Here is a 112,635-nt window from a genome sequence, read left to right on the forward strand (position 1 = left end):
GGGGCAAAGGGGGAGCTACCGGGGGGGTTTGGCTGGGGGTAGGATCAGCCCCATAGAGAAAAAGCGCACAAGCCAAATAGCCCAACCACGCCTTGAAAACCCACGCCTTCATGCAAACCCCTTAGATGACTTCAAGTCCCCATTTTAACATAAAACTAGCGGTGTAAACTTTCATTGAGGGCGATCTTGCGCACGCTTCTTAGGGCAAGCATTTTCCCACTCTGACTCTCCTGTCTAAAATGCAAGCCGTGTAACCCGGAAAGTTCTTTGCCCTTGTAAAGACCCTCAGGCTTGGGGGTGAAATGGGGGTTAATTTTCTGGAGTTCCTGCGCGCTCTTAGGGTTGATCTCAAAAATAGTTCCTGCTAATATCCCGATTCCCGCGTCCACAATGCAACCATCTCCCAAGCTAATGCCCAGCACGCAATTAGCTCCCAGCAGGCAATTTTTACCAATGCTAATGGGCTGGCTATTGCCCCCAGAGAGCACGCCTAGCACACTCGCCCCCCCGCCAATGTCTGTTCCCTCCCCTACCAACACAGAGGAGCTAATGCGTCCCTCATTCATGCAAGCCCCCTCCACGCCGGCATTGAAATTAATATAACTAGCTCCGGGCATTTGGGTATAACCCCCCTTGCCCAAATACGCCCCAAAGCGCGTTTTTGCGCTGTCTAGCAGACGGATACTATCTACTTGAGGCAAGACTTGCATCAAGTAGCGGGGGAATTTGTCTATGAAATCAATGCAGGGGTATTGATCTTGCATTTTCAAAGTGATTTCTTCTTCTCTGAGCCACTCTAATTCATAGGCACTATTACCGCTCCAAGCCACATTGGGTAGGAGGGAGAAAATGCCCTCTAAATTCAAAGAACGCAAAGGGGCTTTACCCAAAGAGAGGGCTAGCAATTTCATGTAAGCACTCTCCAAGCTAGCACAAGGTTTATCCTCATAGATCACCACCAAGTGGTAATTGTGGTGGTAGTGCGTGGCTAGAGTTGGGGTGTGCTCTCTGGTGGCGATCTCACAACTAGGATGCACCTCGTGCACCTTAGTAGTGTAGAGTTGATGGCGATCCAGCGCGCGGGCTAATTCTAAAACCACCTTGATATTCTTGTGGCTATTTTTATTGTGCAACACCTCTTGCAAAAAAGGGGCGTAGAGTTCTAGAGCTTTGTAAATAAAGTCTTTATCAATCCCATAAACCACCTCGCTAATCTTACCCTCTTCTTGCGCGTATAAGGGGCTAGCGTGCTTAATAGCCTCCATGAAAACCGCATAAGAACCCAAGCACTCCTCACCCCAATTTAAAACCGGAAAGGTGGCACATAGGGGTTTAGCGCTCTTTTGCCCGCGCGCGATCTTAGCGATCCCAAAGGCTAGGGGTTTTCTGTAGTTAGGGGAGTTTTGATAATCGCTCACAAATAGTTTAAATTTCTGCATATATATCCTCTTTTTGTTTTTCTAGAGCAAGATTTTGCACTTCGCTGACAAAGGTTTCTAATAACTGATCTTCGGGCAGTTTGTGGATCACTTTGCCTTTTTTGATGATAAGTCCGCTTTTTTTGCCAAAGGCGATCGCGATGTCAGCGTGTTTGGCTTCGCCTAAGGCATTGACCACACAGCCCATCACACTCACATCTAAAGGGATTTTGACATGGGCTAGGCGTTGCTCCACTTGACTCATCAAAGCCACTAGGTCGGACTCAATACGCCCACAGGTGGGACAAGAGATAAAGGTAATGCCCTCTTTTTGCCGCCCGCTGTAGCGCAAAATCGCCTTAGCCACGCGAATCTCTTCTTCTAACTCCCCAGTGATAGAGACACGAATCGTATCTCCAATCCCCTCACGCAATAACTGCCCCAAAGCCATCGCGCTTTTAATGCTGGAGTGAAACAAGCTCCCCGCCTCCGTAACCCCCAAATGAAAAGGGTAGGGCACTAGGGGGCGCAGCTGCTGGTAGGCTAGAATGGTGCGCTCTACATCACTAGCTTTTAGCGACACCTTGATATTGTTAAAGCCCGCATCCTCTAAGAGTTTGATATTATAAAGGGCAGATTGCACCATCCCTTCAGGGGTCGCCCCGTATTTGATTTCAAATTGTTTTTCTAAGCTCCCCCCATTGATCCCAATACGAATGGGCAAATTACGCGCGTTGCAACTCTGAGCGACCGCCTTGATTTTCTCATGCGATCCAATATTGCCCGGGTTGATGCGGATTGCATCCACGCTCTCAGCGGCGATCAAAGCAAATTGGTGATGAAAATGAATATCCGCAATGAGGGGCAAGCAAGAGAGCTTTTTTAACTCTTTGAGCGCGAGCGCGTCCTTTTTATGGGGCACAGCCACGCGCACTAAATCCGCCCCGGCTAATTTCAAGCGATCGATCTGGCTCTTAGTCGCTGTAATGTCGTGCGTTTTGCTAAAGGTCATGCTTTGGGTGCTAATGGGGGCATTACCCCCAATGGCTACAGACCCAATAGAAATTTGTTTGGTTGGCACACGCGGGCGCAAAAGACATCCTTAACTTTTTGGGGCATTATAGCTAATTTGCCCCTAGGGTGGGCAAAATTTCTAAGACAAAGTGGCTAAAGCTGCAAGCGTGGTAGGGCAATGTGCCCACCTTGCCAAGTTTTTCAAAATTGATCGTGATGATAAAGAGATGTTTAGGAGGGGTGAGTTTTAAAAGAGAGGTAAGTTTGTGATCTAGGTGTTCTTGGGAGGGGAAGGCTAGAGGGAAAAAGTAAAAAGAGTGGGCGATTAAAAAGGGGTGTTGGTAGTAAAGTTGCTTGAAGTGGCGCATTAACTCTAGGGCAACCATGTTTTCAAAGATACAGGGGAGGTGGTGGGTGGGGGTTAGAGCGTAGGGCAGGGCGAAGTTACCAAAATAGAGTTTGCGTGGTTTTGTGGGAGCGTTGTAGTGGGGAATAAGAAAAATACTCTGACTCTCTTGCAAGAAATGCATGAAAGCATAAAAGGTGTCCTTAGAGAGTTTGAGAGTTTTTTTAAGCTGGGTATAGAGATGATGCGTGGTGATATTTAAGGCTTGGAAGCGCAACAGGGCTTTAAAAAGGGGGAATTGCGTCCCCAAGAAGAGTTTATAAATCTCTTGGGTGCGGTAGAGATTTTGAGAGGGATTCAAGTGCAAGGTAGCCGGGCAATTACCCGCTTTGAGAAAGCGCGCAAATAGGGAACTTAGGGCTTCGCCCTTGTGGGCTTGCATGTATTGCGTGAAACTCAATGGCGAAATCGCTTGTGCGCTAAAACCCTGGGGCAGGGGTGTGGGGGTAAATTGGATCAAAATAGTGCGTGCCAAAGGGGGTAAACGAAGGTCTCTAGGGCAGTGCTTGGCGATCAAAATATCCATTTTGTTTTCCAAATAGAGCTTTAAAAGCGCGTCCTCAAGCTGGGGCATTTCTAGACGCGTGTCATGTCCATCTACATAAATGGGGTGCTTGAAGCCTCGCGCTAGTCCCAACGCGCACACGCTCTTACCCACTTTAGCACTCCCATAGAGCAAGAGTTTAGCAGAAGTGGTGGCAAAAGACCTAGCTGGTGATTGGGCTAGGGCATGCTTAAAGCCCTCTTGCAAAATCGCATCTAACATGGTGTCCATTCTAGCATATTTTCCTTTTAATAAGGAAAATATTAGAGTAAGAAATGCCTAGAAATAGGCTTAGTGCTTGACTTGTGAACACTTTTTGTTTAAAATTGGAGCTTTTAATTTGAAAGCCCACAGAGAGGAAACATGGAAAAGATACGCTTGAAACTCAAGGCTTACGATCATAGGGTGTTGGATCGATCGGTGCTGGCGATTGTGGAGGCCGTGAAGCGATCGGGTTCAGAGATTAGGGGTCCCATTCCCCTACCCACGCGCAATAGACGCTACACCGTTTTACGATCCCCTCACATCAATAAAGATTCTCGAGAGCAATTTGAAATCCGCGTGCATAGCCGTTTGATTGACATTATGTCAGCTACGCCTGAAACTGTGGATAGCTTGATGAAATTGGATTTAGCCCCTGAGGTGGATGTAGAAGTAACTTCCATAGAGGGTAAGTAAAGGATACAGATGGAATATTTGGTGCAAAAAATTGGCATGAGTAGGGTTGTGGGGACGCAGAGTATGGCAGTAACCCTACTCAAAGTCCTAGATAGCAAGGTGTGTGAAATCAAGGATAAGCAGGTTTTAGTCGCCTATCCCTTGCACAAGACCCACAATAAGGCTATTGCTGGGCAACAGAAAAAATACAATTTAAGCAAGGAATTTAACCATTTTGCCACTCTTAACGCCCAAGTAGCCCAGTTGGGCGATCTACCTCTAGAGCCCTTAGAAGATGCCAAGCGCGTTAAGGCGACTTTTTACACTAAGGGGCGCGGGTTTAGTGGCGCGATGAAGCGTTGGAATTTTCAAGGCGGACCTGCCGCGCACGGAAGCCGTTTTCACCGCCGTTTGGGCTCTATTGGGAATAGAGAGTGGCCCGGACGCGTGCAAAAGGGCAAGAAAATGGCAGGGCATTATGGGAATGAAAAAGTAACCTGCCACAATGAGGTGCTCTCTTTTGATAAAGAAAGTAAAATTTTGGTGTTAAAAGGTTCTGTGGTAGGTTATGCCGGAGCCTATGGCAGGATCGCCATTAAATAGAAAGGGAGAGCATGAAAGCAAGAGTGTTGGATCGAAAATGCCAGCAGATAGGGGAATTAGACCTGCCCGCGCGCTTTAAAGAGATTAAAGAGCACAATTTGTATCTGTATGTCAAATATTACCGCGCCCAAGCTAGGGCTAATAACGCGCAAACTAAAAATCGTGGCGCAGTGAGTGGGGGGGGTAGAAAACCTTGGAATCAAAAAGGTGGGGGGCGTGCACGCGCTGGGAGTATCACTTCTCCTATCTTTGTGGGCGGTGGCGTGTCCCACGGAGCCACTAACGCGCGCAATTATGATCTCAAGATCAACAAAAAGCAGAAAAAACTGGCTCTAGAATACGCCTTAGGACAAAAGGCGTTAGCAGAGAAATTGCTCGTGGTAGATAAGATCGATGTCCCTAGTCGCAAGACTAAGGACGCGCACGCGTTTTTGCAAAGCTTGCAACAAAGGGATGTGTTGGTGATCACACAACGCCTAGAGGAGCATAACTACCTAGCTTTTAGGAATTTACGCAACTGTTATGTAGTAGAAACAAGCGAAGTTGATGCCTATCTTGTTGCAACCTACAGCGCGGTTGTGGTGGAAAAAGCAGCGTTTGAGACGCTTGTAACAGCTTAAAGGAGAGTGCATGGCAGACATCACTGACATCAAATCCATTCTTTATACAGAAAAATCTTTATCCATGCAAGAAAGCGGGGTGATTGTAGTGCAAACCGCAATGGGGGTGAGCAAAAACCAACTCAAAGCTATCTTCAAAGATTACTTTGGGTTTGTGCCCCTAAAGATCAACGCGCTGAGGCAACAAGGGAAAATCAAACGCTTTAGGGGCAGATTGGGGCAACGCGTTGGCACGAAGAAATTCTATGTCAAGCTCCCTAAAGATGCCAATATCACCGCTTTGAGCGCATAAGGATAGAGCATGGCAATTAAAACTTACAAACCTTACACCCCCAGCCGCCGCTTTATGAGCGGTTTGGATTCTAAAGACATCAGCGCAAAACCCAGTGTCAAAAAGCTTCTTATCAAACTCCCCGCCCACGCGGGTAGAAACCACAGTGGCAAGATCACCAGCCGCCATAAAGAGGCGGGAGCTAAGAGGCTCTATCGCATCATCGATTTTAAACGCAATAAATTTGGCATAGAGGGCAAGGTGGCAACCATTGAATACGATCCTTACCGTAACGCCCGTATCGCCTTAGTGGTTTATCCCGATGGAGACAAACGCTATATTTTACAACCTAGTGGTTTGAAAGTGGGAGATGTGGTTGTAGCTGCAGAGGAGGGCTTAGACATTAAAGTGGGTTTTGCGATGAAACTTAGGAGTATCCCCATTGGGACCATCGTGCATAATATTGAGATGCACCCGGGAGCGGGCGGACAGCTGGCACGCAGTGCTGGGATGAGCGCGCAAATCATGGGTAGAGAGGGCAAATACACGATTTTGCGCATGCCCAGTGGTGAGATGCGTTACATCTTGAGCGAATGCATGGCAAGTATTGGTGTAGTGGGCAATGAGGATTTCATTAACACTAGCATTGGCAAAGCTGGGCGCAACCGCTATAAACGCGTGCGCCCCCAGACGCGCGGAAGTGCCATGAACCCAGTCGATCACCCCCATGGGGGTGGGGAGGGCAAAACTGGCTCTAGCGGACACCCCGTATCGCCATGGGGCATGCCCACTAAAGGCTATAAAACTAGACGCAAAAAAGCCAGCGATCGCCTGATTATTTCACGAAAGAAAGGTAAGTAGCGATGGGAAGGTCGATTAAAAAGGGTCCCTTTATTGATAAACACCTCATGGAAAAAACGCTCAAACACAAAGCCAAAAAAGACAATAAGCCCATTAAAACTTGGTCGCGCCGTAGCACCATTCTGCCCGAAATGATTGGTTTGACTTATAGCGTGCATAATGGCAGGATTTTTATCCCCGTTTATATCACAGAAAACCATGTTGGCTATAAATTAGGTGAATTTGCGCCCACACGCACTTTCAAAGGGCATAAGGGCACAGTGCAAAAGAAGATAGGCAAGTAGCATGGCACACTACCACACAAAGGAAAACAAATGAGCACGGCGTTACTTAGATACAGCAGGCTCTCGCCCACTAAGGCTAGGCTGTTAGCTAGACAAGTCCAGGGTATGAATGCAGAGTTAGCGATTGCGCGCTTGGAGTTCACCCCCAATAAAGCTGCTAGGCTTCTCTCTAGGGTGATTAGCGCGGCGGTCTATAATGGCGGGTATGATTCTAAATCTGTGTCTGTATTAAGTTGCCGTGTGGATGCAGGTCCCGTGCTCAAACGCCACATGCCCCGTGCTAGAGGCAGAGCTACAGCTATTAGAAAACCTACATCGCACATTTTAGTCAAAGTGGGCAAGCAAGGAGGGGAGAAGTAGATGGGTCAAAAGGTTAATCCAATTGGTTTGAGACTGGGGATCAATAGAAACTGGGCTTCTAGATGGTTTCCCGGAGCACAGGACACGGTGAGTAACATTGAAGAAGATTACAAAATCCGTAAATTCCTAAAAAAAGAACTCTATTATGCGGGGGTGAGTGAGATCGTCATCGAGCGCGCTGCTAAGAAATTGCGTATCACTGTGGTGGCTGCTAGACCCGGGCTTATCATCGGTAAAAAGGGCGTGGATATTGAAAAGATCAAACTCTCTTTGAAAGAGTTGATTAAGAAAGAAATCTCTGTGAATATCAAAGAGGTGAAACGCCCCCAAGCGGACGCACAGTTGTGTGCCGAGAATGTCGCCACCCAGCTAGAAAAACGCGTAGCTTTTAGACGCGCGATGAAAAAGGTCATGCAAACGGCTATGAAGTCTGGGGCGCGTGGCATTAAAGTGCGCGTTTCGGGGCGTTTAGCTGGGGCTGAGATCGCGCGCACAGAGTGGTATATGGAGGGGCGCGTGCCTTTGCACACTCTGCGGGCTAAAATCGATTATGGTTTTGCAGAAGCGATGACGGTTTATGGGATCATCGGGGTTAAAGTTTGGATCTTTAAAGGCGAGGTTTTGCAAAAAGGTATCCAAACAGAAAAACGCGAGGAAGAAAGCGAAGAGAGGGTAAATAGACGCCCTAGAAGAGGGAGAGAATAGCCATGTTGATGCCTAAGAAAACGAAATACCGCAAGCAGATGAAGGGCAGAAATCGGGGCAAATGTGCGCGCGGAGTCAAGCTTGCCTTTGGGGATATTGGAATCAAGGCTGTAGAACACGGGCGCATCGATTCGCGCCAAATTGAAGCCGCACGGGTAGCCATGACGCGCCATATTAAAAGAGCGGGGAAAGTGTGGATTCGCGTTTTCCCTGACAAGCCCTTGAGCGCTAAACCCTTAGAGACCCGGATGGGGAAGGGGAAGGGTTCTGTGGAAAAATGGGTGATGAATATCAAACCCGGGCGCATTGTTTATGAAATGCTAGGAATTGAGGAGAGTTTAGCTAGAGAGGCTTTAGCTTTAGCCCAGCGCAAGCTCCCCTTTAGGACAAAAATTGTAACCAAAGAGAGCGAAAATGAAATTTACTGAGCTAGAGGGCAAGGGCAGACAGGAGTTAGAGAAAATGCTGAAGGACAAAAAACTGGAGCTCTTTGAGTTGCGTGTCAAACTCAAGACCATGCAACTGAGCAACCCAAGCGAGATTAGAAAGACGCGCAAGAACATCGCGCGTATCCACACCGCTTTAAGCCAAATGAAGGCGGGTGTGCATTTGGTGGAAAAGAGGTAGAGTATGGAATCTAAACAACCCCACAAGCGCACCATTCAAGGGAGAGTGATCAATAAGATTGGTGCTTGTAGTGCCGTGATTTTAGTGGAGAGAAAAGTCTTGCATGCCAAATACCGCAAGATCGTCAAACGCTTTAAAAAATACACCATTGACGACAAGAAGAACGCATGCCAAGTGGGGGATTTTGTGAGCGCGGTGGAATGCAAGCCCGTTTCTAAAACCAAAACCTTTGCGCTGAAAGACATTTTGGTGAAAGGAGTTTCATGATACAGAGCTTTACAAGATTGGTCGTTGCGGATAATAGCGGGGGCAAAGAAATCATGTGCATTAAGGTTTTAGGAGGGAGTCATAAACGCTATGCGAGCGTGGGCGATGTGATTGTCGCTTCTGTGAAAAAAGCAATCCCCAATGGTAAAGTCAAAAAAGGGCAGGTAGTTAAGGCGGTGATCGTGCGCACCAAAAAAGAAGTGCAACGCCCTAATGGTTCGCTGATTCGCTTTGATGATAACGCTGCTGTGATCTTGGATGCCAAGCGCGACCCGGTAGGCACACGCATTTTTGGTCCTGTGAGTCGAGAAGTGCGTTATGCGAATTTTATGAAAATCATCTCGCTGGCTCCGGAGGTTCTCTAATGAAATGCAAAATTAAAAAAGACGACATGGTTAAAGTGATCGCCGGAGATGACAAGGGTAAGGTGGGCAAGGTGCTTGCCGTGTTCCCTAAGAAATCTCAACTTGTAGTAGAGGGTTGTAAATTGGTCAAAAAAGCCATCAAACCCACGGACGATAACCCTAAAGGTGGGCACACTTTTAAAGAGATGCCTATGCACATCTCCAATGTTAAAAAAGAGAAGGAGTAGGCGCGATGGACGGCTTGAAAAACTTCTATGAAAAAGAGGTAAAAAAGAAATTAGCAGAGGAGTTAGGGATCAAAAATCCCATGCTCTTGCCTAAGCTGGAAAAAATTGTGCTCAGTGTAGGGGCGGGGGATTATGCTAAAGACGCTAAGATCATGCAAAACATCGCCCAAACTCTTTCGCTCATCGCCGGACAAAAGGCAGTGATCACCAAAGCCAAAAAATCCGTAGCGGGCTTTAAAATCCGTGAAAATATGGCAGTGGGTGTAAAAGTAACGCTTAGAAATAGGGTTATGTTTAACTTTTTGGAGAAATTGATCGTGATCGCTCTGCCTAGAGTGAAAGACTTTAGAGGGGTGTCTAGGAATGGTTTTGATGGGCGGGGGAATTATGGTTTTGGTTTAAATGAGCAGTTAATTTTCCCGGAGGTGGTTTATGATGACATCATGGTAACCCATGGACTCAACATCGCCATCATCACTTCTACAAATAACGATAAGGAGGCATTTAAGTTGCTAGAGTTGCTCGGAATGCCCTTTGCAAAAGGGCGCTAATGGCTAAAAAATCAATGATTGCAAAAACCCACAGAAAGGCAAAGTTCAAGGCGCGCGCTTATACCCGTTGTAATATCTGTGGGAGACCTCGCTCTGTCTACAAAGACTTCGGTTTATGCCGGGTTTGCTTGAGGAAAATGGGCAGTGAGGGCTTGATTCCCGGTCTTAGAAAAGCTAGTTGGTAAGGGGTCGTCATGGTGAATGATATTGTTGCGGATTCTTTAACACGCATTCGGAACGCGAGTATGCGCCGTTTAGAGGTTACAGAGTTGTATTATGCCAAAATCGTGGTGTCTATCTTAGAAATTTTCAAAAATAAGGGTTTCATCGCTAATTACCAAGTGGTGCAAAAAGAAGGGAAAGACTTCATCTCTGTGGAATTGGCTTATGATGACAAGGGGCGTGCACTCATTAGTGAGATTAAACGCTTGAGCAAACCGGGGCGCAGACTCTACAAACAGGCTAGCGAACTCAAACGCTTTAAAAATGGGTATGGTGTGATTGTGGTCAGCACTTCTAAGGGCGTGATCACCAATGAGGAAGCTTACAAGCAAAATGTAGGCGGTGAGGTGCTTTGTAGCATTTGGTAGGAGTGTGGCATGTCAAGAATTGGTAAGAGAGTGATCAAAATCCCTAGCGGGGTGCAGGTGAGTGCAGAGGGGACTTGCTTGCATTTTAAGAACAATAAAACCAGCCAAACTTTAGAGACACACGGGCGTGTGGGGATTGTGCTAGAGGGCGATTCTTTGCGCTTTGAACCCATAGGAGAGGGCGCGCAGAGCAAGGCGTTTTGGGGGACTTACAACGCTTTGGCTAATAATATTGTGGTGGGACTAGACAAGGGCTTTAGCAAGACTCTAGAGATCAATGGCGTAGGCTATAAAGCGGCTTTAGGGCACAAGGTCTTAGAGCTCACTCTAGGTTTTAGCCATCCAGTCAAACACCCCATCCCTGAAGGCGTGGAGGTGGTAGTGGATAAAAACACCATCACCCTAAAAGGGAGCAATAAGCAACAAATCGGGCAGCTTGCCGCAGATATTCGTGCTTACCGCCCCCCTGAACCCTACAAGGGCAAGGGCATTAAATACAGTGATGAAGTGATTTTACGCAAAGCTGGTAAGACGGCTAAAAAATAAGGAGTGAGCATGACAGCAAGCATTTTAGCAAAGAAAAAACTCCAAAGAGCCAAGCGCAAAATGCGGGTGCGCTCTAAAGTTTTTGGCACGCAGGAGCGTCCCCGTGTGAGCATTTTTAGATCCAATAAACATCTTTACGCCCAAGCCATTGATGACAACGCGCACGCGACTTTAGCGCATGTAGATGGCAAAAAATTAGGGCTGGGGAAAAATGTAGAGGATAGCAAAAAACTCGCGCTCATCTTTGCGCAGAATCTCAAAGAGAAGGGTATTGATAAGGTGGTCTATGATCGTAACGGGTATTTATACCATGGCGTGGTGGCAGCTTTTGCAGACACCCTACGCGCCCAAGAAATCGCGCTTTAAGGATTAGCATGCAGATCAACAAAGAAGAGTTTTCAGAAGTGGTGGTGAATATCGGGCGCGTTACCAAAGTGGTCAAAGGCGGGCGGCGTTTTCGTTTTAACGCTTTGGTGGTTGTGGGCAATAAAAATGGGCTTGTGGGCTTTGGCTTGGGTAAGGCTAAGGAAGTGCCCGATGCGATCAAAAAGGCTATTGATGACGCGTTTAAAAACATCATTGAAGTCAAGATCAAGGGCACAACCATCGCCCATGACATCGAGTGCAAATACAATGCGAGTCGCATTTTGCTCAAACCTGCCTCTGAGGGGACGGGCGTGATCGCTGGAGGTTCGACACGCCCCATGATCGAGTTAGCCGGTATTAAGGATATTTTGACAAAATCTTTAGGGTCTAACAACCCCTATAATGTGGTGCGCGCTACCTTTGATGCGCTTTCTAAAATCAAGGGATAGGAGTTTTTATGGCATTGGAAAAATTACACTCCGCAAAGGGGAGTGTCAAGCACACCAAGCGCGTAGGTCGAGGGCAGGGCTCTGGAATGGGCAAGACTGCCACAAGGGGAGGTAAGGGACAAACTGCGCGCACAGGTTACAAACAAAAACGCGGGTTTGAAGGGGGGCAACAGCCCTTGCAACGCCGTTTGCCTAAGGTGGGCTTTAAAAGCCGCACTAGGGGGGTTGTGTATGCGATCAATGTGGAAAAGCACAAAGAGGTTTTTGAGTTGGAAACCTTGAGTTTGGAACTCATTAAAAAAGTGCATCCATTTCCCTCTTACATTGAGAAAGTTAAACTCATTGGGGCGGGAGCTAAGGAGCTTGCCTCTAAAATCCAAGATGAGAGAATTCGCACCAGCGACCAAAAATGACAAAAGCCATCGCCACCAAGATTTTTATCACCCTAGGGTATTTGTTTCTCTATAGGGTGCTAGCTTACATCCCCATTCCCGGGGTGGATCTAGCCGCCATTAAATCCTTTTTTGATAGCAATTCTAGCAACGCGCTAGGGCTTTTCAACATGTTTAGTGGGAATGCGGTTTCGCGCTTGAGCATTATTTCTTTGGGGATCATGCCCTATATCACGGCTTCTATTATTATGGAGCTTTTGAGCGCGACTTTTCCTAATTTGGCTAAGATGAAAAAAGAGCGCGATGGGATGCAAAAATACATGCAAATCGTGCGCTATGCGACTATTGGGATCACCATTATCCAAGCCATTAGTGTTTCCTTTGGCTTGCGTAGCATCGGACATGGTCCCAATGGGGCAATCATGGTATCCATGCAAACTTTTTTGATCTTGGCTACTTTTTCTATGCTCACGGGCACTATGCTTTTAATGTGGATTGGCGAGCAGATCACCCAAAGAGGTGTGGGTAATGGAATTAGCCTTATCATCTTTGCGGGCATTGTCTCTGGTATCCCCTCTGCCATTGCGGGGACTTTTAACTTGGTCAATACGGGGGTTATCAATATTTTAGTCTTAATTGGGATTGTGGCGATCGTCCTAGCAACTATCTTTGCAATCATCTATGTAGAACTGGCTGAAAGACGCATTCCCATTTCTTACGCCCGTAAGGTGATGATGCAAAACCAAAATAAGCGGATTATGAATTACATCCCCATTAAACTCAACTTAAGCGGAGTGATCCCTCCCATCTTTGCTTCTGCCTTGCTGGTTTTTCCCTCTACCATTTTGCAAGCCTCCTCCAATAAGATTTTACAGGCTGTTGCAGATTTTCTCAACCCGCATGGTTACGCCTACAATATCTTAATGTTTTTGCTCATTATCTTCTTTGCCTACTTTTATTCCTCCATTGTCTTTAACGCTAAAGACATCGCGGATAATTTAAAGCGCAATGGCGGATTTATCGCAGGGCTTAGACCCGGAGAGGGGACTTCAAATTTCTTAAACACCGTGGCTAGTCGCTTGACTTTTTGGGGCTCTTTGTATTTGGCAATTATCTCTACCCTGCCTTGGATTTTAGTCAAGGCGATGGGTGTGCCCTTTTATTTTGGGGGCACGGCGGTGCTCATTGTGGTGCAAGTAGCCATTGACACGATGAAAAAGATCGAGGCGCAGGTGTATATGAGCAAGTATAAAACCTTGAGCGCAGTGGGCTTTTGATGGCGATCGCCATCCGCAACTCTAAGGAGATTGAGGCTTTGCGCAGAGCGGGGGCTGTGGTGGGGCAAACTCTCGCATTATTGCGTGAAAAAATCCAAGTGGGCATGAGCTTGTTGGAGCTGGACGCTTTGGCTGAAGAACACCTCCATAAACTCAATGCAAAATCCGCTTTTAAAGGGTTGTATGGTTTTCCCAATGCGCTTTGCACCTCGCTTAACGAAGTGGCTATTCATGGCATTCCCACAGACTACAGATTACAAAGTGGGGACATTGTAGGCTTGGATTTGGGCGCACAAATGCAGGGGTGGTTTGGTGATGGAGCGATCACTTTAGGCGTGGGAGAGGTTGCCCAAGAGGATCAAGCTCTGATTGCTTGCGCTAAGGACACGCTTTATGAGGGGATTGCTTGCCTAGAGGTGGGGATGCGTTTTAAAGAGTTTAGCCATATTTTAGAAACTCTTATTAGACAAAAGGGCTTTGTGCCTTTAGAAAAATTTTGCGGGCATGGGATTGGGCGCAAGCCTCATGAAGAACCTTCTATCCCTAACTACCTAGAGCCCTCTAGTAAGCCCAATAGTGGTCCTAAGATCAAAGAGGGCATGGTGTTTTGTATAGAGCCTATGATCTGCCAAAAACAAGGGGAGCCTAGAATCTTGGCGGACAAGTGGAGTGTGGTGTCTGTGGATGGCTTGCGCACCAGCCATTATGAGCATACCATCGCGATGGTGGGCAAAAAGGCGCAAATTTTAACGGAGGCTTGATGGCAAAAGATGATGTGATAGAAGTAGATGGGAAAGTGATCGAGTGTTTGCCCAACGCCACTTTCAAGGTGGAATTAGACAATAAGCATATTGTGTTATGCCGCATTTCGGGGAAAATGCGCATGCACTATATCCGCATAGCCCTAGGCGATCGGGTGCGCTTAGAGCTCACGCCCTATAGCTTGGACAAGGGGCGGATCACCTTTCGCTACAAGTGATTTAAGTTAGTTCTAACCAAAGGTGGCTAGAATAGGGGTTTTGCCTAAAGACTTAAGGAGAGAAAATGAAAGTTAGACCCTCTGTAAAGAAAATGTGTGATAAATGCAAGGTCATTAAAAGGCGGGGTGTGATTCGCGTGATCTGCACCACCCCCAAACATAAACAAAGACAAGGATAGACATGGCAAGGATCGCAGGGGTTGATTTACCCAAGAAAAAACGCGTAGAATACGCCCTAACCTACATTTATGGCGTGGGCTTAAAGAGCTCTAGGGATATCTTACACAAGGTGGGGATCTCTTTGGATAAACGCGTGCATGAGCTCAGCGAGGATGAGATTTCTAGCATCACTAAGGCAATCCAAGCGGGCTATGTTGTGGAAGGGGATTTGCGCAAAAAAGTGCAGATGGATATTAAGGCGTTGATGGATTTGGGGAGTTATCGGGGTATTCGCCATCGCAAGGGCTTGCCCGTGCGCGGACAAACCACCAAAAACAACGCGCGCACCCGTAAGGGCAAAAAGAAAACCGTGGGTAGCAAGTAAGGAGAGTGCATGGCTAAACGCAGTGGCATTAAGAAAAAAATTGTCAAAAAGAATATCGCTAGGGGGGTGGTCTATATCGGGGCTTCTTTCAATAACACCAATATCACAATCACAGATGAGATGGGCAATGTGATTTGTTGGGCGACTGCTGGGGGCTTGGGTTTTAGAGGGTCTAAAAAATCCACTCCCTACGCTGCCCAGCAAGCCGTAGAGAGCGCGATGAGCAAAGCCAAAGAGCATGGCATTAAAGAAGTGGGGATCAAGGTGCAAGGTCCGGGGAGCGGGCGCGAGACAGCTATTAAGAGTGTGGGGAGCATTGAGGGAATCAAGGTGCTTTGGATCAAGGACATCACACCCCTGCCTCATAATGGTTGCCGTCCTCCCAAAAGAAGAAGAGTGTAAGGAGCGCACATGGCAAGATATAGAGGTGCAGTAGAGAAATTAGAGCGCCGTTTTGGGGTTTCTTTGTCCCTCAAGGGTGAGCGCCGTTTGAGTGGCAAGAGCGCGTTGGATAAACGCGCCTATGGTCCCGGGCAACACGGGCAAAGACGCGGAAAAATTTCAGACTATGGTTTGCAATTGCGCGAAAAGCAAAAAGCTAAGGCGATGTATGGCATTTCAGAAAAGCAGTTTCGCTCGATTTTTAGAGAGGCTAACCGCATGGAGGGCAACACGGGGGAAAATTTGGTGCGCTTGTTAGAGAGGCGTTTAGACAATGTGGTCTATCGCATGGGTTTTGCGACCACACGCTCTTTTGCGCGCCAACTTGTAACACACGGGCATATTCTAGTGGATGGCAAGCGCATGGACATCCCCTCTGCCTTCATTAAAAGCGGGCAAAAAATTGAGATCAAAGAAAAAAGTAAGGAAAATCCCCAAATCACACGCGCGGTAGAACTCACTAATCAGGTGGGGCTTGTGCCTTGGATCGATGTGGATAAGGACAAGAAGTTTGGCATCTTTACCCGTTATCCTGAAAGAGATGAAGTGAGTTTGCCTCTTGAAGAGAGATTGATTGTCGAACTCTATTCTAAATAGTAGGGGGGAAGCATGAAAGTGATTAAAGTAGCGCCACAAGTCCCCATGGATATTAGTGTAGAGAGGATTAGCGATCGGCATATCAGGGTTTGCGTTTCTGCCTTTGAAGCGGGCTATGCCATCACCCTAGCCCACCCCCTAAGACGGCTCTTGCTTTTAAGCTCTGTGGGCTACGCACCCATTGGAATCAAGGTTGAAGGGGCTAACCATGAATTCGACTCTTTGCGCGGGGTTTCTGAGGACATGACCTTGTTCATCGCTAATTTGAAAAATATCCGCCTGGTTGGCAAACACCTAGAGAACACCCAGAACGAACAAGTGGTGGTGCATTATGCTTTTAAGGGACCAGCCAAATTGAGCGGACGCGATTTGGAAAATGAAGAAATTGGCGTGATCGACCACGATGCCTATTTAGCCACGATTAATGAAGATGTGAACTTAGAGTTTTCTCTCATCGTGCAAAAGGGCATGGGCTATGTCCCCTCTGAGAGTATCCGGGGGCACATCACCAGCGGTTATATCCCCTTGGATGCGTATTTTACCCCTGTTAAAAGGGTGGTTTACAACATTGAAAACATGCTTGTAGATGGCAATCCCAATTTTGAAAAGCTCATCTTTGAGATTGAGAGTGATGGGCAAGTAGACCCCCAACGCGCTTTCCAAGACGCTATCAAAACCATGAACGCCCAAATGCATATTTTCAACACCAATATTGCCGATTGCAAGGGGAGTGCTCACCTAGAAGAAGGCTTGGAAAAAGACCTTGTGATGGAGATCGAAAGCTTGAGTTTGAGCGCGCGTTGTTTTAATTGCCTAGATAAAGTCGGGCTTAAATATGTGGGAGAATTGGTCTTGATGGACGCTTACGAACTCAAGAACATCAAGAATTTGGGTAAAAAATCCTACGATGAGATCGCCGAAAAACTAGAGGGGTTGGGTTACCCTGTGGGCGCGGATCTCGCACCAGATTTCAAGGCTTCCTTGCAAGCCAAGTTAGAGAAATTAAAACATGAGGAGCGTTAATGCGGCACAAGAATCGCTTTAGAAAATTAGGCAGGACCAGCGCGCACAGAAAGGCGTTGCTTAAAAACCTTGCCATTTCTCTCATTGAGCATGGGAAAATCCAAACTGGTGTATTCAAGGCAAAGGAATTACAATCCTACATTGAAAAGCTTGTCAGTGTGGCTAGAAAAGGGGATTTTAACGCGCATCGCCATGTGTTTTCTTATCTACAAGACAAACACGCCACCCACAAGCTAGTTACAGAATTAGCCCCTAAATACGCAACCCGCAATGGAGGTTATACCAGCATCCACAGAGTGGCTATTAGAAGAGGCGATGCCTCTGTAGTGGCCTCTATTGCTTTTGTTTAGCTCAAATAGGCGTGTTCTTAAATAAAGCTCAGGCGTGTGCTTTAGAATTAGGCTTTGGGCTTTAAGTGGACACATGGAGTGGTTTAAAAAGAGTGTGCGTGGTATTAGGGTGCTTTTGTTCCATAAATAACGATTCCACACCTCCACTCACAATGCATGTAAGAATTTGTGATATTCCCTGATACAGCAAAAGTCTTGTCTTTTTTGTGTTGTGGGACAGAGAATCAGCAATATATTTAAATTCGAGCTTTTGGTATAGAGTCAAATAATTGCCTCATATTGCCTGCTGGTTTTTAAAAGGGTGTTTGCGTCTTTCTATTCTCCGCGCAAAGAGTCCCCCTAAAAATGCACCATGCGAGGAATATGAAGCAACACAAGGTTACTTGCACAGAAATCTCCATGGAGAAAACACGCGCCCCCACAAAATCATCACCCATCAGGGCATCACCTTTAACATGACTCCCTCTCCGGGCGCAACTAGCTGTTTAGAAAACGCCTTGACAGACGCTAAGGAAATCACGCAATACCTAGGCGCGCATTTAGATGTGGAACGCTTCTATGAGGAGCTCTCGCCTGAGGAATTGCAGAGTTAGGGGCACTCAACACATCGTCAACGCCCATGCAACGCTCTCTAAAAGAGCGCAAAATCCGTATGCCTACACTTTGAGGCATTTGGGTGCGTCTCTAAACTCTTTTGTAAATCTTAGCCGGAAGTTGGATTAAGTTAACCAAATTTTATAACGCAGTCGTGGCTTGGGTGTGGCTACACCCCAACGCTAAAATCTTGAGACAAAGAGCGTCTAAGCCAAATGGGAAGGGTCCCGGAATGCCCCCAACATCCCCTCCACCACTTCTATGTGTTCAGCCATGCTTGCTTCAAAACTAAAGGATTTGACCCGCTCTAGACCCCTAATCCGACATTCTGCGCGCAGGGTTTCATCTATGAGGGCTTGTTCTAGGGCGTTGGCAATGTCTGTTACATTATAAGGGTTACAATAAATCCCACTATCTCCCAAAATCTCAGGCATACAAGAGACATCACTAGCCAACACCACACAACCTGCCTGCATAGCCTCTAACATGGGCAAGCCAAAGCCCTCAGCCGTAGAGCCCCACCATAAGAGTTTGGCACGAGCATAGAGAGTTTTCAGCAAAGCATCCTTGACATAGTGCAAGTTTTGGACAAAGGGCTGTTGGTGGGCAAATACATCTTCTTTGAGCAAGTCAATAGGAGCCCCTACTAGCACAATTTGGTGGGTTTCTTGTAGGTGTGTGGGCAAGAGTTTGAAAGCCTCTATGAGTCTACCCACATTGCGCCGCCTAGCCTTAGCCCCCACCACTAAAATGAAGTCTTTGGTAATACTGGGTGGCAAACCCTCCAAAGGGGTCTCTAAATAGTCTCTTAGTCCATGGTAAATCAGATGCACTCTAGAGCTAGACCAGCCAAAGGTTTTTAAAATGTCTTTTTTGATCACCTTGCTAAAGCAAATAGCCTCTGTGTAGCGTTGCATTTGGGGGAACATTTGGTATTTCCAAACCACTAAATAGCTGTCGAGAAGAGCCCATCCTGTTGGATCACAAATGGGTATGTCATGGATACAACCTAAAATCTGCGTGGCTTTTACTTTAGGGGCATACTGCCCTCCGGGTTCAATGTAGAGATCAAAGGGCTCGCTAACCCGCCAGACCATCCATCGCAACAAAAAGCGGTGTTTGAGGTGGATGTAGAGTTTTTCACCAAGAATGGTTTTTATACCTGTTAAAAGCCACCGGCGGTAGGGATTTTTAGACGATAGCAAAGAGAGAGAGAGAGAGAGAGAGAGAGAGAGATCGGGCTTGTTGTAATTCCTCGAGGTTTTCATAAAATTTACCCCGCGCCCACCAATACAACTGGACATCCTTGCGCCCCTTAAAGTGAGCCTCTAGAGCCTTAGCAAAGGTGAGGGTATAAAACCCGATCCCTGTGAGCTCACCTAACAACACAGAGGCATTGAAGAGTATCTTCAGAGGGCTCAAACTCAATCTTGTTTTTGTCCAGGAGGCGTGTGCCTTAGCCGTGTAATAGTCTCTCCGCCCAAACCGCAATTATCTGTGGGGAGCTCATCAATGATCACAATGGTGGCTTCTCTTTTCTTGCCTAGGATATCAACCACCAAATCGGTTACCCCGCTGATGAGCGCGCGCTTTTGCTCCGCACTAGCCCCCCCATGCTCCTTAGAAACACGAATATTGATGTATGGCATAAACTCTCCTTTTGTTTTAATGTGTGCCAAAGCCCCTCACTTCTAACACAACACCCTTTGTAATCCACTTAAAAACTCCAAAACCTAAGCCCTCATGCGCTCTTGGTAATACAAACTATGCAAAATCTGCACTTCCTCCTCCTCTTTATGCCCATCAACCATGGATTGCAAAGACCCCTTGATCGCAAACAAGGACATGTAGATATGCACAATGAAAAAGCCCACCAAGACCAAACCAAAGAAATTATGCACCAGCGCGCTCAAGCGCAACAAAGAAATTTGATAAAGCCCCAAAAAGCTAGCGATCGCGCTCAAATCCGCGGTGTTGAAATACAAAACCCCCCCACTAGCAATCATCACCAACCCCCCCAAAGTGGCGATCCAAAACCACATCTTCTGCCCTGCATTAAACTTATAAGCCGGCACGGGTTTTTTCTCTTTGGAGAGATAGCCTCCCATGATCACTAGCCATTTGATGTCTGCTAGCCTAAAGAACATGTCTTTAAGCCACATGAACAACATAGGCAACACCGCCACCATGAACACCACACAGCCCACGCTGTGTAAAATGCGGCACGCACGCACGAATGCCCCACCCCCAAAGAAATCCCCAAAGATCATGATCAGTCCAGTGGGCACAAGTAAAATAAAACTGATCCCGGCGATCCAGTGGATGATGCGGTTAAACAAACTAAAAAAAGGCACTTTCTGCCCACTATGCTTAAACTCTTTAGGACCAATGACAAGATAGTGCAAGAGAAAGCCAAAAGCCACGCCCAGCACCACGGCTAAAAAAAGCCATAAAAAATAATGCCCCTGCCAAAGCGTCCAAAGCTCGCCTAGCTTGCCCGTGTCCCTCTGCCCATAGGGCAGAATACCTAAAATGCGCTCTTGATCTAGGGGGGTGCTCTGCGCGCTCAAAGCCCCTACTAAACCTGCTAAGATGAGAAAAAGTTTCATCAGCTCCCCTTAAGGTGTCGCGCCCTGCACTTGGTGCGCCCTCTTGGTTTGAAAGTCTTGGGCGTTGGCGTATTTTGCCATCACACGCCGTCTATAAATGTCTGCAATGCTGAGCGCATCGCCCACTAAAAGCGCGTTAGTCGAGCAGGTGGCTGCACACATGGGCACTTGTCCGCTAGCAATCCGGTTGACCCCATAGAGCTCCATTTCTTTTTTGGAGTGGGTGGGTGCAGGACCGCCCGCACACATGGTGCATTTATCCATCACGCCCCTAACCCCAAATGCCCCATCTCTAGGGAATTGGGGCGCGCCAAAGGGGCAGGCATATAGGCAGTAACCACAGCCAATACAAGTTTCTTTATTGTGCAACACGATCCCATCTTCGCGGATATAAAAGCAATCCACCGGGCACACTTGCGCGCAGGGCGCGTCCGTACAGTGCTGGCAGGCAATGGAGATGGATTTTTCCTTGCCCTCTACGCCCTCATAAAGGGTGATGACCTTGCGCCGATTAAGCCCCACTTCTAGCTCGTTAGAGTGCGAGCACGCCACAGAGCAGGCAAAGCAGCTAATACAGCGGTTGTCATCGCAATAAAACTTCATGCGGTTGGCATTGGGGATTTGTTGAGCAGGTGCTAGATTTGCCATGTTAAGCCTTTTCTATACGGCAAAGCCCGGCGTTAAACTCAGGGATTTGCGTGACCGGATCAAAGCCGTAATTGGTGATCGTATTGGAGCTCTCTCCTGTGGTGTAGGGCTTGGTGCCCTCAGGGTAGCGATGAGACAAATCCACGCCCTGTAAAATCCCCGCAAAGCTATAAGGCATGCAAATGCGATCGGGAGTAACCGCGTGGCTAAAAATCGCCTTGACTTTAATTTTAGTCCCCTCAGGAGAGTGAATCCACATCATCTCCCCATCTTTAATGCCGTGGTTGAGGGCTAGATCGGGGTGGATGTTACAAAACATCTCGGGCGTGATGTGGGATAGATACTTGCTGGTGCGCTCCAACATCCCCGCCCCGCTCAAATTCACCAAGCGCATGGAGGCAATCACAATGGGGTATTGCTTAGCCCACTCTTGTTTGTTTTGTTCGCTGGCGTAGCGCACATCCACCCTAAAGTTATTCACTTGGTCTTTAATGGTGGGGTATTTTTGCACCAAATCCGGACGCGGGGAGTGGATGGGCTCTCTATGCACCGGGATTTGATCTAAGAAATTCCACACAATAGCACGCGCACGCGCATTCCCATAGACACACACGCCTTTTTCATCGCATTTCTTTTGAATAAGCCCGCTGGTATCCACCTTCCAATTATCCCCCATAATGGCTTTTTCGTGATCGCTAAGCTTAATCCCTAGCACTTTTTCAATGTTGGCTTTGGTGATCTCAGGGTAACCGCCCTTGATTGCCGATCCCTTGATCGTAACGCTCTTATCGGCTAACAAACTCTGCCCCTTGTATTCCTCCCCAAAGCGCGCCCTAAAGCCCATGCCCCCCTCTTTGGTGGGGGTGCTAATATCATATAAAATGGGCGTGCCGGGGTGCTGTGGTGTCCAAGCTGGCCAGGGCAAGCCATAATACTGCCCCTTCATCGGACCATAGCCCTCCTGTGTTACATAGTCAAACATGTGCCAGTTTTCTTGTTGGGCTTTGAGCCGCTCGGGAGTCCAACCCCCAAGACCTATCACTTTCACCGTGCGCGCGATCTCTCTAGTGGCATCTTCGGGCCAGCTAAAACTTTTTCGCACCTGCACCAATTCCCCATTTTTATCAAAATCACAGAGTAGGGCTTTAGTGTATTCCTCATAAAAGCCAAACTTCTTAGCCATTTCAAACATCAGTTCGTGATCTTGTTTGGCTTCATAGAGGGGTTTAACCACTTGGGATCGCCACTGAGCGGCGCGGTTAGTGGCGACCACAATCCCCTCACATTCAAATTGGGTTGCAATGGGCAAGACATAGACCCCATCGGGTTTTTCTGTGAGGATCGCCGCCTCATTTAAAAAGGGCTCGGCAATCACCATTAAATCTAATTTCTCAATCGCCTCTGCCATTTTGACATTGTGCGCTAGGGAGCTCACCCCATTGCCCTGCACCCACAAGCCTTTAATGGGCGCGCTAGAGTGGGTTTTAGCCTCTTGCAACACGCCCTCATGCCAAAGCGAGATACTAAAGCCCTTTTTGTGCATCCATTCAGGGGCAAAAAAGCGTTTTTGCAAACTCTCAAAGCTCACCCCCCAGCATTTGGCATAATAACGCCAACTAGGCTCGCTTAGCCCATAATAGCCGGGCAAATTATCCGCCAAACAGCACATGTCTGTTGAGCCTTGCACATTGTCATGCCCGCGCACGATATTACAACCCCCGCCCTTTTTGCCCATATTGCCTAGCACCAACTGCAAAATAGAGAGCATGCGCGTGTTGCCACTGCCCGTGCTATGCTGGGTGATCCCTAGTGCCCACGCCAAAGTGGCGGGCTTAGCTGTAGCAAATACGCGCGTGGTTTGGATGAGCAAATCTGCGGGCACGCCCGTGATGTCCTCCACCACTTCGGGGGTGTATTTGAGTGCCTCTTTTTTAACTTCCTCAATCCCGTAAGCTTGAGTTTTAATAACCTCCTTATCCTCCCAGCCATGCTTAAAGATCAAATGCAACATGCCATAAATAAAGGCAATATCGGTGCCCGAGCGGATGCGCACATAAATATCTGCCTTAGCCGCACTCTTGGTAAAGACTGGATCGATCACAATCAACTTAGCGTTATTGCGATCCTTTGCCTGCAAAAAGTGCTTAAAGCCAATGGGGTTACTCACCGCCGTATTAAGCCCAATCATCAAAATCGCTTTAGAATGCCCGACAATGTCCCCAAAGTGGTTTGTCATCGCACCATACCCCCATGTATTCGCCACACCGGCGACTGTGGTGCTGTGTCAAATGCGGGCTACATGGTCTATGTTGTTTGTCCCATAAAAGGCGGCAAATTTGCGCCAATAATAGGCTTGCTGGGAGTTCATTTTAGCACTCCCCATAAACATCATGCTATCTGGTCCGTATTGCTCGCGCATTTTAAGCATTTTTTGGCTGATCTCATCGATGGCTTGATCGTAGCTAATGCGTTTCCACTTGCCCCCCTCTCTTTTGAGCGGGTATTTAAGACGCATTTTAGACTTGACTAAGTCAATTTGATCCACGCCCTTACAGCAGTGGCTACCCGCGCTAATGGGGTGATCTTGAGCGACATCTTGGCGAATCCACACCCCGTCTTTAACCTCAGCGATGATTCCACACCCAGCTGAGCAAATGCTACAAATGGTTTTAACCCTTTTGACCCCCTCATTGGGGTCAATGGTGTTTTCTTTTTTACTCACTTTGGTGTTGGCAAAGGCAAGGCTTGCCCCTGCCCCTGCCCCGATTGCGCCCATTTTTAAAAAAGAGCGCCGACTTAATTTTCCCATGTTACTTCCTTTCTCAAATTACCACACGCTTTTATAAAAAATCTCCCAAGCGGGGGTTTTGTGATAAAGTATCTCTTTTTTATTGCTCTTGCCCACCACCACGCCATTGCTACCCTTGTCCGTGTCCGGGAAGTGTCTTTCTGGCATGGTTGCTAGCAGGCTTTGCCCGGCTAATGCCCCCGCTCCTAATACGCCTAGCTTTTTGAGTGCCTCGCGTCTGTTCTCCATACAACCTCCTAAACCAGGTTGAAAAACAACCTTTCATGCTGGATAAATGCACCTAAGATTGTAGCGAAGTTTAGATAACACGCGCTTTTTTCATGGCTAGCAATGGCTTTTATAAAAGCATCGCTAAAGAGGTGGAAAAAGTCTTTAAAGAGTTTTTCATGCAGGCTAAAAAAGCTCTGATCCTCTAACAACTGCTGTAAAAAGGCATTCATCATCAAGGTTAAAAAGGCTAGATCGTCCTCAGCCACGGGGCTTGTGATCGTGTGGCTCTCAATGCGCAAGCCTGATTGCTTTAAAAGCGCGATCGCCTCTAGGCGTTTCTTGCCATTGTCTTGTCCCTCTAAATAATAAGACGCGCTCATAGGGATAAAACCCTCCCCGGGGGCAAAGAGTAGGGCGTTTTGCTCCTCTTTAAAGGCTTCTAGTCCTTGTTCCAAAAAGGCATGCAACTCTTCCCAGCTGTGCGCTGTGCTGGGATCAAAGGGGAAATCTTTTAAGTGATTGACCAAAGCTTTTAACTCACTAAACACGCTTTCATCATGCACAAACACCACCATGTAATGCCATAGGCGGTAATAGAGCGCGCGCGCATAGGTGAGATTGGAATCTATATTCATTTTAAAATAGAATTGATGTCTAGCATGTCTTCTAGCATGATTTTGACCTTGCAATCCGGGCAGGCATACAGCGTAGCGATCCTGCGCGCATCGCCTTGAAATCTAGGGGTCATCATTTGGGCGATCTTTTGCACGCTTTTAGTGGTCCCAATGGGCTTACCACACATTTTACAGCCAAATAGGCTATCTTGTGCCATGATTTTGGGCGCAAAATAAGAGGGGTTTAGGGCGATCCCATCGCGCTCCAAATGCAGGCAATCCTTTTCAGGGCAGGTCGCCTCGCAATACCCGCAAGTGGTGCAAAGACTGGGATTAAAAAGCAGGGTATAGGTATTGCCATCTACACTCAGCGCGTTGGTGTTGCACGCCCCCACACAAGAGAGACATAAGGTGCAATTAGAGTTGATCTCTATGTGCCCGTAACGAATAAAGCTTGCTGAGGGCACGCGCCCATAATCCCCTTGAGCTATGGCGTGTTTTAAGCGTTGGGCAAAGAGATCGCGCTTGGTGTGTGCTGGGATGCTGGGGGGGGTGAAGTGGGTGGATTCTAGGCGTTGGGCGCGCTGCAAACACCCTTGCAAACTCTCAAGATCGCTAGCTAACAAGATCGCTTCTTGTTGGTGGAGTTGGGCATAAATGCCATTGAGTAGGGCAATACTCTGCAGAGTGCCAATACCTAACTCTTGGGGGGCATAGATCACCACCTGCGCGCCACTCTCTTGCAAAAGTGTGAGTAGGGCGACTTGTTCTAAAGTGTTGAGGTTAAGACAGAGGGGCAAGATTTCTTTTTTAAGTGGGATAGTGGGTAGCTCTGCTTTGTGATCTAAGAGTAGGGGGATATAGCCCCTATAGAGTTTAGCCACCTCTTGGACGCACTCCAAGCTAAAGCTAGAATAGCTCAAGCTCCCACTAGGGCACACGCTAATACACTTGCCACAATCAACACAAGCCTGATGATTGATCACCAAATGGCGGTTGTCTGCACATTCTATGCCCTTTTCTTGGGCGATCTGGGGGTCTAACTTAGTGATCGCCTCAGTGGGGCAGACTTCGCTACACTTCCCACAGCATTCTACGCGCCGTTGGTGGTATTGGCAAATATTAGAGTCATAACTAAAAAACTCAACCACCTCCCCCTCATAAGTCCTCTTAGTCGAATCAAAGTCAAATTGCAAGCCGTGCGCCTCGTAGAGCAAAGAGAGGCTACTGGCTAAGTCTAAGGGGTCTTGGGTGCTATTTTCTAGCAAAAAATTAACCTCTCTAGCCACCCTCTTAGCCCCCTGCAAGGGCACATTAGCCACCACGCACTCCACCCCATCGCCCACTTGGTCTAACACCTCAATGTGATCATGCAAGGGCACATCTAGGCGACTTTGGTGTTTGATATAGACAAATTCAAGCATTCTCATCCTCAAATTGGGCTTAAAATCGAGCGCACGCTATCCCCCAATATTGCTGTAAAGAGCGATCACATCTTCATCTTCTTCAATGCGATCCAGGAGTTTTTCTATCTCTATGAGGGCTTGGGGGCTCAGGCTAATAGGCGTGGTGGGGAGGCGTTGTAAAGAGGCTTTATAAATGGGTAATTGCAAGGCTTCAAAACCCTCGCCAAGTTGTTTGAAATCTTGGTAATCCCCAATGGCAAATAGGCGATCTTGATCCACCTCTAAGCTCTCTAAACCATAATCAATGAGAGTCAATTCTACATCCTCTATACTGAGTTTCAAAGCTTGCAACTCATCTAACGCGCTCTCGAGCACACTTTTGCGCATGAACATAAATTCTAGCGAGCCATTGGGCACAATGCTAGCCCCCGGGCTCTTGTTAAAATAACTTTTCAAGTTGGCAATCGTTCTAGTGGGGTTGTCTGTCATGCATTCCATGAAAAGCAAAACCCCATAATTTGCCTTACCTTCATAGCTCACCTCCACAAGTTGTCCCTCTTTAGCGCTGGCGCGCTTGATGGCTGCGTCAATATTATCTTTGGGCATGTTCTGGGCTTTGGCGTTTAGAATAGCGGTGCGTAATTTAGCGTTGCTGGCTGGATCGCTCCCGCCTTTAGCCGCTAAAGTGATGGCTTTAGCAAGTTTAGGGAAGATCTTGCTCATCTTGTCCCAGCGTTTTTCCTTAGCTGCACGGCGGTATTCAAAGGCGCGTCCCATGGTGTTCCTTTAGTAAGAGTTGTGCGACTTCTTTAGCGTGGTAGCTGATGATGATGTCCGCGCCTGCGCGCTTAAAAGCGATCATGGTTTCTAAGAGCACACTGGGATAGTCCATCAAATGGTGGGCTTGGGCGAGCTTAAACATGGCATATTCCCCACTGACATTGTAGAGAGCAAGAGGTAATAAAGTGCGTTCCTTGATCGCGCGCACAATGTCTAGGTAAGCTAGGGCGGGTTTGACCATGAGAATGTCTGCGCCCTCTGAAGCGTCATTGACACTTTCTAAAATCGCCTCTCGGCGGTTGGCGTAATCCATTTGGTAGCCCTTGCGATCCCCAAAGCTGGGCGCGCTAGCGGCTGCATCTCTAAAGGGGGCATAGTAGTGGCTAGCAAACTTGCTAGAATAGCTCATAATAGGTAGCATGCTAAAGCCATGGCTATCTAGGGCATGCCTGATGTGCACCACCATCCCATCCATCATCGCACTAGGGGCGAGCATGTCTACCCCGCTTTGGGCTAAGACTAAAGCCTGTTGGCTAAGTAGTTCTAAAGTCGCGTCATTGTCTACTTGGCGCTCTTTGAGCACCCCACAATGCCCATGATCGGTGTATTCACAGCAACACAAATCTGCGATCACGCACATGTTGGGGTATTTCTCCTTGATCGCGCGCGTGGCTTGGGCGATGAGGTGCCTCTCATCCAAAGCCGCACTACCTTGCGCGTCCTTATGGCTGGGAATCCCAAATAGCAACACGGCTTGCAAGCCTAGAGTTTGCAATAACGCGCATTCTTTCAAGAGCACATCTATACTCATCTGGGCGATTCCGGGCATGGAAGCAATGGGGCGTTCAATCCCCTGCCCCTCACGCACAAAGAGGGGTGTAATAAAATCTTGGGGGTGTAGGCGGGTTTCGCGCACCAAATCGCGCAAAACCTCGTGGGCGCGTAAGCGTCTAAAGCGTTTAAACATACCAATCCTTTAACTATCTTTAGTGGAAAATATGGATTTGAATTCCTTGAGAACACAATCTTCAATGCTGAAAAAATTCACCCCCTCGCTGTGCGCGTAGGTGAGTCTAAAGCCCAAAGTGTCTAGGGCGGTTTTGATGATATACATCCCCAACCCAAAGCCATGCCCATCACTTTGACTCTCTTGTTGGAAATAGGGTTTGAAGTAATGGGTGAGATCGGCGCGCATGGGTTGACCTTGGTTGGAAACCACAAGGTCTTTGCCTGTGATCTTGACATGGGCTTGTTTGTTGGGGCTGTATTTGAGCGCGTTGTCTAAGAGATTTTTTAGCACCAACGCGAAGAGATCAAAATCGGTGTGGAAAGCGCAATTTGGCACATCGGCGTGGATGGAGGTATTATTGTGTTCTAATAAGAGCATGTTCTCCACGCGTTCCAAGAGTTGGTCCATCATAAACATGTCTTTGGCGATCTTGTAGTTCTTAGAAGAGAGTTGTTCAATGCGCGCGAATTGTTCGATCAACGCGTTTAATCTTTGGAAAGTCCGTAATAAGCGTTCTTTTTGCAAGGGGTTGTCCACCATCTCTGCTACAATAATGCCCTTTGTAATGGGGGTGCGTAACTCGTGCATGATCGCGCGCAAAAATAAAATGCGCGACTCATTTAAACCCTTGATCTTTTTGATCGCGGAGTCAAAAGCGGCGGCTAAATCCCCAATCTCATCTTGTTGGTCGATCTTGCACTCAATATCCATCTCGCCCTTAGAAAACAGGTGCACTTTTTTACGCAATTCGTTGATAGGGATAAACCCACGAATCATGAAGACAAAGATCATCACGATCAAAAATCCCCCAATGAAAATTGCAAAGTAGTAGTTGTGGTAAGAAGTCTTTTGAATCTCCTTGAACAGCACGATGTCCCCATTGCTTTTTAGGGAAATGAAGATCTTATTACCCACCTTGATGATGCTCGCCAAGGGGTTTTCACTGCGCTCAATCTCATTTTTATTTTTCTGTAAGGCTAGCACTTCTTTGAGTTCTTCAGCGCTAATTTCCTTAAAGCCCAATTCGTGCAAATAGACTTCTGCAGAATAGCGGTTGTGCTTGTCGGCTAGCACTTGGTTGATGGTGGTTACAAACTGCTGGTGGCGAATCTGGGTTTGGAAATTTTCATGGTCAATTTGGGAGCGGATAAAATAATAAGAAAACGCCCCAAAGCTCGCCAAGGACACAATAAAGAGAGAAACGATCTTGCTAAAAATTGACAAGGGCATGCGGGCTAGTATTCTAATTTATAGCCCACCCCCCGGACAGAGATGATGTGTTGGGGCTTTTTAGGGTCTTTTTCAATTTTGGCACGCAAACGCCCAATGATCACATCAATGCTTTTATTGGAGCTTTCTGGGTTAATCGATTCGGATTCGATGGCAATAGACTCCCTAGAGAACACATAGCCCCGCTTGCTAATGAGCAAAGTTAAAATCTCATACTCTGCGCGCGTGAGATCCAATCTTTTATTGTGCATGTAAACCTCCCGCGCGTCCTTGTCGATTTTAAATAGGGCACTTTTGGGGGGGGTTTGGGTGTCCTCTTGGGGGGATTTCTTATTGTAACGGCGCAAGAGAGATTGGATACGCGCCAAGAGCTCCTTAGGGTCGTAGGGCTTGGGGATGTAGTCATCAGCCCCGTATTCTAAAGCCTTGATCTTGTCCTCGATGTCGTTGCGCGCTGAAGAGATGATGATGGGGATGCCCTTTTGTTTGGAGATCTTTTTACACACTTCCAAGCCGTCTAAATTAGGCAAGGTCAAATCCAAGAGCAAGAGATCGTAGGGCTGGGTGTTAGCCGCGCTAATGCCCGTATAGGGTTCATCGTAATTCACCACTTCCACCCCATGCTGGAGAAAAAACTCACTCAGGATCTCGGCTAATTCAATGTCATCTTCTATCATCAAAATCTTAATCACAACCCACCTTTATGAAGGAGTTAAACACTAAAAAAGCGTTAATAAGCGTTCTTAGTAACACTATTGTAGCATAAAAACGCGCGCTTACACTCCACCTTAAGCATTCCAAGCAAAATTTGGCATTTTTGTTAACTTGCTATTGATCTCATTGGTATAAGGGGCGCGGGTGGGTCGCGTGTATCGTGGTTTACAAAAAATCCTGTATAATGCACTTATCACATGATAATGCGACAAGGAGAATGTAATGTTAGAAATTAGATGGCATGCTAGAGCCGGGCAGGGCGCGGTTACAGGCGCTAAGGGTCTAGCTGATGTCCTCACCACTACGGGTAAAGAAGTGCAGGGTTTTGCGTTCTATGGTTCGGCTAAACGCGGGGCGGCTATGACGGCTTACAACCGCATCGATTCAGAGCCTATTTTGAATCACGAAAAGTTCATGCGCCCTGATTATGTGCTTGTGATCGACCCGGGGTTGACTTTCATCACTGACATCACTGAGAATGAAAAACCCGACACCACCTACATCGTTACCACCCACCTTAGCAAAGAAGAGCTGTTTGAAAAAAAGCCCAATTTGGCAGACAAAAAACTCTACACCCTCAATTGCATTAAAATCGCCATGGATACGATCAAGCGCCCCATTCCTAATACCCCCATGTTAGGGGCGTTGATGAAAGTTTCCAACATGTTGGAATTGGAGCTTTTTAAAAACACCTTCAAGGCTGTTTTGGGTAAGAAAATGCCCCAAGCTTTGATCGATGCGAACATGTTAGCCATCGATCAAGCCTACGAGCAAGTCCAGTAGAGAAAGGAAATCCATGAAAAATTGGCAAGAATTCGAGATTGGGGCGGTGCTCTTCCCCTTTGAGAAACAAGGGCAGGACGAGTTGGGCAAACACAATAACGAGCGCACTTACACGCCTGAGAGTTCTTTTACCGCCAGCGTTTCGCATTGGCGGGTGGAAAAACCCGTGCACAACAAAGATGTCTGCATCAACTGTTTCAACTGTTGGGTTTACTGTCCTGATGCGTCCATTTTGTCGCGCGAGGGCAAGATGAGCGGGGTGGATTACGAACACTGCAAGGGTTGCGGGGTGTGTGTGGATGTGTGCCCCACCAACCCCAAATCTTTGCTGATGTTTGACAATTTAGAGCCCCTAGAAGAAGCGCTCACCAAGTGGCCCCAAAAAGCCGAGGGGCTTAAAAAGAAAAGTTACCGCACAGAAGGGGGTTACAATGGCTTCTAGTTACACGCTCAACGAAGTGGAAGCTTGGGATGGATGCACAGCTAGCGCGCACGCGCTAAGACAAGCCCAAGTGGATGTCGTGGCTGCTTACCCGATCACCCCCTCCACGCCTATTATCCAAAATTACGGGTCTTTCAAGGACAATGACTACATTGAAGGGGAATTTGTCCTTGTGGAATCCGAACATGCCGCCATGAGCGCGTGTGTGGGCGCAGCAGCAGCGGGGGGGCGGGTTAGCACCGCCACCAGTTCGCAGGGTTTTGCCTTGATGGTGGAAGTGCTTTACCAAGCCTCTGGGATGCGCCTGCCCATCGTGCTCAATGTAGCTAACCGCGCGCTAGCTTCCCCACTCAATATCCACTGCGATCACTCCGACATGTATCTAGGTAGGGATAGTGGCTGGATTAGCCTGTGCACATGCAACCCCCAAGAGGTCTATGACTTCACCCTAATGGCTTTCAGGCTTGCCGAACACACAGAGGTGCGCGTGCCCGTGATGGTGCACCAAGATGGTTTCCTCTCTTCGCACACCGTGCAAAATGTGCGCCCTTTAAGCGACCGGGTGGCTTATAAATTCGTAGGCGACTATGTGAGTGTGCACCCTCTGCTGGATTTTGACAAACCCGTAAGCTTTGGCGCGCAGGCAGAAGAGGAGTGGCATTTCGAACATAAAGCCAAGTTGCACCATGCCATCATGCACTCTAGCACGATCTTAGAGGGCATTTTCAACGACTTTGCCAAGATCACCGGGAGACAATACCACCTAGTAGAAACTTTCCAAACTTTGGACGCGGAGGTTTTGATCTTCGCGCTAGGCACAACTTACGAGTCAGCCATTGTAGCGGCTACAAGAGCGCGCGAAAAAGGCATTAAGGCCGGGGTGGTTAGCACCCATGTCTTGCGCCCCTTCCCCTTTGAAGCCATCGCCAACGCCTTGAAAAACGCCAAGGCGATCGCCGTGATGGACAAGAGTTCGCCCTCTGGCGCGCTTGGCGCGCTTTTCAACGAAATCGCCGCTAGCTTGTACCAAGCCCCTGGGTCCAAACGCCCGGTGTTGAGCAATTACATCTATGGCTTAGGGGGTAGGGATGTAACCCAAGCAGATTTAGAGAGCATCTTTGAGTCGCTGGTGCAAGATGCTAAAAAAGGGGTTTTGACCCACCCCACCCAACAATTCATCGGGCTAAATGGTCCCCAACTATCCTATTTTTAAAGGCAACACATGGTTAAAGAAGTCAAAACGCTCAAGAGTTTCAGCCAGTCAGCAGAGAAGTTTGAAGGCTCCCATCTCTTGTGTCCGGGCTGTGGGCATGGCATTATTGTGCGCGAAGTGTTAAACGCCCTAGAAGGACCCATTGTGCTAGGCAATTCCACGGGCTGTTTAGAAGTGTGCTCGGCTGTTTATCCCCACACTTCATGGGATGTGCCTTGGATTCATGTGGGTTTTGAAAATGGCTCAACCGCGTTAAGCGGGGTGGAGAGCATGTATAAGGCTCTGGCGCGCAAGGGCAAATACACCGGGCAGCGACCTAAATTTGTCGCCTTTGGGGGCGATGGCGCGTCTTATGATATTGGTTTCCAGTTCATCAGCGGTTGCATGGAACGCGGGCATGACATGACCTACATCTGCCTAGACAACGAGAATTACGCCAACACGGGCGGACAAAGAAGTGGGAGCACGCCTATGGGGGCTAGCACAAGCACCACTCCCGCAGGCAAAGTGAGCTTTGGTAAGAAAGAGCGCAAAAAAGATCTAACCCTCATTATGGCTGCCCATGGAATCCCCTATGCCGCCCAGCTAGCCCCTAACAAGTGGAAGGACATGAATAAGAAGATCAAAACCGCCTTAGACACTGAGGGACCATGCTTTATCAACGCTTTGAGCCCTTGCCCTACTGAGTGGAAATACCACTCCAGTCTAGCCATTGAGATGACAGACTTAGCCGTGGATTGCCTCATTTTTCCTCTGTTTGAAATTTTCCACGGTCAAGAACTCAAGATCACCTACCGTCCGCGCAATATCTTGCCCGTGCGCGATTATCTGGGTCCCCAAAAACGCTTTGCTCACCTATTTAAAAAGGAAAACGAGCACATCATTGAGGAATTGCAAAAAGATGTGGATGCGAGGTGGGAATACCTGCAACGCAGAGAAGAGGCCAAGGTTTAATGCTAGATCGTTACGCGCGAGAGCCAATGGCGCGCCTTTGGGGCGAGTCGCATAAATTTGAAACCTACTTGCGCGTAGAACAAGCGGTGGCTAGAGCATGGCACACCTTGGGGCTATTGGACGCAAAAACCTTAGCCCAAATAGAACAGGCTAACTTCAGCCTAGAGGACATACACACCTTTGAGAAGCGAACTAGGCACGATGTGATCGCCTTTATCCAAGCTGTCAGCAAGAGCTTGGGCGATGCCGAACGCTTTTTCCACTATGGGATCACCTCTAGCGATTGCATTGACACGGCACTAGCTTTATTGATCCAAGAGAGTTTGGGAATCATCTTTGAGGATTTGCGCGTTTTGTTAGATGTGCTCAAAGCGCGCGCTTTAGAGTTTAAAGAAGTGGTGATGGTGGGGCGTAGCCATGGGGTGCATGGCGAACCTACTAGCTTTGGACTGGTGTGGGCGTTGTGGTATGAGGATATACACGCCCATTGGCAAGCCTTGCAAGAAGCGGCTAAAGAGGTGTGCGTGGGAATGGTGAGTGGGGCGATGGGAAACATGGCGCATAGCCCCTTTGAGTTAGAAGAATTAGTTTGCCAAGAATTGGGTTTGGGCGTGGCGCGTGTGAGCAATCAGGTGATCCCAAGAGAAAAGCATGCGCGCTTGTGCAATGCAGTGGCTTTGCTGGTGAGCACATGTGAGAAAATCGCGATCAATGTCCGCCACTACCAGCGCACTGAGGTTTACGAAGCCGAAGAGGCTTTTAGTGCAGGACAAAAGGGTTCTTCAGCCATGCCCCACAAACGCAACCCAGTCTTGAGTGAGAACATCACCGGGCTAGCTAGGATGATTCGCGCTTATGCGATCCCGATGATGGAAAATGTCGCCCTTTGGCATGAGAGAGATATTAGCCATAGCTCTGTAGAACGCTTTGTCTTCCCAGACATGTTTATCACCCTAGATTTTCTCTTGCACCGTCTTGCGACCTTGCTAAAAAATCTGCTTGTGTATCCGGAGAATATGCGTAAGAATTTGGAGCGCACGGGGGGGTTGGTTTTCTCCCAGCGCGTTTTGTTGGAATTGCCAAAATTGGGCTTTAGCAAGGCACAGAGCTATGCGATCGTGCAAGAGAACGCTATGTGGGTGTGGGCGCGTTTGCAAGAGGGTTTGCAGGCTGATTTTCTCACGCAACTTCTAAGCGATGCGCGTTTGGCGCAGGTGGATCGCGCGCTACTTAAAGCCTGTTTTGAAACAGATTACTATTTGAGAAATGTCGGGCGTATCTTTGATCGTGTCTTTGGGGTTTAAGGCTTTTTTAAAAGAAAACACACTAGGTTTTTGCATCCTAAGTGCAAAGAAGCTAAATGAAAGTCGCGGTTTTGATGAGTGGGGGGGTGGATAGTTCTTATAGTGCCTATCTCTTGCAAGAGGCCGGGCATGAATTGCTAGGCATTTATCTTAAATTGCATGCCAAAGAGGACAAACACGCCTTGTATATCAAGAATTGCCAAGAGGTGGCAAGGTTTTTGAAAATCCCCTTTGAAGTGGTGGATTTGCAAGCCGCCTTTAAAAAAAGCGTTTACGATGCCTTTATAGAGGGTTACAAACAAGGTCAAACCCCTAATCCCTGTGCGCTGTGTAACCCTCTGATGAAATTTGGACTAGCCCTAGATTTTGCCTTAGAGAGGGGCTGTGAAAAGATCGCCACCGGGCATTACGCACGCTTAGAGGAGTTCAATGGGGTGTTGCGCCTCAAAGAAGCCAAAGACACCAGCAAAGATCAAAGTTACTTTCTCTACGCCCTGCCCCAAAGGGCTATTGATCGCCTCCTCTTCCCTCTAGGCGATTTGCTTAAATCTGAGATCAAACCCTTGGCTTTAGAAAAAATGCCCTTTTTGGGGAGTTTGCAAACTTACAAGGAATCCCAAGAGATCTGCTTTGTTGAGACTAGCTACATTGACACGCTAAAACAGCACATTAAGGTGGATCAGGAGGGTTTGGTGCGTAATCTTGAGGGCGCTGTAGTGGGCACGCATAAGGGTTATACGCACTACACTATTGGCAAGCGCAAGGGCTTTTCTATCAGAGGCGCGCATGAACCCCATTTTGTCGTGGGAATCAACGCCCAGCAAAATGAGATCATTGTGGGGGATAGACAAGCCCTAGCGGTCTACACCCTAGAAGCGCGTAACATGTCCCTGCCCCCTAATTTTCAAGAGGGCGATTATTTAGTCAAGGTGCGCTATAGGAGCAACCCCACCAGCGCGCGCATCAGCCTCAAGCAGGACACCATTTGCGCGCGTTTCAGCGCACCCGTCTATGGCGTAGCCCCCGGACAAGCCCTAGTCATCTACGATCGAGATCGCGTGTTAGGCGGGGGGGTTATCACCAAGAGTTGCGCGCCTTAAAACTTCCAGTGGAAATTGACATGGTAGGGACCTGAGGCATAGGAATTATTGTGGCTCCCTAGTTGGGGCAATTCTATTTGGACATGTTTTTGGCACTTCTTTATGAAGTTTTCATACTGCCCTAAGTGCATGGAACGCGCCTCGTAAATGGCGATATTCTGCAAGGTGGGAGAGATTTTCCCGGAAACCAAAACGCCCAAGATCGTTTCCATCAAGCTCATCTTTTTAGGGCGCATGCTCTTGGAAATATCGGAGGGCAGGCGGTAAAAACCAATGGCGATAAAAGAACCCGAGCTCTCTAAGACATAAGCTTGCGCGTATCCAAAGAGGGCTAAGAAAAATGTCAGTGCTTTAACGACCCCATGTAGGACTCTTATTAGTGGTATAGGCTTGGATTCTAGCGCAATAAGCTTAATTTTGCGTTAGCCAGTTTAGAGCAAGTAACAAGTCATGAGTCTAAATAAAATTGATACAATAAGACTAAAGTTTTATGCTATAATGCACTAATTTTAGACAAAGGAACACTATGGGAAAGAGTTTGTATGAAACCTTAGAAGTGAGCGAGGGGGCTAGTCCAGAGGAGATCAAGAAGTCTTACCGCCGTCTGGCACGCAAATACCATCCCGATCTCAATAAGGGTAAGGAAGCTGAGGAGAAGTTCAAGGAGATCAACGCCGCTTATGAAATCTTGAGCGATAGCCAAAAACGCGCGCAATACGATCGCTTGGGCGATAGCATGTTTGGGGGGCAGAATTTTAGCGATTTTGCGCGCGCAAGGGGGGGGAATTTTGATGACATTCTCTCCCAGATTTTTGGGAGCGGGGGGTATGGCTTTGGGGGGGGCTTTGGGAGTGCCTTTGGCGCGAATTTTGCAGGGGGGTTTAGCCCTAGAGTGGATTTAGACATTCAGGTGGATATCCAAATTAGTTTTAAAGAAGCGGTTTTAGGGGGTAAGCGTGAAGTGCAATTAAGCCATGATGATAGCTTTGATCTCAAGATTCCCGCTGGGATCAAAGAGGGTGAGGTGTTGCGCGCGCGTGGGCGTGGACACCAACAGGGGGGTATGCGTGGCGATGTGCTCTTAAGAGTGCATGTTTTAGAGGACAATGAATACACTAGAGAGGGCGATGATCTCATCAAATCCTTTGATGTGCCCTTGAAAATCGCGCTCTTTGGGGGCAAAATGGAGGTGCAAACCCTTTATAAGGAGGTGAGTCTTAAAATCCCGCCCAACACCAAGAACGCACAAAAATTCCGCCTTAAAGAACTTGGAGTGAAGAATCGCAAGAGCAATGGCATGGGGGATTTGTATTTGAAAGCCAATGTGGTCTTGCCCCATACCGATCACATGAGCGCGCAATGCAAACAAGTGCTACAAGAACAATTGCCCTAAGGGATTGATGATGCTAGATTATGACGCACCCCTTTACTTGATCAGTGTGGTGGCTAAGATTTTAGGGGTGCACCCCCAGACTCTACGCCAATACGAAAAGGAGGGTTTATTAGAACCCAAGCGCACCGATGGGAAAATGCGTCTCTACTCCCAAAGAGATGTGGACAAGATCAAGACGATTTTGCGCCTCACTAGGGACATGGGTGTGAATTTAGCCGGGGTGGATATTATCTTGCGTCTCAAAGATCGCCTAGATGAACTCGATCGCCTCAATGAAGAACTCCAAACCCACATGCAAAAAAATGCTCCGGTGAAACCAGAGGTCAAACGCCTTGAAAAAACCTCTTACGAATTGATCTTGTTTAAAAAGTCTTAAGGAATATTTGGTAGAATTTAGTAATATTTATGCGCGGTGGCGCATAAGTTAAGCATAAGTTAAGCATAAGTTAAGCATAAGTTAAGCATAATGCCCTCTCAAAAATCTAGAAGAAAGGATAGCAATGACTGAAAACAACGAAAACAAAGATGAAAAGGGTGTGGTTGTAGCAGGAGTGGGTGCAGCGGCTGGGGCTGCTGGAGCTGTGGGGGCAGTGGCTGCAGGCGGTGCGGTGGCTGGTTTGTCTGATGCGGGCATCACGAGTGGTTTAGCGGCTATAAGCTCTGTTGTGGGTGGAGATATGGCTATTGGGCTGGGTGCGGTGGCTGTTGCGCCCGTGCTGGCGGGTGCTCTCACCTATGGTGTCTACAAACTCTGTGGGGGTGGGAATGATGAAAGCAAAGAAGAGTGGATCGATTTAAAAAACCACAACGATTGATGAAAAGGGCGGGCGTGCAACACCTCATAGCCCGCACAAAACGCGCGCGATCACGCTTTGTGATCGCATCATAGATTCTTTGGGGGCTTGCGCGCTAAAGCCCCTAGCTTAGCTATAGAGAATATGCCAACCTTGGTTTTTCCAGCCCAAAAGAGAAACATGTTGAATCTATGTTACAATGAACCTCCACTTTAACTAGGAGGTTTTCATGCAACAAGCACTAGAAACATTGGGTCAAGAACTTAAAAGGCTTAAGCGGGCAATGCGTTTGGGCAAGAGTGCCTTAGAAGAGGGCTTAGAAGTTGAGCAAGAGGCTCAAAAGCTCCGCGCAAGTTTTAGCGCATTTGCTGAAAGTTTAGGCAGTGTGCTAAAGGCTTTAAGAGAGCATTATGCGCGTTTAAAAGAGGATGACTTAGAGCTAGAAAAACTTGTAACCAAGCTCAAACACGCCCAAGCTAAAATTAGCGCACCTTTAAGCGCGCTAGAAAAACCCGCCAATGCCCAAGAGGTCTTAGAGGTGCTAGAGGGCTTGCAAAGTAGTATTACAGGTTTAGAGGGTGTGCTAGAGGGGCTACAATCCCAGCCCAGCCAGTCCGCACCCCAAAATTTTGCTATCTCCAAGAGAGCTAAAAAATATGTCCCCCAAAGCAAGGAGGAGCTTAAAAAATTAGTCGCTGATGAGAGTATCCATTTAGGGGAGATTGACATTAGCAAGATTACGGATTTAAGTTTCGTGTTTTCGCATTCAACTGGGAAGGCAGGGGAGCAGTCCCCCGCTTTTATGCGAAGGAACTTTGAAGGGTTAGAAACTTGGGACACTTCTCATGTAACTAACATGAGGGGCATGTTTTGTCGGGCAATTTTGTTTAACCACGACATTTCTAGTTGGAATGTGTCTAGGGTTAGGCATATGGGTTGGATGTTTAAAAAATGCGGACTTTTTAACCAACCCTTGAATAGTTGGGATGTGTCTAATGTTACAAATATGCGCCATATGTTTTTGGGTTGTGAGGATTTTGATCAACCCTTGCACAACTGGGATGTGTCTGGAGTCGTGGATATGACTTTCATGTTTAAAGAATGTGAAAATTTTAACCAAGACTTAAGCGTTTGGAGTGTGTCTAGTGTCCAGTGTGGTTTAGATGACATGTTTAGGGATTGCTCTAGCTTTAAATACTATCCAGCTTGGTATAAAGTGAGGCGTTTTAGGAAAAGTATCTAAGGCGTGAGAACCTTAAGTCGCCCCGCCCCAACAACCCTCCCCCGTTGGTGTCGCGCTTAAAACGCTAAAACTCTAAGCCCCTGCTCAAAAAAAATAGGGCGCATGATGAGGGTGCTATCCCCGCCTTGACATGCCCGCCCTGCCCTGCTATCATTGACTCCAAAATAGGGAGAGCGCATGCAAAAGGGCGATAAAATTTACATAGCCGGGCATAGGGGCTTGGTGGGACGCGCGATTGTAGCGTGTTTGCAAGAACAAGGTTACACTAATTTAATTTTAAAAACCCATTCTGAATTAGATTTAACACAGCAAAATGTGGTAGAGCAATTTTTTGAGATAGAACGCCCCGACATCGTAATTTTAGCGGCGGCTAAAGTGGGGGGGATTTTAGCCAATAACACCTACCGCGCGGAGTTTATCTATCAAAATCTAGCCATCCAAACCAACACGATCCACTATGCCTACAAGTATGGGGCAAAAAAGCTCCTCTTTTTAGGCTCTACTTGCATTTATCCTAAAGAGAGTCCTCAGCCCATTAAAGAGCAAGCCCTACTCACTAGCCCCCTAGAACCCACTAACGAACCCTATGCTATTGCTAAGATCGCCGGGCTTAAAATGTGCGAAGCCTACAACGCCCAATATGGCACGCATTTTATCAGCGCGATGCCCACCAATTTATACGGAGAGTATGATAACTTTGATTTGCAAAACTCCCATGTCCTGCCCGCGCTTTTAAGAAAAATGCACCTCGCCCATTTGCTAGAGAATAACCGCCTAGATTTGGTGTTACAAGATTTGCAAGTGTCTAGCCAGCAAGAAGCTTTAAGCATTTTAGAAAAACACGGGGTGAGCGCGCAGGGGGTGCGCATTTGGGGCAGTGGTGCGCCCAGACGCGAGTTTTTGCATGTGCAAGATTTAGCCCGGGGATGTGTCTTTCTCTTGCAACACCAACAAGCCACTACTACGCTCAATCATACGAATATTGGCACGGGGGAGGATATTAGCATTAGAGATTTAGCCAACTTGATTAAAGAGATTGTGGGCTTTAAGGGGGCGTTGGTTTTTGACACCTCTAAGCCCGATGGGACTTTGTTAAAGTGTAGTGATGTGCGTAAAATTTCTAGCTTAGGTTGGCGACCAAGTATCCCCCTCAAAGAGGGCATTGAGCAAGTGTATAGGTGGTATCAAAACAGATGAAAAAACATTCTATCATCTCTATTTTATTGTTACTCTTTGTACCTAGTTTTGGCTTGGGTGCGCCACACACACCTACAAATCCCCAAGAGCAAGCCTTTTTCAAGGCGGCTAAGGACCTCTATGATTCGCTCGTAAATGCCCAAGAGAGTGCCTTGCAAGCTGCCATTAAAGCGGAGTGTGATCCAAGCCAAACGGATCAATCTTTGATGGCTTCAAAGGCAGTAGCACGGCATTACAAAACATGGATTAGCCTAGCTACCCAAATGATAGATCATGTGCCTTTTATGGCACGCTTAAAAAGCCTCCCACTTTATAACCAAATTAGGAGCTTTGAGGCTTTGCACGCCTTGGCGATGGTGCGCGCTAAGATTAATAACGAGATAGGTTGTGAAGACGCGCTAGAAAATGGAGCACCCTCTCCAAAGCCCCTTGAAGAGCAAAAACTCTTAAAAGTCTTGCAACAAAACCTAGAATTTTTCTACCCCTTCTTGATCAACGCCTATAAACAGGGTTTACCCTTAGAATCTTTCTTGCATACTCTGCATTGGACAAGCATCTTTACATTCAGCGCATGTGCGTACCAAGGCGCCCTACTTTCACAACTGCACTTCTCCTCAAAAGAGGACTCCGCCAAGCTCAAAGAATTAAAGGACATCTTAGCCAAAGATTCCTCGCCGACTATCCTGCGCTTTAAAACCCTAAGAGCGGGTTTAGATAATTTCCTCCTTGATAATTTTGATTATGATTTTCCTTATGTAGAAGGCAAAATTTTCTACAAACAGGTCCAAGAGACTTTAGGTCTGAACCTGCAAGATATCCATCGTTGGAGAGATTATTACGCTTACCGCTTTAATACATGGTTATATAGTGTGCGCGCCCTAAGCGCCTCTCAACCCCCTGGGCCTCTTGATCTCTTTGCTTGCTTCAATGCCTCTAAAGAAGACATTCCTGCATGCCAAGTCTTATTAAAGCATCCCAATGCGTATTTCTACCATTACTTTCGGCATATCCGCCTCATTAGCTTTAACGACCAGCCTTGTCTCTATCTCACCCCCCAAAACACGATCCAAACCTTCCCCTCTAAAAACCCCCTTTGTCAGACCCTTCAGGCGCATCCCCCAAAAATGGGCGTAGTCGTGCCCTCTAATTTGATCAAAGCCTTTCAAAAGGCTCAAGACTCCTTGATATACATGCTAGATACACCCCCCCATGACCCTAGACCTTTTAAAAAACGCCTAAAAGCCATTTTGCAAGCCACTCCCCTAGCCTCTTTGCGGGGGGCTAAGTGGCATCATCTGCTCGATTACGAACAAGTCCATCTTTTAGGCCTCCTAAGAGGCTCGATAAGAGATTCTGATTTGGATGTATACAAACACTACGCCGCCTTTACTCCCATCCCTGTGTTGGCATACTATTACCTCCGCCTGATCCATTTTTTCTACACCCCTTTAATAGAAGCCACTAAACAGGGCTTAAGCCCTAGCGTGTATTTAAAAGACCTCAAAAAATCCGCTCGTAGTGATCCCTGCGCGCAAAAAAACCTCTGCAAATCACCTAAAAACATAGGAAAAAGCCCGTGGCTTGAAGATTTTGAAACCGCCAAATTAGGCAGTTATCTTATAAGTGATGAAGGTAATCGTTCTCTCCGCATTTCCTTTATTCCCTTTGTAATGTGGAGTGTGATATCCCGAACTCACAAGCAAGGTGGAACTTCACCCAATGAGGGTTTAGCCCAGCGATGGACTCCTAAGCAAGCTGAGCTATGGGACTTGCACTATAAAAGACGCATTGAGGCATTTTTTGACAACCAAGACTTTTATATAGACACGCTATTACACCCAAAAAAAATCTCGCTAGATCGTTTGCGTGCCAACCCCACCCCCTGCTTTACCCCTAAATATTTAAGCCCAACTAGCGTGCAAAACTGCCAGCTAATCCTAGAGAAACAAAGTTTTAACGAGTCTAAAATCCGCGACTATCTAAAAAGTATTATTCTCTTAAGCGTGGATGGTAGCCCCTGCTTGTATCTGCACGGCAAAGGGCAATTACGCGGCTTTAACTCTAAAACCCCCCTCTGTCAAGCCCTGCAAACACGATCATTTGATTTAACTCCCCCAAGCCATATTTTGCGCATAGAGCGACAAAATGCTAATATACAATCCTCTAAGGAGCATTAAGGATATAAATGGTATCAACACCGATGAAAAAACATTCTTGGGCTTGGTTTGTAATCCCGGCTTTCTTGGCAACCTTTGTGCTTGGTTTTTATTTCATCGCACGCGCCCAGCACGCGCCCCACAAAAGCGCGCAATTATCCTTAAATAAAGATGCCTTTTACCACGCCCTGCAAAATCTCTATGACTCCATGCTAAATGCCCATAGAAAAGCCTCTGAAAATGCCCGCTGTGATGGTGGTGTGGACCCTGATTACGATTCTATAGAGATGATCAAACACCATGCCAACACTTGGATCAAATTGGCTGCGCAGATGGTAGACACGCTCCCCATTATTAAACAGATTCAAACTAGCTTGCCCAAACCCCTAGCTGCACGCATTAGAAACTTCGAGATCTTGCATGCCCTCTCTTTAGTGCGCGCCAAGATTCCCGATGTGGATTGTTATGGCGATCGCAGACCCCCGGACTATGACACTGTGGATAAGCAATTTGATTCCTTTACCCCCTATGCGCTTAAAAAAGAAGAATTTTTACAAGATTATTCTACAAGTTTGGAGCTTGTGTATGCGCTCTTGATCCAAAGTGCTAAACGAGGGCTGGATATTGGTGCTTACTTGCACTTTTTGGAAAGAGCGCTTGATGATACACCCCTTGAGCTCAGGGATGACAGAAACTATGACATTAGCCCTTCTACAAATCCTTTAGCCATTGCCCAGTTAAAAGCCTTGCACTTTAGCACAAATTCCTATCTTTTTCCTACCATTGCTTTTGCTAGTGATCTAGGAGCTTACAGTTCCAAAGCCTATGTTAAGGAGATTTATAAGCCCTTAAATTTGGATTTAGGTTTTATTAGGGCTTTGAATCTGTATTATATTAGCGTGCTTTGGCGTGTTTATGGTGTAGTTAAACTCCTTAGTGCAAGCCAACCCCTAGAGCAAACCCTTAAGAATTTCCCCCATATTTGTTTTGGCATGGCTTTATCTAAGGAGGTTAAGGCAGTCTGTCAAGGGGTGTTAGTGCGCCCCAACGCCAAGTTACAAGAGTATTTGCGCCGTGTGCGACTCATTGGCTTTAATAACCAACCCTGCCTTTATCTCACCCCCCAAAACACGATCCAAACTTTTCGCTCTAAAAACCCCCTTTGCCGTGTGTTGCAAGCCCACCCCCCCAACATGGGCGCACCTGTGTCTAAAGATTTGATTCTAGCCTTTCAAAACGCCCAAGATTTTTTAACAAATAGCGCACCCACACGCGATGCCCAAAACCTTCAAGAGTGGTTGCCCACTGCCAAAACATATTTTAACGCCATTTTACAAGCCACCCCCCTAGCCTCTTTGACAGGCTCTAAGTGGGCTTACTTACTAGATTATGAGAGTTGGCACCTCTTAGCTCTCTTAGAGGGCATAGCCCCCGCCCCCCTATTGGCTCAAAAGTATGCGCGCTTGTTAGATTTTATCTACACCCCCCTAATCCAAGCCTTTAAACAGGGGCTTGACCCTAGCCTTTATTTGAAAAATCTTAAAGACTCCCAATTCCACGCCATCAACCCCTGTGCTACTCAAGATTATTGCACTTTGCCCCCTGATATCCCCCCTAGCTTATGGCTAGAGGACTTTAAAAGCGCTGATTTGGCTATGGACTTTGTAACGCATAACAGAAGTTTTGGGCTTGATTGGTTTCATGCGGATGCGTGGTATAAGAGCCTTTCTATTAGCCAACAGCAAGCCTTTAAGCTATGGGATTTGCACTATGCAAAACGCGCGGAAGCCTTTTTTTACAGCAAAGATTACTATGTAGATACCCTAAAACACCCCGAAAACCTCTCTGCATGGTGGTTGCGCACCAACCTCACCCCCTGCTTTGCTCCCCAATATTTAAGCCCAGCCAGTGTGCAAAATTGCCAACAAATCTTTAACTCCCAAAGTTTTAGCCCCTCGGCGTATCGCGATTATCTCACAAATTTTAGACTCTTAAGCGTTGGCAATAGCCCCTGTTTGTATCTGCACACTAAGGATCAATTACGCGGCTTTAAGCCTAAAACTCCCCTCTGTAAAGCCCTGCAAGCATGGGCACTCTACACCCCCCCCAAAGCCATCATTCTACCCCCTCTATTCTTACAATCCCTAGAGGCGATGCACACACGCCTAGAAGAGGCTTTACAAAAGGCGTACCAACAAGACTCCATCTGCAAGCGCGATCGCGCGCAATTTTTGCAAGGCGTGTTGCCCGAGTTAGAGCAACAAGCCCAAAGCGCGCTAGAATCCCTGCCCTTACTGGCTAATTTTAACCCCAACAATGACAAAGAAAAGGCGTTATTAAAGCGTATCCAACAACAAGCGATGTCGCTCCTCTTTGCCCTCTTAGAGGGGGGTTCTAAGCATAGTTGCCAAAAAAACTCCCCCACCTCTACAGAGACGATCGCCCAAAATTTTATGCGCGCGCTCAATTTTCTCTACCAACCCCTCATACGCGCCCACACACAGGGGTTAGATGTGGTGTGGTATGTGCATACTCTAGCGCGCATTCAAGAATTTCAATGCGCTGGGGGTTGCGAGGGTTTGGGCAAAAGAATGCAAGGTGTTGCTAACGATCGCTCAGTGTCGGGAAATATCTATGATGGGCGCATCGCCTACACCATTTACCAAGACTTTGATTTGATCTCCTTGATTTACGACTTCATCATGGGCAAGCCTAACCCCCATCTAGGCTACAATCTGCTCAACGCGCTCAAAATAGCCCGCACCGCGCCCCCCCAACAAAACGACTCTAGGCAGGGAGATCGTATTTTTATCTTTTCTTTGGACAAAAATTTGGATATGCATTTTTTAGGCTCTACAAATGACAATCAAGCCCTTGATCTCTCTAAAGAGGGTATTGCTACCATGATGGACCAACAAAAGCCCCTACGCCCGGTAAATTTCTTTGCCTTAAGGCGAGTCGCCCAGTTTTTAGAAAATCAGGGGATTTTGGACATCGATCGCAATGACGATCTCTACAACACCTCTGTTTTGTACAATAGCTTGACTTTCTTCTCCAAATACCCCGGGGCGTGTTTGCGCCCAGAGTATTTGCGTAAAAGCACCCAAAACCAGTGCGCCAAAATCTTTAAGAGTGAAAGATACGATGTGGCTACCCTGAAGGCGTATTTGCAAAATTATATTATGGTGAGCATGCAAGGTGTGCCCTGCTTGTATTTAGATAAACAAAAGCAAATTAAAGGCTTAGGTTCTGCTAGCAAGCTATGCCAAAGCTTGTTAAAACCTTTGAGCAAAAAGGGGTGGTTTTTTTACGATGAGGGGCATTAGGCAATGGATAGGCTGTTTTGTAGGCAGTGTTAAGCCTTAATCTGCTCTAATGCGCCCCACTCACCACATTCTCGTACGCTTTTAATCTCTGCTCCCACATCGTTTTAACTTTTTCAATCTGTTGTTTTTTTAGGGCTCTAATAAAATTTTCCATGTGATCGTAGGCGATATGCCCTTTTGGATCAATGCGCAGATAAAAATTTTCTTCTAGGAGTCTTTGGCGGTTAAGCTCTCTTTCTTTTAGCCAAATGACCATGCAATGATCAGATGCCACAAAGGGATAGGGGTGGTAAAAACAACTCCCCACACTCCCGCTATTAACTAGGGTGATTTTACGAGAGTTTGCAGGGGCTAGAGCGCGGGGATGATATTATCCACAAGGTGCAGGACAATAGCGGGAAGTGGAATGGCTTTAAAAGGTGGCTTAATCAAATAAGCGGGGGAGTGGTAGGCATTAGCCCAGAGCTAGCTCAGACAGACAATTCTATCAACCAATACATCTATTCTCTAGCGCGCGCGATGAATAAGGGCAAGACCACGAATCAAACCATAGAGGACGCAAAAAACTTAAGCGCGCTCAAGCTCAGAAGCGCGCAGGAGAACACGGCTAGAATGGGGGAAAATCAGAGTATCTTGCTGACTTTCCTAGAACAACAAATCAACCAGCTTAGAGCTTTAGGGGGGCAAGTCCCTAAAGATGTGCTCCAGTCCTATTGAAAGGAAGATAATGGGCGCTTTAGGCTGACTCCTCTAAGCGTGATAGAAGGGTTTAAAGCTAAATCTTGTGCCACTTGTGGGCTAAGGGTTGCAAAGCGCATAGAATTGTGGGGGTTTTTTAGATAGCCTAACAAGAGCCTTAAAGCGCGCCTTTTTTGCGCTATGTCTTGCAAGAGATTTTTAAGCAGGCTAGTGGCTTGGGGGTTTTGGGAGTATCTTTGTAACTTGGTGTTGAAGAATTGGGCTAGAAAGTGGTAGACATTAGCTTCATAGCCCGCGCGCCCATGTTGAAAGTCTTGTTGGTGTGGGCTTAGCCCGGCGTTTTTGCGCTTTAAGCGCGCTGGATGCATAGCGTCCACTGGCGTGAGTTTGAGCTTTTCTTGGGGCGTTACCTTGCGCCCCTTTCTTTCTAATTGTCTTTCGCGCCACATTTGTAATTCACAGCGGCAACCCCAGTCTAGCGGGGGTGTGCACCCCCTGTTATTAGTGCAATAGGCGTTAAAGTAGTGCCCACTTTTAGCCCTATTAATGCGCTAGACGCGTAGCGTCCATATAGTATAAATAGGCGCGCAACTAGTGGGCGCGTGGGGTTAGCCTTTAGAAATTGCGCGTAACTTTCAGCGCGCCAGCATCTTAAGGTGAACGCTACGCGTCCAAGCCCCACCATTAAGCTAATATGGGTGCTACACCTAGCGCACAAGAGGCGCAAAAACATGGGCGTTAAATCCACGCCAATAACGCTAAGAACATGGAGAGCGCAGGGGGTTTTCACAAGTGTATTCCTTTTAGAGCGCGCTACTTAGTTGATCTAGAAGTTCTTGTATTTCGCTCTCATTTAGGGGAAGGGCTAGATTTTACGCATTGGGCGCGCTTAAATCCCCCATCAACGCGCTTTAAAGGCATGCATTAGAATTTTGCCTTTTCAGGTTAGAACGCGGATTTGATCTAAAATGGCTTTGGCGCGCATGGATAAAAACGCGCCATAATCCTCTAACACACGCGAATCGCTCAAGTCTATTAAATGGGTGGCTAGGGTTTGCTCTAAGTGGGGGTTACTTTGCTGGTAGTTTTGACCTAGACTCTTAAGTCATCTGCTTAATCTTGCCCATGATCGCCCTAGCCCGCATTTTTAAAAAGGCTTTGTAATCCCTCAATACACTAGGATCGCTCAAGTCAATAAGATGGGTTTGCAAGGTGTGGTCTAAATCTCGATTGCCTTTTTTAAACTCTTGGATGTAGTCTTGTGGAGATTTATCTTTGATCTTTTGGTTGGTCTCGGCACTAATCAAGGTGATATTGGCGATCACATCCGCCGCCTTGTCAGCCCAACCTAGCTTCTTAAGGTAATTTTTAGGGTAGAAGTGGTGGAGGTTCCTTTGGGTGTGGTGTTTTAAAAAGAGATGATCTAGCACCACAGGGCTATTGTTATAAAAATCTTTAGGTTCTAAAATGGCTAGCACCAAAAAGATGGTTTTTTGTAACCCACTTTTGATATTGAGGGGTTCGCCCATTAAAAACTCTTCAGAGACATTAAAAAAGGGAAGTTTATCATCAAAATCCACAGATCGATTCTTATAGATTTCCTCAGCAAGCCCGAGTTGCTTGAGCAAGGAATCGCCCTGATTTGTTCCAAAAAAGCAACATCTCAAAAAGAATTTTTGTAATTGTTCTTTTTGGTGGGCACTTGCGGGTTTATTTTGGTTGCAGTAAAAAAAGTAGGCTAAAGGTAGAAGTGTAGTTTCTGCGGGTAAAAAATCAATGGAGGGGATTTTAAGGCTGTGCTTGCAAAACTCCACCGCGCTTTTAAAACAAAGGGCGATCTTTTCCCACTGGTCGCGCACAGCACAAGGATCAAGGCGCATGATGGTGTTGTGAGCGATTTTACTGGTTAGATCACCCGGTTCGTTTCTTTTTAAGGTGTAACTGAGTAATTGCACCACCCACAAAGCGTTACCCAGCTTAAAATCTAGCTTGTCTAAATCGCTAGAAAGGGCGCTAAAACACGCTTCTAAATCAAAATCCCCCTGATTAGGAAGCATGTAAAAGCGGGCATAGAGGATTTCAGAGACGCTTAATTTTGTCCCCCCCGTATTGATTCGTGTGAAAATTTCTACAATGTTTTCAATGGGGGCATCGGTGATCTCAATGGTGGGGAAGCGGTATTTTTCAATCTGAAGTTTAAGGGCTATAAATTGTTTGACAATCTCTCGTTCGAGTCCGTGTTCTTCCTCAAGTTCGTAGGGGTCCAATGTGATCAGATCACACACAGGCACCGCCCCCTCTAACTTTTTCTTAGCGACCACACAATAATCTCCCTCTGCGTTGGGGTGGGCGAGGACACAAATATCCCGGTAGTTATCTTTGGTCCGCGGTCCTCGTTGGTTGGTTAGTCCTTTATAGGCTAACATTAAGGCTCTCATGCGTTGTTGTCCATCTAGGACATAATAGACATAATCATTATTTTTGATCTCATGCAGACACACCCCCTGTATTTCGCGATTTTTGGCTAAATGCTCCTTAGTTTTCCACAAAATAAAGGCACCGGTGGGGAAACCTTTAAGCATGCTATCAATCAATTTCGCTGCCTGTTTGCTTGTCCATACAAAATCGCGTTGGAAGCGCGGAATCGCATATTCGCCCTGATCCAAACGCTCGATAATGTCCTTAAACTCATACTCAGCATAATGTGGCTTTAAAAATTGCATCTCTCCCTACTTCTTCAAATTGATGGCTTCTTTGATCAAATCATCGCCCGTTGTGAAGGCTTTGGCGTTCATAGAGTAGCCTCTTTGCATGAGAATCAAATTTGTCAAAGAGTGCCCGGCATTGACATTGCTGGTTTCTAGGTATTTGTGCATCACCTTGCCAAATTTGAGTTTGCCATCATCGCGATCCCAGCCAATAATCGGGTTACCACTCAAAGGGGCAGCGCGCCCATTCACCGTGGCGTTTTGGATGTCAAAGAGATTACTCCCCACTTTCTTAAGCCCTTGATCGTTGATAAAGGCGGCGATCCCCACACGCCCCATCGTTTCTAGCGCGCCATTACTAAAGATAAGATGGATAATCCCATCGTCATCAATGCGCATGTTTTGCAACAACCCCTTAGGCTTGCCATCTTGAGAGATTTGGAAGATTTTAGAATCTTCATAGCTGACATCACTAGATTCGTAGTCATCACTCTTGGCTAGAGAATAGGTCAAGGGATTGCCCTTGAAGTCTAGCGTAATAGGATCGGCGTGAATCTTACCCGCCTTGTCAAAGGTGATGGTTTGGCGCACGGGTTTGTTGATGGGGGTTTTATCGCGCATTTCAATGATGGAGCTCTCTACATCCCATTTATCTTGAGAATTAGGATTCATGGGGTCTTTGATCTCTGTCATAAAAAAGTCGCTTTTTAACAGATACTTCTGCCCAGCTTTGTCGTAAATCTCAGCCGTGGTGCTGTAAAAGGGGATGCGAATAGAGGTCGAATCGCGCGATTCGCCCTTTTTTAAGATCGCCCCATTGGCTGTCCAACCTAATTTCTCTGCCATATGCCCCCCAATGGCGATCGTGGCGGTGGGGTCGCTAGGGTTTTTGATCTGCAAGAGCAAATGCGATTGCACATCATTAGGGCTACTCTTAATGACACCTAAATCTAGGTGCGCCTTGGTCTGGAGGAGTTTTTTCAAATCCCCCAGAGTTCTAAATTCATTCTTTTCAATCCCTCCAGTGCCGTATTTAAAGGTGAAGTCCTGTGCGATGTCGCCCTTGACTACCATGATCTCCAAATTGCGGTGCATGGCTAAATCCAGTGGCTCATTATCATCATTAGCCAAGGCGTTGGCATCTTGATTTAAAAAGCGATCTTGTATCACTTCCCCATTTTGATCTAAAAAATACTCCTCAGCGGGGCGCACATGGTTTTTGGGGTTTAAATTGAGGCTTAAATTGAGTTTGGTGGTTACCACGGGCTGGTATTGCACATCGCGGGGCAAATAAAGGGGGGTGAGTTTGCCCGCGTGCAAAGCCTTGGTTTCTTCATCTGGATTGCCTGCGGTCAAAACCCCATTTTTGATCTTGTGCAAATCCACGCCATAGAGATAGTAGCCATGCGAATTGACAATGTAGCCCTCCGCATCGCGTAAAAAATTCCCATCACGGGTGTAAAAATTCTCTTGGGCTTGCTGGTAGCCATCTTTATTGATTTGCATGCTCCCATTTTTATTAGGACCCACAATAAACCACCCGCTCCCTTGATAAGCCATGTTAAACTCCGCATCGCTGGGCATGTATTCGCCATCTTTATTAGAAATGGCGTTCCCTCCAGCAGCCGCGCCATAGTTGCGATCATTGGCAGTAACGGTATTGCCCCCTAGTGAATCCAAATGCGAAGCAAAGAGGGACTTAAATTCGGGATTGTTAGCGCGATAACCCACGGTGTTGATATTGGCGATGTTGTTAGAAACGCTGTCTATGCCAAATTGGTGGGTTTTGATCCCAGAATAGGCGTTGAGGATGGTGTCATTCATGTTTGTGCCTTTGGCGTTGTTTGAACCGGATGGTTGGTGTCATGGGCTAGAGACTTTGTAGGGGTGGGAGCACTCTGCTGGTGGTGCTCTGTGGGGGGTGTTTTAGGGGGCGCGCTCTCTTGCGCAGAGGGGGTGCTAGAGAGGTGGGAGGATTTAGGGGGGGGTGTCGAGTGCGCGCTAGAGTGGGTATTTTGGGGGGGCGTGGGCTGGGATTTAGCGCTTGCCACCTCTTTGGGGGCTGTGGGGGCTTTAGCCTGCACTAGGTGGGCTAGGTGTTCGTGTTGCTCTTGTTGGTGGCGCGAGCTGGACTTGTCGTAAAACTCTAGTGCGCTATCCATGGGCAAAACCATCTCTCCCATGCGCAACATCGGCTTGCCCTTGTTAAACACCACGCTTTGCACCTCCCCCCTGCCTATGCGCGTGTGGAGGTATTTATTGCTACTGGGGTCTAGATTGTATTCGGCTGTGATCTCATAAGTGCCCGGGGGCACGCGCTTGCCCTCCTGATTCAAACCATCCCACTCAAATTCTATATAACCTTGTTGCCCATTTTTCCCGCTCAAGGGCAAAGTGCGCACCAGCTTTTTTTCTGCATCAAAGATTTGCACCCCCGGGTTGCCTTCTGAAGCTTCAATGGGTTGATCGAAGTAAAGCGCGAAACTCACCTTGCCTTTCCCCACATTGATCCCCTTGACATCGGTTTCGGCGATCTTGCCAATCATGCTCACGCTATTCAAACCCGAAGCTTGGGTCATCAACGCGTTGGACTTGAGGCTATTGTCCACGCCCTTATCTAGGTGATCTAGGGTTTCTTTGAGTTTGCCTTGAAAATCTCTAAGAGATTGGTTAGTGTCCTTGCTCGATTGCATCGCATCGGCCACTTCCTTCATGGTCTTCTTGTTTTCCTCTTGCATCTCCACTTGGGTGAGTTGCGCGGTCTGGGTGATGATCTTGTCGGTTTCCATAGGGGCGGTGGGGTCTTGGTTTTTAAGCTGTTCTAAAAACAACTTCATGAACGCGTCCTTGTCCAAGCCATTGGCGATCTTGGGCTCGTGTTTCTTTTTCTCCATGGCTGCTTTTGCCCCGGTTACTTCTGCTAAATCAATGGGCATGCCCTTCTCCCTTTGTGGTATAACCCCCCCATTATACCCTTAATCTGCTGATCTTAAGCGTAGAGTCCCCCACTCTTAGAGGGGGGGGCATTCGTGTCTTTAGAGGGGCTTTGGGGGGTATGGAGGTTTTGGCTTTGGGGATTGTGGGGGTTTTGGCTGTGTTGCTGTTGGGGGTTGCTAGAACCATGCCCGGTGTTATTGTGCGCGATAAAACTCACATCTACATCACTAAAGCCCATTTGGGCTAAATTGTGGCGCAATTCGTTGTTATAAGAAGACAATAAGGCGGCAACAGGCGCGCTTGAGCTCACACTCACTTGGATATTATTCCCTACCTGTTGGATCACCACCTCCACCTTGCCTAGTTTATCCGGGTGGAGCTCCATAGAAAGTTTTGTAATAGGGGGCTTGAAATCCACAAGAGCTTGTTTGAGTTCGGCACTAAAATTCTTAAGGGTTTCTTTAATCAAGGGAGCTTTGGGGAGTTCTTTATCTTGGGCATGTTGGATGGGCGCATGGGACACACTCTCTTTAATGGCTAGACTGGGCTTTTCCTCCTTTTGCTCTTCAGGGCTAATTTTAGTGCCAGCTGGACCTTGCAAGGGCGCGTGGGGGGCATAAATGGAGGGGGGGAATTGCACAAGGGCTTGTTTAAACGCCTGCTTGATTTCGCGATCGTTGGTTTCGTTATCTTTAGGGAGGGTGTGCCCATAGAGTTTTTGCGCATGGAGTTTAGCGCTCTCTTGTTTGTGCTGAGCCACGCCCTGGTGTGCTAAAAGTTGGCTTAGAGGGGCTTTGGGCGGGGGGCTTGCAGTGGCTTTGCTCTCTTGCTTGGGGGTGTCCGTATTTTTGGGTTCAGGGGCTTTTTTGTCCTTGAGAGAGGCTGTGGGTTTTTTTTGCATGTCTAATAGGTGCTGGGTGGAAAGGGGGGTTTTAGATTCAGGCTTTGTGGGGGGCGCGCTTTTTTTCATGCTTGAGAGAACTCAAGCCCAATTTCTTAGCCCCTTCAAGCTTCTTGATGTCGGAGAGTTTAGCGTGTTTGGAGGCGTTTTTATCCGCCAAGAGATCGGTTTTGGGGGTTTTGGATTTTTGGGGCGTGTGAGGGCTTTTGGAGGTTTTATCAGGCAATGGGGGCACTTTTGGCATCTTGCCTTCTAACAAGTGGGCTAGGGGGGTGGTGTGGTTGGGATCAGGATTCTTAGAAGTCTTTTTCTCTTGGGCTTTAGCTAGGGCAACGGGTAACGCGTCTTTTTTGTGCTTGTCGATCTTAGGATCGGCAAGTAGGGGGGTTTTGAGTTGCTTTTTTTGGTGGGCTAAAAGCTGTTTGAACGCGTCTTTATCCGCGGCTAAGGTCTTCTTGGACGCAGAAACAGGGGTCTTACCCTTGCTGGATGTTTTGGCGATCTCTAAGCTCGTAGGGTTAAGAGCCATAGATATCCTTTGCTTGTTTTAGCACTACAAGCAAGAATGATACCGCATAACACCCACGCGTTGGATAACACTAAGAGGGCGCGCGCCCCCCCACCATCCCCATCACCACCATCCCTACAAAAAAACTCCCTTCAATGAAAAAGGCAAAGGGATCAAAACCAATCCCCAAGAAAATGTAAAAACCTAGCAAAGCCAGCATGAAGAGGGCAAGTTGGGGCTGAGATGAGCGTCTCATCCAAAAGATACGCGCCACTACAGCCCAAAACGCCAAGAGCACCCCCAAGCCCACCAAGCCCTTATGCGCAAGCGTGTTGAAAATCTCATTGTCGTATTTGCCCTTACAATCGCTATGTTCCACACTATGGTGAGAATGCGCTAGCGCGATGATTGTGCCCATGTGCTTGCAACGCGCGCTCAAACTCATGCCAAATAATGGAGAGAGGCGCACAATGGCTAAGGCTTCCTTCCAGCGATCCAAACGCGCCCCGATGCTAGAATCCGCATTATTGTGGGCGTAGAGTTTGAGATCGTGGCTAAAACTCTCTTGGACTCCCCTTGGTGTTTGAATCAGGCGCGCCCTTCTAGTATCTGTTCTCCCACAAACAACCCCCCCAAGAGCGCGCCAAGCACCAACATATGGGGCAAAGCGCGCCAAGACTTTTGGGTGTATAAAATCAGGCTTGAAAGGATGATGAAAGTTAACCAAAAGGCGATCCACGCGCTACGCGTGCCACTCAAGATCACCACAACAAAGCCCACCACTAACGCCGCGCTAAAAAATAGCTTTTCAGCGCGCCTAGAGGTGTAGAGCGCATAGATATAGCACCCAAAGATCGCCATAGCACTCAGGGTTACAAAACCCACAATGGTGCTCCAAGCGCTCACGCGCCCTATTCCAAAACCTAGCCTCTCCACCAGCGCGATTCCCCCATTGCATAGACAGGTTAGTGCCATGCCATAAAAAATGGGGCGTTGGTGCAAGCTGAGGGGGGCATTGCCCAAACACACCAGAGCGATCGCCCCTAGCAGGTAGATCAAGGGCATGTTAAGCAGGCGCAGATTATACGAAAAGTGTTCTAAACTGCCGTCCATGAAGAGATTGGGTAACACACTTGCAAACATGAGCACCCACACCCACACCAACCACTTGTGGGCGCGGGGCAATTGCAAAGAGGGCTTGTATTTGAGATAATAGCCCAATGCGCCTAGGGCTAAGATAACAAGCAGAATCTGGGCTAAGGGTTTTTTACAGGAAGTTAAAAAGAACAGCGCAAAGACAAGAGAAAAGAAACTCGATGCGCCCAAAAATACCCTAGCGGTTTTTGATGCCTAGTGCTTGGATCACTTCCAAATAGCGCTCATGCTGGGTGCGTTTGAGGTATTTGAGTAGGTTGCGCCGATGCCCTACCAACTTCAACAGCCCTAAACGGCTGGAGTGATCCTTGGGATTGTGTTTCAAATGCGCGCTCAAGTCGCTAATGCGCTGGCTAAGAAGCGCGACCTGCACTTCACTAGACCCCGTATCGCTCGCTTGCCTGCCAAATTTGGCGATGATCTCTTGCTTTTTTTGCGCCCCTAAGGCCATGTAAACTCCTAATCTAAAATTTTAACAAGGCGCGATTATAGCCTAGAAAAGTGGAATTTTACATGAAAGAGTGTAAAATACCCCCATTCTACACAAAGGGCGTATAAGAGGCGTGGCGGGCAATAAATCTAAAAATGTTCTCAAAAAGGCTTTTCCATTCTTTAGGCATCTAAGCCAGTCTAAAGACTTAACGGTTGTCGCCTTTGTGATCGCCATTTTGGGCATCATCATTGTGCCTCTGCCCCCTTTCTTGCTGGATTTTTTGCTGACTATCTCCATTGCCCTTTCTGTGCTCATCATCCTAATCGGGCTTTACATCACCAAGCCCACAGACTTTAGCGCTTTCCCAACTCTGCTCTTGATTGTGACGCTTTATCGCCTCGCGCTCAATGTCGCCACGACCCGTATGATTTTAACACAGGGCTACAAAGGTCCTAGCGCGGTGAGTGATATTATTAGTGCCTTTGGGGAATTTACGGTGAGCGGCAATTATGTCATTGGGACAATCATTTTTAGTATCTTGGTGCTGGTTAATCTCTTAGTGGTTACCAATGGCTCGACCCGTGTAACAGAAGTGCGCGCACGCTTTGCTTTGGATGCGATGCCCGGTAAACAAATGGCCATCGATGCGGATCTAAACTCCGGGCTTATTGATAGCGATGAAGCCAAGAGGCGGCGTGGCGCTTTGAGTCAAGAGGCAGATTTTTATGGTGCGATGGACGGGGCAAGCAAGTTTGTCAAAGGCGATGCGATCGCCTCGATCATCATCACCTTGATCAACATCATCGGGGGCTTTTTAGTGGGCGTGTTCCAAAGGGACATGAGTATCAACGCCAGCGCATCCACTTTTACGATTCTCACTATTGGAGATGGTTTAGTGGGGCAAATCCCTGCGCTCATCATCGCCACGGCTACGGGCATTGTCGCCACGCGCACCACCCAGCATGAAGAAGAAAACTTTGCTAGCAAGCTCATCACCCAACTGACTGACAAGAGTAAAACCTTAGTCATTGTGGGCTGTATTCTTTTGCTCTTTGCTAGCGTGCCCGGGCTACCCACCTTTTCGCTTGCCTTTGTGGGCAGTTTGTTTTTATTCATCGCGTGGCTCATCTCTAGGGAGGGCAAGGACAATTTATTTGCCAAGTTTGAGAGTTGGCTGAGTAAAAAAACCGGGGTTGATCTCTCTGCTAGAGTCGCCACACAAACAGAACCAACTCCCATCACCCGCCCCCAAAAGAGCGCGGAGGAGATCAAAAAAGAAGAAGAGCAGGCTATTAATGAGGTGCTTAAAATTGAATTTTTAGAGCTCGCTTTAGGTTACCAGCTCATCTCTCTAGCCGATGTCAAGCAGGGGGGGGATTTGTTAGAACGCATTAGGGGCATTAGAAAAAAGATCGCCAGCGACTATGGCTTTCTCATGCCCCAAATTCGCATTAGAGATAATCTCCAACTCCCCCCAACCCATTATGAGATTAAGTTGAAGGGGGTGAGTATTGGGGATGGGAGCGTGATGCCCGATCGCTTTTTAGCGATGAACACCGGCTTTGCGGGCAAGGAGATCGAGGGCATCCCCACTAAAGAGCCCGCCTTTGGCATGGACGCGTTGTGGATCGAGCCTAAAGACAAGGAAGAAGCGATCATTCAGGGTTATACGATCATCGACCCCTCCACCGTGATCGCCACGCATACTAGCGAATTGGTCAAAAACTACGCCGAAGAGTTCATCACAAAAGATGAGGTCAAATCCCTTTTAGAGCGTTTAGCTAATGACTACCCAGCCATTGTGGAAGAGGCGAAGAAAATCCCCACAGGCGTGATTCGCTCTGTCTTGCAAGAGTTGTTGCACGAAAAAATCCCCATTAAAGACATGCTAACGATTTTAGAAACCATCACCGACATTGCCCCTAGCGTGCAAAATGACATCACCATTCTCACCGAGCAGGTGCGCGCCAGACTCTCAAGAGTCATCACCAATATTTTTAAATCCGAAGATGGGACACTTAAATTACTCACTCTAGGCACCGCCACCGAGCAGTTTTTATTAAACAAGCTCAAAGACCAAGCCTCCGGAAAATTCTTGCTTTTAAACGCCACTGAGATGCAACAACTTATTGAGAACATCTCCGCCGAATCCATGAAAATTTTACAAAGAGGGATCGCTCCGGTGATTTTGATTGTCGATCCAGAGCTACGCCGTCCGCTTTCTACCAAAATGGAGCAATTTAAGATCGACATTGTGGTGCTAAGCCACGCCGAGCTAGACACCAATGCCAAATACGAGGTGTTAGGCACCATCAACATTAACTTTTAAGGACTAAGACATGCAAGTTTTTCATTTATCCCACATTGATTTGGACGGCTATGGTTGCCAATTTGTCAGCCGTCATTTTTTTGAGCAAATCACCTATTACAATGCCAATTATGGTAAAGAGGTCTCCGCAAGGCTCAAAGAGATCATCAACGCGCTCAACAAACAGAACCCCCAAAAGGCGTTGATCTTAGTTACAGATTTGAACTTGACTTTGGGCGAGGCGGATTTTTGCAAAAAGAAAGCGAAGCGTTGCGCTTGCAGGGCAAGGAGGTAGAAATTTTGCTTTTAGATCACCACATCACAGGCAAAGATGCGGCAGAAAGTTACCATTGGTATCATTTAGATGTGGATCGCAGTGCTTCTAAGATCACTTACGAAACGCTCAAAGAGCATTACAACCCCCTCCAAGAGGGCGCGTTGGAGAAACTCGCCCCGATGGTGGAGATGATTAATTCTGTGGATATTTGGCAAGAAGAGGGTTTTGGCTTTGAGCTAGGCAAGGTGTGCATGCGCATGATCGCCACCACCCATGAGCTTAACCGATTCATGTTTGATGAGGAGCACCGCGCCTATAAATTTGCCCTATTAGATCATGTGCCCTCCTACATCCACCAAGAAAATGGAGCGGTGCGCTTTGATAATGATCTTTTTAGGCTTAAAAAGATCGCTCTAGGGGGGGATCCGGATGCTGAGATAATGGATAATATCGCTTCAAACGCCCAAGTGGCGTTGCTTTCGCAAAAAAAAGAGGCGTGCAGTGTGGCATGTGAGGATAAAAGGGGGTTTTTAAGTTACAGCATGGGCGGTATTAGCGTGCTGGCAAATCTCTTTTTACACCAAAACCCTGAATTCGATTTTTACATCGATGTGGGTTTTAGGGGCAATGTGAGTTTGCGCTCCAATGGGAAATGCGATGTGAGTAGCATAAGTAAACAATATTTTAACGGAGGGGGGCATAAAAACGCCAGTGGGGGCAAAATTGAGGGTTTTAAAGAAAGTTTTGGCTATTATGACATCAAAGAACAATTGGAAAGGGTCTTCGCACAAGAGACTACGGGGGGGTCTGATGGTTTTTTTGCCAACCGATTTGGATTTTGAACTTATCAAAATAATAAAGGGTTTTCATGAGGTCATTAGTTGTCGCTTCTTGTCTGTCTGTCGCTTTCATCACGGGGTGCGCAAAGCTTAGCGTCAAGCCTGAACAGGTGTCTAGGTATAATAATGGGGTGCAGGTGCTGACATCTAGCCAGCCCCACTCCAAGGTGCAAGTGGAGGTCGCCCAAAAGCAACTCAAGGGCTTGGACGATCCTCCCTTAGTGCTGTATGTAGGCGCGCAACTCACGGGAGGAAATCCCCTAGACTTTGATAGTAGTCATATTAGCGTGCAGGAGGGGCAAGAGAATTTGCCCGTGTTAAGCTTTAAGCAAATGCTTAAATCCAGTTACGATTTTGACCCCGTGTTACAAAAGTTCAACATCGCCGTGCCTTCTACGCCTATCACAGGGGATAATATCCCCTCACCCATGTTCTACTATGGGCAGGGGGCTTTCCTAGCCTATGATATGATGATGGGTGTGCCCTTTATGATGATGGATGACGCACAGACTGCAGCGATCATGCAAGATGAACGCCAAGCCTTTAAAATCATGGCGATCAACTATTTGAGGCGTTCCACCCTCAAGCCCGGAGGCAAGGCTAAGGGGGGATTTGTGGTGGTAAACCCTAAGCATATCACTGCGGGCACTTTAGTGGTTAGGGTGGCTCTCAACGATGAGGTGCATACCTTCAAAATTGACATTAGGTAGACTCTCTTGCAGGTTTTAGACGATCTCTTGGCGCGTGTTGCCCATGTGCGCGATCTCAAGGAGTTAGAGGATCTACGCCTGCAGGTCTTGGGCAAAAAGGGGATACTCACCCAAGAATTTACCCAACTTAAAAACTTAAGTGGGCAAGAAAAAGCCCATAAAGCCCAAAAACTCAACCAATTTAAGGAGGCTTTCACCCAAGCCCATGCCCAGCGCAAACAGGCTTTACAAAATTTAGAGCTAAAGGCGCGCTTGCAAGCTGAAAAACTCGATCCTAGTTTAGCCAACACCCATATTAGTGCTAGTCTAGGGCATCCACTCAGCTACACTAAAGATCGCATCATTGAATATTTCACCCAGCTAGGTTTTAAATTGCACTTGGGGGAGTTGGTGCAAGAGGAGTTTTACAATTTTGATGCGCTCAACATGCCCGCCTACCACCCCGCGCGCGCCATGCAAGACACCTTTTACTTCAAGGATCACAAGCTTTTGCGCACCCACACCTCCCCCACCCAAATCCATGCCATGCAAACCCAAGAGCCCCCCATTAAAATGATCGGGGTAGGTCCTACCTTTAGGCGCGATTATGACACCACGCACACCCCCATGTTCTCTCAAGTAGAAGGTTTAGTAGTGGATAGCGCGCATAAGGTGCATTTTGGGCATCTCAAGCAGGTTTTAGAGGACTTTTTACACTATTTCTTTGGGGATATTAAAGTGCGCTGGCGATCGAGCTTTTTCCCTTTCACCGAGCCTAGCGCAGAGGTGGATATTAGCTGTGTATTTTGTAAACAAGAAGGGTGCAAGGTGTGTAAGCACACCGGTTGGCTAGAGGTGTTAGGCGCTGGGTGTGTGCATCCGGGGGTGTTTAAACACGCAGGGCTAAAAAATGTGAGCGGATACGCCTTTGGGCTAGGGATTGAACGCCTAACCATGCTCAGTTGTGCGATCAATGATCTTAGAAGTCTTTTTGAAACCGATTTGAGATTACTAGAGGCGTTTTGATGTTACTCAATACCCACACTTTGGAGGATTTTTTAGAGGGTAGTTTGCCCGATGTGCCCACTTTATGCGCGGATTTAAGCCGTGTGGGTTTGGAGGTGGAGGGGGCTAGCCCCTTTGGGTTGCCCCAAGAGGTCGTGCTCGCACAAGTCCTAACTAAGGACAAACACCCCAACGCAGAAAAACTTAGCATTTGCCAAGTGGATAGTGGTAACAAGGTGTTACAAATTGTCTGCGGGGCGAAAAATGTGCAGGCGGGGCAGTTTGTGGCGTTGGCTCTGCCCGGGGCGTATTTGCCTGCCTGTAAGCTCAACATACAGACGAGCACACTCAGGGGTGTAGAGAGTTTTGGCATGCTCTGCTCAAGCGTGGAGCTGGGTCTGCCTAAGCTCTATGAGGGGATTTTGATCCTAGATAGTAGCCTTAATGGCGATGAGCCCCTAAAAGTGGGCACACCTCTAAGAGATTTACCCTTTTTTAAGGGCACGCTTTTAGATATCGCGCTCACTCCCAATCGGGGGGATTGCTTGAGTGTGCTAGGCGTTGCGCGCGAAATCAGTGCGCTCTATTCTTTGCGTCTTAAAACCCCCCCCAAACTCTCTTTTAGCCCACTAGCCACCCCCCCAAGCCTGCCCCAAACTCTGCCCCCCTGCGCGCTCTGTTATGGCACACTGGAGTTAGACACGCCCTTTTTGCCCCTAGAGATCGCCCTCACTCTAGCCTTGCAACACAATTTACAAGAGAGTTTGGTCTCTAATCTCCTAGAATACAGCACCTATTTAAGCGGGGTGATCTTGCAGGCTTACCCAAATGTGCCCTTAAAAGTGTGGTCCTCTGAGGGCTTTTTACACGCCAAGCACGCCAACAGCACCCTAGCCACGATCGGGGTGCGCGCCCCCACTCCCCCCCAAACCTCCCCCTATTTGCTAGAGGCTAGCTTTATAGAGCCTAGTCATTTATGCCAATGCCTACACTCTCACCCTCAAGAGAGCACCCCCACGCTCATCCACCACTCCCAGCGCGGGAGCAACCCACAGGTGCAAGAGGGCTTAGAGTGGCTAGCCTTGTTACTCACTCGTTTTTACCCTGAGGCACGCTTGCAAGTGGGCACGCCTCTAAGCACCTTTAGCCCTCCAAGTCTTAAGCTCACTCTTACAGAAATCGCCAGTATCTTAGGCATGCCAATTAGTTACCAACAAGTCCATGCAATCTTAGAGAGTTTGGGATTTGGCTTACACGCCCAAGAGGACACACTCACTATCCAAGTGCCCCCCCATCGCCATGATATTGAGGGCGTGCATGACATTGCTGAAGAGATTTTACGCTTTGTGGGCATTGAGAACATTCCCCCTGCTTTATTACACACCAGCGAAACCAGCAGTGCCAACCCCCACTACACCCGCTATTGCTTTGAGCGCACCCTAGCCACCAAAGCCCTTGCCTTGCAATTTAAGGAGGTGGTGCATTATGTCTTTGCCAAGAGGGAACGCTTAATAGAACTAGGTTACCCCGTATTGCCCCAAGAACTTGATCTTCTCAACCCCATTAATGCCGATCTCAACACCCTACGCACCTCTTTAATCCCCGGACTCTTAGAGGCAAGCGCCCACAATAAAAGCCTAGGCTTTAAGAGTGTTGCCCTTTTTGAGTTAGGAAGCATTTACAACGCCAAGCGTGAGGAGGCACAAAGTCTAGCCTTTCTAGCCAGCGGGCTTAAAAACTCCCCCCATTACCCCCACCCTAAGGGGGAGGCGTGGGATTTTTACGCCTTTGTACGCGCGATCTCTAGTGTGATCGGGGCTTTTGATTTAGAACCCATCGCCCAAGAGCAAGTCCAAGAAAACCCCTATTTAAACGCCACCTACCACCCCTACCAAAGCGCGTGGATCATCCAAGAGGGGCAAAAAATTGGCGTGCTGGGGGCGATCAATCCTATCTTAGTCCAACAAGAAGACTTATTAGAAGGCTTTGTTGCTGAAGTGAATCGCGCATTGCTCAACCAAAAGCCCTACAAGGCTCAAGAGTTTTCAAAACTGCCCACCAGCTTTAGAGATTTGACTCTACTTGTAGATAAAAATTGTCCTTTTGTGGCTCTCAAGCAACGCCTTTTAGAAGCGCGCATCCCCCATTTAAAAGAAGTCTTCCCCCTAGACATCTACACAGAGAATGCTGAGCAAATCGCCCTAAGTGTGCGCCTTAAAATCCAATCCCAAGAATCCTTGATGGAGTCGCAATTACAGGCGATCGCCCAGCAAGCTTTAGGCGTGCTAGAGCAACATTTTAACGCCAAGCTCAAATCTTAATGCTACACATCGCCCCCGCGCCAAAATTTGATCTCAGCTTAGATCACCTGCCCTCAGATAAATCTTTAAGTCATCGCGCGCTCATTTTTGCGCTCTTGTGCCAAAAACCTTGTTTTGTGCAAAATTTGCTCACAGGTCAAGATTGCCTAAGCACACTCAACATCGCTAAAGCACTAGGCTTAAGAGTGCAAAAGCACGCCCTAAACACCCTCAAGCTCACCCCCCCTAAACAATTTTTACACTTCAATGAGCCCACAAAGCCTTTAAATTGCCGCAATTCAGGCACAACCATGCGCCTTTTTAGCGGGCTACTTGCTAGTAGCCAGAGTCAGAAAAACCACTATATTTTAGTGGGCGATGCCTCTTTGAGCAAACGCCCAATGGGGCGGGTCATCACGCCCTTAGTCCAAATGGGCGCACACATCCGGGCGCGCGCACAAAATACCCTAGCCCCTTTAAGCATTCTAAGCGCGCCCCTGCAAGGCTTGCACTACACTAGTCCCATATCTTCTGCACAGCTCAAAAGCGCATTGCTACTAGCCACCCTGCAAGCCAAAGACCCCCTTATCTTTAGTGAGCCCTCTTTAAGTCGCGATCATAGCGAGCGCATGCTAAAAGCCCTAGGCGCAAAGATTGGCATTACCCCCACAGCCATCAACCTAGAGCCCCTAAGCCAGCCTTTAGAGAGCTTTGAGTGGTGCATCCCCGCTGACCCCTCTAGCGCGTTTTACTTTGCCTTAGCTGTGGTGCTTGTGCCCCAAAGCGCGGTGTTGCTCAAAAATGTTTTGCTCAACCCCACGCGCATAGAAGCCTTCAAAGTGTTAAAGAAAATGGGCGCGCATGTGGAGTTTCACCCGCGCACCACACGAATCGAGCCTGTGGGGGATATTTATGTGCAACACCGCCCCCTTGAAGCGATTGAGATTAAAGAGAATATCCCCTCTCTGATTGATGAATTGCCCGCTTTGGGCGTGGCGATGAGTGTCGCACAAGGGGTGAGCGTGGTAAAAAATGCCAAAGAATTGCGCGTCAAAGAGAGCGATCGCATCGCCACCACTCTAGCCAATCTAACCAAAATGGGGATTGAATGCGTGGGCTTTGAAGATGGCTTTCAAATTAAGGGCGGGACTCTTAAACGCCCCAAAGAGCCCTTAGAGAGTTTTAACGATCATCGTATCGCCTTAAGCTTTGCGATCGCTTTGCTAGCCTGTGGGGGGAGCTTGAAAAATAGCGCGTGCATGGCGATCTCTTTCCCCACATTTAAAGAAATTTTGGGGCGTATCACCCCCATAAAGGACACCCATGCAAGTGAAAATGGCTAAGAATTATGGCTTTTGCTTTGGCGTGAAACGCGCCATTGAGATCGCCCAAAAGAATAAAAATAGCCTCACACTAGGCTCGCTCATCCACAACCCCAAAGAGATCAAACGCCTAGAGCAAGATTACAATGTGCGCGTGCAAGAGGATGTCAATGCCATTGAGCCCCATAAAAGCGTGATTATCCGCACGCATGGCATCCCCAAAAACGATCTAGCTAAACTCAAGGACAAAAAGGCGCATATCATTGATGCGACCTGTCCCTATGTGATCAAACCCCAACAGATTGTAGAAAAAATGAGCGCAAAGGGGTATCAAATTGTCATCTTTGGGGATGCCAACCACCCTGAAGTAAAGGGGGTGATTAGCTACTCTAGCACGCCTCCCTTAGTGGTGGGCTCTTTAGAAGAATTACAGAGCCAAAATTTAGCCAAAAGAATCGCCCTAGTCTCCCAAACCACCAAACAAACCCCCAAGCTTTTAGAGATCGCCAGCTTTCTCATCGCGCGCTGTGCGGAGGTGCGTATTTTTAACACCATCTGTAACGCCACCTTTGACAATCAAGAAGCGGTGAGGGAACTTAGCCAAGAGGTGGATATTATGGTGATTGTGGGGGGCAAGACCTCTTCAAACACCAAGCAACTTTTTCACATCGCCAAAGAATTTTGCCCAGATAGCTACTTGGTGGAGGATTTTAACGATCTCAAGGCGACATGGTTTGAGGGTAAAAAACTCTGTGGCATTAGTGCGGGGGCTTCTACCCCTGATTGGATCATTGAAGGGGTGCGCCAAAGCATCGTGGGGCTTTAAACACCATGAACCCCTATAGCACCCAGTGCATTGATCAAAGCGATATACAAGCCGTAGTGCAAGCCCTACAAGGCGCGCATCTAGCACAGGGACCCCTGGTGGAAGACTTTGAAAAAGCCATGGCGAACTATTTAGGCGTTGCGCATGTGCTAGCGTGCAATAGTGCCACCTCTGCCTTACTGATGACCTACCAAGCCCTAGGGTTAGCAAAGCATTTTGCAATCACCACTCCTCTTAGCTTTGTAGCCACAGCTAACATGCTCTTGGCATGCCAAGCCACACCACTATTTTGCGATATTGGCGTAGATGGCAATTTAAACCCCGCACTCCTAGAGGAAACCTACCACACGCACGCCCAAAGAGAGCGTATTAAAGCGGTGGTGAGCGTGGATTATGGGGGGCGGAGCGTGGAAGTGCAAGCTATCAAGGAGTTTTGCGCACGCTATGGACTATATTTCATCTCTGATAGCTCGCATGCGCTAGGGGGAAGTTATCGGGGGCAAAAGATCGGGAGTTTAGCCGATGCCACGATCTTTAGTTTACACGCGATCAAACCCATCACCACCGCTGAGGGGGGGCTCATTGCCACGCATGACAGCGCGCTTTATCACAAACTCAAGCTATTGCGCGCGCATGGGGTGGAGAATCGGGGTTTTGATGTAGAAGTGCGGCATTATGGCTATAATTTTAGAATGAACGAATTGCAAGGTGCATTAGGCTTAAGCCAACTGCCTAAACTCGATGCCTTTATTGCCGTGCGCGAAGAGATCGCGCGCTTTTACGATCGCACTTTTGCTAATAACCCTTATTTTACCCCTCTGCATGCGAGTTTGCCCCCCCATATCACTAGCTCCAACCATCTCTATCCCCTACTCTTACACCCTAGCTTATGGGAGAAAAAACACGCATTGCTACAGGCTTTATTAGAGGCGCAAATAGGTGTGCAGGTGCACTACAAACCCATCCATACCTTTAAGCTCTATCAAGAACGCCTAGGACTCTTGGACTTCCCCAAAGCCCAAGACTTTTATCAAGCCACACTTTCATTGCCCTGCCACCAAAAGATGACTCTAGCCCTAGCCCAATACAGCGCAGACACGCTTTTAGAATTGTGCGCGCGTTTTTCTAGCTAATCTATTTGATAAGTTTAGAGATAGCCCTAAAGCTAGGGTGGGTGTAGGTTTGTAAGCACTCAAAAGCGACTATCTCGCTACTCAAAATGCGCGCCCCGCAACTTTGCAAATCGGCTAGAGCTAGGGCTTTGTTATTCATATCCCTAGAGCTGGTGCAATCTTGCAAAACCACCACCTCAAAGCCCGCGCGCAAGAGATCTTTCACACTTTGGTAAACACAGACATGCGCTTCGATACCTAGCACCACCAAGCGCGTCTTAGGTGGCAAAAGGGGAGCTAGTATAGGCGCAGCGCTGAAATGTTCTTTGGTGTGGGGTGTGCCTAAAAAGGCTTGTAAGGGCGCGACACTGGGACCTAGCTTACTAGGATTTTGTTCGCTAGCCAAAATCTTAAGCTCCAACTCTTGGGCGATCTGCAAGAATTTCACGCAATTAGCCAAGAGAGTTTCTGCTTGCGCCATAACAGGAAGCAATTTTTCTTGGATATCTATAACAAGTACATGGAACATCAAACCCCTTTAGATGGAATATTCACCAACGATAACCCAAAGACGCTGAAAAAATGCGTAATTGACCAATATCTTTGGATTGGTAGTAGCTATCGCGGTTGCTCTTGAAAGTGAAAGTGCCTCCCCAACCGATGTCAAAACCCCTAAAATTGTATTTAGCCCCAAAGGCGATGGAATAGCCATTGGAATCTGGAATCCCAATAGCGTCTTGGGGGCTGGGGGCTTGGTCGTAACTGAGCGCGCCCATTAAGCGCAAACTCCTGCCCATGTAGGTCGTGCCGATTCTAAAAGTGTTGGTGTCGCGCCACCCATTCCCCATATTCATTACCCCGCTAAAATCCGCCAAACCTACCATTTTTTTAAGGGTAGCGGAATTGAGATTTTGCACCGTGCCCCCAATCCCTTGGTAGGACGCGTTGGCAAAATCTGGGGTTACCAAAAACTTATTGCCCTGACTCCAAAAAGTGCGTTCATACACCCCCTCTACGCGCAAGCGGTGTTTGAAAAACTCGTGTGCGTAGGCAATATTGATCACTTGGGGCAAGGAGACATTGATATTTAGATGCCCTCTTGTAAGCACATTGCCTAAGCTAGGACCTAATTTGGTGAGCGCGGTCAATCCCCCACGCATATTAAAGGTAACGCTACTATTGTAGACTACAGAGAACATGCCATTTTCAAAAACGCGCATGCTCGCCCCGATCTTATAGCCCCCCCCCCAAGAGCTCCCATTACTCTGTTGGACAACCTGAGAAGTGCCATAGAGATCAGAGATGGCTTCTTGCAAGCCACTATAGCGCATGATTTGCTTGAGTCCATTGTAATAGGTCTCACACACAGGACTATTTTGATTCATTTGGGCGGTGCACTGCATAGCTGGACGGTAGCCAATGCTGGCAAGTTGGTCGCGCATAGAGCTTGGTACCTGCTGGCTAAAGACATTATTGGGTAAACCTATAATCTGACTCCCAGTGAGCACAGAAGCGCCATGCAAGGGCACATAAACGGTGTTGTCAAACTTGCCCGTAGCGTAGAGTCCGCGCGCGCTCACGCCTACAGAAAAGCGATCGCCAATGGTGTAACTCACGCTGGGAGCTAGCTCCAACATCATAATAAAGACATTTTGCAAAAACTCCCCACCCTGACCATTCCACTTCATACCCAGCCCCGAGGGGGCGGTAAAACTTCCCCCAAAGGTGAAACCATTGTGGTTACGGGTTTTATAAAAGAATTTGGGGAGGACAAAATTAGTCGTGCCCGTCCACCCGCTCACCACCTGCGCGCTGGGCATAGAAGCCACGGTGGTAACCTTTTGGTTAGTGAGTCCTTGTAAATTATTGATGAGTTGTTTGAGCGCAGGAATACCCCCATCTATGAGCTTTTGGGCTGCAGAGGTAGCCACCCCCCCTAAACCCAAAATATTGATAATGGCTGCGTTATTGGCTTTGCTAGGATTCATCACTAGGCTAGTTTCTGAGTAAAGTCCTTGGTTGGTGCCAGGCACCATGAATTTAAAGGCAGGGATATTAATGACCGTGCTAGTGATCTCAAATTCGCTTTCATTTTCTCCCCAGTCATTATCAAAGCCCATATTAGCTGGGTTGTAATAACTCGCGTCCGCGCCCCGTGCCCCAGCGATGTAGGCGGAGTTAAGCGCGGTGCCATTTAAGCTTTGCTCGGAAATCTTAAAGCCATTGGCTTGCCCCAATACCGGCACCAGCACCACCCACGATCGCCACCACCAACGCACACGAACCTCACTTAGGGGGGTGGTATTGCTGGATTACGATGGCCGTGCCCGTGCTCATGTTTTGGAATAAGATTTTATCGGGTTTGCGTTCGTAGTAAATCACCTCTGCGTTTTGCACAAAGCGTTGGATCACCACTCCATTGGGTTCTATGCGCTTACCCATCCCATTGAAAATATCGCGCCCTAGCACGATGTCATCGAAGAGATCCCCATAACTCACCTTGCCAAAGAGGTCCCTAGCCGCGCTCCACTTAGCCGAACAAATGCCTGAAAAACATAGGTAGTTTTTCTTGATCACAATTTCTCCGGCTTTCTTGCTGAGTTGGTAGAGCTCGATTTGCAGATCGCCTTCTTTATTGCGTTCGATCGTGCCATAGTCATAAAAACGCAACACGGGCGTGTAAATGTAAATGAGCTTGAAGCGTTCTAGGGCTTTTTGGCGCGCGAGCTCTGCCTCTTGCTTGCGTTGGGCAGCACTTTTTTTAATGAAGAGCTTTTTATGCGCCTTGTGTGTTTTGTGGGGCTTGGGTTTGGGGGGCTTTTTGTGCGCGCAAGAAACCAACAACACCCCACAAAACGCCACACCCAAACACGCCGACCACCTAGCTAACAAAGAAGCAACCACGCAATGAGATCAGCCTCTTGCCTGGTTGAAGACATTATACCAAATGCGTCCGTCTAGTTTGAGCTCCATACTCACCTGGCACAAGCCGTCTTTGTAGATCGTTTCTGTGATCTCAGCGTTGCGGATCAAGGCGTTCACCTTCGTTTTAATCACAGAGTTTTGCAAGATCATGTCTTTGACTGTGTCGGTGGCGTTCACCCTAATCCCATACATTTTCTCGCCCAACTGACGGTAACCATCTACAATAGCCGCGCGTTTAGCCAAAGCCAAAGCTTGGGAGGGAGAAATGGTGGATTCGGGCGCAACCCCCATGCCCACCGCACTAAGTTCGATCACATTGGTGGGGGTGAGAATAGGTGTGTTAGGCACCATCGCAGGCGCACCCCCCCCACTAGAGAGATTGCCCTGTGAAGAATTGTCAAAACGGGTTTCAATTTGGGGCTGGGGTTTGGGAAAATTTGGCATCGGTGGCTTGCTAGTGCTATTAAAAGTGGTGGGGGGATAAATGGGGGCTTGCAAGCCCGTAGCTGAGGGGGGAATGAGTTGCGTGGCTCCCGCGCGCTTAAACATGCCACAACCTCCCACAACTAAAGCCAAGCCCACACAAGCGCACAAAGGGACAAAACTCCATGTTCTAGTGCTACCACCCACGCATGCCTTTTGCTCCATCTTACTACCTTTGAGTCATTTAGCCCGTCATTATAGCACAAAAAACCCTAAAACTATGCCTGAGCACTGGTGGTTTTGGGCGTTAAACTCTTCAACACCAGCGCGCTGTAAGCACCCCAGAAAATATAAAGCAAGGTGAAGACTCCTAAGAGTCCCTGATACCATAACAAGGGTAACACCGATAGAAAATCCACCCCTCCCTTGGCAAACCCCAGTAAAATGAGCATCTGCGCGCCATAGGGGATAAGTCCTTGAAAAATGCAAGAAAAGATGTCCAAGATCACCGCGCTTTCACGCCGATCCACACCAAATTTCATGCTAATTTTCTTGCTGATCTCCCCCACGATCACAATCGCCACGGTGTTATTGGCTACAGCCAAATCCACCGCGCTCACCAAAGTGGCGATCCCCACTTTCGCGCTTTTAGGACCAATAATGCACTTTTCAATCTTGCTAATCACCCATGCCACCCCCCCCTCACGCGTTACCATAAAGGCGATCCCCCCGGTTAACAAGGAGAGCAGGAAAATCTCTTGCATATTGCTAAAGCCATTGTAGATCTCCTTGCCAAAACCTAGCAGTGTGAAGTTGCCATAATACAACCCAATCCCTCCAGAGAGCACCACCCCCACGAACAACACTAAGAAGACATTGAGTCCCAAAAGCGCTAAGATCAACACCAAAATATAGGGGAGAGTCTTGACAAATTGGAAATCATGCACGCTCAAGGGCACCACACTCTCAGGTCGTCCAAAGATCAAAAGCAAGATCACGGTGAGCAAACTTGCGGGCAGAGCGATGTAGAGATTGATCTTAAATTTGTCGCTCATCGCCACATCTTGGGTGCGCGTGCTTGCGATGGTGGTGTCTGAGATAATGGAGAGATTATCCCCAAACATCGCCCCCCCTAATAAGGCTGCTAAGATCAAGGGCATGGATAGCCCGCTTTGCGTGGCTAAACCCACCGCAATAGGACCTAATGCCACAATCGCGCCCACACTCGTGCCAATGGCTGTGGAGATGAAAGCGGCGATCACAAACACGCCTGCAGCCAGATATTCTACAGGGATGTAAGTTAACCCTAAATTGACCGTGGAATCCACCCCGCCCATCGCTTTACTCACCACCGCAAAAGCGCCAGCCAGCAGATAAATCACGCACATGGTCATGATATTTCTATCCCCACATCCGGCTAAAAAGTCGTCAAATTTTTGGTTTAAATCGCTTTTAAAAAGCAAAAACGCGCTAGCGACCCCCAAACTAGCGGCTACAGGTCCGGGCAGTTGGTAAAAGCCCATTTTTACCCCGATTAATTCTAAATAAATCCCTGTGCCTAAGTAAGTAATGATGAAAACAAAAAAGGGAACTAGCCCTAGCGCGCTAGGCTGGGCGTGGTAAGTGTCTTGTTTAAACTCCTGCATGCGTGTCCTTTGTGCGTGAAATGGGTGTGTAATAAAAGACCACCCATGCACATCAGATCGCTAAGGTGTAAGGAAAAACGCCTAGCTCTCTGCCTCACGACAAAAGACGACATAAAAACCCTTTACTACAAAACTGAGCGACTAGCCTAACACAAAGAAACTTTAAATAAGCTTGGTAAATAAAGTGCCCCCGCCTTAAGGGGGGCGACAACCCTTAGTCTTGGTTGTTGCTGTTTTGGCTATTGTTGTTGCTACTATTGTTAGTGCTACCACAACCACAGCTATTGTTGTTGTTGCTATTGTTGCTATTGCAACTGTTATTAGCGTTGTTACTCATAGCGTTCTCCTTATCGTATTTGGAAGTTTCAAACTCCCATGCGCGCATTGTAACCCATTTTCTTTAACACTTTCCAAACGCCTCCATCCACGCTTCCAAGCGGGCTTTAGCCCGATCGTGGTTGTCTAAAAACTCTTGGTGGGCGTGGGGACTTATATAGTTAGTAACACAGAACACACCCACGCTAGGAATCTTAAAACTCTGTGCTACTCTTAAAAGAGTGAAAAACTCCATGTTCTCTAAAGCGATGCCAGCGCCTTGCATTTGGCGCGCAAAATCGGGACTTGTGTGGATGTAGTTGCTGGAATTGACTTTCATAGCGGGCAAGCAGATTTGATCCAAGAGCGCGCTGTGGGCTTCTAGATAATTTTCTAGGGGGGTGTAGCTTTGATCGCACACAAAACTCTGTTCGATCTGGTAACCCTGCGCGCTTTTGAACAAGGACAACATGGGCAAGTTAGGATCATAACTTCCTGCGCTCCCCACAAAGATCAATTCTGTAGGGCGTTCTAACAAACACAGGCGTGTGAGAGTGATCGCGCTCTCTATAAGCCCCACTCCCACCCCCCTAGCCATGCCAATTCTCTCTAGGGATCCCGCGCATACAAACATACCGACACCTCCTATCCCACTCTAAAGCATTTCTCTTTAAGCAGTTCTTAGAGTATTTTATACTAAAGTGCGCGCACAATGAAAGCTAAAGACGCTTCCCCTTTTAAACAAGCCTTTAAAGAACTCCAAAGAGATAATGTCAAGATCACCCTTGCTATCGTGTTTGTGGTCTGTATTGCTGGCATGGCTCTAGTCTTAGGGCATGTCCCCATCCATTTTCCCCTACTTGCCTTAGCCACGGTGGTGGGGGGCTACATGGCGATGAACATCGGGGCTAATGATGTGGCTAATAATGTGGGACCCTTGGTGGGCTCTCAGGCGATCACCTTGGCGATGGCGATTTTATTAGCCGCGCTTTGCGAAGTGTTGGGCGCGGTCTTAGCCGGATCCGATGTGGTGCAAAGCATCAAGGGCAAGATCATCAACCCCGCTCATATAGAGAACACGGCGGTGTTTGTGGGCATGATGTTGTCAGCCCTGCTCTCTGGGGCGCTGTGGTTGCACCTGGCTACAGCCATTGGCGCGCCCGTTTCTACCACGCACTCCATTGTGGGGGGGGTGTTGGGGGCGGGCTTGATGGCCGGGGGAGTGGGGGCTGTGGAGTGGCATTTTTTAGGGGGTATCGTGGCTAGTTGGGTGATCTCGCCGATGATGGGGGGGGGGATTGCGATGGGCTTATTGGCGACTCTTAAAAATGTCTTGAGCGACAAGGAGAACAAAAAACAAGCCGCTTTGAGAGTGATGCCCATTTTGGTGGGGATCATGGGAGCGGCGTTCACTTGGTATATGATCGCCAAAGTGCTGGGGAAGAAAATCCCCTTAGAGTGGTGGCAGGAGATTCTCTTGAGTATCGCGGTGGGTTTGGGAGTCTATGGGCTGTTTAAATCCTATGTGCTAAGGAGACTCCCGCTACTAGAAAACACAAAAGAGAGCGTGCATACCCTCTTTACCTACCCGCTCATCTTTGGAGCAGCCCTTTTGAGTTTTGCGCACGGGGCTAATGATGTGGCTAATGCCGTGGGTCCCTTGGCGGCTATCGTGCAGAGTTTACAAGAGTGGGGTAACCACGCGATCCCCACTAAGGCTTACGCGCCCTTGTGGATCATGTTGATTGGGGGGCTGGGGATTGCCTTGGGTTTGAGTTTGTATGGACCCAAACTCATTAAAACCGTGGGGAGCGAGATCACGGAATTAGACAAAATGCAAGCCTTTTGCATCGCAATGGCGACCGTGATCACCGTCTTGTTTGCCTCTAAGCTAGGTTTGCCTGTGAGCTCAACCCATATCACCATCGGGGCGGTCTTTGGGGTGGGCTTTTTGCGTGAGATCTTGCAAAGGCGCACTTTAGCCATCAAGCAGATGATTTTAGACGCGCACGCAGGCGAGGACGCTAGTGTGATTAAAAATTTCTTAGAACGCTTTGAAAAAGCCAACCCCAAACAAAAAAAAGAAATGCTAGCCTATCTCAAAGCCTTGAAAAAAAATAACAACACCTTGGAATACTCCATTGGGTTGAGCAAGAAAGAACGCAAGACGCTTAAAAAAGCCTATAAAAGTGAATTGGTGCAGCGATCGGTGATCAAGAAGATCATCACCGCTTGGGTGGTAACCGTGCCTATTTCCGCCTTGTTGGGCGCGCTAGGTTATTATTTGGTTGCCGTGTTTGACATCGTGGAACGGTTGTAGGTGGGCGTGTGTCCGCTATAGCCTTCCTCATTTAAGGAGAGCCCTTGGGGCTTTACGAGCCGATTTTGATGTTTGGATTAGCCTTGTTGTTGGTCTTACTCAACGCGTTTTTTGTGCTGTCCGAATTTGCCATTGTCAAGGTGCGCCGATCTAAGCTAGAGGAGCTGAGTTTACACAATAACCAAAACGCCACCCTAGCCCTTAAAATCAACGCGTCCATTAACACCTATTTGAGCGCGACCCAGTTGGGAGTAACCCTGTCTTCTTTGGGTTTGGGTTGGTTAGGAGAACCCGCTATCGCGCACTTTATCACTCTGTTGTTGAAAAAGTGGTTGCATTTTGAGAGCCTATACATTTTTGCGCATAGTTTGAGTGTGGCGATTTCCTTTAGTTTCATCACACTCTTGCATGTGATTTTAGGAGAGATTGTGCCTAAATCCATCGCCATCGTGCGCTCAGAGAGTGTGGTGCTTTGGATCGCGCGCCCCTTGCATGCCTTTTGGTTGATCTCCTACCCTGTGGTGAATCTCTTTGACTTTTTGGCTAAGATTGTGCTTAAAATCTTTGGGATCGAGCCCCAGCATGATAGCACCCACTCCGAAGAAGAGTTAAAGATCATCGTGGGCGAGAGTCTAAAGGGAGGGGTGATCGATTTTGTAGAAGAAGAAATTATCAAAAATGCGGTGGATTTTTCGGACACGAGCGCGCGCGAGGTGATGACTCCTAGAAAGGACATGGTGTGTTTGGATTTGCAACGCCCCTACAAAGAAAATATCCAAACCATGTTGAAAAACCCTTTCACGCGCTACCCATGCTGTGATGGCAATAAGGACAATATCTTAGGCTTGATCCACATCAAGGATGTGCTGTCGGCCTCTTTGTTGGACGCTAAAGAAGTGCAGAACTTCAAACACCTGCTAAAAGACATGCTCATTGTGCCTGAAAGCGCGTCTATTTCGCAAATTTTGCTCAAAATGAATAACAAACGGGTTTACAGCGCGCTGGTGGTGGATGAATATGGGGGCACTTCTGGCTTATTGACAATGGACGACATCATTAAGGAGATCATGGGTAATATTTCAGACGCGCATGATTTGAGCAAGGAAGGTATCAAACGCCTAGATGAAAATACCTTTGAGTGTGATGGCATGGTGGATTTAGAGAACATGGCCGAATTGCTCAAGATCAAATTTGATCCAGATTACGAACAGGTAACTTTGGGGGGGTATGTCTTTAGTTTGTTGGAACGCCTGCCAGAAGTGGGCGATGTGGTGGGAGATGCGCATTGTATCTTTGAGGTGTTGGATATGGACAAAGCCCGGATCAAAAAGCTCAAGCTCATGAAAAAGAATCTCTAAAGGGGTGCTTATGAAAACTAGGCTGGCTAGGTATTTGAGTGTGTGTTGTGTCGTGGGAGGCTTGCAAGCCCAAAGCGCGTTTTTACAAGCCCCGCCCCAAAGCGTTGACTCCCCCATGCTCTCTCTCAAACAGGCATGGAATATAGTGCTGGCTAATTATGATGGGATCAAAGCCCAAGATTACGCGCAACAAAAGGCTAAAAAACTCAGCACAGCGGCTAAACTCTCTTTTTTGCCCCAAATCGATTTGAGCGCTTTTTATGTGCACTTGGCTAAACCCATCACTGTTTCCCCCTTCAAGGGCAACCAAGCCAAGATTCAAGAATTCGCTGGGGGTATGGAACGCTTTTTGGGTCAACCAGCCTTGGCGCATTTGGGTGGTGCGGCACTAGCCCAAGGCATTGGCGGGATGATGGGCATGTTAAGCCAGCCTTTCTTATTTTCTAAAGAAAATGTGGTATTGGGGGCGTTGAGTATCATTTACCCCTTGTATATGGGTGGAGCGCGTTTTTACATGAGTAAGCTTGCCTCTTTGGCGCATAAGGAGTCTATGGAAGTTTCGCGCCTAAAACGCCTCTCCACTTTCCAAGAATTGGTCAAGATTTACTACGGCTTGGTGTTAGATAGGGAGGTGTTAGGCGTGTTGCAAGATGTGGAAAAGGGGCATTTAAAACATTACCAAAACGCCCTAAAACGCCAAAAGGCAGGGCAAATCGCACGGGTGGAAACACTCAGCGCGTCCGTGGCTTATGAAAAGAGTAAGATCAAAACCATGCAGGCTAAAGATGCCCTAGAAGTCGCCACTTTGGCTTTTAACACGATTCTTTCTAAAGAGAGTGTAGCAAACACCCACTTTGCTCCCAGCGCGAATCTGGACATCCACCCCAAACACCTGCCCAATCTCAACTTCTTTGTGCAAGAAACCTTGAGTTCTTACCCGGTGTTAAGGAGTTTGGCGATCAAGCAAAAGAGCGCAAAGGAGATGGTGAAATTGGAGATTTCCAAATTTCTGCCCCATTTTAACTTCTTTGGAGCCTACATTATGAAAGAGAATAATTCTACCTTCATGGACATGGTGCCCCAGTGGTTTGTGGGTGTGGGGGCGCGCCTGCCCATTTTAACCCCCACAGGCAGAATCATGCACTACCAAGCAGCAAGGATCGATGAGTTGCAAACCAGCGCGTTGCAAAGCCAAGCCAAAAAGGACATGGAACTCTTGGTACACAAGACTTATTTGCAATGCCAATCCTATCTCAAAGAATACCAGAGTTTAAACACCAGCATTGAATTAGCCAAAGAGAATTTGAAATTGCAAGAAGAGGCGTTCAACCAGGGCATGGGCACAAATTCTTTAGTCGTGGATGCGCGCAACTCTCTTTCGGGCATTTTAGTGGAACAAAAAACCAGCGCGTTTAAATACATCAGCGCGTTGGTGGATTTGATGGCTCTTGGGGATCACATCGATCTCTTTTACGATTACGCGCATTAGGACAGCACATGGCTAGCACTGCGGATAAAAAACCTCTAGTTCTCATCTTAAGTATTTTGATCGCCCTAGGGATCTTAGGCTGGCTTGGCAAACTCTATTACCAAGCCTATAGCCATAAGGTGGACAGATTGCAGGGTTTTATAGAAGCTAGGGAATACAGCGTGAGCTCCAAATTAGCCGGGCGCATTGAGAGCGTGGTCGTCAAAAAGGGGGATCGCATCAAAAAGGGCGATTTAGTCTTTACCATCCACAGCCCCGAGGCGGAGGCTAAATTATTGCAAGCTAGCTCGAGCCACAAGGCTGCGGCTGCTTTGCGCGATGAGGTGTTAAAGGGGAGTCGTAGCCAAACCATCAAAAGCGCTAAAGATGTCTACCAAGCCGCTAAAGCCCAAAGCGACTTGGCTGAGGAAACCTATAAACGCGTGCAAGAACTCTATGACAAGGGTGTAGCCAGCTTGCAAAAACGCGATGAAGCCTATGCGGCTTTCCAAAGCGCCAATTACAATAAAGAAGCCGCGTTCCAGCAATACCAGCTAGCGCGTGAGGGGGCTAGCCAAGAGAGCAAGATCGCCGCTAAAGAAAAAGCCCAAGCGGCTTTAGGGCAACTCAACGAAGTGCAGGTATTTTTGCGCGATAAAAATGCTTATAGCCCCATTGATGGGGAGGTGAGCAATGTTTTACTCTATAGCGGAGAATTAAGCCCCAAGGGCTTTCCGGTTGTCTTAGTAACCGACACCGCGCACGCGTGGTTGAATTTGAGCGTGCCAGAAAAATATTTGAAACAATTTGGTGTGGGGGCTGTGTTTAAGGGCTATGTGCCCGCTTTGGATCAAAGTCTAGAATTCAAGGTTACCTATGTGAGTGTGATGGGGGATTTTGCCACTTGGAAAAGCACAAGTAGCAGTAAGAGTTATGACATGCGCTCTTTTAGCATTGAAGCCACCCCTTTGAGTGAGATGGCACGCCTGCGTGTGGGTATGAGTGTGTTGGTTAATCCTTGATGTGGTCTAAAATCAGGCAGGACACCTATAGCCTTGTGCTGTGTTTGGGCGCGCCTTGTTGTTGTGGGCGTTGTTGGCGGGAATCTTTTATAAAGAACTCCCCACCAAACTCCCCATAGGGATTGTGGATTTGGATCACAGCCACCTTAGCCAAGAGATCACACGCGCTTTAAACGCGAGTAGCACCCTTGCCTTGAAGCGTTTTTACCCCTCCCTTAGCGATGCCAAAGCGGATTTGGACAGTAAGCAAATCTATGGAGCAGTGGTGCTTACCACAGATTTAGAACGCCACACCAAATTGGGGATCAAAACTCCCGTGGTGCTTTACTACGATGCGGAGTTTGTGCTGGTGGGCAAGGCGATTTTGAGTGCCTTTACCCAAGTGCTCATGACCTTGAATGTCAAAAATGATGTCGCCGCCAACTTGGGCGCACAAGGGGATCTCAACACCGCCAAAGCCCTAGCCTTCCCCCTACACGCCAATATCCACCCCCTTTACAATGAAAACAACAACTACGCGCAGTTCCTGCTAGGGGTGATCCTGCCATGCATGTGGCAAATCCTCATCGCTTTGGGCATGCTAAACTTTTTACAACACAGCACCAATACCCTGCAGGCTTTTAACGCCCTGCTTCTCAATTGCGCTATTTTCAGTGTGTGGGGGATTTTAATGTTGGGATTTTTAAAGCCCTATTATACACATTTAGGGTTGCTCTTGGGGGGGGTGGTGTTGATGACACTCAGCATTTCTAGCGTGGTTTTGCTCTTGCACACCCTTTTCAACGATCCCATTAGAAGCACTTCGGTGATCGCGGCTTATACCGCCCCCTCGCTAGCCTTTGTGGGGGTAACTTACCCGGTGAGTAACATGGGCGTGTTAGGGGAGTTTTGGGGGTCTTTATTGCCTGTAAGCTACTTTATTAAAGCTTTGATCGCCCTAGCCCACTATAGCGATGGGGCACTCTTGGCGTGGCAATCCTTATTGAAAATGGGGTTTTTCTTGCTGTTCTTGCCCTTGGGCTTGTGCTTATCTTATCTCAAAGAGAAACGCGCATGAGGGTGTTTTTAGAGGAGTTTAAAGCCATTTTTACGCATGCCGGGGTGCGCTTTATCATCATTGTAGGACCCTTGTTTTACGCCTTTCTCTATCCCTTGCCCTATAAAAACGACATCGTAACACGCCAGGCAGTCGTGCTAGTGGATTTGGATCAAAGCACGCTTTCTAGACGGCTTGTGCGCATGTTAGAGAGCGCGCCCAATATCCATATCACGCATTTTTCCCAATCCCCCCAAGAGGCTAAAAAATTATTAGAAACAGAGAAAGTCTACGCCATTGTGCTGATCCCTAAGTTTTTTGAGCGCGCCATTTACACCAGCACCCCCGCACGCGTAGAGCTCTACACCAACGCCAATTACTTCCTCATTTACAGCGCGATCGCCAACGCGGTAGTGGATGTGCTAGATGCCCTAAGCGATGCGATCAAAACCCACAAAAGCCTATTTGAAAGCGAGATCGCCAAAGAACACAGCCTCTTTATCTTGCAAACCATCCCGCTTTACAACCCCTCTGTGGGCTATCTTAACTACGCCATCGCCAATGTCTTTATTTTCATTTTGCACCAAACTTTACTCATGGGAGCTAGTATGCTTACCTGCGCGCAAGGGCGTTCTTACCCCCAATTCTCTAGTGCGCTGAGTTTTATTTGGGTGCGCTGTGTGTGTTTTAGTCTGATCTACGCCTTTTTAGCCTTGTTCTACTTGGGAGTGCTTTTTCCCTACTATGGGATTCATATCCATGCTAACCCCTCTGTGTTGCTAGCGATCATGCTGGTGTTTTTGATGAGCACAGCAAGTTGTGGGGTGGTGTTGGGCACTTTTGTGCGCAAAGGCGTGCAAGCAGCCCAAATTGTGCTGATCTCTTCTTTACCCTTGATCTTTATGGTGGGCTTTATTTGGCCCTTAGAACTCTTGCCTAGCTTTTTGCGCCTCCTCTTGCAGATTGTGCCTGCCTACCATGGCATCTCTTCTATGGTGATGTTAAACCAATTAGGCGCGCCCTTGAGCGCGCTCTTTGGGCATGTGATCTATTTGGTGGGAATCTTGGGGTTAGCTCTGTGTGTGGGTGCGTGGCGACTCTCAAGGAAATCTCTTGCCTAGCTTTTTGGCTTTTAAAGAAGCCTTTCCCCACACCATCCCTTTGTTAGTGGGCTTTATTCTAGTGGGCGCGACTTTTGGGGTGTTGGTGCAACAAGCCGGGTATGGATTCTTGATCGCGGTGTTTATGAGTGTGTTTATCTACGCCGGCGCGGTGCAGTTTTTGGTGGTGGGTTTGTTGGGCGCGCATGCGGACTTGCTCAATATTTTTCTCTTGGTGGCGTTGCTCAATGCGCGCCAAATTTGCTACGCGATCGCCATGCTTGAGCCCTTCAGCGCATCGGGTAAGCGGGTGTTTTACCTCTCCCACACCCTCACAGATGAAAGCTTTTCGCTTCTAAGTTTTGCTAAAGCCAAGCAGAGCGATCCTCAAGATTTCATGTTAGCTGTCTGCTTGCTTAACCAAGTGTATTGGGTGGTGGGGACGGCTTTGGGAGCGATCTTGGGCGAGGGGTTTAGCCTCAATGTGGAGGGCATTTCCTTTATTGTGGCGGGGACTTTTTTGGTGATTTTTATGGAGCAGTGGCGCGCCACAGAACGCCACGCCCCCGCACTCATCGGCTTATTGAGCGCGCTGGGGTGTTTTTTGCTCTTTGGCAAAACCCATTTTCTCTTACCCACATTATTAGTGATGGTTAGCCTTTTTATCTTCTTTAAAAAGCGTTTGGAGTGAGCGATCTGTATGTGTGGCTAGCCCTCATCATCACAGCCACCACCACCTATTTTATCCGCATCTTCCCCTTTTTGCTCTTTAACGCCAAACGCCCCGCGCCTAAGGTATTGCTCTACTTGGGGCGGGTGTTGAGCTTGGGCGTGGTGGGGATGTTGATTGTCTATAGCCTCAAAGACGCGCCTTTTTCTACTCCCCCCTATGGGCTTAATGAAGTGTTGGCGGTGGCTTGTGTGGTGATCTTGCATGCCCTCTTGCGTGTCTTTGCGCTGAGTGTTATCGGGGGCACAGCGCTTTACATGTGGCTGGTGCAAAGCGCGTTTTTGAATCAATTCTTTTAGAATTTGTAAAGATACATGCAATTGAACATCAAGGAGGTTTCAAAGCGATCGGAGGCAAGCAGGGTTTTATTAGTGGGCAGGAGTTTTACACCTACCTCAAGGCGGTGTTTGGTGTAAAGCGTGAGAGTGATCCCGCCCTGCACAATGAGTCCAGCCGTGTAGATCACATGCTTGTTTTTAAAACTAAAGTCCGCATCATCGGTGTAGATCACTGCCCCAAAACCCGCCCCCCCATATACCCCTAAGAAATGCTGGTAAGAGCGCGTCAAATGGATTTCTAAAGGGATTTCTAGCCCTAGGCTAGCCACCCCATAAAAAGAGTTAGAGGGGTTGTATTTGGCGCGCCAATTCACGCTGGAAGTGGCTAAATCCAACGCGATAAATCCGCGTAATCCGATGTAATTTTGAAAAAAGGTCTGCAACCCTCCCTTGAAACTCAAAATGGCAGGGAAACTTTTCAATTTGGTGTTCTTGTAATCTTTTTTGATATTGATCATCCCAAAACCCATGCCAAAATACCCGCCATTTTTTAATCTGAGCTGTTTGTGTTGGTTATAAAGGCGCGTATAAGTGTCCTGTTCTTTGAGCCACATCTTTTCTTGTGCGCCCAAGGCGATCTGCAAACCCCAACCCAACAAGACAATCCGTGCGCGCTTCAAACTACTACCCGTTATGCTTTTATTGTATAATAGCACACAGCCCCCACAATTTTAATGTGGATGACTTTTGCACTAAGGGATCTTGTGGTCGCGACAGCACCTGTGGGTTATGTGGAGTCTAATACCCTATTTTTGCGCGGAGATTGGGATTTTAAAACCCCTGCAGGCGCGCTCAAGCAATTGGAGGGCGTGATTAAGAACGCCCCACCCATCCAAGCGATTGATTTTAAAGAAGTGGGGAGTTTGGATTTTGTCTTTTTGATGTTGCTCTATGATCTGCTCGGGCGTAAGAAGCCCGCGTTTCTCAACGCCAATATTTACAACGGGCGGGTGTTGGAGGTGGTGGAGAGTTGGGTAAGAGAGGATCCTAGCATTTTGGCTAGAGAACAACCCAGCCGTCCCAAACACAATCCCATCGCCAAATTAGGTCAGAGCGTGGCTTCCTTTTTTAATACCGTGCTCAACACCTTTAATTTCTGTGGCATGGTGCTTTATTTTTTGGGGCGCGCGTTTATCAAACCCAAGAGTCTATGCCTAACCCCCCTCATCCACCACATCCATGAGAGTGGGTTTAAGGTGTTGCCTGTGAGCATTCTAACCGTCTTTGTGGTGGGCTTTGCGATCGCTTTGCAGGGGGCAATCCAGTTGCAAGAATTGGGTTTTCCTTTGATGAGTATTGAGATGACCGCCAAGCTAGCCCTAAGAGAGATGGGTCCCTTTATTTTAACTTTAGTGGTGGCAGGGCGGAGCGCCTCTAGTTTTACCGCCCAGATTGGGGTGATGAAGATCACCGAAGAACTCGATGCGATGCACACCATGGGGCTTAATCCCTTTGCATGGTTAGTCCTGCCCAGAGTGTTAGCCCTAGTGATCGTGATGCCCCTGATGGTTTTTATTGCCGATGCCTTTGCGCTCTTGGGGGCGATGGTGGCGATCAAATACCAGCTAGGGGTTACCTTTAGCCACTATGTCGCGCGCTTGCACGAGAATGTGGGTTTGAGTCATTTCTTTGTAGGGCTCATTAAAGCCCCCTTTTGGGGTTTTGCCATCGCTTTGGTGGGGTGTATGCGCGGGTTTGAAGTCAAGGGGGATACCGAGTCCATTGGCACACTCACCACTATAAGCGTGGTGAACGCGTTGTTTTGGATCATCTTTTTAAACGCGTTGTTTTCGGTGATCTTTAGCAGATTGGATATGTAGGTTCGCTATGACGACACCGCGTTTGATTGAGGTTTGCGATCTCTACACCGCTTATGGCGCGCATGTGATCCATAAGGGCGTGAGTTTTTCGGTTTACAAGGGAGAGGTTTTGGCGATCTTGGGGGGGAGTGGGAGTGGGAAGAGCACTTTACTAAGGAGCATGATCTTACTCAACAAACCCCTGAAGGGCACAATCCGCATTTTTGGCATGGATATTTGGCAACTCAAGGAGGCACAACGCTACAAACTCTTCCACCGCATTGGGATGCTATTCCAATTTGGCGCGCTCTATAGCTCTTTGAGCGTGTTGGAGAATGTGGGCATCATGCTTGAAGAGCACAGTGCCTACCCCAAAAGCAATATTGTAGAAATCTCTAAAATGTGGCTCGATCGCGTGGGGTTAAGCAAGCAAGTTTACCACCTCTACCCCTATGAGCTCAGTGGCGGGATGAAAAAGCGCGTGGGGCTAGCAAGAGCGATGGCGACCAATCCAGATATTTTGTTCTTAGATGAGCCCACTAGCGGGCTAGACCCCTATTCGGCTGATAAATTTGACGCGCTGATTCTCTCGCTCAAAGAAGCCTTAAAACTCACCGTGGTGATGATCACCCATGATCTAGACTCCATTAAAAACGCCGTAGATCGCTTTATCATGCTCAAAGACGGGCTGATTAGTTTTGATGGGACTTTGGCTGAGTTTGTGCAACGCACCAAGCAAGTGCCTTTAGAAGAGGGCAATCTATTCAATTCCACACGAGGAGAGAAGTTTTGGAAAGACATGTGAATTACACCTTGATTGGGGGGATTTTCTTGGCTTGTGTAGCCAGCATGGCTATTTTCATCATGTGGCTAGGGCATGTCAATTTTGAAGAAGAGGACTACTTGCGCTATGTGGTCTATACAGACAAGGATTTAAGTGGGATTGGGGCTAACACCCCCATTAATTACAAGGGAATCCAAATTGGCACGATCAAAGCCGTAGGTTTTGATCCCCAACATTTAGGGGTGGTTAAACTCACTATTGACATCAAAAGCAAAGTGCCCATCACCAAGGACGCGACTCTCAAGGTAGAATCACAGGGCTTGGTGGGGATCAAGTATCTAGCCTTGATTCAGGGCAAGTCTAAAGAGTTTTACACCAAAAGCGATTCTGAGCGCATCTTGCACTACGAACAGAGTTTTTTAGAAAAACTCAGCAATAGCGCGGGGCATATCTCCAATGAGGTGCTAGGGATCATCAAGAGCATCGATCAAATTCTAAGCCCGGAGAATGTAGAAAATATCCACAAGATTATCGCCTCTATCCAACAGAGCGCGCAGGGCTTGGATGCGACTAAAAACGACTTAGATCGCCTCCTAGTTAAAGCGCACCAAACCCTAGAAAAAGGCGATGTCTTGTTATCCAAAGGCGATACCCTGTTTAATAAGGGCAGTGTCTTGCTCCAACATGGCGATCAACTAATCCTTGATGTCGATCACAAGGTGCAACAGGGGCAATTTGATCTAAAGAGCATGTTAAGCCCCCTACTCATGCAAGCCCAATTGAGTTTGCGCAATATCGATCAATTCGTGCAAAAAGGATCGTTGCTCATGGATAAATTTGACACCAACCCCTATAAAACTCTCTTTGGGGAACATAAATGAGGGCTTGGTTGATCGCGCTGTTTGTGCCCCTGTTGAGCGGGTGTTTGAATCTCAATCTCAAACAGACCTTGCCGGAGATAAGCTATTACGATCTCAACACCCAAAGCGCGCCCCCCGTGTGCGCCCACCCTAAAAGCCTTGCTTTGGTGGGGGTGTTGGGCGCGGATTTGATCAACACTAAGGACATCTTGATCAAACGCTCTGATGGACGCATTGAGCGCGCCAGCAGAGAAAAATTTGCGGACTTACCCATCAATATGCTTAAAAACATGCTCGTTTTAGAGGCGATGCGCCAATGTTTGATCTTGAGTGTGCCTCCTAGCAACGCGCAAGATAGCCTTAAACTCAGCTTGCTCTCCTTGGGCTTGGTCCAAGAGGGGCGCGTTTACAAAGCCCAGATTGTGCTCTCTGTAGACACCAATACCCAGAGTTTCATGGTGTTAAAAAGCCAACCCACCGCGCTAGTGCCTGAAAACAAGGATATAGAACTCCCCATAGGCGTGATTCAAGCCCTGCAACAAGTCAGCGCGCAGGCGATCGCACAGGTCATTAACCAAGTGAAAACCAGCTTATAAGGACGGGCATGCTAGAGAACGAACGCAGCAACCATGCACCAGACAGCTTTGAAGAGGTCTTACAAGAAGATTTAGAATCTAGAGATGAGGAGAGTCAATCTAGTGTTTATAAGGAATTTTTGGACATGGCGCATAAAGCCTATAGAGAACGCCATTATGAAGAAGCTCTCTCTAGCTACCAGCAAGCCGCAGAACTTGGGAGTTCTAGGGCTTTGGTGTATTTAGGCGTGATGTATGCCAATGGGAGGGGGGTAGCCCAAGATGACGCTAAAGCCTTGGACTATTTCCAGCAAGCTGCCAATCTGGGCGACACACAGGGTTTTGTCAATTTGGGCGTGATGTATAACTTGGGCAAGGGGGTCAAAAAGGATTACCAAAAAGCCTTAGACTACTTCAAACATGGGGCTAGTTTGGAAGATGTGAACGCCTTGAATTACTTGGGGTTAATGTACCGCACGGGCAATGGGGTGGGCGTGGACTATGCTAAAGCCCTAGAGTATTACCAGCAGGCTGCCGATCGCGGGAGTGTGAAAGCCTTGGTGAGCTTGGGGAGCATTTATTACACCGGGCATGGGGTGAGCAAGGATTATACCAAAGCCCTAGAATACTTCCAACAAGCCGCTGATTTGGGCGATGCACGCGCGTGTTATAACCTAGCTGTCATGTATGAAAATGGGGAGGGGGTGGAGCAGGATATAGAGAAATCCCTAGAACTCTTCAAAGAATCCGCGCAATCAGGCTTTGCTCAAGCCACTTGCGCCTTAGCCAACATGTATGAAAGGGGCGAGGGGGTGGAGCAGGACATGGACAAGGCGATCGCGCTTTATCAAGAGGCTGGAGAAATGGGGAATGCGGATGCTCTCTCTAATTTGGCGACTTTATACCGCACCGGTAAAGGGGTGGAACAGGATAAATACACGGCGATTGCTTACTACAAAGAAGCCGCAGATTTAGGTGATGCGCAGGCTTTTGCCAATTTGAGTGCCATGAATACCCAAGTGAGCAATCACAAGGCGCAAACTCTTTATAATTTAGGCGTGGTTTATACCGATGGACAGGGGGTGCCAAAAGATGAGGCTAAGGCTTTAGATTATTTCCAACAAGCCGCCAAACTTGGGCATGCTAAGGCTAATTACAATTTGGGGGTGATTTATAATAGGGGGTTGGGAGTGCAAAAGGACGCGATTCAGGCGTTCTCCCATTTCCAAGAGGCAGCTAGATTGGGCGATGACAAGGCTTATTACAATTTGGGGGTGATGTGCGAATATGGCAGAGGCACGCCACAAGACATCCCCCAAGCCATTCTCTACTTTGAAGAGGCGGCTAAAATGGATAATGCTAGTGCCCTGCACCATTTGGGTTCGCTCTACCATATAGGCAAGGGTGTAGAAAAAGATATTCCAAAAGCCTTTGCCTACTTCCATAAAGCCGCGCAGTTGGGTTCGATCAAGGACTGCTACAATGTGGGGGTAATGTATAGTATGGGTGATGGGGTGGAGCGCGACATCGAACAAGCGCTTAGTTTTTTCCAAAAGGCTGCCAATGAGGGCAATTCTAACGCGCTGTATAACATGGGGTTGATCTACTACCAGGGCGAGGGGGTGCAAAAGGACTTGGATAAGGCTAAAGATTGCTTCAAGCGCGCAAGCGAGTTGGGGAATAAAAAAGCCAGTGAAATCTTAGCTGTTTTGAAGAGTTAGCAATTCTTGGGCGTGCCCAATCACCTCCTCAGGGGTGATCTCTTGCATGCAGGCATGGGGTTTGATTGCCCCCCCGGGCTGGAGCGGGCAGATGCGCTTTTTACAAGGCGCGCAGGGCAGGTTTTTAGAAATGAGGCGCGCATGGGGGTGTTGCCATGGGCTAGTTTCTTGCATGTCAGTAGGACCAAAAAGGGCGATCAAGGGGATTTGCAAAGCGGTGGCGATATGCATAGGACCGCTATCATTGGTGATAAAGAGATCAAGGGTGGCTAACATGACGATGAGCTCTTGCAAAGTGGTTTGGTTGCAAAGATTGATGAGTTTAGGATGACTCCCAATGAGGCGCGCAATTTCTCCCACCACTGCTAAATCCCCCTGCGCGCCAAACAAATACACTTCATAGCTTTGATCTAAAAAATGCGCCCCCACTTGGGCGAAATGCTTTGCACTCCAACGCTTCGCGCTCCCATAAGCTGCCCCCGGGTTGAGCCCGATGCGCTTACCTAGTTTGTGCGCTGGGGGGGTGTGGAGTTTGAGGGGGGGAGGGGTGGGGTCTAAATGGGGGATACACGCGCTTAAAAGGTGGTAATAACGCTCCACTTGGTGGGCATTAGCAAGGGGTTTAGGGGTGTGTGTGAGCAAAAAAGTGCGCCCAAACTTGGCATAACCAATGCGCATGGGGGTTTTTGTGAAGTAGAGTAACAACGCGCTGTAAATGTGGTTGGTCAGCGTGATTGCTAGATCGCAGATGCCGATGCGTTTAGCCAGTTGGTAGGTGGCTAATAGGCGATTCTTGGCTTGCTTGGTGGTGTCAATGATGGTAGTAATGTTAGGATCATCTTTAAAAAGCGCGCACACCACAGCAGAACCCACAAGAATAAATGCGCTCTCTTTGTAGTGAGACCTTAAAGTCTCAAGCATAGGGGTTGCCATCACCCCATCGCCTAGCCAATTAGGCAAACGCAGTAAAATTTTCATGCTCAACCACACCCGTTAAGATCGTAGGGGGTATGTTACGATAGAACATGTTATATTCACTTAAATTTATCTAATATGGACGGGTATTGAAAAGCATCAGAACTAAGGCGACAATCTATGCCATGGTAGGGTTTTTGCTGGTGATGGGGGTGGTTTATGTTTCCTTGCGCGCGGGGTATGAAAATCTAGCGACCAAACAGAGTGTAGAGCTCATCCAAGTGTTAAACCAAGCCCTAATGAATAGTGTGAAAGAAGCCGCGCTCACAGGGGACCCCCAACAGCTCAAATTGGTTATCCATGATAGCACCAGCATTGAAGGGGCGCAGGTGAGCTTTGTGCCCTCTAAGGAGGTGATCGCGTTGTTTGGGTTAAATGAGCCTTTTACAGACAATGTAGAAATGCAACAGATTTTCAAAAACAAAGACCCCCAAAGGCGCACCCGCCTGATTTCTGAGGGGAATCAACACCATATCCTCTTGCGCCAACCCTTTATCGCCGATAAGCTTTGTCTAAATTGCCATGTCAATTCCCAACTAGGCGATGTGATCGCGATCTTGAATGTGCGCTTTGATCTGACCAAAACCTACGATCAAATCTTTAGCAACACCCTTAAGACGCTGGGTTATATTTTGGGGGTGTTCTTGGGTATTAGCCTCATCATGTTTTTTGTGGTGGAGAAGGACCTTTTTAAACCCTTAATGCGTTTGAGAAGCATGGCAGGCACGCTCACCCAAAGCAAGGAAGCGGATTTGACAAAACGCCTAGAGAGCAAGGTCTTAGATGAGGTGGGGAGCACCTCGCATTACTTCAATCTCTTTATCCAAAAGATTCAAGGCATTGTGCAGAGTGGGAAAAATATCCTCTCTTCTAATGTTGCCATTAGCCACTCTATTAAAGAAACTTCTCAAAGTTTAAAATCTAATGAAGTGCATGAAACCACCAGCATTGAAACTATGCACCAACTCAGCCAAGAGGTGGACAAAAATTCTAGCGCAGCCCTAGACTTGCTAGAGCGCGCCACCACCACGATTCAGAGCGCCGATCGCATGATGCAAGAGTTTTCTCAAAGTATGAATGGTTATGTGCAACTCTCCCTAGATGCCTCTAAAAACCAGATTGAGATCGCCAACGACTCCACAACCCTCATCGCCCAAGCTAACGAAATTAAGGGAGTGTTATCCATCATTGAGGGCATTGCCAACCAAACCAATTTACTAGCCCTGAATGCCGCCATTGAAGCCGCACGCGCGGGCGAGCATGGGCGCGGGTTTGCGGTGGTGGCTGATGAGGTGCGCAAACTAGCCGAGCAAACCCAACAGTCTTTAGCAGAGATTGCTAGCATGGTCAATGTGGTAACTCAAAGCATTGAGGGGATGGGCGGGCGCATTAAAAAGATTGCTTTGGAGTCTGAGCAAATCTCTAGTGAAGCCTCCGGCTTGGTGAATCGAATCGATGGGGTGCAGGAGAGTCTATCTATCTCTAAGCAAACCTCCCTAGAAGCGATCGCTAGCAATCAAGAGATCTGTTCTAAAATCCAAGAGATCGCCAAAGTTACCCAAGATCTAGTAGATATGTTTAAGAACATGAAAAGCGAGCGCGCCAAACTAGAGGGCAATGTTAAAGAAATGCTCAATAACAACGCCCAGCTAGACTCAGAGTTTTCTAAATTCAAGGTATGAGGCTTTTAAGAGGCTTTTTAGCCCCTCTGCTCTAGCATGTGGCAAAGGACACACATGGAAAACTTTACTCATTTACATTTACACACCGAATACTCCCTACTAGATGGGGCAAACAAGATCAAAATCCTAGCCCAGCGCATTAAAGAGTTGGGGATGACCAGTGTGAGCATGAGCGACCATGGAAACATGTTTGGGGCGATCGATTTTTACACCTGCATGAAAAAAGAGGGGATCAAACCCATTATTGGGATTGAAACCTATTTACACAATGCCGAAAAATTAGACGACAAACAGTCGCGCCAACGCTTTCACCTCTGCCTCTATGCTAAAGATCAAGAGGGCTATGCAAATCTGATGTATCTAAGCTCACAGGCGTTTCTCAAGGGCTTTTATTACTACCCGCGTATTAATAAAAAACTGCTCAAAGAACGCGCTAAGGGCTTGATTTGCTCAAGCGCGTGTTTGCAAGGGGAGATTAATTGGCATCTCAACCTCAACAACCCTAGAAATAAGCAATATGGCGCAAAGGGCTATGAGGAGGCTAAGCGTATCGCCTGCGAGTATCAAGACATTTTTGGGGATGATTTTTACATGGAAATCATGCGCCATGGCATTGCCGATCAACTCTACATTGACGAGCAACTCATCAAGCTCTCTTTAGAAACGGGCATTAAGCTCATTGCTACTAACGACACCCACTACACCAAGCAGGAGGACGCGCGCGCCCAAGAGGTCGCTATGTGTGTGGCGATGAACAAAACTTTTGGAGATAAGGATCGCTTAAAACACTCCGTGCATGAGTTTTACATCAAATCCCCCGCGCAGATGGCACAACTTTTTGCAGACATCCCAGAAGCTTTAGAGCACACCCAAGAGATCGCGCGCAAATGCCAACTAGAATTAGACCTTAAAGACGACTCCAACCCCCCCACCCCTCCGCGCTTTAAATTCACCAAAGAATACGCCACCAACGAGGGGCTAGACTTTGAAGAAGACGCGCTCTACTTTGCCCACAAAGCTAGAGAGGGCTTAAAAAAACGCCTAGAGAATGTCGCCCCTCATTTGCACGCCACTTACCAAGAACGCCTAGAATACGAGATCAAAACCATTGTAGAGATGAAATTTGCCGGCTACATGCTCATCGTATGGGATTTTATCCGCCATGCACGAGAGAGCGGGATACCTGTAGGTCCGGGGCGCGGTTCAGCTGCGGGAAGCTTGGTCGCCTTTTGTTTGCAAATAACAGACATTGACCCACTCAAATACGACCTACTCTTTGAGCGCTTTTTGAACCCCGAGCGCGTGAGTATGCCCGATATTGATACCGACTTTTGTCAAAGACGGCGGGGCGAGATGTTAGACTACATGGTCTCCAAATATGGAAGATACAATGTCGCCCAAGTGATCACCTTTAACAAAATGTTAGCTAAGGGGGTGATTCGCGATGTGGCGCGCGTGCTGGACATGCCCTATAAAGAAGCCGATGAAATGGCTAAACTCATTCCTAATCGTCTAGGAATCACCCTTAAAGAAGCCTTTGAATTAGAACCCAAGATCGCGATGCTCATCAATACCAACGAAACCGCCAAGCAGGTTTGGGAGTTTGCCCTAAGCCTAGAGAATCTGAACCGCTCTGCGGGCAAGCATGCGGCTGCGCTGGTGGTGGATAGCGAGCGCGAACTCTGGCACAAGACCCCACTTTACACCAGTGAGCGCACGGGGGGAATTGTTACCCAATACTCTATGAAGTATTTAGAGGCGGTGGACTTAATTAAGTTTGACTTCTTGGGGCTCAAAACTTTGAGCGTGATTGATGACGCGCTCAAACTCATTGAAAAATACGCCCATAAAAAAATCGACTTTTTAAGCATGGACATGGACGACCCAGAGGTTTACAAGACTATGCAAGAGGGCAACACCATTGGGATCTTCCAAATTGAATCGGGCATGTTCCAAACCCTCAATAAACGCCTACGCCCCTCTTGTTTTGAGGACATCATCGCCACCATCGCTTTAGGGCGACCCGGACCTATGGAGTCGGGGATGGTGGATGATTTTGTCAATCGCAAACACGGATTAGAGCCCATCACTTATGCTTTTGAGGCACTAGAACCCATTTTGCGCCCCACTTATGGGACCATTGTCTATCAAGAGCAAGTGATGCAGATTGTGCAGACCATCGGGGGCTTTTCTTTGGGCGAGGCGGATTTGATCCGCCGTGCGATGGGTAAAAAGGACGCACAGATCATGGCGGATAACCGCGCCAAATTCATCGAGGGGGCGCGCAAAAAGGGTTACGAGGCGGACAGGGCGGGTGATCTTTTCGATCTGATCGTCAAATTTGCCGGTTATGGCTTTCCAAAAACCCACTCGACTGCTTACGCCATGCTCACCTTCCAAACCGCCTATCTGAAAACCCACTACAAACACGAGTTTATGGCAGCGATGATCAGCAGTGAATGCCGCCACATTGAGGAAGTTGCCCACTATGTAGAGGAGGCGAGCTCTATGGGCATTAAAGTGCAACGTCCCCATGTGAATGTGTCCGATGTGCGCTTTAGGGTGCAAGAGGAGGGGGGAGAAAAATATATTGTCTTTGGTTTGGAGGCGATCAAGGGCGCAGGTGAAGGACCTTTGGGCACTCTGGTAGAAATCCGTGAAAAACATGGCGCGTTTAAAGATTTGCAAGATTTTATCAGCAAAATCGACTTTTCCAAGTTTAGCAAGCGCATTTTAGAACCCTTGATCAAATCGGGGAGTTTGGACAATTTGGGCTACAATCGGCGCACCATGCTAGAAAATTTGGATGCGATCTGTGAGGAGGGGCGCAGAAAGGACAAGACAAACGCCCAAATGCGCGCGGGGTTGTTTGCAGACGCCCAAGTTGAGCGCGCCCACTTGGAGCTAACCCCCTATGAGGAGTATGATGACAACACTCTATTAGATTTTGAATACGAGTGCATGGGGATTTACTTTTCAGGACACCCCTTAAATGAGTTTAAGGATCAAATCAAGCCCCTAAAAAACATTCTCAAAAGCACGGATATTAAACGCGTGGAGTTGGGGAGTAATGTGGTCTTAGTGGGCAAGATTTTAGAGCTCAAGCGCAAATTAGGCAAAAAGAGTAAAAAGCCCTATGGCGAGGCGGTGATCGTGGATTTATCTGGGCGTTTTGAGCTGATGCTTTTTGAGCGCCAACTCAATACCTTGGAACAATTAGATAGCAATTTACCCTTAGCGTTCAAATGCAAGGTGGAGGAACAAGAGGAGGTCGCGCGTTTGCGCCTCTTTGAGATCAAAACCTTAGAGCAGATCGCCACAGAAAAGATCGCTAAAGTGCGCTACAAAGCAGAGGCACAACCTAGCGACATCGAGCCCTTAGACTTGCAAGCCGACTTTAATAAGGGCACTTCTTGCTTGCAAGGGCAACCCTTGTGTTTGGTGGTGGATACTAGCGTGCCTGTGGAGTTATTTGCCCACTTAAAAGAGGTCGCCCACACGCACAAGGGCGAGCGCGCGTTATGCGTGATCTTTAAGCAAAAGGATAAAAAGATCACCATTAGCACCCCTTTAAGAGTGAGCGCGCAGATCAAAGAGAGCTTTAAAAATTATCAGTGGGTGGATTGATGCGCTTAAATCAGTTTATCGCGCGTTATGCGCATTGCTCGCGCCGTCAAGCCGATACCTTGATTGCAGAGGGCAAGGTCAAGATCAACCACCAAATCGCCAATTTCACCACGCCTCTAAAACCAGAGGATAAAATCTTTGTAGAGGGCAGATTGCTTAAAATCCCCAAAGCCCCGCGCTATAGCGTGATTATCTACCACAAGCCTAAGGGGGAGTTGGTGGCGCGCAAGGATAATCGCGCCCGCCGCACTATCTTTGAGAGCTTGGAGCGTAAATTCGCCCATTTTATCCCTGTGGGGCGTTTGGATTTTGCCTCTAGTGGGCTTTTATTATTGAGTGATCATAGTGGGGTAGCTAGCGCGTTAATGCACAGCGCGCTAGAGCGGGTGTATTTGCTCAAAATTGAGGGACCTATTACCCCTGAGATTGTAGAGGGCATGCAAACAGGGATTTGCTCCTCTAAGGGCGCACATCCCAAAAATCCTAAACAGAGCCTGCAACTCCCCCCCTTTGCCCATTGCCACATCCTCAAAAACCACCCGCATTTTTCTAAGCTCAAAATCACTCTCACAGAGGGCAAGAATAGAGAATTGCGCCGCTTTTTCGCCCATTTTGATCGCGCGGTGTTAGATTTACAACGCGTCTCTTATGGCTTTACCCATCTTAATGCCCTCCCGGTAGGCAAAACCCGCTATCTAAACCCCAAAGAATACCAGCATTTACATGCTTTTTTAAAAGATGTGAGGCTTTAAGACATGTATCCCCTAAATCAATCATTGCAAGAGCATGAGGAACAAGCCACAGGCTTGCCCGGTGTGGACAGACACCCCCTAAAAAAATTATTACAAGAGCATGCCCCTAATGGGGTGGAGTTTGTGGAGTTGGGGGAGGTGTGCGAGATTATCACCAAACAAACGGGCTTTGACTATTCTAAAACCATTAAGCAGGCTTTGAGGCAAGAGTCTAGTGATGATACTTATCCTTACATGCAAAGTAGATATTTTGAAGGCACTGATATTAACTTTAAAACGGATTACTTTATCCCCATTTCTGTAGCCAAATGCTTTAAACAACTTATTTTAGATACTCCCACTCTCTTAATTTCGCTTGTTGGCAAAGTTGGCAATGTAGGTTTTTTTGATGGTAACCCAATCGTGTTTGCTGGGGGCAATATGGCTGTCTGTAAGCTCAAACACGGATATAGTGGTCAATTCATCATGTATTTTTTTCAAAGTAAGATGGGGCAAAAATATTTATTAAATAATGCAAATAAGGCTTCACATTTGAATATCACGGTTGAAAGTGTGCGCAAAATTCTCATCCCCCTCCCCCCTCTAATCGTGCAAGAGAAAATAGTAACTATTCTTGATTGCTTCACAGAGCTTAGCGCAGAGCTTAGCGCAGAGCTTACAGCAAGAAAAAAACAATATGCTTACTACCTCAATGCGCTTTTAGACTTTGGAGAGCCTCTATTAGCTAGTGCGCCCTCCAGCCAGGGCCACCCTATGCGCGCCACAAAAGAGATTCAACATGCCTTGTTAAAAACAAGTTTTAGAATAGAGTGGGTGGAGTTGGGGGAGATTGGGGAATTCATACGCGGAACTGGCTTGACTAAGGCAGATTTACAGCCCGATAATCCTAGTGGTGCATTTGTGGGGGCGATCCACTATGGGCAAATCCACACTTACTATAATATCCACACCACACGGGTTAAAAGTTATGTTTGTGAGTCTTTGGGCAAAAAGTTGCGGAAAGTAAAAACGGGGGATATTGTGATAGTGGGCGTTAGCGAAGATGTGGCTGGAGTTTGCAAGGCGGTGGCGTATTTGGGTGATGAAGATATTTGTATTGGCGGAGATACTTTTGCTTTTAGACACCAACAAAATCCTAAATTCATTGCCTATTTGTTGCAAACACAAGACTTTTTAAGATTTAAGCAGCAATACGCACACGGGGCTAAAGTTATTCGGGTCAGCGTTGAAGCCCTTAAACGCTTTAAAATCCCCCTCCCTCCCCTCCCCATTCAATCCCAAATTGTAGACATCTTAGACCAATTTCACACCCTCACCACAGACCTACAAGCAGGCTTGCCCGCTGAGATACAAGCAAGGCAAAAGCAATATCATTACTATTTAAACGCCCTGCTAGAGTTTGACTCCAAGTAAGGGCAGGGAGTGTTAGCCACGGATCGCATTTTACAGGGAGATTGCTTAAGAGTTTTGCCCACTCTACCTCCTGAGAGTGTGGATCTCATTATTGCCGATCCGCCCTATTTTATGCAAACTCAGGGGGAGTTGTTGCGCAATAATGGGGAGGTCTTTGCAGGGGTGCGTGCAGAGTGGGATCGCTTTGAAAGCTTGCAGGCTTACGATTCTTTTTGTGTGGCGTGGCTCACCGAGTGTAGGCGGGTTTTAAAGGCGCATGGGAGTATTTGGGTGATGGGCTCGTTTCAAAATATCTACCGCTTGGGCTATTTGATGCAAAACTTGGGTTTTTGGATTCTCAATGATATTATCTGGGCTAAACCCAATCCTGTGCCCAATTTCAAGGGGAGTCGCTTTTGTAACGCCCATGAAAGTTTACTATGGTGCGCTAAGGACAAACACGCCCGCTACACCTTTAATTACAAAACCATGAAAGCCCTCAATGACAACAAACAAGAGCGCAGTGTCTGGCATATAGGCATTTGCATGGGGGCAGAACGCCTAAAGGGCGCGGATGGTAAAAAGCTCCACCCCACCCAAAAACCCCAAGCCCTCTTAGAAAAGATCATTCTCTCTAGCAGTAAGCCCGGGGATTTGATCTTAGACCCCTTTTTTGGCACGGGCACCACAGGAGTAATAGCCAAACAATGCAAACGCCACTTCTTAGGCATCGAGCAAGACCCTCTTTTTGTGCAAGAAGCCACCAAGCGCATCGCCAAGATCACCCCTATTACTAACCCCCTCATAGAGGCTAGCCTAGAGATCAAGCCCCCTAAAGTGAGCTTAAAAGAGCTCATCTTAGCGGGTTTTTTGCAAGAAAAACAAAAATTTTACGACAAACAACAAAATTACATCTGTTATTTACTAGAGGATCGTTTGCATGACGATCAGGAGCATTTGAGTATCCACCAAATGGCAGCTAAACATTTAGGCAAGAAAAACCACAATGGTTGGGCTTACTTCTATGTCTTTTGGGAGGGGGAGTTTGTGAGTATAGATGTGTTGCGCTACGCCTACGCGCGCCGCCCCATTCTTAAGATTTAAACAAAATGTTAAGCCTTCTAGCTTAAACTCAAGTTTTGCAAAAGGATGCTCAATGAAGGGTTTTAAAATTAGCGTGCCGTGGGTGGGGTTTTGGGGCGGTTTGGTGCTGGCTTTGGGGGTGTATTACGCCCTTAGCGCGCATTTAGATGTTATTAAACATGTCCTCACTAAACCCGGGCTCAAATTAGATTCTTTGCCCATTGTGGCGGGGGTGGCGATCTTAATGGGGGCTTGGTGGATGAGTGAAGCCATTGAGTTGGTGGCAACAGCCCTTTTACCCTTAGTGCTCTTTAGCGCGCTGGGTGTGGCAAGCTTTAAAGAAGTGGGCGCGTCCTATGGGAGTCCTATCATCTTTTTGTTCATGGGGGGCTTTGTGTTGGCGATGGCGATGCAACGCTGGAATCTACATAGCCGTATCGCGCTTAGGATTATTTTACTTGTGGGGACAAGCCCTAGAGCCTTAGTCGCCGGTTTTATGTTAGCGACCGCCTTTTTATCTATGTGGGTTTCTAATACAGCGACTGCTGTGATGATGATGCCCGTGGGCTTGAGTGTGCTAAGTCTTGTGGCTAAACTACTCAAAGAGCAAGAACACCCTAACAAAGCCCAATCCCTAGATGACCCTCTCTCTTACAAGTCCACCCATGGCGGGGCGTTGCACACCATTATGCACAAAACTAAAGAGGTATCCCCCACCCCCACTTATCGCACCAATTTTAGTATTTGTTTGATGTTGGGCATCGCTTATAGCGCCTCTATTGGCTCGCTAGCCACCTTGATTGGCACGCCCCCCAACGCCCTATTAGCTGGCTACATGCAAGAAGCCTTTCATCTAAAAATTGGTTTTGGACGCTGGATGATCTTAGGTGTGCCCATCGCCTTACTTATGCTCTTTGGGGCGTGGTTTTTGCTCACCTTTGTCATTTTCCCTATCAAGATCAAAGAAATCCCGGGGGGTAAGGAGGTGATCGCTGAGGAGTTGCAAAAATTAGGACCGATGCGTGGAGCAGAGATCTGGGTTGCCTCTTTATTCGTGCTGGCGTGCTTGAGTTGGATTTTTTTGGGCAGCATTTTACACTCTATGGGGATTAAGATCGCCAATTTGGACTCCATTATCGCGATGGGTGTGGCGACTTTGCTTTTTATCATTCCTACCCAACAAACCCGCCTGATTGACTGGGAGACGATGAAAAAACTCCCCTGGGATGTGCTCTTGCTCTTTGGAGGGGGGTTAGCCTTAAGCGCGCAATTTAGCAAAAGCGGACTATCTTTGTGGATTGGGCATCAAGTGGCGCATTTATCCCATCTCCCGCTATTGCTCTTGATTGTCTTAGTAACAACTTTAGTCATCTTTTTAACCGAAATCACCTCCAACACCGCCACGGCTGCTGCCTTTTTGCCCGTGATTGGGGGAGTTGCCCTAGGGTTGGGCTATGAACACTCTCAAGCCCTCTTTTTTACCATTCCTGTGGCTTTAGCCGCCACTTGCGCTTTTATGTTGCCTGTAGCTACCCCACCTAATGCAATCGCCTATGGCTCGGGTTATGTGCGTATCCAAGAGATGATCAAAGCCGGGCTATGGCTCAATCTCTTAGGGATCGTGCTCATTAGTGCGATCACTTACGCCTTTGTAGGGCAAATCTTTGTTGGGAGTTAGAGGATGGATTTTTCTAAATTGAAGGGGGAGAAAACGCGCTATATCACCGGAGCGCTCTTAATCGCGCTTGTGGTGGTGGTGCTATTGAGCCAGGATATGTGGGTTTTTTGGGCGGTGCTAGGTGTGGTGTATTTGCTAGGGTTTTATGAATCCTTGCGCCTTTATGAAAAGATTCACTCCCTTAGCTTTGTCTTTTGGCATTATGGGCTGGCTGTGGGGGTGTGGGGGCTTGCTTATATTAGCCCGCGTCCCATTGAGAGCGCGTTATGTGTGGGGATGTTTTTTGCAGGGGTCTTAGCCTTTAGGGCAAAGCCTATAGCGCAGGTGCTACCCCTCATTTACCCCACCTTGCCCTTTGTGGTGCTCTTAGCCTTGTTTAAGGATTTTGGGGTGCGCGGGGTGGTGTGGCTGGTGGTGGTCGTGGTGGTGGCTGATGTGGGGGCTTACTTTGGAGGCAGATTGTTAGGTAAAATCCCTCTAAGCCCCACTTCGCCCAAAAAAACCCTAGAGGGCTCTTTTGTTGGTCTAGGTTTGTCTAGCGTGCTTGGGGGGTTAGCAGGTATGTGGCATGGGGGTTTTGTATGGGCGTTGGGGGTGAGTGTTATGGTAGCCTTGAGCGCGATTTTAGGCGATCTCTTTGAGAGTTATCTCAAGCGCAAAGCTGAGGTTAAAGACAGCGGGGCGTGCTTGCCCGGGCATGGAGGGATTTTAGATCGCTTAGATGCGATGCTCTTTGGAGGGGTAGCTTTGCATTTTTTACTCTTCTTCTCCCATGTCTAAAAGCGTGGTGATTTTAGGGAGCACGGGCTCAATTGGGACTCAAGCCCTAGAGGTGGCACAAAACTTAGAAGTTGAGCTAGAGGCTTTGAGTGGTGGGCGCAATGAAGCCTTATTATTGCAACAAATCCACACCCATAAGCCCCAAAAAGTCTTTTTACCCCAGCCTAGCAAGGCGTTTTTGCGCGATTTGCCCCCTCAAGTCGCCCTTTTTGCTGGCACGCAAGGGCTAGAGGAGATGTTGCAGGCTTGCCACTCTTTAGTAGTGCTCAACGCTCTAAGCGGCTTTGCTGGACTAAAGCCCACTTTGAGCACTCTTAAACAGAATAAAACCCTTGCATTAGCCAATAAGGAATCTTTAGTCGTAGCAGGTTGGCTCTTAGACACCGCGCAGATGATCCCCATTGATAGCGAACATTTCGGGCTATGGAATTTGCTACAAGGTAGGGATATTCAAGAGGTCGCGCAACTCTATTTGAGCGCGAGCGGGGGGGCGTTGCGCGATTTAAGCCCTGAGCAAATCCCCCACCAAAGCCTAGAAAAAGTCCTAAAACATCCCAACTGGGACATGGGCGCGCATATCACTATCAATGCGGCTAACATGCTCAATAAGCTTTTTGAGGTGTTGGAGGCGCGTTGGCTCTTTGACACAAAGGCGATTGATGCCTATATTGAGCGCACCTCTAGCGTGCATGCCCTTGTGCGCTTTAAAGATCAAAGTCTGCACGCCCAGCTCTCCACTCCAGACATGAAACTTGCCATCGCCCACGCTCTAGCTCCCAAGCAAGCCTGCCAACAAGCCCATATCGCCCCCCTAGATTTGTGCGCTTTGCCCCCCTTGCAATTTGAGCCCATAGACACGCGCAAATATCCCCTATGGGCTTTAAAAGACACCCTATTAGAGAATCCTAAATTAGGCGTGGTGCTCAATGCCAGCGCAGAGGTGGCTACCCAAGCCTTTATAGAGGGCAAAATCCATTTTGGAGGGATCGTCCAAGTGGTAGAGCAAAGCCTAGCGTGCTTTGAAAAAGAGGTAAATGATGTGGCTAATTTAGAGGATATTAGCGCGCTGGATCAACAGGTGCGTGTTTTTGCCACAGTTTTACCCCTAAAGCCTTGACTTTATTTCTCATTTATACTATAATAATGATACAAACTTATAAAGGAGTTTCCATGTTGCCTTCAGAATCAGTCAAGTTGCTTAACAGCCAAGTGATGGATGAGTTTTTCTCTGCCAATCTGTACATGAGCATGAGCTCATGGTGCTATACCCATAGCTTTGATGGGGCGGGGTTGTTCTTGTTTGAACATGCCAGCGATGAATACGCCCATGCCACCAAGATCATCACCTATTTGAACGAAAATGAGGTGGGCGTGCAGCTCAAAGAAGTCAAGGCCCCCGAACATGCGTTTAAAAATTTGGTAGAAGTCTTTGAAAAGGCCTACAAACACGAACAGCACATCACCCATTCCATTAACACCTTGGTGGATCACATGTTGGCGCACAAAGATTACGCCACTTTCAATTTTCTGCAATGGTATGTGGCCGAACAGCACGAAGAAGAGGTGCTTTTCAAAAACATCTTAGACAAGATCAAATTGATGGGCGAGAGCGGGCATGGCTTGTATTTGGCCGATCAATACATCCGCACTTTGGCTAAGGACAAAAGCTAAACTGTTGTGCCTCCCTTGGTAAGCCTCCCAGGGGGGTTTGCTCTTAGTATTGTGCCAGCACTCCGAGCACAGATTTTTATGCAGATGTGTGTAGCCCCCTCCAAAGCCAACTAGGGGGCTCAAACAAGGATTTCTATAACCTAAATAACGCCAGCGATCTGCTCTGGCACTTCTTTGCCCCCGGACTCTTGCCCAATCAGAAGCGTTCATGGTGGATACCTTATTGTGGAGACTTGCAACAAGGATAAACCCGCATGGATTTAGAAACACGCAAGCAAAAACTCCAAACAGAGATCGCCACTTGGATTGAGGAGTGTCGCCCTCCGTGCGCATCTAGGATTTAAGGTTGCATTTAACATTTCTCACTACATTCTACAAGAACACGATGTGGGGTTTTTGTGAGCACAGTTGGTAGTGATTCTTCCTTGTTTGATAAGGGTTGCTTTGTTCCTATAGATCGTAGCTTTGTGCTACAGGGTTATAAAGCCCTTAGCAAGATCGCGGATATACAACGGCAATACAATAAGCTCGACAATGACTCTTTTTTAAATGAGCTAAGAGATAGCATGATCGCGCTGTATTTGGGTTATGATTGTATCAATACAGATAAACATGGACTGGACGCTAAAAAAGCTCAAGGTGCGGAGTTTTTAGAGATTAAACAGGTTTCTTTTTCTAGCCAAAGTTGGAGTGCCACCTTCAACGACACAACTTTGCAAAAGGCATGGGTATTTAAAGACCATCGAACGACTTTGGCTGTGGGAGTGTGGGAATCGATGGCTGAACTCCTGTTTATTGTCTATGGACGACACAAAGGCATAGGGGAATACTTAGAGCGCAAAATTGTGGAGTGCAAACAAGCCCAGAGGCGATCCACACAAACCATTAGCGTTCTAAAACTTCTTAAGGATTATGCATTCCGTATTAAACCCATTGCAGATCAGCAAAGATGCCAGAATTTACTCGAACTCAAGTATGGCGCTCGATTTAGAGACTCATTTGATGGGGCATAAGGTTTTTATGATGGATGCGCTAGATTGTTTGGCGCGACTAGAAAATGAAAGCGTGCAAACTATTTACATCGATCCCCCCTACAACACCAAGGGCGCATTTGAATACCACGATCGCCGTATAAATTATGAGAGGTGGATCGAAGAGCACTTACTGGCAGCTAGGGGCGTGCTTAAAAATCAGGGCTGTTTGTTCGTTTCCATTGATGATCACAAAATGGCGACTCTTAAACTCATTCTAGATGGCGTTTATGGCGCGCAAAATTTTTTAGGGGTCTTCATCACCAAGCAAGCTACTCGAAGCAACGCTAAACACATCAACACAATCCACGAGTATGTTTTAAGCTACGCCAAAGACAAGAGTAAAGCCCCGCGTTTTGAGAGTTTAAGGGTGCAGATGCCCATGTATCAAGCCCCCTTGCAAGCGCTCATGCGCTGTGTTAAAAGCGCTTTCAAGCAACACGGACAACACAGAGCCCAAGAAATTCTCAAACAAAACATCGCCACTCTAAGCCAGCAAAGTGCCCTGCGTTTTTTAAAGAATTATAACCTAGTGGATAGTTCAGGTGAAATCTACTTCGCTAAAGACTTATCCACGCCTAGCGCGCCTAGAGAAGTGCGTTTGACAGAAATTGGGCTTTTCTTAGCGCCTTTAAAAAATAGGGGATGGTGCAGTGATGCTAAATTCAAAGCCTTGCATGACGCAGGTAAGCTTGTGTTTAAAAACAAACGCCCCTATGAAAAACACTATCTTAAGGAATCTAAAGACAAAGTCTTAAGCGTGCTGGATTTCTACAGTCGACAGGGCACAAAAGACTTGGAAAAACTAGGTTTGCGCGGGGTGTTTAAAACCCCTAAACCCGTTGCGCTCATCAAATATCTCATCTCTTGTTGCACGCCCAAAAACTCTATCGTGTTGGATTTTTTTGCTGGCTCAGGCAGTAGCGCACAAGCGGTGCTAGAACTCAACGCACAAACAGATGCCCGGCTTTGCTTTTATCTGTGCCAAAACAAAGAGCCTATCAAAAACAACCCTTTAGCATGCGCGCGCCTAAGGGCTGAAGGTTTAGAACCCCACATCGCCAATATCATGCGCTTGCGCTTGCAACAACTAAAGGCTTCTTATAGTCTGTTTGAAGACATCTCCTAAGGTTTTTTTAGCCTTTTTGAACCCCTTATAGATGCGCGGGTTTGAGTAGAGCACCAATCTCGCTGGTGGCTTCGCTGGTTTTGTTGGCTAACTTCCCCACCTCATCAGCCACCACCGCAAAGCCTCGTCCATGCTCGCCTGCGCGCGCGCCTCAATGGCGGCGTTTAAAGCCAACAAATTAGTTTGCTTGGCGATGCCATCGATCTTAGAGATGATTTGGGCGATATTATCCAAACTCTCCTGAGTTCTGTGGTTAAATTCCTCCTCTTTGGCGTAAAACTCTGCCTGCTTTTTTTGCGCCTCGATATTGGAGAGCACGCCCACAATGCGCCTTGTATTCACCCCCTCCACTTGCTTGCTAATCCCTGTGGCTTGAAATTCGTAGGTGTAGAATTGTTGGTTGTCATGGTGCTTGAGGGTGAGCTCTAGTTTGATGGGATCGGGGGTTTTATGTGAGGCTAGACTTTTGGCGATCTGTTCTAGGGTGTTTAAAAAGAGGGGTTGACTCTCTGTAGAAAAGCAGGAGAGTAAAGACTGCAAGGAAGGGGGGTGTTGCTTACCCACCACCCTTGCGCTTAGGCGTGGGGAAAACCAACAGGTGTTATTTGCAGAGAGTAAGTTATCTTCTTGCAAGCATAGATCAAAGATGCGATCGGAGATGAGAGAGAGAGATAGAGTGAATCGTTCTACGATATTGTCTAATTCCTCCTGACTATGTATTTGCTCCTCAATGTCTTGCAAGGCTCCAGCGATGAAGATGGGATCGCCCTGGGCGTTGCGCTTGGCTAATCCAGTAGCCCGGTAATGCTTGTAAACCTCCTGTTTGGTCTTGATCCGATAGATAGCACTATAATTGGTCTTCCCGCTCTTGTCTTTGAGCGCACTCTCAAAGAGAGATAGGACACGCGTTAAATCTTCAGGGTGCACCCTTGCCATCCAAGAGTTAAGCACATTGGGAAACTCCTCTTCAGTAGAAAAGCCCAAGAGATTGCGGAGCTTATCTGACCAATAAAAGGGCGTTTCTGGTTTCATTTGCCCATCGCTAGGGTAGTGCATATACCACAGCCCATCTCCGCTCGCTTCGCACATGTTCTCAGCGATGTAGAGGCGTTGCTTGAGGGTTTCTAAATCTTTGTCTTGTTCTTGTATGCGCCTTTTACTCTCTTGTTCTTGTTCTAATTGCGCGCTTTGCTTATTAAATATTTGAGCTAGGGCTTCTAGAACCTGCTTGGCTTCAGGGCAAGGGGTGGGCAGAGCCAAGAGTGCGGAGGTGTCTAGGGGAGTTTGGCGCAAAGTAGAGGCTAAATCTTGCAAAAATAACACATAGGGTTTGCTAAACATCAAAGTCCTTTTAAAGGGGTTGATCCTAAAATTGTCGGCTATCTCTTAATTCTAACACCTTTAAGAGTAGAGGTAAGAGATTGTAGCTAGGGCGATAATAGAGATAATTAGCATGCATGGCTTGATCCACACTGTGCAATAAGTCCAAATCTAGGGGGATCGCGCTTTCGTGCAAGGCGAATAAAAAGGCTTCGATATGGAGTTTGCTCTCCTCGGGACTTAGATTTTTTCTATCCAAATCCTGTAAATATGTGTAAATATCACCCAAAGTGCAGGCGCAAAGGTCTAAGCCAAAGCGCGCATGGCTGGCTTTGGCGCGCCGATCCTCACAGCTTAGGCGTGAGAGGATAGTGGGTAAAAGCGCGTGTTTGTGCTTGGCGATGAGCACAAAGCGGGTGTGAGCGGGGGGCTCCTCTAAGATTTTTAACAAGGCGTTTTGGGCAAAGACATTGAAATGGTGCGCGGCAACGATATAGATTTTTTGCCCGGGGTAACTTAGCACACAGGCGCGCTTGATCTCTTGGGCGTGCTCTATTTTGAGTTCTTCTTCTAGGCACATTTGCACCAATAGCGGGCTTTGGGCTTGCGCCTCTAATTGCATTTTGTAGTCTAGGGCTTCTTGTTTGGGGGCATTGGCAAGAATAAGGGTGTTACTCATTGTGAACCCAACTGCCCTAACATACTCTCAAATAGCACACTCTCAAACACCCGATAGAGTTGGAGCAATTTGAGGTCTAGTAAGGGGTCTTGTGCGCTTAATAGCCCCTTCTTAGCGTCTAATAGCCACAAAAAATGCGCCTTATTAGAAATCCATTCGCTTAAATCCCCTTCTTTACCCACATACCAAAACATGTAATTGCGGTAAGTCAAATCCAAGAGATCGCCAATCACAGGCCATTCACGCGAATCTGGCAACAAGGGGGCATACCCCAATAAACCATCTACAATGGGCACAAGAGGGCGCAATTTCTTGGCGTTCAGATGCGCTAACACATAGTGTTTAAACCAAGCGCGCTCTTGATCCACGCACAGCAACACACTCCCGCCTTCTAAAATATGGCGGACACCCTTGGCAAATTCTCCCCAATCATAGGATTGGAACCATGCACGCCCCAACTTGGCATGCTGTTCTTGCAGGATTTGGCAAGCACGGCGGGCTAATTCCATTACAATTCTAGTTTAAAAGCTTTGTGCAGGGTTTTTAAGGCAAGCTCGGCTAAGGAAACCTCCACCACCACAGAGATTTTGATCTCGCTGGTGCTAATCATCAAAATATTGATATTCTCCCTAGCTAACGCTTTGAAAGCCGCGCTGGCGATCCCAGAGTGTGAGCGCATACCCACCCCCACCACAGACACCTTAGCCACTTGGCGATCGCATTCCACAGAACCAATATCGCGCACATTTTTTAACACCCGTTGGCAAATCTCGACATCTTCTTCGGGCAGAGTGAAATTGATATTGGTCTTGCCATTTTTCCCAATGGTTTGCACAATCATATCAATATTGAGATTGGCTTCGGCTAATAGCCCAAAAATTTCCCCAGCAATCCCGGGGTAATCGCACGCATCAATGATATTCACCCGCGCTTGATCCTTGTCCAAGGCGATACCGCTCACAATGGGTTTTTCCACAATTTGCTCCTCTGAGGTGATGAGAGTGCCCGGGTTATCGTTAAAAGAATTACGGGTGATCAAGGGGATATTGTATTTTTTAGCCAGCTCCACAGATCGGTTAAATAACACCTTAGCCCCCATAGAAGCCAACTCCAGCATTTCATCGTAACTAATTTGGGCGATCTTGCTAGCCTTGGGCACAAGGCGCGGATCGGTGGTGTAAATGCCATCTACATCGGTGTAAATCTCACACAAGTGGGCGCGCAACGCTCCAGCCAGCGCGACCGCGCTCAAATCGCTCCCCCCTCGCCCCAAGGTGGTGATCTCCCCACTCTTGCTAACCCCCTGAAAGCCCGCCACTACCACAATAAAATTTTGCGCCAATAAATCTTGGATACGCGCGGTGTCTATCTCTAAAATCTGCGCGCGTGTGAAGTGCATGTCGGTAAAAATCCCCGCGTCTTTGCCACTCAAAGAATACGCCTTTTGCCCCAAGGACTCCAAGGCGATCGCCAAAAGCGCGCTAGAAATCTGTTCGCCACTACTGAGCAGGCGATCCAATTCTCTGCGGTTGAGTTTGTTACCAAAGGCATGCGCGAGTTCTAGTAGATCGTCTGTGGTGTCCCCCATAGCTGAAACCACCACCACTACATCTTCAAAACGCGCCTTGCTTTGGGCTACCCTCTGGGCTACTGCTTGGATACGCGCGCAACTCCCCACGCTACTGCCCCCAAATTTTTGCACCACCAGCACTTACAAATACCCTTGTTGTCTAAAGTAGCCAATGACTTGGCGATACACTTGGCGTTTGAAGTGCACCACTCTAGAAAAGAGCTCTTTGGGTTTGACAAATTCGTAACGATCAAATTCGGGGGAGGGAGTTTGGATATTAATGGAGGTGTTACTTTTCAGGCGCACCAAAAAATAGCGTTGTTTTTGCCCATCAAAGGGGTAGAGTTTCTTAGTCATCGTGGGAGGGAAGTCATAAGTGATCCACTTGGGGTATTCTGCGATCACCTCTACAGCGTTTGTGCCGATCTCCTCTAGTAATTCGCGATACAAGGCTTTGAGTGGAGTTTCGCCCTGATCGATCCCGCCTTGAGGGAATTGCCACGCCCCCTGAATATCAATGCGTTGGGCGACAAAAAACTCGCAATCCCTAGGGTAACAAGAGGAGAGCACCACAGCAGCTACATTAGGACGATAACTCTTTTGCGTCTCCATGTGTAATCCTTTATCAGTGCCATTAAAACACCAAGCTAAGAGATTATAACACACAGGGCTAAAGTGCAGATAAAACCCCCTCCAGCCCATTTACTTTTTAAGGGTGGGGATGTATTTTGCCAACGCGTCAATATCCGCATCGCTGAGATTTTTGGCTTGGCTATGCATGATCGCCCCCGAACCATAGCGATTGAGCGAGCCGGCCTTATATCCCATCAAATCCTCTTTGATGGTGGCACTATCCAAAGTGTTCACCACATGCCCTTTCCCAAAAGCCTTTTTATCCATAGATGCCCCATGGCAACCCGCACATTTCTTCACCAACACCGCCGCATCAGCACCCCAAAGCAAACTCAAACCTGCAAGCGCACCCAAAAGCACCACTTTCTTCATAGCCAACTCCTTACCAAAATATGCCATAATGGTATTATTTCAAGGATTAAGCCATGCTTAAAACCAGCCCTCCCCCCGAAAGTCTTTACATCCACATCCCTTTTTGCCAAAGCAAATGCGGGTATTGCGCCTTTAACTCCTTTAGCGGGCTAGATGGACTCAAAGATGGCTATGTCAAGGCACTCTGTCAGGATATAAGCGCGTCCCTAAAAGGGGCATATTTGCAATCTATTTTCATCGGGGGAGGCACGCCCAATACGCTGGGCATCCAACACTACGAACAGATCTTTAATGCCATCACCAGCCACGCGCGCTTAAGCCCCGATGTGGAGATCACCCTAGAAGCCAATCCGGATTTACTCTCTTTGCAGTGGTGTGTTGCGCTTAAGAATTTTGGCATGACGCGCCTGTCCATAGGGGTGCAAAGTTTCTTAGAACCCAAGTTACGCTTTTTGCAACGCGATCATAACCCTGACAATGTTTACAAGGCTTTAGAATACGCCTCTAAAAGTGGCATCGCACATTTGAGCATTGATCTCATTTACAACACCCCCCTAGATACCCCTAAGAGTTTGGAACAAGAGGCAGCCCAGGCTTCTAACTTACCCATCGATCATCTCTCTGCCTATAGTCTCACTTTAGAGGATCAAAGCAGATTAGCTCACACCCCCCTAGAGATACTGCCCCGCCTAGACACACACATGCAAGCCTGTTTGATCGCAGGGGGGTTTGTGCCCTACGAAGTGTCTAATTACGCTAGAAATTACCAATGCCTGCATAATTTAGGCTATTGGGGGGGGTTGGAATATGTGGGCTGTGGGGCGGGCGCAGTGGGGCGCGTAGGCCAAACACGCCTCTATAAACTCAAAAGTGTGCCAAGCTACACCGCCAACCCTCTATACACCCACAAGGAGCCCTTGAGCACCACGGATTTGGAGTTAGAAGCCTTGTTTTTGGGTTTGCGTTGCAATTTGGGGGTTAGCACCGATTTGCTAGCACCCCAGAAAGTCAAAACCCTGCTAGAAGAAAAAGTGTGCTATTTGGAAAGAGGGCGACTCATTGCCCAAGACTTTTTTTTTGGCTGATGAGATCGCCCTATGGCTAAGCCACTAGGCACGCGCCCCTAGGTCAAAAGGCGCAAGATATTTTGCTGGACGGTGTTGGCCTGACTCATCGCGTAACTACCAGACTGCGCCAAGATGTTATTCTTGCTGAAATTAGCACTCTCTTGGGCGAAATCCACATCGCGGATTTGTGATTCAGCGGCTTTCACATTGACTTGGGTGATGGTGATATTGTTCACCGTGCTCACCATTTGGTTTTGCACAGAACCCAAGTCAGAGCGCACTTTATCGAGCATTTTTTGCGCCGATTCGGCAATGTCCATCACCACCATCGCGCCGCGCAAAGTGGTTACCCCAGAGCCTAAAGTGAGATTTTCAGCCGCAAGGGTTTTATTGTAATTAGCCCCAGAAGCTGAACGCACCGCTTGGTTAAACTCCCCAAGCACATCTCTAAGGTTAACCGTGGTGCTAGCGGGCGCACCCTTAGCAAACCCGATAGCCGCATAGCCAGCAGACGCGCTCACATTAGCCCCAGAAACCACCAAAATATCCCTAGCGTCTTGTCTGACTAGAGAAAGCCGCCCGAAGTTCAAAGACCCCTGAGTGATATTTTGCCCCCCATCCAAAGTGTCTAAAGCCAAGCCCTGCGCGTCCACATTACTAGATTTCGCTTTGATATCGATCCCACGCCCATCAATACTGCGTAGATTCAAGCGTCCCACAGAGTCGGTATAGGCTTCTACGCCAGTTTGGGCGGTAACCGCGTTTAAAGCAGCCACCAAACGCCCATCGCTGTCGTTTTTCTTGATTCCAAGAATGTTGCCGATCTGAACCCCATTCACCACCAAACCACTCAAGCTCCCAGATTTGATCGCGGTGTCAGAAGTGGTGATGACATTGGCGTTGGCGCGCACCCCAGTCGCGTTAGAGTTTTTATTAATAACCTCTGCCAATACGCCAAGCCCTGTGCCCGCGCTTGTGGAGATTTTCACACTCTCCAAAGACACATCATGCACCCCATCCACTTGCTTAAAGGTCAAAGCCACCTCACCGGCTGCGGTGATATTCTTTCCGGTTACAATCTTGACTTGACCGATCTTATCAGAAGTGGCCGCACCGATGCTCGCCTTGATGGTCTCGTTGGAATACGCCCCCACTTGGAACTCTTTATTAGAAAACATCCCAGATAACAATGTCTGTCCGTTATAGGAAGTCGTGGTCCCGATGTTATCCAAGCTTTGGATCAAGCGGATGATGTCCGCCTGAAGTGCTTTTCTAGATTGGGCGTTTTGCCCGTCCTGTGCGGCTTGCGTGGCTTTCACCTTGATCGTGTCTAGGATTTTGATCTGCTCGTCCATCGCCTTGTCTGCGATTTGGATAATCCCCATACCATCGTTGGTGTTGGCGATCGCCTGCCCCAAACTTTTAGCTTGCGAACGCAAGGAATCCGCGATAGTCATCCCTGACGCGTCATCGGCAGCCTTATTGATTCGCAAACCCGAACTCAAGCGTTCAAGCGACTCGCGCAAATCGCGCTGGGTAACTAGACCCACGGCGTGGGCGTTTAACGCATTGATATTCGTATTAACCTGAAATGCCATAATAACTCCTTGTTAATCTAACCTAAAGCGTCCCTGCTTTGGTGTTCCTATATCGGTTATAATTCAAAATTATAAACCCCCACACTAGGCGAAAGCCCCGCAACGCATCAATTTTTCATAGCGCAATGCCAAAAAATCCTGCGCCTGAATCAAGGGAAGTTGGTTAAGAAAGTAGTTTTTAATCGCCAAGCTGGCTTCTAATTTATCACGATGCGCCCCTCTTTGGGGCTCTAAGATAATGTCATCAATGAGTTTAGCCTGCTTGAGATCATTGGGAGTGATTTTCATAGCCTTGATCGCCACCTCTGCCTTACTAGGATCGTTCCACAAAATAGCCGCACACCCCTCTGGGGAAATCACGCTAAAGACAGAATATTCCATCATCGCCAAGCGATCCGCCACGGCAATCGCCAGCGCTCCCCCGCTACCTCCCTCGCCAATGATAATAGAGATAGTGGGCACTTTGAGCACGGCGAACTCTTGCAAATTCCTAGCGATCGCCTCGCTCTGCCCCCTCTCCTCAGCTCCGATCCCCGGGTAAGCCCCAGCGGTGTCCACTAACATCAAAATGGGTAAATTGAATTTTTCGGCAAATTTTGCGCTTTTCAGGGCTTTCCTATAACCCTCTGGATTGGGCATGCCAAAGTTGCGCCTGAGTTTATTCTTAGTGCCTCGCCCCTTTTCCTCTGCGATCACCACCACAGCCACTCCGCCGATCTTGCCAATAAAACTCACAATCGCCTTATCATCGCTGAAATGGCGATCCCCAAACATCTCATAGCGGTCTTCTAAAATCAACTCTATATAATCCATCGCGTAGGGGCGATCGGGGTGGCGGGCAAGTTGGAGGCGTTGGTAGTCTGTCAGGTTAGCATATACGCTCTTAATTTCTTTGCTCAGGCGCTTCTCTAAAATGTCCTGTGCGTCTGTGTCGCCCCTAATAGAAGCCATTTCAATGTCATCTTGAATCCCCTTGATGCGATTCTCAAAATCTAAGTAAACTGCCACACTTAAACCTAAAGGGCTTTAAAAACCACCACTGCGTTGGTGCCTCCAAAGCCAAAGGAGTTACTCATGACTGCCTGCAATTTAGAGGGACGCGCCTCATTAGGGATATAATCCAAATCACAACCCGGGTCCTTAACTTCTTGGTTGATGGTAGGGGGCATCACCCCCCTTTGGAGTGCCATTAAAGAGATGACCGCTTCAATCGCTCCAGCTGCGCCTAAGCAATGCCCGATCTGCCCCTTAGTGGAGCTCACCGGGGGGACATTCTCTTTACCATTGAAGACATTTTTAAGCGCGATCGTCTCGTAAAGATCATTATAACTGGTGCTAGTGCCATGCGCGTTGATATAGCCCACTTTTGCGCCATGCTCGCTAGCCATCTGCAAAGCATAGCGCATGGCACGATAAGCCCCCTCGCCATTGGGTGCTGGTGCGGTGATGTGGCTGGCATCCCCACTCTCCCCATAGCCCACCAACTCCGCGACTATCTGCGCTCCGCGCCCTTTAGCGCTTTCATATTCCTCTAAGATTAGCGCCCCAGCCCCCTCGCCCATCACAAAACCATTGCGCTCTTTATCAAAGGGTCTAGACGCTTTGAGGGGCTCTTCATTGCGGTTGGACAGAGCACGGATAGAAGCAAAACCTCCAATCCCCACAGGGCAAATCGTGGACTCCGCGCCCACTACCAACATGCGATCGGCACCGCCTAAGAGAATGGTTTTGTGCGCCTCAATGATGGCATGCGTGCCAGCCGCGCAGGCGGTTACGCTAGAAATATTGGGACCCTTAATGCCATATTCAATGGACACAAACCCCCCGATCATATTCACCAAAGCGGAAGTGATGAAGAAAGGGTTGACTTTTCTAGGACCTTTATCATAACAATAAATGGAATTGGCTTCAATATTGCCCAAGCCCCCAATCCCAGACCCCGAACTCACCCCCATTCTCGTAGCAAACGACTCCGGGCATCTGCCCTCCACAAGGATTTGACTCTCCACCATCGCCTCTTGGCTTGCCAACAAGGCTAGTTGGATAAAACGACCTGCCTTTTTCACATCTTTGAGATTCATGACAAAAGCGGGGTCAAAATTGGTGATCTCAGCGGCGATTCGCACGGGGAACCCCGTTGTGTCAAAACAAGAAATTGTCCTAACTCCGCATTCTCCACGCACAATGGCATCAAAGGCAATCTCTTTGTTTAGACCTAGGGCGTTCACCATACCCATGCCCGTTACTACAACCCTACGCAACAACTCTCCTTTCAGTCATGCGCCAAGACGAACACGCCACTACGCTAGTTTATGCTCTTCAATAAACTTAATCACATCGCCAACGGTTTTGATTTTTTCTGCTTGATCGTCAGGAATATCAATCCCAAATTTCTCTTCTAAAGCCATGATCAGCTCCACCACATCCAACGAATCGGCGTTGAGATCTTTGATAAAATCCGCCTCCTCTGTTACCTGCGCCTCGCTCACATTCAACTGCTCCACAATCACCGCCCGAATTTCCTCAAACAACGCCATAAAATCTCCTATCCAAATTTTCCAATTAAGCCGAAATTCTAGCCTAAAATCGCTTCAACAACCTTAAATAAGGTTACTTGTGCTCCAACACATCTACGATCCGATATAGGAAGTAAATGATCACCAACAACAAAATTAAAAACACCCATTTCATCGTTTCTCCTTTAAGAGGGGTTTTTGCCTACATATACAAGCCACCATTGACTTTAAGGGTTTCCCCGGTGATGTAGCTAGCCAAATCGCTAAGCAAAAACGCCACCGCCCCCGCCACCTCTCTAGCCTCCCCTAAGCGGGCTAGGGGGATATTCTTCAAATAGCCCGCCTTAAGTTCATCACTCAGCCCGGCATTCATGTCTGTGGCGATAAAGCCCGGGGTGATACAATTAAAACGGATATTACGCAAAGCCCCCTCATAGGCAAAGGATTTACTCATGGAAATCACCCCACCCTTGCTAGCCGCGTAATTAGTCTGCCCTAAATTCCCTCTCTCAGCGATCACGGAGGAGAGATTCACCACGCTCCCAAACTTCTGTTTGCCCATCACTCTCAAGGCTTCGCGACAGCCCACAAAAACCGACTTCAAGTTAGTTTCTAGCACATGCGTAAACTCTTCAGTTTTCATGCGCACAGCCAGCCTGTCTAACACAATTCCGGCATTGTTCACCAAATAGCTCAAACCCCCATCGCTCTCCACAATGAGCCTTATCCCCTCCACAAACTCCTCTTCATTGGTAACATCAAACTTAAGCAAAGCCGCA

119 protein-coding genes and 5 pseudogenes (1 of these 124 only partly in view) are annotated in these 112,635 nt (G+C 47.8%); 77 read left to right on the plus strand and 47 right to left on the minus strand.

The features are described from left to right. Nucleotides 1-155 precede the first annotated feature (155 nt). From EAO37_RS03745 to EAO37_RS03755, 3 genes are read right to left on the minus strand one after another with little or no spacing between them, the layout of a single operon-like run. Nucleotides 156-1,439 carry a 2,3,4,5-tetrahydropyridine-2,6-carboxylate N-succinyltransferase gene (locus EAO37_RS03745; protein ID WP_120951631.1) on the minus strand — a complete coding sequence of 428 codons (1,284 nt, stop codon included), beginning with the start codon at nt 1,437-1,439 and terminating at the stop codon, nt 156-158. Next, on the minus strand, nt 1,426-2,511 hold the full coding sequence (ispG, locus tag EAO37_RS03750; protein ID WP_120951634.1) for a flavodoxin-dependent (E)-4-hydroxy-3-methylbut-2-enyl-diphosphate synthase: 1,086 nt from the start codon (nt 2,509-2,511) through the stop codon (nt 1,426-1,428). The genes EAO37_RS03745 and ispG overlap by 14 nt, the downstream gene beginning before the upstream one ends. A gap of 31 nt (nt 2,512-2,542) precedes the next feature. Beyond that, on the minus strand, nt 2,543-3,613 hold the full coding sequence (locus tag EAO37_RS03755; RefSeq protein WP_120951637.1) for an ATP-binding protein: 1,071 nt from the start codon (nt 3,611-3,613) through the stop codon (nt 2,543-2,545). Nucleotides 3,614-3,745: 132 nt separating this feature from the next. Between EAO37_RS03755 and rpsJ the strand changes: the two genes are divergently transcribed. The 30 genes and pseudogenes from rpsJ to EAO37_RS03905 all read left to right on the plus strand — a co-directional run. Beyond that, nucleotides 3,746-4,060 carry a 30S ribosomal protein S10 gene (rpsJ, locus tag EAO37_RS03760; RefSeq protein ID WP_120945493.1) on the plus strand — a complete coding sequence of 105 codons (315 nt, stop codon included), beginning with the start codon at nt 3,746-3,748 and terminating at the stop codon, nt 4,058-4,060. 9 nt (nt 4,061-4,069) lie between these two features. Further along, entirely contained in the window at nt 4,070-4,642 is a 573-nt protein-coding gene (gene rplC, locus EAO37_RS03765; protein ID WP_120951640.1) for a 50S ribosomal protein L3, read from the plus strand. Between the two features lie 11 nt (nt 4,643-4,653). Continuing rightward, nucleotides 4,654-5,262, plus strand: a complete 609-nt coding sequence (gene rplD, locus EAO37_RS03770) for a 50S ribosomal protein L4 (RefSeq protein ID WP_120951643.1) — start codon at nt 4,654-4,656, stop codon at nt 5,260-5,262. A gap of 10 nt (nt 5,263-5,272) precedes the next feature. Further along, nucleotides 5,273-5,554: a 50S ribosomal protein L23 gene (locus EAO37_RS03775; protein ID WP_120945487.1), complete on the plus strand. Its 282-nt coding sequence runs from the start codon at nt 5,273-5,275 to the stop codon at nt 5,552-5,554. A 9-nt stretch (nt 5,555-5,563) separates the two neighbouring features. Beyond that, the gene (rplB, locus tag EAO37_RS03780) at nt 5,564-6,394 is read left to right on the plus strand and encodes a 50S ribosomal protein L2 (RefSeq protein WP_120945485.1); all 831 of its coding nucleotides are present in this window, start codon (nt 5,564-5,566) and stop codon (nt 6,392-6,394) included. Nucleotides 6,395-6,396: 2 nt separating this feature from the next. Further along, nucleotides 6,397-6,678: a 30S ribosomal protein S19 gene (rpsS, locus tag EAO37_RS03785; RefSeq protein WP_120945483.1), complete on the plus strand. Its 282-nt coding sequence runs from the start codon at nt 6,397-6,399 to the stop codon at nt 6,676-6,678. Nucleotides 6,679-6,708: 30 nt separating this feature from the next. Next, nucleotides 6,709-7,038: a 50S ribosomal protein L22 gene (rplV, locus tag EAO37_RS03790; RefSeq protein WP_120945481.1), complete on the plus strand. Its 330-nt coding sequence runs from the start codon at nt 6,709-6,711 to the stop codon at nt 7,036-7,038. Then, nucleotides 7,039-7,743 carry a 30S ribosomal protein S3 gene (gene rpsC, locus EAO37_RS03795; protein WP_120945479.1) on the plus strand — a complete coding sequence of 235 codons (705 nt, stop codon included), beginning with the start codon at nt 7,039-7,041 and terminating at the stop codon, nt 7,741-7,743. Nucleotides 7,744-7,745: 2 nt separating this feature from the next. Beyond that, on the plus strand, nt 7,746-8,171 hold the full coding sequence (rplP, locus tag EAO37_RS03800) for a 50S ribosomal protein L16 (protein ID WP_120945477.1): 426 nt from the start codon (nt 7,746-7,748) through the stop codon (nt 8,169-8,171). Next, nucleotides 8,158-8,370 carry a 50S ribosomal protein L29 gene (gene rpmC, locus EAO37_RS03805; RefSeq protein ID WP_120951646.1) on the plus strand — a complete coding sequence of 71 codons (213 nt, stop codon included), beginning with the start codon at nt 8,158-8,160 and terminating at the stop codon, nt 8,368-8,370. The genes rplP and rpmC overlap by 14 nt, the downstream gene beginning before the upstream one ends. A 3-nt stretch (nt 8,371-8,373) precedes the next feature. Then, nucleotides 8,374-8,637 (plus strand): 30S ribosomal protein S17, encoded by a 264-nt coding sequence (gene rpsQ / locus EAO37_RS03810; RefSeq protein ID WP_120951649.1) that lies wholly within the window; start codon nt 8,374-8,376, stop codon nt 8,635-8,637. Beyond that, entirely contained in the window at nt 8,634-9,002 is a 369-nt protein-coding gene (gene rplN, locus EAO37_RS03815; RefSeq protein ID WP_120945471.1) for a 50S ribosomal protein L14, read from the plus strand. Before rpsQ ends, rplN begins: the two co-directional genes overlap by 4 nt. After that, a complete protein-coding gene (rplX, locus tag EAO37_RS03820) occupies nt 9,002-9,229 on the plus strand; it encodes a 50S ribosomal protein L24 (RefSeq protein ID WP_120945469.1) in 228 nt (75 codons plus the stop codon). Before rplN ends, rplX begins: the two co-directional genes overlap by 1 nt. A 5-nt stretch (nt 9,230-9,234) precedes the next feature. Then, nucleotides 9,235-9,780 (plus strand): 50S ribosomal protein L5, encoded by a 546-nt coding sequence (gene rplE / locus EAO37_RS03825; protein ID WP_120945467.1) that lies wholly within the window; start codon nt 9,235-9,237, stop codon nt 9,778-9,780. After that, nucleotides 9,780-9,965 carry a type Z 30S ribosomal protein S14 gene (locus EAO37_RS03830; protein ID WP_120945465.1) on the plus strand — a complete coding sequence of 62 codons (186 nt, stop codon included), beginning with the start codon at nt 9,780-9,782 and terminating at the stop codon, nt 9,963-9,965. Before rplE ends, EAO37_RS03830 begins: the two co-directional genes overlap by 1 nt. 9 nt (nt 9,966-9,974) lie before the next feature. Beyond that, nucleotides 9,975-10,370, plus strand: a complete 396-nt coding sequence (gene rpsH / locus EAO37_RS03835) for a 30S ribosomal protein S8 (RefSeq protein WP_120945463.1) — start codon at nt 9,975-9,977, stop codon at nt 10,368-10,370. 9 nt (nt 10,371-10,379) lie between these two features. Next, the gene (rplF, locus tag EAO37_RS03840; protein ID WP_120945461.1) at nt 10,380-10,916 is read left to right on the plus strand and encodes a 50S ribosomal protein L6; all 537 of its coding nucleotides are present in this window, start codon (nt 10,380-10,382) and stop codon (nt 10,914-10,916) included. Nucleotides 10,917-10,925: 9 nt separating this feature from the next. Beyond that, nucleotides 10,926-11,282, plus strand: a complete 357-nt coding sequence (gene rplR, locus EAO37_RS03845) for a 50S ribosomal protein L18 (RefSeq protein WP_120951652.1) — start codon at nt 10,926-10,928, stop codon at nt 11,280-11,282. A gap of 8 nt (nt 11,283-11,290) precedes the next feature. After that, nucleotides 11,291-11,731, plus strand: coding sequence for a 30S ribosomal protein S5 (rpsE, locus tag EAO37_RS03850; RefSeq protein ID WP_120945457.1), 441 nt, complete (start codon nt 11,291-11,293; stop codon nt 11,729-11,731). 8 nt (nt 11,732-11,739) lie between these two features. Further along, the gene (gene rplO / locus EAO37_RS03855) at nt 11,740-12,144 is read left to right on the plus strand and encodes a 50S ribosomal protein L15 (RefSeq protein WP_120951655.1); all 405 of its coding nucleotides are present in this window, start codon (nt 11,740-11,742) and stop codon (nt 12,142-12,144) included. After that, nucleotides 12,141-13,400 (plus strand): preprotein translocase subunit SecY, encoded by a 1,260-nt coding sequence (gene secY / locus EAO37_RS03860; RefSeq protein WP_120951658.1) that lies wholly within the window; start codon nt 12,141-12,143, stop codon nt 13,398-13,400. The genes rplO and secY overlap by 4 nt, the downstream gene beginning before the upstream one ends. Continuing rightward, nucleotides 13,400-14,161 (plus strand): type I methionyl aminopeptidase, encoded by a 762-nt coding sequence (gene map / locus EAO37_RS03865; protein ID WP_120951661.1) that lies wholly within the window; start codon nt 13,400-13,402, stop codon nt 14,159-14,161. The genes secY and map overlap by 1 nt, the downstream gene beginning before the upstream one ends. Beyond that, nucleotides 14,161-14,379 carry a translation initiation factor IF-1 gene (infA, locus tag EAO37_RS03870; RefSeq protein WP_104752187.1) on the plus strand — a complete coding sequence of 73 codons (219 nt, stop codon included), beginning with the start codon at nt 14,161-14,163 and terminating at the stop codon, nt 14,377-14,379. Before map ends, infA begins: the two co-directional genes overlap by 1 nt. A gap of 65 nt (nt 14,380-14,444) precedes the next feature. Next, nucleotides 14,445-14,558 (plus strand): 50S ribosomal protein L36, encoded by a 114-nt coding sequence (rpmJ, locus tag EAO37_RS03875; protein WP_013469758.1) that lies wholly within the window; start codon nt 14,445-14,447, stop codon nt 14,556-14,558. A gap of 2 nt (nt 14,559-14,560) precedes the next feature. Continuing rightward, nucleotides 14,561-14,923: a 30S ribosomal protein S13 gene (gene rpsM, locus EAO37_RS03880; protein ID WP_120945449.1), complete on the plus strand. Its 363-nt coding sequence runs from the start codon at nt 14,561-14,563 to the stop codon at nt 14,921-14,923. Nucleotides 14,924-14,932: 9 nt separating this feature from the next. Beyond that, nucleotides 14,933-15,325 (plus strand): 30S ribosomal protein S11, encoded by a 393-nt coding sequence (gene rpsK, locus EAO37_RS03885; protein ID WP_120951664.1) that lies wholly within the window; start codon nt 14,933-14,935, stop codon nt 15,323-15,325. A gap of 9 nt (nt 15,326-15,334) precedes the next feature. Continuing rightward, the gene (gene rpsD, locus EAO37_RS03890) at nt 15,335-15,961 is read left to right on the plus strand and encodes a 30S ribosomal protein S4 (protein ID WP_120951667.1); all 627 of its coding nucleotides are present in this window, start codon (nt 15,335-15,337) and stop codon (nt 15,959-15,961) included. Nucleotides 15,962-15,973: 12 nt separating this feature from the next. Then, nucleotides 15,974-16,984 carry a DNA-directed RNA polymerase subunit alpha gene (locus tag EAO37_RS03895; RefSeq protein ID WP_120945443.1) on the plus strand — a complete coding sequence of 337 codons (1,011 nt, stop codon included), beginning with the start codon at nt 15,974-15,976 and terminating at the stop codon, nt 16,982-16,984. Then, entirely contained in the window at nt 16,984-17,334 is a 351-nt protein-coding gene (gene rplQ / locus EAO37_RS03900) for a 50S ribosomal protein L17 (RefSeq protein ID WP_120945441.1), read from the plus strand. The genes EAO37_RS03895 and rplQ overlap by 1 nt, the downstream gene beginning before the upstream one ends. A gap of 422 nt (nt 17,335-17,756) precedes the next feature. Continuing rightward, a pseudogene (locus EAO37_RS03905) lies at nt 17,757-17,927 on the plus strand (malate:quinone oxidoreductase); the annotation flags it as partial. Between the two features lie 207 nt (nt 17,928-18,134). Here EAO37_RS03905 and EAO37_RS03910 read toward each other — a convergent pair. The 13 genes from EAO37_RS03910 to EAO37_RS03965 form a co-directional block, all read right to left on the minus strand. Then, nucleotides 18,135-19,196, minus strand: a complete 1,062-nt coding sequence (locus tag EAO37_RS03910) for a glycosyltransferase family 1 protein (protein WP_120951801.1) — start codon at nt 19,194-19,196, stop codon at nt 18,135-18,137. Further along, on the minus strand, nt 19,120-19,356 hold the full coding sequence (locus EAO37_RS09235; protein ID WP_162982955.1) for a hypothetical protein: 237 nt from the start codon (nt 19,354-19,356) through the stop codon (nt 19,120-19,122). The genes EAO37_RS03910 and EAO37_RS09235 overlap by 77 nt, the downstream gene beginning before the upstream one ends. After that, entirely contained in the window at nt 19,353-19,577 is a 225-nt protein-coding gene (locus EAO37_RS03915; protein WP_120951670.1) for a 4-oxalocrotonate tautomerase family protein, read from the minus strand. The genes EAO37_RS09235 and EAO37_RS03915 overlap by 4 nt, the downstream gene beginning before the upstream one ends. Nucleotides 19,578-19,661: 84 nt before the next feature. Further along, nucleotides 19,662-20,537, minus strand: coding sequence for a formate dehydrogenase subunit gamma (locus EAO37_RS03920; RefSeq protein WP_120951673.1), 876 nt, complete (start codon nt 20,535-20,537; stop codon nt 19,662-19,664). A gap of 9 nt (nt 20,538-20,546) precedes the next feature. Then, complete coding sequence (gene fdh3B, locus EAO37_RS03925; protein WP_120951676.1) at nt 20,547-21,185, minus strand: formate dehydrogenase FDH3 subunit beta; 639 nt, start codon at nt 21,183-21,185, stop codon at nt 20,547-20,549. A gap of 1 nt (nt 21,186) precedes the next feature. After that, entirely contained in the window at nt 21,187-23,994 is a 2,808-nt protein-coding gene (locus EAO37_RS03930; RefSeq protein ID WP_120951679.1) for a formate dehydrogenase subunit alpha, read from the minus strand. Between the two features lie 18 nt (nt 23,995-24,012). Then, the gene (locus EAO37_RS03935) at nt 24,013-24,222 is read right to left on the minus strand and encodes a hypothetical protein (RefSeq protein WP_120945429.1); all 210 of its coding nucleotides are present in this window, start codon (nt 24,220-24,222) and stop codon (nt 24,013-24,015) included. 8 nt (nt 24,223-24,230) lie between these two features. Beyond that, entirely contained in the window at nt 24,231-24,839 is a 609-nt protein-coding gene (locus EAO37_RS03940; RefSeq protein ID WP_120945427.1) for a molecular chaperone TorD family protein, read from the minus strand. Then, nucleotides 24,836-26,242, minus strand: a complete 1,407-nt coding sequence (locus tag EAO37_RS03945) for a 4Fe-4S binding protein (RefSeq protein ID WP_120951682.1) — start codon at nt 26,240-26,242, stop codon at nt 24,836-24,838. The genes EAO37_RS03940 and EAO37_RS03945 overlap by 4 nt, the downstream gene beginning before the upstream one ends. Before the next feature lie 36 nt (nt 26,243-26,278). Next, complete coding sequence (locus tag EAO37_RS03950; protein WP_120945422.1) at nt 26,279-27,001, minus strand: YebC/PmpR family DNA-binding transcriptional regulator; 723 nt, start codon at nt 26,999-27,001, stop codon at nt 26,279-26,281. Beyond that, nucleotides 26,985-27,971, minus strand: coding sequence for a porphobilinogen synthase (hemB, locus tag EAO37_RS03955; RefSeq protein WP_120945420.1), 987 nt, complete (start codon nt 27,969-27,971; stop codon nt 26,985-26,987). Before hemB ends, EAO37_RS03950 begins: the two co-directional genes overlap by 17 nt. Nucleotides 27,972-27,980: 9 nt before the next feature. Continuing rightward, entirely contained in the window at nt 27,981-29,243 is a 1,263-nt protein-coding gene (locus EAO37_RS03960; RefSeq protein WP_120945418.1) for an ArsS family sensor histidine kinase, read from the minus strand. A 5-nt stretch (nt 29,244-29,248) separates the two neighbouring features. Further along, entirely contained in the window at nt 29,249-29,935 is a 687-nt protein-coding gene (locus EAO37_RS03965; protein WP_120945416.1) for a response regulator transcription factor, read from the minus strand. 244 nt (nt 29,936-30,179) lie between these two features. On the opposite strand from EAO37_RS03965, the gene EAO37_RS03970 reads away from it, so the two are divergent. Genes EAO37_RS03970 through mnmA form a run of 6 tightly spaced genes read left to right on the plus strand, consistent with a single transcriptional unit; the run spans nt 30,180 to nt 35,753 of the window. Continuing rightward, nucleotides 30,180-30,740 (plus strand): pyruvate flavodoxin oxidoreductase subunit gamma, encoded by a 561-nt coding sequence (locus tag EAO37_RS03970; protein WP_120945414.1) that lies wholly within the window; start codon nt 30,180-30,182, stop codon nt 30,738-30,740. A gap of 13 nt (nt 30,741-30,753) precedes the next feature. Beyond that, complete coding sequence (locus tag EAO37_RS03975; protein ID WP_120945412.1) at nt 30,754-31,182, plus strand: 4Fe-4S dicluster-binding protein; 429 nt, start codon at nt 30,754-30,756, stop codon at nt 31,180-31,182. After that, nucleotides 31,172-32,395, plus strand: coding sequence for a 2-oxoacid:ferredoxin oxidoreductase subunit alpha (locus EAO37_RS03980; RefSeq protein ID WP_120945410.1), 1,224 nt, complete (start codon nt 31,172-31,174; stop codon nt 32,393-32,395). The genes EAO37_RS03975 and EAO37_RS03980 overlap by 11 nt, the downstream gene beginning before the upstream one ends. A 9-nt stretch (nt 32,396-32,404) precedes the next feature. Further along, a complete protein-coding gene (locus tag EAO37_RS03985; RefSeq protein WP_120945408.1) occupies nt 32,405-33,349 on the plus strand; it encodes a thiamine pyrophosphate-dependent enzyme in 945 nt (314 codons plus the stop codon). Then, nucleotides 33,349-34,653, plus strand: a complete 1,305-nt coding sequence (gene purB / locus EAO37_RS03990) for an adenylosuccinate lyase (RefSeq protein WP_120945406.1) — start codon at nt 33,349-33,351, stop codon at nt 34,651-34,653. The genes EAO37_RS03985 and purB overlap by 1 nt, the downstream gene beginning before the upstream one ends. A gap of 56 nt (nt 34,654-34,709) precedes the next feature. Further along, entirely contained in the window at nt 34,710-35,753 is a 1,044-nt protein-coding gene (mnmA, locus tag EAO37_RS03995; RefSeq protein WP_120951685.1) for a tRNA 2-thiouridine(34) synthase MnmA, read from the plus strand. On the opposite strand, the gene EAO37_RS04000 is transcribed toward mnmA, so the two are convergent. After that, nucleotides 35,750-35,968, minus strand: coding sequence for a hypothetical protein (locus tag EAO37_RS04000; protein ID WP_162982208.1), 219 nt, complete (start codon nt 35,966-35,968; stop codon nt 35,750-35,752). The two genes, mnmA and EAO37_RS04000, sit on opposite strands and share 4 nt — an antisense overlap. A gap of 311 nt (nt 35,969-36,279) precedes the next feature. Here EAO37_RS04000 and EAO37_RS04005 point away from each other — a divergent pair, with 311 nt between their 5' ends. The 7 genes from EAO37_RS04005 (at nt 36,280) to EAO37_RS04035 (ending at nt 45,862) form a co-directional block, all read left to right on the plus strand. Beyond that, nucleotides 36,280-37,146 (plus strand): DnaJ C-terminal domain-containing protein, encoded by an 867-nt coding sequence (locus EAO37_RS04005; protein WP_120951691.1) that lies wholly within the window; start codon nt 36,280-36,282, stop codon nt 37,144-37,146. Between the two features lie 10 nt (nt 37,147-37,156). After that, entirely contained in the window at nt 37,157-37,522 is a 366-nt protein-coding gene (locus EAO37_RS04010) for a helix-turn-helix transcriptional regulator (RefSeq protein WP_120945400.1), read from the plus strand. 124 nt (nt 37,523-37,646) lie between these two features. Then, entirely contained in the window at nt 37,647-37,961 is a 315-nt protein-coding gene (locus EAO37_RS04015) for a hypothetical protein (protein ID WP_205589504.1), read from the plus strand. 208 nt (nt 37,962-38,169) lie between these two features. Then, nucleotides 38,170-39,183, plus strand: a complete 1,014-nt coding sequence (locus EAO37_RS04020; RefSeq protein WP_120951694.1) for a BspA family leucine-rich repeat surface protein — start codon at nt 38,170-38,172, stop codon at nt 39,181-39,183. A gap of 177 nt (nt 39,184-39,360) precedes the next feature. Further along, nucleotides 39,361-40,380, plus strand: a complete 1,020-nt coding sequence (locus tag EAO37_RS04025) for a GDP-L-fucose synthase (protein ID WP_120951697.1) — start codon at nt 39,361-39,363, stop codon at nt 40,378-40,380. Continuing rightward, the gene (locus EAO37_RS04030) at nt 40,377-42,557 is read left to right on the plus strand and encodes a glycoside hydrolase (RefSeq protein ID WP_240451718.1); all 2,181 of its coding nucleotides are present in this window, start codon (nt 40,377-40,379) and stop codon (nt 42,555-42,557) included. The genes EAO37_RS04025 and EAO37_RS04030 overlap by 4 nt, the downstream gene beginning before the upstream one ends. An 8-nt stretch (nt 42,558-42,565) precedes the next feature. Further along, nucleotides 42,566-45,862: a hypothetical protein gene (locus EAO37_RS04035; protein ID WP_162982956.1), complete on the plus strand. Its 3,297-nt coding sequence runs from the start codon at nt 42,566-42,568 to the stop codon at nt 45,860-45,862. Between the two features lie 46 nt (nt 45,863-45,908). Here the strand turns inward: EAO37_RS04035 and EAO37_RS04040 are convergent, their stop codons facing one another. Continuing rightward, complete coding sequence (locus EAO37_RS04040) at nt 45,909-46,169, minus strand: hypothetical protein (RefSeq protein ID WP_120951706.1); 261 nt, start codon at nt 46,167-46,169, stop codon at nt 45,909-45,911. A 35-nt stretch (nt 46,170-46,204) separates the two neighbouring features. Between EAO37_RS04040 and EAO37_RS04045 the strand changes: the two genes are divergently transcribed. Next, the gene (locus EAO37_RS04045; RefSeq protein WP_120951709.1) at nt 46,205-46,579 is read left to right on the plus strand and encodes a hypothetical protein; all 375 of its coding nucleotides are present in this window, start codon (nt 46,205-46,207) and stop codon (nt 46,577-46,579) included. On the opposite strand, the gene EAO37_RS04050 is transcribed toward EAO37_RS04045, so the two are convergent. From EAO37_RS04050 to rpsO, 9 genes are all read right to left on the minus strand, one after another. Further along, nucleotides 46,573-47,010, minus strand: coding sequence for a hypothetical protein (locus EAO37_RS04050; protein WP_120951712.1), 438 nt, complete (start codon nt 47,008-47,010; stop codon nt 46,573-46,575). The genes EAO37_RS04045 and EAO37_RS04050 overlap by 7 nt on opposite strands. A gap of 651 nt (nt 47,011-47,661) precedes the next feature. Continuing rightward, nucleotides 47,662-49,284 (minus strand): DUF262 domain-containing protein, encoded by a 1,623-nt coding sequence (locus EAO37_RS04060; RefSeq protein WP_120951718.1) that lies wholly within the window; start codon nt 49,282-49,284, stop codon nt 47,662-47,664. A 6-nt stretch (nt 49,285-49,290) separates the two neighbouring features. Continuing rightward, the gene (locus tag EAO37_RS04065; protein ID WP_120951721.1) at nt 49,291-51,093 is read right to left on the minus strand and encodes a flagellar hook-basal body complex protein; all 1,803 of its coding nucleotides are present in this window, start codon (nt 51,091-51,093) and stop codon (nt 49,291-49,293) included. Beyond that, complete coding sequence (flgD, locus tag EAO37_RS04070; RefSeq protein WP_120951724.1) at nt 51,090-52,205, minus strand: flagellar hook assembly protein FlgD; 1,116 nt, start codon at nt 52,203-52,205, stop codon at nt 51,090-51,092. The genes EAO37_RS04065 and flgD overlap by 4 nt, the downstream gene beginning before the upstream one ends. 53 nt (nt 52,206-52,258) lie before the next feature. Then, nucleotides 52,259-53,176, minus strand: a complete 918-nt coding sequence (locus EAO37_RS04075) for a flagellar hook-length control protein FliK (RefSeq protein WP_120951727.1) — start codon at nt 53,174-53,176, stop codon at nt 52,259-52,261. Next, nucleotides 53,145-53,636 (minus strand): hypothetical protein, encoded by a 492-nt coding sequence (locus EAO37_RS04080; protein ID WP_120951730.1) that lies wholly within the window; start codon nt 53,634-53,636, stop codon nt 53,145-53,147. Before EAO37_RS04080 ends, EAO37_RS04075 begins: the two co-directional genes overlap by 32 nt. 70 nt (nt 53,637-53,706) lie before the next feature. Beyond that, on the minus strand, nt 53,707-54,291 hold the full coding sequence (locus tag EAO37_RS09565; protein WP_240451719.1) for an O-antigen ligase family protein: 585 nt from the start codon (nt 54,289-54,291) through the stop codon (nt 53,707-53,709). Further along, on the minus strand, nt 54,204-54,941 hold the full coding sequence (locus EAO37_RS09570; RefSeq protein ID WP_235852974.1) for a hypothetical protein: 738 nt from the start codon (nt 54,939-54,941) through the stop codon (nt 54,204-54,206). The genes EAO37_RS09565 and EAO37_RS09570 overlap by 88 nt, the downstream gene beginning before the upstream one ends. A gap of 7 nt (nt 54,942-54,948) precedes the next feature. Beyond that, a complete protein-coding gene (gene rpsO, locus EAO37_RS04090; RefSeq protein WP_120944245.1) occupies nt 54,949-55,221 on the minus strand; it encodes a 30S ribosomal protein S15 in 273 nt (90 codons plus the stop codon). 112 nt (nt 55,222-55,333) lie between these two features. On the opposite strand from rpsO, the gene flhA reads away from it, so the two are divergent. From flhA to pseC, 8 genes and pseudogenes are all read left to right on the plus strand, one after another. Continuing rightward, nucleotides 55,334-57,532 carry a flagellar biosynthesis protein FlhA gene (gene flhA / locus EAO37_RS04095; protein ID WP_120944243.1) on the plus strand — a complete coding sequence of 733 codons (2,199 nt, stop codon included), beginning with the start codon at nt 55,334-55,336 and terminating at the stop codon, nt 57,530-57,532. Nucleotides 57,533-57,542: 10 nt separating this feature from the next. Beyond that, nucleotides 57,543-58,630: pseudogene (locus tag EAO37_RS04100) on the plus strand (3',5'-cyclic-nucleotide phosphodiesterase). A 26-nt stretch (nt 58,631-58,656) separates the two neighbouring features. Further along, nucleotides 58,657-59,337, plus strand: coding sequence for a hypothetical protein (locus tag EAO37_RS04105; RefSeq protein WP_120944241.1), 681 nt, complete (start codon nt 58,657-58,659; stop codon nt 59,335-59,337). A gap of 6 nt (nt 59,338-59,343) precedes the next feature. Next, nucleotides 59,344-60,342 carry a phenylalanine--tRNA ligase subunit alpha gene (pheS, locus tag EAO37_RS04110; protein ID WP_120951733.1) on the plus strand — a complete coding sequence of 333 codons (999 nt, stop codon included), beginning with the start codon at nt 59,344-59,346 and terminating at the stop codon, nt 60,340-60,342. Next, a complete protein-coding gene (gene ytpR / locus EAO37_RS04115; RefSeq protein WP_120951736.1) occupies nt 60,342-62,642 on the plus strand; it encodes a YtpR family tRNA-binding protein in 2,301 nt (766 codons plus the stop codon). The genes pheS and ytpR overlap by 1 nt, the downstream gene beginning before the upstream one ends. Beyond that, on the plus strand, nt 62,642-63,964 hold the full coding sequence (aroA, locus tag EAO37_RS04120; protein WP_120951740.1) for a 3-phosphoshikimate 1-carboxyvinyltransferase: 1,323 nt from the start codon (nt 62,642-62,644) through the stop codon (nt 63,962-63,964). The genes ytpR and aroA overlap by 1 nt, the downstream gene beginning before the upstream one ends. Beyond that, entirely contained in the window at nt 63,945-64,769 is an 825-nt protein-coding gene (locus EAO37_RS04125; RefSeq protein WP_120951743.1) for a 4-hydroxy-3-methylbut-2-enyl diphosphate reductase, read from the plus strand. Before aroA ends, EAO37_RS04125 begins: the two co-directional genes overlap by 20 nt. Before the next feature lie 5 nt (nt 64,770-64,774). After that, nucleotides 64,775-65,902, plus strand: coding sequence for a UDP-4-amino-4,6-dideoxy-N-acetyl-beta-L-altrosamine transaminase (gene pseC, locus EAO37_RS04130; protein ID WP_120951746.1), 1,128 nt, complete (start codon nt 64,775-64,777; stop codon nt 65,900-65,902). 1 nt (nt 65,903) lies between these two features. On the opposite strand, the gene EAO37_RS04135 is transcribed toward pseC, so the two are convergent. From EAO37_RS04135 to EAO37_RS04165, 6 genes are all read right to left on the minus strand, one after another. After that, the gene (locus EAO37_RS04135; protein WP_120951749.1) at nt 65,904-66,410 is read right to left on the minus strand and encodes an isochorismatase family protein; all 507 of its coding nucleotides are present in this window, start codon (nt 66,408-66,410) and stop codon (nt 65,904-65,906) included. A gap of 22 nt (nt 66,411-66,432) precedes the next feature. Further along, on the minus strand, nt 66,433-68,160 hold the full coding sequence (locus tag EAO37_RS04140; RefSeq protein WP_120944227.1) for an outer membrane protein transport protein: 1,728 nt from the start codon (nt 68,158-68,160) through the stop codon (nt 66,433-66,435). Between the two features lie 7 nt (nt 68,161-68,167). Beyond that, on the minus strand, nt 68,168-68,785 hold the full coding sequence (locus EAO37_RS04145; RefSeq protein ID WP_235852973.1) for a hypothetical protein: 618 nt from the start codon (nt 68,783-68,785) through the stop codon (nt 68,168-68,170). 9 nt (nt 68,786-68,794) lie between these two features. Next, nucleotides 68,795-69,355, minus strand: a complete 561-nt coding sequence (locus tag EAO37_RS04150; RefSeq protein ID WP_235852980.1) for a hypothetical protein — start codon at nt 69,353-69,355, stop codon at nt 68,795-68,797. A 152-nt stretch (nt 69,356-69,507) separates the two neighbouring features. Next, nucleotides 69,508-70,875: a Na+/H+ antiporter NhaC family protein gene (locus tag EAO37_RS04155; protein ID WP_120944221.1), complete on the minus strand. Its 1,368-nt coding sequence runs from the start codon at nt 70,873-70,875 to the stop codon at nt 69,508-69,510. Nucleotides 70,876-71,275: 400 nt separating this feature from the next. Further along, nucleotides 71,276-71,824: a purine-nucleoside phosphorylase gene (locus EAO37_RS04165; protein ID WP_120951752.1), complete on the minus strand. Its 549-nt coding sequence runs from the start codon at nt 71,822-71,824 to the stop codon at nt 71,276-71,278. Between the two features lie 78 nt (nt 71,825-71,902). Here EAO37_RS04165 and EAO37_RS04170 point away from each other — a divergent pair, with 78 nt between their 5' ends. From EAO37_RS04170 to EAO37_RS04205, 8 genes are all read left to right on the plus strand, one after another. Continuing rightward, nucleotides 71,903-73,510: an inorganic phosphate transporter gene (locus tag EAO37_RS04170; protein ID WP_120951755.1), complete on the plus strand. Its 1,608-nt coding sequence runs from the start codon at nt 71,903-71,905 to the stop codon at nt 73,508-73,510. A gap of 68 nt (nt 73,511-73,578) precedes the next feature. Then, a complete protein-coding gene (locus EAO37_RS04175; protein ID WP_120944337.1) occupies nt 73,579-74,868 on the plus strand; it encodes a hemolysin family protein in 1,290 nt (429 codons plus the stop codon). A gap of 10 nt (nt 74,869-74,878) precedes the next feature. After that, nucleotides 74,879-76,357 carry a TolC family protein gene (locus tag EAO37_RS04180; protein WP_240451720.1) on the plus strand — a complete coding sequence of 493 codons (1,479 nt, stop codon included), beginning with the start codon at nt 74,879-74,881 and terminating at the stop codon, nt 76,355-76,357. An 8-nt stretch (nt 76,358-76,365) separates the two neighbouring features. Next, nucleotides 76,366-77,358, plus strand: coding sequence for an efflux RND transporter periplasmic adaptor subunit (locus EAO37_RS04185; RefSeq protein WP_120944217.1), 993 nt, complete (start codon nt 76,366-76,368; stop codon nt 77,356-77,358). Between the two features lie 40 nt (nt 77,359-77,398). Further along, a complete protein-coding gene (locus EAO37_RS04190) occupies nt 77,399-78,415 on the plus strand; it encodes an ABC transporter permease (protein WP_120951758.1) in 1,017 nt (338 codons plus the stop codon). Next, the gene (locus EAO37_RS04195; protein WP_120951761.1) at nt 78,412-79,515 is read left to right on the plus strand and encodes an ABC transporter permease; all 1,104 of its coding nucleotides are present in this window, start codon (nt 78,412-78,414) and stop codon (nt 79,513-79,515) included. The genes EAO37_RS04190 and EAO37_RS04195 overlap by 4 nt, the downstream gene beginning before the upstream one ends. Then, nucleotides 79,508-80,185, plus strand: a complete 678-nt coding sequence (locus EAO37_RS04200) for an AzlC family ABC transporter permease (protein WP_120944214.1) — start codon at nt 79,508-79,510, stop codon at nt 80,183-80,185. The genes EAO37_RS04195 and EAO37_RS04200 overlap by 8 nt, the downstream gene beginning before the upstream one ends. Continuing rightward, entirely contained in the window at nt 80,182-80,523 is a 342-nt protein-coding gene (locus EAO37_RS04205; RefSeq protein ID WP_120951764.1) for an AzlD domain-containing protein, read from the plus strand. Before EAO37_RS04200 ends, EAO37_RS04205 begins: the two co-directional genes overlap by 4 nt. Here EAO37_RS04205 and EAO37_RS04210 read toward each other — a convergent pair. Then, on the minus strand, nt 80,520-81,182 hold the full coding sequence (locus tag EAO37_RS04210) for an outer membrane beta-barrel protein (protein ID WP_235852971.1): 663 nt from the start codon (nt 81,180-81,182) through the stop codon (nt 80,520-80,522). The genes EAO37_RS04205 and EAO37_RS04210 overlap by 4 nt on opposite strands. A 60-nt stretch (nt 81,183-81,242) precedes the next feature. On the opposite strand from EAO37_RS04210, the gene EAO37_RS04215 reads away from it, so the two are divergent. The 5 genes from EAO37_RS04215 to EAO37_RS04235 are packed head-to-tail and all read left to right on the plus strand — an operon-like array spanning nt 81,243 to nt 86,301. Continuing rightward, nucleotides 81,243-82,382 carry an MlaE family lipid ABC transporter permease subunit gene (locus EAO37_RS04215; RefSeq protein WP_205589473.1) on the plus strand — a complete coding sequence of 380 codons (1,140 nt, stop codon included), beginning with the start codon at nt 81,243-81,245 and terminating at the stop codon, nt 82,380-82,382. Between the two features lie 7 nt (nt 82,383-82,389). Further along, entirely contained in the window at nt 82,390-83,166 is a 777-nt protein-coding gene (locus EAO37_RS04220; RefSeq protein WP_120944208.1) for an ATP-binding cassette domain-containing protein, read from the plus strand. Beyond that, nucleotides 83,151-84,026 carry an MlaD family protein gene (locus EAO37_RS04225; protein WP_120944206.1) on the plus strand — a complete coding sequence of 292 codons (876 nt, stop codon included), beginning with the start codon at nt 83,151-83,153 and terminating at the stop codon, nt 84,024-84,026. The genes EAO37_RS04220 and EAO37_RS04225 overlap by 16 nt, the downstream gene beginning before the upstream one ends. Next, nucleotides 84,023-84,601, plus strand: coding sequence for a hypothetical protein (locus EAO37_RS04230; protein WP_120951767.1), 579 nt, complete (start codon nt 84,023-84,025; stop codon nt 84,599-84,601). The genes EAO37_RS04225 and EAO37_RS04230 overlap by 4 nt, the downstream gene beginning before the upstream one ends. 8 nt (nt 84,602-84,609) lie before the next feature. Continuing rightward, on the plus strand, nt 84,610-86,301 hold the full coding sequence (locus tag EAO37_RS04235; protein WP_120944202.1) for a tetratricopeptide repeat protein: 1,692 nt from the start codon (nt 84,610-84,612) through the stop codon (nt 86,299-86,301). Here the strand turns inward: EAO37_RS04235 and waaF are convergent. After that, nucleotides 86,281-87,279 carry a lipopolysaccharide heptosyltransferase II gene (gene waaF / locus EAO37_RS04240; RefSeq protein ID WP_120944200.1) on the minus strand — a complete coding sequence of 333 codons (999 nt, stop codon included), beginning with the start codon at nt 87,277-87,279 and terminating at the stop codon, nt 86,281-86,283. The genes EAO37_RS04235 and waaF overlap by 21 nt on opposite strands. A gap of 86 nt (nt 87,280-87,365) precedes the next feature. On the opposite strand from waaF, the gene EAO37_RS04245 reads away from it, so the two are divergent. The 11 genes from EAO37_RS04245 (at nt 87,366) to EAO37_RS04295 (ending at nt 102,101) form a co-directional block, all read left to right on the plus strand. After that, nucleotides 87,366-88,958, plus strand: coding sequence for a methyl-accepting chemotaxis protein (locus tag EAO37_RS04245; protein ID WP_120951770.1), 1,593 nt, complete (start codon nt 87,366-87,368; stop codon nt 88,956-88,958). A gap of 54 nt (nt 88,959-89,012) precedes the next feature. After that, entirely contained in the window at nt 89,013-92,585 is a 3,573-nt protein-coding gene (gene dnaE, locus EAO37_RS04250) for a DNA polymerase III subunit alpha (RefSeq protein ID WP_120951773.1), read from the plus strand. Beyond that, entirely contained in the window at nt 92,585-93,337 is a 753-nt protein-coding gene (locus EAO37_RS04255) for a pseudouridine synthase (protein ID WP_120951776.1), read from the plus strand. The genes dnaE and EAO37_RS04255 overlap by 1 nt, the downstream gene beginning before the upstream one ends. Nucleotides 93,338-93,340: 3 nt before the next feature. After that, on the plus strand, nt 93,341-94,750 hold the full coding sequence (locus tag EAO37_RS04260; protein WP_120951779.1) for a restriction endonuclease subunit S: 1,410 nt from the start codon (nt 93,341-93,343) through the stop codon (nt 94,748-94,750). Between the two features lie 9 nt (nt 94,751-94,759). Then, nucleotides 94,760-95,833, plus strand: coding sequence for a DNA methyltransferase (locus EAO37_RS04265; protein ID WP_120944190.1), 1,074 nt, complete (start codon nt 94,760-94,762; stop codon nt 95,831-95,833). A gap of 52 nt (nt 95,834-95,885) precedes the next feature. Continuing rightward, nucleotides 95,886-97,490 (plus strand): DASS family sodium-coupled anion symporter, encoded by a 1,605-nt coding sequence (locus tag EAO37_RS04270; protein WP_120951782.1) that lies wholly within the window; start codon nt 95,886-95,888, stop codon nt 97,488-97,490. Between the two features lie 3 nt (nt 97,491-97,493). Beyond that, nucleotides 97,494-98,270: a phosphatidate cytidylyltransferase gene (locus EAO37_RS04275; protein ID WP_120951786.1), complete on the plus strand. Its 777-nt coding sequence runs from the start codon at nt 97,494-97,496 to the stop codon at nt 98,268-98,270. Nucleotides 98,271-98,274: 4 nt separating this feature from the next. After that, complete coding sequence (dxr, locus tag EAO37_RS04280) at nt 98,275-99,387, plus strand: 1-deoxy-D-xylulose-5-phosphate reductoisomerase (protein WP_205589472.1); 1,113 nt, start codon at nt 98,275-98,277, stop codon at nt 99,385-99,387. A 53-nt stretch (nt 99,388-99,440) separates the two neighbouring features. Beyond that, nucleotides 99,441-99,941 carry a ferritin gene (locus EAO37_RS04285; RefSeq protein WP_120944182.1) on the plus strand — a complete coding sequence of 167 codons (501 nt, stop codon included), beginning with the start codon at nt 99,441-99,443 and terminating at the stop codon, nt 99,939-99,941. A 398-nt stretch (nt 99,942-100,339) separates the two neighbouring features. Continuing rightward, a complete protein-coding gene (locus EAO37_RS04290; RefSeq protein WP_120944180.1) occupies nt 100,340-100,954 on the plus strand; it encodes a hypothetical protein in 615 nt (204 codons plus the stop codon). Beyond that, complete coding sequence (locus EAO37_RS04295; protein WP_120944178.1) at nt 100,917-102,101, plus strand: site-specific DNA-methyltransferase; 1,185 nt, start codon at nt 100,917-100,919, stop codon at nt 102,099-102,101. The genes EAO37_RS04290 and EAO37_RS04295 overlap by 38 nt, the downstream gene beginning before the upstream one ends. A gap of 40 nt (nt 102,102-102,141) precedes the next feature. Here the strand turns inward: EAO37_RS04295 and EAO37_RS09575 are convergent. From EAO37_RS09575 to EAO37_RS04325, 7 genes and pseudogenes are all read right to left on the minus strand, one after another. Further along, nucleotides 102,142-102,362, minus strand: a pseudogene (locus EAO37_RS09575) (methyl-accepting chemotaxis protein); the annotation flags it as partial. Between the two features lie 540 nt (nt 102,363-102,902). Further along, nucleotides 102,903-103,442, minus strand: a pseudogene (locus EAO37_RS09900) (PAS domain-containing protein); the annotation flags it as partial. A gap of 25 nt (nt 103,443-103,467) precedes the next feature. Further along, the gene (locus tag EAO37_RS04305; protein WP_120951789.1) at nt 103,468-104,100 is read right to left on the minus strand and encodes a DNA polymerase III subunit delta'; all 633 of its coding nucleotides are present in this window, start codon (nt 104,098-104,100) and stop codon (nt 103,468-103,470) included. Then, nucleotides 104,097-104,609 (minus strand): HobA family DNA replication regulator, encoded by a 513-nt coding sequence (locus EAO37_RS04310; protein WP_120944174.1) that lies wholly within the window; start codon nt 104,607-104,609, stop codon nt 104,097-104,099. The genes EAO37_RS04305 and EAO37_RS04310 overlap by 4 nt, the downstream gene beginning before the upstream one ends. Continuing rightward, nucleotides 104,609-105,811, minus strand: a complete 1,203-nt coding sequence (locus EAO37_RS04315) for an aspartate kinase (protein ID WP_120944172.1) — start codon at nt 105,809-105,811, stop codon at nt 104,609-104,611. The genes EAO37_RS04310 and EAO37_RS04315 overlap by 1 nt, the downstream gene beginning before the upstream one ends. After that, a complete protein-coding gene (locus tag EAO37_RS04320; RefSeq protein ID WP_120944170.1) occupies nt 105,812-106,282 on the minus strand; it encodes an RNA pyrophosphohydrolase in 471 nt (156 codons plus the stop codon). It lies immediately after the preceding gene. A gap of 90 nt (nt 106,283-106,372) precedes the next feature. Continuing rightward, a complete protein-coding gene (locus EAO37_RS04325; protein WP_120944168.1) occupies nt 106,373-106,675 on the minus strand; it encodes a c-type cytochrome in 303 nt (100 codons plus the stop codon). 53 nt (nt 106,676-106,728) lie between these two features. Here EAO37_RS04325 and hemW point away from each other — a divergent pair. Next, nucleotides 106,729-107,788: pseudogene (gene hemW / locus EAO37_RS04330) on the plus strand (radical SAM family heme chaperone HemW). Nucleotides 107,789-107,798: 10 nt separating this feature from the next. On the opposite strand, the gene EAO37_RS04335 reads toward hemW, so the two are convergent. From EAO37_RS04335 to fabG, 5 genes are all read right to left on the minus strand, one after another. Beyond that, nucleotides 107,799-109,340 carry a flagellin A gene (locus EAO37_RS04335; protein WP_120944163.1) on the minus strand — a complete coding sequence of 514 codons (1,542 nt, stop codon included), beginning with the start codon at nt 109,338-109,340 and terminating at the stop codon, nt 107,799-107,801. Nucleotides 109,341-109,424: 84 nt separating this feature from the next. Next, nucleotides 109,425-110,348 (minus strand): acetyl-CoA carboxylase carboxyl transferase subunit alpha, encoded by a 924-nt coding sequence (gene accA, locus EAO37_RS04340; RefSeq protein WP_120944161.1) that lies wholly within the window; start codon nt 110,346-110,348, stop codon nt 109,425-109,427. A gap of 8 nt (nt 110,349-110,356) precedes the next feature. Next, nucleotides 110,357-111,601, minus strand: coding sequence for a beta-ketoacyl-ACP synthase II (locus tag EAO37_RS04345; protein WP_120944159.1), 1,245 nt, complete (start codon nt 111,599-111,601; stop codon nt 110,357-110,359). 39 nt (nt 111,602-111,640) lie between these two features. Next, nucleotides 111,641-111,877, minus strand: a complete 237-nt coding sequence (gene acpP, locus EAO37_RS04350; RefSeq protein ID WP_120944156.1) for an acyl carrier protein — start codon at nt 111,875-111,877, stop codon at nt 111,641-111,643. A 181-nt stretch (nt 111,878-112,058) separates the two neighbouring features. Beyond that, nucleotides 112,059-112,635, minus strand: partial view of a 3-oxoacyl-ACP reductase FabG gene (gene fabG / locus EAO37_RS04355; RefSeq protein WP_120951792.1) — the 3' portion only. The gene runs 185 nt beyond the window's last position; 577 of the gene's 762 nt are visible here — the last part of the coding sequence; the start codon falls outside the window, past its right edge; its stop codon occupies nt 112,059-112,061.

The organism is Helicobacter sp. L8, from assembly GCF_003660355.1.
In the GTDB taxonomy this organism is placed as follows: Bacteria; Campylobacterota; Campylobacteria; order Campylobacterales; family Helicobacteraceae; genus Helicobacter; species Helicobacter labacensis.

What these genes read in the sequence shown, in the direction of transcription:
- EAO37_RS04230 (WP_120951767.1), top strand. Translation starts at nt 84,023, where the DNA reads ATGAGGGCTTGGTTGATCGCGCTGTTTGTGCCCCTGTTGAGCGGGTGT.
- EAO37_RS04060 (WP_120951718.1), bottom strand. Translation starts at nt 49,284, where the DNA reads ATGCAATTTTTAAAGCCACATTATGCTGAGTATGAGTTTAAGGACATT.
- rplO (WP_120951655.1), top strand. Translation starts at nt 11,740, where the DNA reads ATGGCATTGGAAAAATTACACTCCGCAAAGGGGAGTGTCAAGCACACC.
- EAO37_RS04275 (WP_120951786.1), top strand. Translation starts at nt 97,494, where the DNA reads ATGGATTTTTCTAAATTGAAGGGGGAGAAAACGCGCTATATCACCGGA.
- EAO37_RS04320 (WP_120944170.1), bottom strand. Translation starts at nt 106,282, where the DNA reads ATGGAGACGCAAAAGAGTTATCGTCCTAATGTAGCTGCTGTGGTGCTC.
- EAO37_RS04105 (WP_120944241.1), top strand. Translation starts at nt 58,657, where the DNA reads ATGAGGTCATTAGTTGTCGCTTCTTGTCTGTCTGTCGCTTTCATCACG.
- EAO37_RS04175 (WP_120944337.1), top strand. Translation starts at nt 73,579, where the DNA reads ATGTTTGGATTAGCCTTGTTGTTGGTCTTACTCAACGCGTTTTTTGTG.
- EAO37_RS04235 (WP_120944202.1), top strand. Translation starts at nt 84,610, where the DNA reads ATGCTAGAGAACGAACGCAGCAACCATGCACCAGACAGCTTTGAAGAG.
- EAO37_RS04015 (WP_205589504.1), top strand. Translation starts at nt 37,647, where the DNA reads ATGACTGAAAACAACGAAAACAAAGATGAAAAGGGTGTGGTTGTAGCA.
- rpsM (WP_120945449.1), top strand. Translation starts at nt 14,561, where the DNA reads ATGGCAAGGATCGCAGGGGTTGATTTACCCAAGAAAAAACGCGTAGAA.
- EAO37_RS03755 (WP_120951637.1), bottom strand. Translation starts at nt 3,613, where the DNA reads ATGGACACCATGTTAGATGCGATTTTGCAAGAGGGCTTTAAGCATGCC.
- EAO37_RS04170 (WP_120951755.1), top strand. Translation starts at nt 71,903, where the DNA reads ATGAAAGCTAAAGACGCTTCCCCTTTTAAACAAGCCTTTAAAGAACTC.
- rpsH (WP_120945463.1), top strand. Translation starts at nt 9,975, where the DNA reads ATGGTGAATGATATTGTTGCGGATTCTTTAACACGCATTCGGAACGCG.
- EAO37_RS04125 (WP_120951743.1), top strand. Translation starts at nt 63,945, where the DNA reads ATGCAAGTGAAAATGGCTAAGAATTATGGCTTTTGCTTTGGCGTGAAA.
- rpsJ (WP_120945493.1), top strand. Translation starts at nt 3,746, where the DNA reads ATGGAAAAGATACGCTTGAAACTCAAGGCTTACGATCATAGGGTGTTG.
- secY (WP_120951658.1), top strand. Translation starts at nt 12,141, where the DNA reads ATGACAAAAGCCATCGCCACCAAGATTTTTATCACCCTAGGGTATTTG.
- EAO37_RS03945 (WP_120951682.1), bottom strand. Translation starts at nt 26,242, where the DNA reads ATGCTTGAATTTGTCTATATCAAACACCAAAGTCGCCTAGATGTGCCC.
- EAO37_RS04255 (WP_120951776.1), top strand. Translation starts at nt 92,585, where the DNA reads ATGCGCTTAAATCAGTTTATCGCGCGTTATGCGCATTGCTCGCGCCGT.
- EAO37_RS04185 (WP_120944217.1), top strand. Translation starts at nt 76,366, where the DNA reads ATGGCTAGCACTGCGGATAAAAAACCTCTAGTTCTCATCTTAAGTATT.
- EAO37_RS04285 (WP_120944182.1), top strand. Translation starts at nt 99,441, where the DNA reads ATGTTGCCTTCAGAATCAGTCAAGTTGCTTAACAGCCAAGTGATGGAT.
- EAO37_RS04010 (WP_120945400.1), top strand. Translation starts at nt 37,157, where the DNA reads ATGCTAGATTATGACGCACCCCTTTACTTGATCAGTGTGGTGGCTAAG.
- EAO37_RS04195 (WP_120951761.1), top strand. Translation starts at nt 78,412, where the DNA reads ATGAGGGTGTTTTTAGAGGAGTTTAAAGCCATTTTTACGCATGCCGGG.
- rplC (WP_120951640.1), top strand. Translation starts at nt 4,070, where the DNA reads ATGGAATATTTGGTGCAAAAAATTGGCATGAGTAGGGTTGTGGGGACG.
- EAO37_RS04325 (WP_120944168.1), bottom strand. Translation starts at nt 106,675, where the DNA reads ATGAAGAAAGTGGTGCTTTTGGGTGCGCTTGCAGGTTTGAGTTTGCTT.
- infA (WP_104752187.1), top strand. Translation starts at nt 14,161, where the DNA reads ATGGCAAAAGATGATGTGATAGAAGTAGATGGGAAAGTGATCGAGTGT.
- EAO37_RS04180 (WP_240451720.1), top strand. Translation starts at nt 74,879, where the DNA reads ATGAAAACTAGGCTGGCTAGGTATTTGAGTGTGTGTTGTGTCGTGGGA.
- pseC (WP_120951746.1), top strand. Translation starts at nt 64,775, where the DNA reads ATGAACCCCTATAGCACCCAGTGCATTGATCAAAGCGATATACAAGCC.
- rplB (WP_120945485.1), top strand. Translation starts at nt 5,564, where the DNA reads ATGGCAATTAAAACTTACAAACCTTACACCCCCAGCCGCCGCTTTATG.
- EAO37_RS03910 (WP_120951801.1), bottom strand. Translation starts at nt 19,196, where the DNA reads ATGAAAACCTCGAGGAATTACAACAAGCCCGATCTCTCTCTCTCTCTC.
- EAO37_RS04305 (WP_120951789.1), bottom strand. Translation starts at nt 104,100, where the DNA reads ATGAGTAACACCCTTATTCTTGCCAATGCCCCCAAACAAGAAGCCCTA.
- EAO37_RS04150 (WP_235852980.1), bottom strand. Translation starts at nt 69,355, where the DNA reads ATGTTTAAGCGCGCGGGAGCCACGCAACTCATTCCCCCCTCAGCTACG.
- EAO37_RS04080 (WP_120951730.1), bottom strand. Translation starts at nt 53,636, where the DNA reads ATGGCTCTTAACCCTACGAGCTTAGAGATCGCCAAAACATCCAGCAAG.
- EAO37_RS04025 (WP_120951697.1), top strand. Translation starts at nt 39,361, where the DNA reads ATGCAAAAGGGCGATAAAATTTACATAGCCGGGCATAGGGGCTTGGTG.
- rplE (WP_120945467.1), top strand. Translation starts at nt 9,235, where the DNA reads ATGGACGGCTTGAAAAACTTCTATGAAAAAGAGGTAAAAAAGAAATTA.
- EAO37_RS03935 (WP_120945429.1), bottom strand. Translation starts at nt 24,222, where the DNA reads ATGGAGAACAGACGCGAGGCACTCAAAAAGCTAGGCGTATTAGGAGCG.
- purB (WP_120945406.1), top strand. Translation starts at nt 33,349, where the DNA reads ATGCTAGATCGTTACGCGCGAGAGCCAATGGCGCGCCTTTGGGGCGAG.
- flgD (WP_120951724.1), bottom strand. Translation starts at nt 52,205, where the DNA reads ATGCCCATTGATTTAGCAGAAGTAACCGGGGCAAAAGCAGCCATGGAG.
- rpsD (WP_120951667.1), top strand. Translation starts at nt 15,335, where the DNA reads ATGGCAAGATATAGAGGTGCAGTAGAGAAATTAGAGCGCCGTTTTGGG.
- EAO37_RS04215 (WP_205589473.1), top strand. Translation starts at nt 81,243, where the DNA reads ATGACTTTTGCACTAAGGGATCTTGTGGTCGCGACAGCACCTGTGGGT.
- EAO37_RS04165 (WP_120951752.1), bottom strand. Translation starts at nt 71,824, where the DNA reads ATGTTTGTATGCGCGGGATCCCTAGAGAGAATTGGCATGGCTAGGGGG.
- rpsE (WP_120945457.1), top strand. Translation starts at nt 11,291, where the DNA reads ATGCAGATCAACAAAGAAGAGTTTTCAGAAGTGGTGGTGAATATCGGG.
- EAO37_RS04030 (WP_240451718.1), top strand. Translation starts at nt 40,377, where the DNA reads ATGAAAAAACATTCTATCATCTCTATTTTATTGTTACTCTTTGTACCT.
- mnmA (WP_120951685.1), top strand. Translation starts at nt 34,710, where the DNA reads ATGAAAGTCGCGGTTTTGATGAGTGGGGGGGTGGATAGTTCTTATAGT.
- EAO37_RS04155 (WP_120944221.1), bottom strand. Translation starts at nt 70,875, where the DNA reads ATGCAGGAGTTTAAACAAGACACTTACCACGCCCAGCCTAGCGCGCTA.
- EAO37_RS03970 (WP_120945414.1), top strand. Translation starts at nt 30,180, where the DNA reads ATGTTAGAAATTAGATGGCATGCTAGAGCCGGGCAGGGCGCGGTTACA.
- rplV (WP_120945481.1), top strand. Translation starts at nt 6,709, where the DNA reads ATGAGCACGGCGTTACTTAGATACAGCAGGCTCTCGCCCACTAAGGCT.
- fdh3B (WP_120951676.1), bottom strand. Translation starts at nt 21,185, where the DNA reads ATGGCAAATCTAGCACCTGCTCAACAAATCCCCAATGCCAACCGCATG.
- EAO37_RS03920 (WP_120951673.1), bottom strand. Translation starts at nt 20,537, where the DNA reads ATGAAACTTTTTCTCATCTTAGCAGGTTTAGTAGGGGCTTTGAGCGCG.
- EAO37_RS04260 (WP_120951779.1), top strand. Translation starts at nt 93,341, where the DNA reads ATGTATCCCCTAAATCAATCATTGCAAGAGCATGAGGAACAAGCCACA.
- EAO37_RS03745 (WP_120951631.1), bottom strand. Translation starts at nt 1,439, where the DNA reads ATGCAGAAATTTAAACTATTTGTGAGCGATTATCAAAACTCCCCTAAC.
- EAO37_RS04020 (WP_120951694.1), top strand. Translation starts at nt 38,170, where the DNA reads ATGCAACAAGCACTAGAAACATTGGGTCAAGAACTTAAAAGGCTTAAG.
- EAO37_RS03940 (WP_120945427.1), bottom strand. Translation starts at nt 24,839, where the DNA reads ATGAATATAGATTCCAATCTCACCTATGCGCGCGCGCTCTATTACCGC.
- EAO37_RS04065 (WP_120951721.1), bottom strand. Translation starts at nt 51,093, where the DNA reads ATGAATGACACCATCCTCAACGCCTATTCTGGGATCAAAACCCACCAA.
- map (WP_120951661.1), top strand. Translation starts at nt 13,400, where the DNA reads ATGGCGATCGCCATCCGCAACTCTAAGGAGATTGAGGCTTTGCGCAGA.
- rpsK (WP_120951664.1), top strand. Translation starts at nt 14,933, where the DNA reads ATGGCTAAACGCAGTGGCATTAAGAAAAAAATTGTCAAAAAGAATATC.
- EAO37_RS03775 (WP_120945487.1), top strand. Translation starts at nt 5,273, where the DNA reads ATGGCAGACATCACTGACATCAAATCCATTCTTTATACAGAAAAATCT.
- rplR (WP_120951652.1), top strand. Translation starts at nt 10,926, where the DNA reads ATGACAGCAAGCATTTTAGCAAAGAAAAAACTCCAAAGAGCCAAGCGC.
- EAO37_RS03960 (WP_120945418.1), bottom strand. Translation starts at nt 29,243, where the DNA reads ATGCCCTTGTCAATTTTTAGCAAGATCGTTTCTCTCTTTATTGTGTCC.
- EAO37_RS03895 (WP_120945443.1), top strand. Translation starts at nt 15,974, where the DNA reads ATGAAAGTGATTAAAGTAGCGCCACAAGTCCCCATGGATATTAGTGTA.
- EAO37_RS04335 (WP_120944163.1), bottom strand. Translation starts at nt 109,340, where the DNA reads ATGGCATTTCAGGTTAATACGAATATCAATGCGTTAAACGCCCACGCC.
- EAO37_RS04295 (WP_120944178.1), top strand. Translation starts at nt 100,917, where the DNA reads ATGGCGCTCGATTTAGAGACTCATTTGATGGGGCATAAGGTTTTTATG.
- rpsS (WP_120945483.1), top strand. Translation starts at nt 6,397, where the DNA reads ATGGGAAGGTCGATTAAAAAGGGTCCCTTTATTGATAAACACCTCATG.
- aroA (WP_120951740.1), top strand. Translation starts at nt 62,642, where the DNA reads ATGCTACACATCGCCCCCGCGCCAAAATTTGATCTCAGCTTAGATCAC.
- rpsO (WP_120944245.1), bottom strand. Translation starts at nt 55,221, where the DNA reads ATGGCCTTAGGGGCGCAAAAAAAGCAAGAGATCATCGCCAAATTTGGC.
- EAO37_RS04050 (WP_120951712.1), bottom strand. Translation starts at nt 47,010, where the DNA reads ATGTGGCGCGAAAGACAATTAGAAAGAAAGGGGCGCAAGGTAACGCCC.
- rpsQ (WP_120951649.1), top strand. Translation starts at nt 8,374, where the DNA reads ATGGAATCTAAACAACCCCACAAGCGCACCATTCAAGGGAGAGTGATC.
- ytpR (WP_120951736.1), top strand. Translation starts at nt 60,342, where the DNA reads ATGTTACTCAATACCCACACTTTGGAGGATTTTTTAGAGGGTAGTTTG.
- EAO37_RS04075 (WP_120951727.1), bottom strand. Translation starts at nt 53,176, where the DNA reads ATGAAAAAAAGCGCGCCCCCCACAAAGCCTGAATCTAAAACCCCCCTT.
- rplN (WP_120945471.1), top strand. Translation starts at nt 8,634, where the DNA reads ATGATACAGAGCTTTACAAGATTGGTCGTTGCGGATAATAGCGGGGGC.
- EAO37_RS04135 (WP_120951749.1), bottom strand. Translation starts at nt 66,410, where the DNA reads ATGTTCCATGTACTTGTTATAGATATCCAAGAAAAATTGCTTCCTGTT.
- rplP (WP_120945477.1), top strand. Translation starts at nt 7,746, where the DNA reads ATGTTGATGCCTAAGAAAACGAAATACCGCAAGCAGATGAAGGGCAGA.
- EAO37_RS03980 (WP_120945410.1), top strand. Translation starts at nt 31,172, where the DNA reads ATGGCTTCTAGTTACACGCTCAACGAAGTGGAAGCTTGGGATGGATGC.
- rplX (WP_120945469.1), top strand. Translation starts at nt 9,002, where the DNA reads ATGAAATGCAAAATTAAAAAAGACGACATGGTTAAAGTGATCGCCGGA.
- EAO37_RS04035 (WP_162982956.1), top strand. Translation starts at nt 42,566, where the DNA reads ATGGTATCAACACCGATGAAAAAACATTCTTGGGCTTGGTTTGTAATC.
- EAO37_RS04220 (WP_120944208.1), top strand. Translation starts at nt 82,390, where the DNA reads ATGACGACACCGCGTTTGATTGAGGTTTGCGATCTCTACACCGCTTAT.
- dnaE (WP_120951773.1), top strand. Translation starts at nt 89,013, where the DNA reads ATGGAAAACTTTACTCATTTACATTTACACACCGAATACTCCCTACTA.
- rpmC (WP_120951646.1), top strand. Translation starts at nt 8,158, where the DNA reads ATGAAATTTACTGAGCTAGAGGGCAAGGGCAGACAGGAGTTAGAGAAA.
- rplF (WP_120945461.1), top strand. Translation starts at nt 10,380, where the DNA reads ATGTCAAGAATTGGTAAGAGAGTGATCAAAATCCCTAGCGGGGTGCAG.
- waaF (WP_120944200.1), bottom strand. Translation starts at nt 87,279, where the DNA reads ATGAAAATTTTACTGCGTTTGCCTAATTGGCTAGGCGATGGGGTGATG.
- rplQ (WP_120945441.1), top strand. Translation starts at nt 16,984, where the DNA reads ATGCGGCACAAGAATCGCTTTAGAAAATTAGGCAGGACCAGCGCGCAC.
- EAO37_RS04310 (WP_120944174.1), bottom strand. Translation starts at nt 104,609, where the DNA reads ATGGAATTAGCCCGCCGTGCTTGCCAAATCCTGCAAGAACAGCATGCC.
- EAO37_RS04005 (WP_120951691.1), top strand. Translation starts at nt 36,280, where the DNA reads ATGGGAAAGAGTTTGTATGAAACCTTAGAAGTGAGCGAGGGGGCTAGT.
- acpP (WP_120944156.1), bottom strand. Translation starts at nt 111,877, where the DNA reads ATGGCGTTGTTTGAGGAAATTCGGGCGGTGATTGTGGAGCAGTTGAAT.
- rpsC (WP_120945479.1), top strand. Translation starts at nt 7,039, where the DNA reads ATGGGTCAAAAGGTTAATCCAATTGGTTTGAGACTGGGGATCAATAGA.
- EAO37_RS03950 (WP_120945422.1), bottom strand. Translation starts at nt 27,001, where the DNA reads ATGGGACGCGCCTTTGAATACCGCCGTGCAGCTAAGGAAAAACGCTGG.
- rpmJ (WP_013469758.1), top strand. Translation starts at nt 14,445, where the DNA reads ATGAAAGTTAGACCCTCTGTAAAGAAAATGTGTGATAAATGCAAGGTC.
- EAO37_RS03830 (WP_120945465.1), top strand. Translation starts at nt 9,780, where the DNA reads ATGGCTAAAAAATCAATGATTGCAAAAACCCACAGAAAGGCAAAGTTC.
- hemB (WP_120945420.1), bottom strand. Translation starts at nt 27,971, where the DNA reads ATGTTTAAACGCTTTAGACGCTTACGCGCCCACGAGGTTTTGCGCGAT.
- EAO37_RS03915 (WP_120951670.1), bottom strand. Translation starts at nt 19,577, where the DNA reads ATGCCATACATCAATATTCGTGTTTCTAAGGAGCATGGGGGGGCTAGT.
- EAO37_RS04270 (WP_120951782.1), top strand. Translation starts at nt 95,886, where the DNA reads ATGAAGGGTTTTAAAATTAGCGTGCCGTGGGTGGGGTTTTGGGGCGGT.
- EAO37_RS03975 (WP_120945412.1), top strand. Translation starts at nt 30,754, where the DNA reads ATGAAAAATTGGCAAGAATTCGAGATTGGGGCGGTGCTCTTCCCCTTT.
- EAO37_RS03985 (WP_120945408.1), top strand. Translation starts at nt 32,405, where the DNA reads ATGGTTAAAGAAGTCAAAACGCTCAAGAGTTTCAGCCAGTCAGCAGAG.
- rplD (WP_120951643.1), top strand. Translation starts at nt 4,654, where the DNA reads ATGAAAGCAAGAGTGTTGGATCGAAAATGCCAGCAGATAGGGGAATTA.